At 39.6% G+C, this 104,128-nt stretch carries 96 protein-coding genes and 4 tRNA genes (1 of these 100 cut by a window edge); 57 read left to right on the top strand and 43 right to left on the bottom strand.

Going from position 1 to position 104,128, the window contains the following annotated elements; translation table 11 throughout:
* Positions 1 to 219 precede the first annotated feature (219 nt).
* Entirely contained in the window at positions 220 to 2,076 is a 1,857-nt protein-coding gene (gene htpG, locus F3G91_RS00765; RefSeq protein ID WP_149700395.1) for a molecular chaperone HtpG, read from the top strand.
* Between the two features lie 92 nt (positions 2,077 to 2,168).
* Here the strand turns inward: htpG and F3G91_RS00760 are convergent, their stop codons facing one another.
* The 3 genes from F3G91_RS00760 to rpmB all read right to left on the bottom strand — a co-directional run bounded on the left by F3G91_RS00760 (position 2,169) and on the right by rpmB (position 3,861).
* A complete protein-coding gene (locus tag F3G91_RS00760) occupies positions 2,169 to 2,390 on the bottom strand; it encodes a DUF465 domain-containing protein (protein WP_149700394.1) in 222 nt (73 codons plus the stop codon).
* Between the two features lie 126 nt (positions 2,391 to 2,516).
* Positions 2,517 to 3,647, bottom strand: coding sequence for a potassium channel family protein (locus F3G91_RS00755; protein ID WP_009293929.1), 1,131 nt, complete (start codon positions 3,645 to 3,647; stop codon positions 2,517 to 2,519).
* Between the two features lie 22 nt (positions 3,648 to 3,669).
* On the bottom strand, positions 3,670 to 3,861 hold the full coding sequence (gene rpmB / locus F3G91_RS00750) for a 50S ribosomal protein L28 (RefSeq protein ID WP_002942221.1): 192 nt from the start codon (positions 3,859 to 3,861) through the stop codon (positions 3,670 to 3,672).
* A gap of 151 nt (positions 3,862 to 4,012) precedes the next feature.
* Here rpmB and F3G91_RS00745 point away from each other — a divergent pair, with 151 nt between their 5' ends.
* From F3G91_RS00745 to F3G91_RS00725, 5 genes are all read left to right on the top strand, one after another.
* Entirely contained in the window at positions 4,013 to 4,759 is a 747-nt protein-coding gene (locus F3G91_RS00745; protein WP_087583190.1) for a hypothetical protein, read from the top strand.
* Positions 4,756 to 6,129, top strand: coding sequence for a prephenate dehydrogenase (locus F3G91_RS00740; protein WP_149700393.1), 1,374 nt, complete (start codon positions 4,756 to 4,758; stop codon positions 6,127 to 6,129). The genes F3G91_RS00745 and F3G91_RS00740 overlap by 4 nt, the downstream gene beginning before the upstream one ends.
* 9 nt (positions 6,130 to 6,138) lie before the next feature.
* A complete protein-coding gene (gene rpe, locus F3G91_RS00735; protein WP_103598776.1) occupies positions 6,139 to 6,786 on the top strand; it encodes a ribulose-phosphate 3-epimerase in 648 nt (215 codons plus the stop codon).
* The gene (locus F3G91_RS00730) at positions 6,783 to 7,586 is read left to right on the top strand and encodes a 3'-5' exonuclease (protein WP_149700392.1); all 804 of its coding nucleotides are present in this window, start codon (positions 6,783 to 6,785) and stop codon (positions 7,584 to 7,586) included. The genes rpe and F3G91_RS00730 overlap by 4 nt, the downstream gene beginning before the upstream one ends.
* Positions 7,587 to 7,896: 310 nt before the next feature.
* Positions 7,897 to 8,355: a hypothetical protein gene (locus tag F3G91_RS00725; RefSeq protein ID WP_223227795.1), complete on the top strand. Its 459-nt coding sequence runs from the start codon at positions 7,897 to 7,899 to the stop codon at positions 8,353 to 8,355.
* Positions 8,356 to 8,404: 49 nt separating this feature from the next.
* Here F3G91_RS00725 and F3G91_RS00720 read toward each other — a convergent pair whose 3' ends face one another.
* The 7 genes from F3G91_RS00720 to F3G91_RS00690 all read right to left on the bottom strand — a co-directional run bounded on the left by F3G91_RS00720 (position 8,405) and on the right by F3G91_RS00690 (position 16,278).
* Positions 8,405 to 9,523 carry a M20/M25/M40 family metallo-hydrolase gene (locus F3G91_RS00720; protein ID WP_149700390.1) on the bottom strand — a complete coding sequence of 373 codons (1,119 nt, stop codon included), beginning with the start codon at positions 9,521 to 9,523 and terminating at the stop codon, positions 8,405 to 8,407.
* Positions 9,524 to 9,532: 9 nt separating this feature from the next.
* A complete protein-coding gene (locus F3G91_RS00715) occupies positions 9,533 to 9,988 on the bottom strand; it encodes a YjiG family protein (protein ID WP_103589757.1) in 456 nt (151 codons plus the stop codon).
* A 3-nt stretch (positions 9,989 to 9,991) separates the two neighbouring features.
* Positions 9,992 to 10,624: a nucleoside recognition domain-containing protein gene (locus F3G91_RS00710; protein ID WP_009293921.1), complete on the bottom strand. Its 633-nt coding sequence runs from the start codon at positions 10,622 to 10,624 to the stop codon at positions 9,992 to 9,994.
* A 257-nt stretch (positions 10,625 to 10,881) separates the two neighbouring features.
* Positions 10,882 to 12,999: an RNA degradosome polyphosphate kinase gene (locus F3G91_RS00705; protein WP_223227823.1), complete on the bottom strand. Its 2,118-nt coding sequence runs from the start codon at positions 12,997 to 12,999 to the stop codon at positions 10,882 to 10,884.
* 163 nt (positions 13,000 to 13,162) lie between these two features.
* The gene (locus tag F3G91_RS00700; protein WP_103569500.1) at positions 13,163 to 13,747 is read right to left on the bottom strand and encodes an NUDIX domain-containing protein; all 585 of its coding nucleotides are present in this window, start codon (positions 13,745 to 13,747) and stop codon (positions 13,163 to 13,165) included.
* Positions 13,732 to 15,099 (bottom strand): magnesium transporter, encoded by a 1,368-nt coding sequence (gene mgtE, locus F3G91_RS00695; protein ID WP_009293917.1) that lies wholly within the window; start codon positions 15,097 to 15,099, stop codon positions 13,732 to 13,734. Before mgtE ends, F3G91_RS00700 begins: the two co-directional genes overlap by 16 nt.
* 9 nt (positions 15,100 to 15,108) lie before the next feature.
* On the bottom strand, positions 15,109 to 16,278 hold the full coding sequence (locus F3G91_RS00690; protein WP_149700388.1) for a peptidoglycan DD-metalloendopeptidase family protein: 1,170 nt from the start codon (positions 16,276 to 16,278) through the stop codon (positions 15,109 to 15,111).
* 114 nt (positions 16,279 to 16,392) lie between these two features.
* Between F3G91_RS00690 and F3G91_RS00685 the strand changes: the two genes are divergently transcribed.
* Positions 16,393 to 17,115: a plasminogen-binding N-terminal domain-containing protein gene (locus tag F3G91_RS00685; RefSeq protein ID WP_002942758.1), complete on the top strand. Its 723-nt coding sequence runs from the start codon at positions 16,393 to 16,395 to the stop codon at positions 17,113 to 17,115.
* Positions 17,116 to 17,118: 3 nt separating this feature from the next.
* Positions 17,119 to 17,940, top strand: a complete 822-nt coding sequence (locus F3G91_RS00680) for a YihY family inner membrane protein (protein WP_002942744.1) — start codon at positions 17,119 to 17,121, stop codon at positions 17,938 to 17,940.
* 74 nt (positions 17,941 to 18,014) lie between these two features.
* Here F3G91_RS00680 and F3G91_RS00675 read toward each other — a convergent pair whose 3' ends face one another.
* The 11 genes from F3G91_RS00675 to F3G91_RS00625 form a co-directional block, all read right to left on the bottom strand.
* Positions 18,015 to 19,040 (bottom strand): hypothetical protein, encoded by a 1,026-nt coding sequence (locus F3G91_RS00675; protein WP_149700387.1) that lies wholly within the window; start codon positions 19,038 to 19,040, stop codon positions 18,015 to 18,017.
* Positions 19,027 to 19,743: a metallophosphoesterase gene (locus F3G91_RS00670; protein WP_149700386.1), complete on the bottom strand. Its 717-nt coding sequence runs from the start codon at positions 19,741 to 19,743 to the stop codon at positions 19,027 to 19,029. The genes F3G91_RS00675 and F3G91_RS00670 overlap by 14 nt, the downstream gene beginning before the upstream one ends.
* Before the next feature lie 127 nt (positions 19,744 to 19,870).
* The gene (locus F3G91_RS00665) at positions 19,871 to 21,346 is read right to left on the bottom strand and encodes an aldehyde dehydrogenase family protein (RefSeq protein WP_149700385.1); all 1,476 of its coding nucleotides are present in this window, start codon (positions 21,344 to 21,346) and stop codon (positions 19,871 to 19,873) included.
* Positions 21,347 to 21,472: 126 nt separating this feature from the next.
* Positions 21,473 to 22,642 (bottom strand): sensor histidine kinase, encoded by a 1,170-nt coding sequence (locus F3G91_RS00660; protein WP_149700384.1) that lies wholly within the window; start codon positions 22,640 to 22,642, stop codon positions 21,473 to 21,475.
* Positions 22,635 to 23,297 carry a response regulator transcription factor gene (locus F3G91_RS00655; RefSeq protein WP_103567495.1) on the bottom strand — a complete coding sequence of 221 codons (663 nt, stop codon included), beginning with the start codon at positions 23,295 to 23,297 and terminating at the stop codon, positions 22,635 to 22,637. Before F3G91_RS00655 ends, F3G91_RS00660 begins: the two co-directional genes overlap by 8 nt.
* Before the next feature lie 9 nt (positions 23,298 to 23,306).
* The gene (locus F3G91_RS00650) at positions 23,307 to 23,615 is read right to left on the bottom strand and encodes a pyruvate kinase (RefSeq protein WP_103586635.1); all 309 of its coding nucleotides are present in this window, start codon (positions 23,613 to 23,615) and stop codon (positions 23,307 to 23,309) included.
* 63 nt (positions 23,616 to 23,678) lie between these two features.
* Positions 23,679 to 24,584, bottom strand: a complete 906-nt coding sequence (locus F3G91_RS00645) for an AEC family transporter (RefSeq protein WP_103608176.1) — start codon at positions 24,582 to 24,584, stop codon at positions 23,679 to 23,681.
* Positions 24,585 to 24,678: 94 nt separating this feature from the next.
* On the bottom strand, positions 24,679 to 26,439 hold the full coding sequence (locus F3G91_RS00640) for a response regulator (RefSeq protein ID WP_149700383.1): 1,761 nt from the start codon (positions 26,437 to 26,439) through the stop codon (positions 24,679 to 24,681).
* Positions 26,440 to 26,504: 65 nt separating this feature from the next.
* Positions 26,505 to 26,591: transfer RNA gene (locus F3G91_RS00635), tRNA-Leu, on the bottom strand.
* Between the two features lie 71 nt (positions 26,592 to 26,662).
* Positions 26,663 to 26,965, bottom strand: a complete 303-nt coding sequence (locus F3G91_RS00630) for an HU family DNA-binding protein (RefSeq protein ID WP_012001719.1) — start codon at positions 26,963 to 26,965, stop codon at positions 26,663 to 26,665.
* 124 nt (positions 26,966 to 27,089) lie between these two features.
* Positions 27,090 to 27,836 (bottom strand): YaaA family protein, encoded by a 747-nt coding sequence (locus tag F3G91_RS00625; RefSeq protein ID WP_149700382.1) that lies wholly within the window; start codon positions 27,834 to 27,836, stop codon positions 27,090 to 27,092.
* Between the two features lie 141 nt (positions 27,837 to 27,977).
* On the opposite strand from F3G91_RS00625, the gene F3G91_RS00620 reads away from it, so the two are divergent.
* From F3G91_RS00620 to F3G91_RS10650, 4 genes are all read left to right on the top strand, one after another.
* The gene (locus F3G91_RS00620) at positions 27,978 to 30,296 is read left to right on the top strand and encodes a flagellin N-terminal helical domain-containing protein (RefSeq protein ID WP_149700381.1); all 2,319 of its coding nucleotides are present in this window, start codon (positions 27,978 to 27,980) and stop codon (positions 30,294 to 30,296) included.
* Between the two features lie 89 nt (positions 30,297 to 30,385).
* A complete protein-coding gene (locus F3G91_RS00615; protein WP_411160727.1) occupies positions 30,386 to 32,533 on the top strand; it encodes an FtsK/SpoIIIE family DNA translocase in 2,148 nt (715 codons plus the stop codon).
* Between the two features lie 34 nt (positions 32,534 to 32,567).
* Positions 32,568 to 33,191, top strand: coding sequence for a hypothetical protein (locus F3G91_RS00610; RefSeq protein WP_149700379.1), 624 nt, complete (start codon positions 32,568 to 32,570; stop codon positions 33,189 to 33,191).
* Positions 33,192 to 33,399: 208 nt separating this feature from the next.
* Positions 33,400 to 33,699, top strand: coding sequence for a tyrosine-type recombinase/integrase (locus F3G91_RS10650; protein ID WP_411160726.1), 300 nt, complete (start codon positions 33,400 to 33,402; stop codon positions 33,697 to 33,699).
* Between the two features lie 28 nt (positions 33,700 to 33,727).
* On the opposite strand, the gene F3G91_RS00600 is transcribed toward F3G91_RS10650, so the two are convergent.
* The 4 genes from F3G91_RS00600 to F3G91_RS00585 all read right to left on the bottom strand — a co-directional run bounded on the left by F3G91_RS00600 (position 33,728) and on the right by F3G91_RS00585 (position 35,462).
* Positions 33,728 to 33,802, bottom strand: a tRNA-Met gene (locus F3G91_RS00600).
* A 27-nt stretch (positions 33,803 to 33,829) separates the two neighbouring features.
* A tRNA-Gln gene (locus tag F3G91_RS00595) sits at positions 33,830 to 33,904 on the bottom strand.
* Between the two features lie 193 nt (positions 33,905 to 34,097).
* A complete protein-coding gene (locus F3G91_RS00590; protein WP_009293851.1) occupies positions 34,098 to 34,529 on the bottom strand; it encodes a GatB/YqeY domain-containing protein in 432 nt (143 codons plus the stop codon).
* A 30-nt stretch (positions 34,530 to 34,559) separates the two neighbouring features.
* Positions 34,560 to 35,462, bottom strand: a complete 903-nt coding sequence (locus F3G91_RS00585) for a Ppx/GppA phosphatase family protein (RefSeq protein ID WP_149700378.1) — start codon at positions 35,460 to 35,462, stop codon at positions 34,560 to 34,562.
* 130 nt (positions 35,463 to 35,592) lie between these two features.
* On the opposite strand from F3G91_RS00585, the gene F3G91_RS00580 reads away from it, so the two are divergent.
* The 23 genes from F3G91_RS00580 to F3G91_RS00470 all read left to right on the top strand — a co-directional run bounded on the left by F3G91_RS00580 (position 35,593) and on the right by F3G91_RS00470 (position 58,624).
* Positions 35,593 to 37,131 carry an inorganic phosphate transporter gene (locus F3G91_RS00580; RefSeq protein ID WP_021086805.1) on the top strand — a complete coding sequence of 513 codons (1,539 nt, stop codon included), beginning with the start codon at positions 35,593 to 35,595 and terminating at the stop codon, positions 37,129 to 37,131.
* 181 nt (positions 37,132 to 37,312) lie between these two features.
* Positions 37,313 to 38,536, top strand: a complete 1,224-nt coding sequence (locus tag F3G91_RS00575; protein ID WP_149700377.1) for an argininosuccinate synthase — start codon at positions 37,313 to 37,315, stop codon at positions 38,534 to 38,536.
* A 23-nt stretch (positions 38,537 to 38,559) separates the two neighbouring features.
* Positions 38,560 to 39,006 (top strand): 50S ribosomal protein L9, encoded by a 447-nt coding sequence (gene rplI / locus F3G91_RS00570; protein WP_021086217.1) that lies wholly within the window; start codon positions 38,560 to 38,562, stop codon positions 39,004 to 39,006.
* Complete coding sequence (gene hslV / locus F3G91_RS00565; protein WP_002940451.1) at positions 39,007 to 39,540, top strand: ATP-dependent protease subunit HslV; 534 nt, start codon at positions 39,007 to 39,009, stop codon at positions 39,538 to 39,540.
* Positions 39,541 to 39,548: 8 nt separating this feature from the next.
* On the top strand, positions 39,549 to 40,871 hold the full coding sequence (hslU, locus tag F3G91_RS00560; protein ID WP_012001741.1) for an ATP-dependent protease ATPase subunit HslU: 1,323 nt from the start codon (positions 39,549 to 39,551) through the stop codon (positions 40,869 to 40,871).
* Positions 40,868 to 41,737 carry a GTPase Era gene (gene era, locus F3G91_RS00555; protein ID WP_149700376.1) on the top strand — a complete coding sequence of 290 codons (870 nt, stop codon included), beginning with the start codon at positions 40,868 to 40,870 and terminating at the stop codon, positions 41,735 to 41,737. Before hslU ends, era begins: the two co-directional genes overlap by 4 nt.
* A gap of 60 nt (positions 41,738 to 41,797) precedes the next feature.
* Entirely contained in the window at positions 41,798 to 43,318 is a 1,521-nt protein-coding gene (locus F3G91_RS00550; protein WP_149700375.1) for a PilN family protein, read from the top strand.
* Positions 43,315 to 43,962 (top strand): hypothetical protein, encoded by a 648-nt coding sequence (locus F3G91_RS00545; protein WP_012001744.1) that lies wholly within the window; start codon positions 43,315 to 43,317, stop codon positions 43,960 to 43,962. Before F3G91_RS00550 ends, F3G91_RS00545 begins: the two co-directional genes overlap by 4 nt.
* A complete protein-coding gene (locus F3G91_RS00540; protein ID WP_103586129.1) occupies positions 43,962 to 44,372 on the top strand; it encodes a hypothetical protein in 411 nt (136 codons plus the stop codon). Before F3G91_RS00545 ends, F3G91_RS00540 begins: the two co-directional genes overlap by 1 nt.
* Positions 44,350 to 45,876, top strand: a complete 1,527-nt coding sequence (mshL, locus tag F3G91_RS00535) for a pilus (MSHA type) biogenesis protein MshL (RefSeq protein WP_149700374.1) — start codon at positions 44,350 to 44,352, stop codon at positions 45,874 to 45,876. The genes F3G91_RS00540 and mshL overlap by 23 nt, the downstream gene beginning before the upstream one ends.
* Positions 45,869 to 46,696, top strand: coding sequence for an ATP-binding protein (locus tag F3G91_RS00530; RefSeq protein ID WP_149700373.1), 828 nt, complete (start codon positions 45,869 to 45,871; stop codon positions 46,694 to 46,696). The genes mshL and F3G91_RS00530 overlap by 8 nt, the downstream gene beginning before the upstream one ends.
* Positions 46,689 to 47,564, top strand: a complete 876-nt coding sequence (locus F3G91_RS00525) for a CDC27 family protein (RefSeq protein ID WP_149700372.1) — start codon at positions 46,689 to 46,691, stop codon at positions 47,562 to 47,564. The genes F3G91_RS00530 and F3G91_RS00525 overlap by 8 nt, the downstream gene beginning before the upstream one ends.
* Positions 47,561 to 48,100: a hypothetical protein gene (locus F3G91_RS00520; protein WP_021089183.1), complete on the top strand. Its 540-nt coding sequence runs from the start codon at positions 47,561 to 47,563 to the stop codon at positions 48,098 to 48,100. The genes F3G91_RS00525 and F3G91_RS00520 overlap by 4 nt, the downstream gene beginning before the upstream one ends.
* Positions 48,100 to 49,851, top strand: coding sequence for a GspE/PulE family protein (locus F3G91_RS00515; protein ID WP_149700371.1), 1,752 nt, complete (start codon positions 48,100 to 48,102; stop codon positions 49,849 to 49,851). Before F3G91_RS00520 ends, F3G91_RS00515 begins: the two co-directional genes overlap by 1 nt.
* On the top strand, positions 49,848 to 51,083 hold the full coding sequence (locus F3G91_RS00510) for a type II secretion system F family protein (protein WP_012001751.1): 1,236 nt from the start codon (positions 49,848 to 49,850) through the stop codon (positions 51,081 to 51,083). Before F3G91_RS00515 ends, F3G91_RS00510 begins: the two co-directional genes overlap by 4 nt.
* A 27-nt stretch (positions 51,084 to 51,110) precedes the next feature.
* On the top strand, positions 51,111 to 51,611 hold the full coding sequence (locus tag F3G91_RS00505; protein WP_103597587.1) for a PAS domain-containing protein: 501 nt from the start codon (positions 51,111 to 51,113) through the stop codon (positions 51,609 to 51,611).
* A 1-nt stretch (position 51,612) separates the two neighbouring features.
* Positions 51,613 to 52,869 (top strand): methyl-accepting chemotaxis protein, encoded by a 1,257-nt coding sequence (locus F3G91_RS00500; RefSeq protein WP_009293850.1) that lies wholly within the window; start codon positions 51,613 to 51,615, stop codon positions 52,867 to 52,869.
* Positions 52,870 to 53,051: 182 nt separating this feature from the next.
* Positions 53,052 to 55,151 (top strand): TonB-dependent receptor domain-containing protein, encoded by a 2,100-nt coding sequence (locus F3G91_RS00495; protein ID WP_223227793.1) that lies wholly within the window; start codon positions 53,052 to 53,054, stop codon positions 55,149 to 55,151.
* Positions 55,145 to 55,972, top strand: a complete 828-nt coding sequence (locus F3G91_RS00490) for an alpha/beta hydrolase (protein WP_149700369.1) — start codon at positions 55,145 to 55,147, stop codon at positions 55,970 to 55,972. The genes F3G91_RS00495 and F3G91_RS00490 overlap by 7 nt, the downstream gene beginning before the upstream one ends.
* A gap of 33 nt (positions 55,973 to 56,005) precedes the next feature.
* Positions 56,006 to 56,251, top strand: coding sequence for an RNA-binding S4 domain-containing protein (locus tag F3G91_RS00485; protein WP_002940508.1), 246 nt, complete (start codon positions 56,006 to 56,008; stop codon positions 56,249 to 56,251).
* Complete coding sequence (gene tsaE / locus F3G91_RS00480; protein ID WP_149700368.1) at positions 56,251 to 56,649, top strand: tRNA (adenosine(37)-N6)-threonylcarbamoyltransferase complex ATPase subunit type 1 TsaE; 399 nt, start codon at positions 56,251 to 56,253, stop codon at positions 56,647 to 56,649. Before F3G91_RS00485 ends, tsaE begins: the two co-directional genes overlap by 1 nt.
* On the top strand, positions 56,642 to 57,370 hold the full coding sequence (gene lptB / locus F3G91_RS00475) for an LPS export ABC transporter ATP-binding protein (protein WP_149700367.1): 729 nt from the start codon (positions 56,642 to 56,644) through the stop codon (positions 57,368 to 57,370). The genes tsaE and lptB overlap by 8 nt, the downstream gene beginning before the upstream one ends.
* 3 nt (positions 57,371 to 57,373) lie before the next feature.
* A complete protein-coding gene (locus F3G91_RS00470; protein WP_223227821.1) occupies positions 57,374 to 58,624 on the top strand; it encodes an RNA polymerase factor sigma-54 in 1,251 nt (416 codons plus the stop codon).
* Here F3G91_RS00470 and F3G91_RS00465 read toward each other — a convergent pair whose 3' ends face one another.
* Positions 58,625 to 59,392: a hypothetical protein gene (locus tag F3G91_RS00465; protein WP_149700365.1), complete on the bottom strand. Its 768-nt coding sequence runs from the start codon at positions 59,390 to 59,392 to the stop codon at positions 58,625 to 58,627.
* Positions 59,393 to 59,517: 125 nt separating this feature from the next.
* Here F3G91_RS00465 and F3G91_RS00460 point away from each other — a divergent pair, with 125 nt between their 5' ends.
* Positions 59,518 to 60,252 carry an imidazole glycerol phosphate synthase gene (locus tag F3G91_RS00460; protein WP_149700364.1) on the top strand — a complete coding sequence of 245 codons (735 nt, stop codon included), beginning with the start codon at positions 59,518 to 59,520 and terminating at the stop codon, positions 60,250 to 60,252.
* On the opposite strand, the gene murG is transcribed toward F3G91_RS00460, so the two are convergent.
* Entirely contained in the window at positions 60,244 to 61,266 is a 1,023-nt protein-coding gene (gene murG, locus F3G91_RS00455; RefSeq protein ID WP_149700363.1) for an undecaprenyldiphospho-muramoylpentapeptide beta-N-acetylglucosaminyltransferase, read from the bottom strand. The genes F3G91_RS00460 and murG overlap by 9 nt on opposite strands.
* Positions 61,263 to 62,423 (bottom strand): FtsW/RodA/SpoVE family cell cycle protein, encoded by a 1,161-nt coding sequence (locus tag F3G91_RS00450; protein ID WP_009293817.1) that lies wholly within the window; start codon positions 62,421 to 62,423, stop codon positions 61,263 to 61,265. Before F3G91_RS00450 ends, murG begins: the two co-directional genes overlap by 4 nt.
* A gap of 91 nt (positions 62,424 to 62,514) precedes the next feature.
* Between F3G91_RS00450 and murI the strand changes: the two genes are divergently transcribed.
* Complete coding sequence (murI, locus tag F3G91_RS00445; protein ID WP_149700362.1) at positions 62,515 to 63,303, top strand: glutamate racemase; 789 nt, start codon at positions 62,515 to 62,517, stop codon at positions 63,301 to 63,303.
* 69 nt (positions 63,304 to 63,372) lie between these two features.
* Here the strand turns inward: murI and F3G91_RS00440 are convergent, their stop codons facing one another.
* The 10 genes from F3G91_RS00440 to pbpC all read right to left on the bottom strand — a co-directional run bounded on the left by F3G91_RS00440 (position 63,373) and on the right by pbpC (position 78,842).
* The gene (locus tag F3G91_RS00440) at positions 63,373 to 63,963 is read right to left on the bottom strand and encodes a DedA family protein (RefSeq protein WP_149700361.1); all 591 of its coding nucleotides are present in this window, start codon (positions 63,961 to 63,963) and stop codon (positions 63,373 to 63,375) included.
* A gap of 157 nt (positions 63,964 to 64,120) precedes the next feature.
* Positions 64,121 to 64,900 (bottom strand): MetQ/NlpA family ABC transporter substrate-binding protein, encoded by a 780-nt coding sequence (locus F3G91_RS00435; protein WP_021092364.1) that lies wholly within the window; start codon positions 64,898 to 64,900, stop codon positions 64,121 to 64,123.
* Between the two features lie 71 nt (positions 64,901 to 64,971).
* Positions 64,972 to 65,754: a MetQ/NlpA family ABC transporter substrate-binding protein gene (locus tag F3G91_RS00430; protein ID WP_149700360.1), complete on the bottom strand. Its 783-nt coding sequence runs from the start codon at positions 65,752 to 65,754 to the stop codon at positions 64,972 to 64,974.
* A gap of 258 nt (positions 65,755 to 66,012) precedes the next feature.
* Entirely contained in the window at positions 66,013 to 66,687 is a 675-nt protein-coding gene (locus tag F3G91_RS00425; protein WP_021086223.1) for a methionine ABC transporter permease, read from the bottom strand.
* A complete protein-coding gene (locus F3G91_RS00420) occupies positions 66,687 to 67,643 on the bottom strand; it encodes a methionine ABC transporter ATP-binding protein (RefSeq protein ID WP_103558060.1) in 957 nt (318 codons plus the stop codon). Before F3G91_RS00420 ends, F3G91_RS00425 begins: the two co-directional genes overlap by 1 nt.
* Before the next feature lie 30 nt (positions 67,644 to 67,673).
* On the bottom strand, positions 67,674 to 68,660 hold the full coding sequence (locus tag F3G91_RS00415; protein WP_149700359.1) for a diaminopimelate dehydrogenase: 987 nt from the start codon (positions 68,658 to 68,660) through the stop codon (positions 67,674 to 67,676).
* On the bottom strand, positions 68,657 to 68,785 hold the full coding sequence (locus F3G91_RS10560) for a hypothetical protein (RefSeq protein ID WP_262974797.1): 129 nt from the start codon (positions 68,783 to 68,785) through the stop codon (positions 68,657 to 68,659). The genes F3G91_RS00415 and F3G91_RS10560 overlap by 4 nt, the downstream gene beginning before the upstream one ends.
* 22 nt (positions 68,786 to 68,807) lie before the next feature.
* Positions 68,808 to 71,429: a valine--tRNA ligase gene (locus F3G91_RS00410; protein WP_149700358.1), complete on the bottom strand. Its 2,622-nt coding sequence runs from the start codon at positions 71,427 to 71,429 to the stop codon at positions 68,808 to 68,810.
* Positions 71,430 to 71,548: 119 nt separating this feature from the next.
* Entirely contained in the window at positions 71,549 to 76,672 is a 5,124-nt protein-coding gene (locus tag F3G91_RS00405; RefSeq protein ID WP_149700357.1) for an alpha-2-macroglobulin family protein, read from the bottom strand.
* A gap of 1 nt (position 76,673) precedes the next feature.
* Positions 76,674 to 78,842: a penicillin-binding protein 1C gene (gene pbpC / locus F3G91_RS00400; RefSeq protein ID WP_149700356.1), complete on the bottom strand. Its 2,169-nt coding sequence runs from the start codon at positions 78,840 to 78,842 to the stop codon at positions 76,674 to 76,676.
* A 65-nt stretch (positions 78,843 to 78,907) separates the two neighbouring features.
* Here pbpC and F3G91_RS00395 point away from each other — a divergent pair, with 65 nt between their 5' ends.
* The 5 genes from F3G91_RS00395 to F3G91_RS00375 are packed head-to-tail and all read left to right on the top strand — an operon-like array spanning position 78,908 to position 85,961.
* A complete protein-coding gene (locus tag F3G91_RS00395) occupies positions 78,908 to 80,941 on the top strand; it encodes an ATP-dependent helicase (protein ID WP_149700355.1) in 2,034 nt (677 codons plus the stop codon).
* Positions 80,942 to 80,994: 53 nt separating this feature from the next.
* Complete coding sequence (locus F3G91_RS00390) at positions 80,995 to 82,191, top strand: efflux RND transporter periplasmic adaptor subunit (RefSeq protein WP_149700354.1); 1,197 nt, start codon at positions 80,995 to 80,997, stop codon at positions 82,189 to 82,191.
* Positions 82,192 to 84,120: a MacB family efflux pump subunit gene (locus tag F3G91_RS00385; protein WP_149700353.1), complete on the top strand. Its 1,929-nt coding sequence runs from the start codon at positions 82,192 to 82,194 to the stop codon at positions 84,118 to 84,120.
* A 1-nt stretch (position 84,121) separates the two neighbouring features.
* Positions 84,122 to 85,468, top strand: a complete 1,347-nt coding sequence (locus F3G91_RS00380; protein WP_149700352.1) for a TolC family protein — start codon at positions 84,122 to 84,124, stop codon at positions 85,466 to 85,468.
* A gap of 4 nt (positions 85,469 to 85,472) precedes the next feature.
* The gene (locus tag F3G91_RS00375) at positions 85,473 to 85,961 is read left to right on the top strand and encodes a flagellar protein (protein ID WP_149700351.1); all 489 of its coding nucleotides are present in this window, start codon (positions 85,473 to 85,475) and stop codon (positions 85,959 to 85,961) included.
* A gap of 914 nt (positions 85,962 to 86,875) precedes the next feature.
* Here F3G91_RS00375 and F3G91_RS00370 read toward each other — a convergent pair.
* Genes F3G91_RS00370 through F3G91_RS00355 form a run of 4 tightly spaced genes read right to left on the bottom strand, consistent with a single transcriptional unit; the run spans position 86,876 to position 89,408 of the window.
* Positions 86,876 to 87,373 (bottom strand): SixA phosphatase family protein, encoded by a 498-nt coding sequence (locus F3G91_RS00370; protein ID WP_149700350.1) that lies wholly within the window; start codon positions 87,371 to 87,373, stop codon positions 86,876 to 86,878.
* Positions 87,370 to 88,182 carry a ferritin-like domain-containing protein gene (locus F3G91_RS00365; protein ID WP_149700349.1) on the bottom strand — a complete coding sequence of 271 codons (813 nt, stop codon included), beginning with the start codon at positions 88,180 to 88,182 and terminating at the stop codon, positions 87,370 to 87,372. The genes F3G91_RS00370 and F3G91_RS00365 overlap by 4 nt, the downstream gene beginning before the upstream one ends.
* Positions 88,169 to 88,744, bottom strand: coding sequence for a rhomboid family intramembrane serine protease (locus tag F3G91_RS00360; protein ID WP_149700348.1), 576 nt, complete (start codon positions 88,742 to 88,744; stop codon positions 88,169 to 88,171). The genes F3G91_RS00365 and F3G91_RS00360 overlap by 14 nt, the downstream gene beginning before the upstream one ends.
* Complete coding sequence (locus F3G91_RS00355) at positions 88,728 to 89,408, bottom strand: NlpC/P60 family protein (protein WP_149700347.1); 681 nt, start codon at positions 89,406 to 89,408, stop codon at positions 88,728 to 88,730. Before F3G91_RS00355 ends, F3G91_RS00360 begins: the two co-directional genes overlap by 17 nt.
* Positions 89,409 to 89,546: 138 nt before the next feature.
* Between F3G91_RS00355 and murA the strand changes: the two genes are divergently transcribed.
* The 15 genes from murA to F3G91_RS00280 all read left to right on the top strand — a co-directional run bounded on the left by murA (position 89,547) and on the right by F3G91_RS00280 (position 102,445).
* On the top strand, positions 89,547 to 90,815 hold the full coding sequence (murA, locus tag F3G91_RS00350; protein WP_103589679.1) for a UDP-N-acetylglucosamine 1-carboxyvinyltransferase: 1,269 nt from the start codon (positions 89,547 to 89,549) through the stop codon (positions 90,813 to 90,815).
* A gap of 2 nt (positions 90,816 to 90,817) precedes the next feature.
* Positions 90,818 to 91,978: a molybdopterin molybdotransferase MoeA gene (locus F3G91_RS00345; RefSeq protein ID WP_149700346.1), complete on the top strand. Its 1,161-nt coding sequence runs from the start codon at positions 90,818 to 90,820 to the stop codon at positions 91,976 to 91,978.
* A gap of 50 nt (positions 91,979 to 92,028) precedes the next feature.
* Positions 92,029 to 92,103 (top strand) — tRNA-Gly (locus F3G91_RS00340).
* 65 nt (positions 92,104 to 92,168) lie between these two features.
* A complete protein-coding gene (gene flgA, locus F3G91_RS00335; protein WP_149700345.1) occupies positions 92,169 to 92,975 on the top strand; it encodes a flagellar basal body P-ring formation chaperone FlgA in 807 nt (268 codons plus the stop codon).
* Entirely contained in the window at positions 92,972 to 93,523 is a 552-nt protein-coding gene (locus tag F3G91_RS00330; protein ID WP_149700344.1) for a UbiX family flavin prenyltransferase, read from the top strand. The genes flgA and F3G91_RS00330 overlap by 4 nt, the downstream gene beginning before the upstream one ends.
* The gene (coaD, locus tag F3G91_RS00325; protein ID WP_012001782.1) at positions 93,520 to 93,990 is read left to right on the top strand and encodes a pantetheine-phosphate adenylyltransferase; all 471 of its coding nucleotides are present in this window, start codon (positions 93,520 to 93,522) and stop codon (positions 93,988 to 93,990) included. The genes F3G91_RS00330 and coaD overlap by 4 nt, the downstream gene beginning before the upstream one ends.
* Position 93,991: 1 nt before the next feature.
* Positions 93,992 to 94,579, top strand: a complete 588-nt coding sequence (gene tmk, locus F3G91_RS00320) for a dTMP kinase (RefSeq protein ID WP_149700343.1) — start codon at positions 93,992 to 93,994, stop codon at positions 94,577 to 94,579.
* A 29-nt stretch (positions 94,580 to 94,608) separates the two neighbouring features.
* On the top strand, positions 94,609 to 95,835 hold the full coding sequence (gene hisS / locus F3G91_RS00315) for a histidine--tRNA ligase (protein WP_149700342.1): 1,227 nt from the start codon (positions 94,609 to 94,611) through the stop codon (positions 95,833 to 95,835).
* Positions 95,832 to 97,667 carry a biosynthetic arginine decarboxylase gene (speA, locus tag F3G91_RS00310; protein ID WP_009293792.1) on the top strand — a complete coding sequence of 612 codons (1,836 nt, stop codon included), beginning with the start codon at positions 95,832 to 95,834 and terminating at the stop codon, positions 97,665 to 97,667. The genes hisS and speA overlap by 4 nt, the downstream gene beginning before the upstream one ends.
* Before the next feature lie 11 nt (positions 97,668 to 97,678).
* The gene (locus F3G91_RS00305) at positions 97,679 to 98,857 is read left to right on the top strand and encodes a pyridoxal phosphate-dependent aminotransferase (protein ID WP_149700341.1); all 1,179 of its coding nucleotides are present in this window, start codon (positions 97,679 to 97,681) and stop codon (positions 98,855 to 98,857) included.
* Positions 98,857 to 99,060, top strand: coding sequence for a sulfur carrier protein ThiS (gene thiS, locus F3G91_RS00300; protein ID WP_149700340.1), 204 nt, complete (start codon positions 98,857 to 98,859; stop codon positions 99,058 to 99,060). Before F3G91_RS00305 ends, thiS begins: the two co-directional genes overlap by 1 nt.
* Before the next feature lie 7 nt (positions 99,061 to 99,067).
* Entirely contained in the window at positions 99,068 to 99,919 is an 852-nt protein-coding gene (gene thiF / locus F3G91_RS00295) for a sulfur carrier protein ThiS adenylyltransferase ThiF (protein ID WP_149700339.1), read from the top strand.
* On the top strand, positions 99,920 to 100,684 hold the full coding sequence (locus tag F3G91_RS00290; RefSeq protein WP_149700338.1) for a thiazole synthase: 765 nt from the start codon (positions 99,920 to 99,922) through the stop codon (positions 100,682 to 100,684). It begins immediately after the preceding gene.
* On the top strand, positions 100,684 to 101,838 hold the full coding sequence (thiH, locus tag F3G91_RS00285; RefSeq protein WP_149700337.1) for a 2-iminoacetate synthase ThiH: 1,155 nt from the start codon (positions 100,684 to 100,686) through the stop codon (positions 101,836 to 101,838). The genes F3G91_RS00290 and thiH overlap by 1 nt, the downstream gene beginning before the upstream one ends.
* Positions 101,825 to 102,445: a thiamine phosphate synthase gene (locus tag F3G91_RS00280; RefSeq protein WP_223227792.1), complete on the top strand. Its 621-nt coding sequence runs from the start codon at positions 101,825 to 101,827 to the stop codon at positions 102,443 to 102,445. Before thiH ends, F3G91_RS00280 begins: the two co-directional genes overlap by 14 nt.
* 101 nt (positions 102,446 to 102,546) lie before the next feature.
* Here F3G91_RS00280 and F3G91_RS00275 read toward each other — a convergent pair whose 3' ends face one another.
* Positions 102,547 to 104,128, bottom strand: partial view of a hypothetical protein gene (locus tag F3G91_RS00275; RefSeq protein WP_149700336.1) — the 3' end only. It continues 3,116 nt past the right edge of the window; 1,582 of the gene's 4,698 nt are visible here — the last part of the coding sequence; its start codon lies off the right edge, out of view; the stop codon is at positions 102,547 to 102,549.

Raw genomic sequence — 104,128 nt, 5'->3', positions numbered from 1 at the left:
TAAAAAATTTATAGCCAAATATGCATTATTTTAAATAAATACTATACAAAAAAGTATTTTTAATAATATAAATTAAATGCATATTTCTATTTTATTTATAAACTAGCATATATATCTAAAAATTTATAAAAAAACTTGATAGTAATGCTATCAAGGTTAAGTATATTTTTATCACTTTGTGCTATAATCTGCCAAAATTTTTAAAACAAGGAAAAGAAAATGGCAGATAAATTTGAATTTCAAACCGAGGTCAATGACCTTTTAAATTTGATGATCCACTCTCTTTACTCAAACAAAGAGATATTTTTAAGAGAGCTTATATCGAACTCAAACGACGCACTTGACAAGCTAAACTACCTATGCTTGACTGATGAAAAGTATAAAAGCTTAAGCTACACTCCAAGGATAGATATCAAAGTAGATGAAAAAGCTAAGACTTTAACCATCAGCGACAACGGTATCGGCATGGATAAAGACGAGCTCATCGCAAATTTAGGCACGATAGCAAGAAGTGGCACAAAGGGCTTTATGCAAAGCTTAAGCGGCGATGCCAAAAAAGATAGCTCGCTGATCGGCCAGTTTGGCGTGGGCTTTTACTCAGCATTTATGGTGGCAAGTAAGATCGAAGTTATAAGCAAAAGAGCGCTAAGCGATAAAGCCTATAAATGGACATCTGATGCAAAAAGCTATGAGATAGAAGATGCTAAAAAAGATGGCTTTGGCACGGACATCATCTTGCACTTAAACGACGATGAGTTTGCAAATTCTTGGCGTATCGAAGAGATAGTTAAGAAATACTCAAACCACATCCCTTATCCTATCTTTATGGATAAAGAGAGCTACGTCGCTCCAAAAGAAGGCGAAAAAGAGGGCACTTATGAGACCAAAAACGAGCAAATAAATAAGGCAAATGCGCTTTGGAGGCTAAATAAAGCCAGCCTAAAAGAGCAAGACTACAACGACTTTTATAAGCAAATTTCGCATGACAGCAGCGATCCGCTCCTTTACATCCACACAAAGGCTGAGGGTAAGATCGAGTACTCGACGCTATTTTATGTGCCAAGCACTGAGCCATTTGATCTCTTTAGGGTTGATTATCAAAGTGGCGTGAAGCTCTATGTAAAGAGGGTTTTTATAACTGACGATGCAAAAGAGCTTTTGCCACCTTATCTAAGATTTATCAAAGGTGTGATCGATGTTGAGGACTTGCCGCTAAACGTTAGCCGTGAAATTTTACAAGAAAATGCGATCATGCGAACCGTTAAAGAACAAAGTGTGAAGAAAATTTTAAGCGAACTTGCAAAAGTAAAAGATAACGACCGCGAAAAATACATAAAATTTTACAAACTATTTGGCAAGGTTTTAAAAGAGGGACTTTATGGCTTTAACGCTGAAAAAGAGCAAATTTTAGATCTTTGCCTATTTAAAAGTTCAAAAAGAGATGGGCTTATCAGTCTAAAAGAGTACAAAGAGGCGATGAAAGAGGATCAAAAGTCGATCTACTACATCAGCGGCAATAACGAAAATATGCTAAGAAATTCGCCGCTTCTTGAGAGCTTTAAGAAAAACGATATCGAAGTGTTAATAATGGATGAGGAGATCGATACGATCGTCATGCCAATGGTCAATGAATTTGACAAAACACCTCTAAAATCAGTCTCACATGCTGATATCAACGACGAGATCAAAAACGATGAGAAGGTCGATGAGAGCAAGGTTGCAAACACACTTGTTAAGATGAAAGAAATCTTAAAAGACGAGGTAAAAGATGTTAGGCTAAGCTCAAGGCTCTCAAGCTCGGCTGCGGTGCTAATATATGATAAAAACGACCCTGATTACGCTATGCAAGAGATGCTAAAACAGATGGGACAAGGCGCAAATGCTCCAAAAGTTAAGCCGATCTTGGAGATCAATGCTGATCATGAAATTTTCGCAAAACTTGAGAAAAATGAGGCAATGGTTTATGACATAGCGCCTTTGCTTCTTGATATGGCAAGGCTAAATGAGGGCATGAGCCTAGAAAATCCAGCTAAATTTTCAGAACTTCTAACAAAAGTGATGATAAAAGCTATATAAAATTTGTAAGCCCAAAGAAATTTGGGCTTTTTAAATTTATAGTCTAGTAAAAGCTTAAAATAATGCGAGCCAAGTGAAATTTAGCCTCATTGTTAGCTTAAACTTTTACTTATTTTTTCTTTATATTTTAAAATTTGAGCGTAAATTTCATCTTTCAGTTTTAATTTTTCTTTTTTCAAGGTATCAAGCTCAGAGGCTTGCGCTGCTTTGCTATCTATCTTTTCATTTAGCTCGTCATGCTTTTTGCAAAGTGCGGCAAAATGAACATCAACTTTTTTCAACTCATTTATGAGATCAGTGTATTCGTGTAACATACGTAGCTCCTGTAAAAAATTTATAAATTTTAACAAGGCTTTGTAAATGTTTGGCTATCTAAATTTAGATCTATAAAAGCTTCTGGTATATAGCGGTTAAGCCAAATTTATCACAAAATGCAAAAACTAAACGTATTTTAGTTCTTCTGGCTTGTGTTTGCTCTTTACTAGGCGTTTGGTTAGGCGTATGCCATCAACTGTGCCGATGACTAAAAGCTTTGTGCCAGTGCCGATTAGAGTGTCACCATTTGGCATCGGGATAAATTTATTATTTATGTCTCTAATGCCTACCACGTCAGCATTTGTGATATTTCTTAGGTGCGTCTCTTTTAGTCTTTTAAACCTTATCCAAGAGTAATCAGGCACAAGAATTTCTTCTATGTCGATAGGCGAGCTTTTTGTGTATAGAAATTGCTCGAGTAAATTTTCCATATCAGGTCTTACGCTCATGGCACTTAGACGCTGTGCGACTAGGCGAGATGGGCTGACTACGTTATCAGCACCAAGTTTTTTAAGTCTTTGTGTATCATCTTCACTATCAGAGTTTGTGATGATATGGTAAGGTTTTTTACGACCTATCTCTTTTTCATAAAGTCTAACAGATGCGATAAGTGCGATATTATCAGCTATATTTGGGCTAAGAGTGATTAATCCTTTTGCGCTTGATAGATGCGTTTTTAAAAAGGCGATTTGAGTGTGAGGCTGAGCTTTTATGAAGTATGGATACTTGTAAATTTGAGCTAATTCTGCGATATCTTCTCTGTCGTCAACCACTACAAATGGTATGTGATTTTCACGAAACTGAGCGCTAAGCTCGATCGTGTAGAGGTTGTGATAACAAATAACGAAGTGATTTTTTAGTCTTGCGATCTTGTAAAGCATACGCCTTTCCTTTAAAATGCTAATTAATGTGCCTCTTTTTAGAACTTCTACAACGATACCGATTGATAGTGTAAAAATGATGAAGCCAACAAGGATAAATGTTATAGTAAAAATTCGCCCCTTTGGAGTTATGGGTGCAACTTCGGTAAAACCGACCGTCGTGAAGGTCATACCTGCTTGGTAAAAGGCATCTATGAGAGAGAAGTTATCTATAAAGATATAACCCAGTGTTCCAAAAAGTAACAGTAATACGACTGAAATTAGTGGAAATCTAAAAGGTTTTAGTTGTTCGTAAAGCTCAGTATCTAGGCTTATTTCTGGTTTTGCGGAGTTTGACCAGTTGAGGAATTTTAAAAGTCTTGAGAGAAAAGACATAAATTCCTCTTCATTTTATCTCTTAGTTTGACTGCTTTTTCATAGTTCTTAGAGTAGAAGCAGCAACTTTTATTCTTCTTGTTGTGCCATCTTCTAGAGTAACACGGATAGTTCTAAGATTTGGTAAAAATCTTCTTTTAGTTTTATTGTTGGCGTGGCTTACGTTGTTGCCTACCATTGGTCCTTTGCCAGTTATCGCACATCTTTTTGACATTTTTTTTCCTTATAAACAAAAATTTCTGCTGATTTTATCTAAACAAAACCAAAGTATTGCTTAAAATGGAGATTTATATTTATAAGTTTTGTTGATTTTTTATTTAATTAAGGCTAAAATAGCCCCAAAATAAAAAATCGGTAAAATAAAAATGCTAACTAAAAATCAAATAGATGAAATTTCAAATTTTATCTATAAAATGCCCGATGCTTTTTATGAGTGCCAAAAGCACTTGGATGAGGGCGACATCACTGCTGCTATGGAGCTTTTGAGGGGTAGTGAGACTTTTAAAGCGTACTTTGCTACGATAGTAAATTTAGGCGATTTTGGCGCTCAAAACCACACTAGAGATATCTATGCGATGGCTTATCCGCTAGGCATAGACAACCTAAAAATGATAATTTGCTCTTATTTTGTTTTTATCAAATCTCCAAAAAGATATAAAAATTTTGGTGTAAATTTACACTCGATGATGGAGTTTAATGCCAAATTTCTATCTGACTGGAGCAAACTTTTAAACTATCTTGGGCTAAAAAATCAAAAAAATTTGTTTCTAGCTGCCTACGCGCTAATTTTGCTTATATTTTGCGAGCTGATCTTTTTGAAGTATCCACACTCGCTTAAACATATCGTTGGCTTTTCTGACATGAGCTTTGATAGGATCTTGCAGCGAAGGTTTGACATTTCGCTATTTGGAGTACTTTTAAAGCTTGCAGGATGGGATAGCGACAGGCTCAATAGAGAAGAGGTTTTGGTCTTAAAATACTTTAAAATTTTGCTCTCTTATGAGGCAAGCACTGCTAAATTTTTTGACTTTGGCATAGATAGGATCACCGATGTTAGCGTCCATGCTTCGGCTGATATGGTTATAAATTTAAAAAAGGCTCTTAGAAAATGAAAGTAACTTTTGAGGGCTCTTTAGCCATAGTTAGGCCATTTGGATTTTTAGAGGTTAATATCACTCCTTCAAGCATCAAAAAGGCCGAAATAGAGCAAATTTGCGCAAGGCAGATAAGTGCCATTTTGCTTTCATTAAAAAATGTCACATTTTTTAGCCCACTTTGGCTAAATAGCACATGCGAGCATCTATCAAGCATCGCTAAGCAGATAGGCGCTGAGTTTGCAGTTTGCGACTATGACGATACTTTTTACGAGCTTGTCGCAAAGACTTCAAAAAATATTTTGAGATTTTCACTCTTTGAAAATGAAAAAGTTGCGACGCTATTTTTAAATGATACTTTAGCAGATAGCAGCGAAGCCATCGTGATTTATAACAAAAACGAGCAATACAAAGACTACATCAACTCGCTTTTGGAGCAAAAGTGTTACAAGTGTAAATTTGTAAAAAGCGTAGAAGAATTTAACGCTGCCAAACAAGCCTATAAATACACCATCAGCACCCTAAATCACATCGTTTTAGGCAAAAAAGAGTTTAGCACCTTTGTAAGAGGCGACGTTGTCATTTACAAGACAGCTGGGCTCATAGATAGCTCTTTTGTGCAGAATTTTGACTATAAATTTCACGAAAGGTTGCAAAAGGTAGGCTTTAAATTCTTTGTTTTTTGGTCTGATTCTGTTGGCGCTTTAAATACCATAGGTGCTAGTTTTTTGATAAAGCTATCTGAGCTGAGCCAAAAAAGTGGCGCTATAGTGGCGATTTGTGGCTTAAATGAGGGCAATATCTCAGAGACACTTGCGTCAAATTTAAAAGCGGCAAAGATACTTTTATATAAAAAGATGGATGACTTTTTCAAAGATGACTCGACGCTTTATTTTAAAAAGCGCCTTATCGACATTGAGCCCACAAAGATGAATAAAAACTTGGTTGAGTTTTTGCCACTTGTGATCTCAAGTGTCACAGACGTGCTCTCACCTTTGATAGAGAGTGAAATTTTATGCCTTGATGCGAAGATCAGCACCTTTAACGTAGAGGGTGAAAATGACTATTTGCGGGCTTGCGGGCTCTTTTATGGCGACGTACAGATGAGAATTTTGCTTGGTGTTAAAAAGGACAAGCTTGGTAAAATTTGCTCTATTTTTTCAGATAATGGCGATCTGGAGTGTGGCTGTTTAAGCGGATTTTCTCAAATTTTTAGTATCATTGCAAGCAAAATTTTAGACATTTTCATAGAGAGAAATTTAAAGGTAAAACTTAGCAACTTTAAATTTTTCGAAAATGAGATGTTTTTTGACAGAGCAAGCAGTGGAATTTTTGCCACATTAAATGCAAAAGAGAGCCAAACTGGCGTGATTTTTATAAGTAAATAAGGATTTAAAATGTACGTTGCACCTAGTATTTTGTCGGCTGATTTTGGAAATTTGGCAGCCGAGATAAGAGCCATTTGCGAGGCTGGGTGCGATCTGGTGCATGTTGATGTTATGGATGGGCATTTTGTGCCAAATTTAACCATCGGACCAGTCGTGGTAAATGCCGTCGCAAAGGCTGCTACAAAGCCACTTGATATTCATTTGATGGTTGAAAATAACTCATTTTTTGCTGACCTTTTCTTGCCACTAAAGCCAAAATTTCTAACCTTTCACATTGAAGAAGAGAAGCATCCGATGAGGCTAATAGATCACATCAGAAAAAACGGCGTTAGCCCTGGTATCGTGCTAAATCCGCACACGCCAGTTAGCGCGATCGAGCACATCATCGATGAAGTCGATATGGTGCTATTAATGAGCGTAAATCCAGGCTTTGGTGGTCAGAAATTTATGCCAGTCGTGCTTGAGAAAACAAGGGCGCTAAGGGAGCTAATAGAGCGCAAAAATGCCAAGTGCCTCATCGAAGTAGATGGCGGCGTGAACGGACTAAATGCGCCTGATCTTGAAGAGGCTGGGGCTGATGTCTTGGTGGCTGGCAACTACATCTTCTCATCAAATTCATACGAACAAGCCATTCGCGCCATAAAGCTTGAGTTTTGAAACCAAAAAAACAGCGTTTAGAAAATAGCATTGAAATTTTAGCTAGTCAAAATTTAGGCTATCACGAGTTTATTTTAAAATTTAGCGATATTGAGGAAATTTCATCGCTCATTGACGTGCGTGATCTTGATATGTGGCGAACTCTTGGGCTTGACATCACTAGAAATGAAAGCAACGAGATCGAGCTTGGCACGAGATTTCGAGATATTAGCGAGCAGGAATTTTGCGTCGTAGATATCGAAACGACTGGCGGTACGACAAATGGTCAGATAATAGAAATTGGTGCTATAAAAATGAAAAATGGTGCTGAAATAGGACGCTTTGAAAGCTTTGTGGCAGCTAGTGTGGTGCCTGAAAATATCACAGAGCTAACTGGCATAAAGGCGAGCGATCTAGTCGGGGCGCCAAATTTGCTAAACGTGCTGGAGCGGTTTAAAATTTTTCTTGGAACTAGCGTCTTTATCGCGCACAACGTAAATTTTGACTACGGATTTATCTCGCACAGCCTAAATGAGATCGGCCTTGGCATACTGCTAAACAGAAAGCTTTGCACCATCGATCTTAGCCGCCGTACCATCGCCTCGCAAAAATACGGTCTTGGCTCGCTAAAAGAACTCCTTGGCATAAACAACACCCACCACAGAGCCCTAAATGACGCCATAGCAGCGGCTGAAATCTTTAAAGTCTGCCTCACACGCCTGCCTTTTAGTATCCAAACTACAGAGGATCTCATAAGCTTTAGCAAAAATGCCCCAAGTGTAAAGCTAAAACCAGAGCCAGTTCTAAAAGCTTTGGAGTAGGGCTGGTTTAAATTTAAGCCACTTGGCTGGGAATTTAGAAATTTGATTTAGCTATGACCTATTTAAACGAGATCGTCCATCTTTTCGCGGTTTGTGATCATCATATTTTCAATAACGTCACGATCTATCGCCCTGCAAGCGCTGATCTTTACAAAATCCTTGAAACAACGTTGCCGTTGTGATAAATTTCTCGTGAATGCCTGTTTTTGTATGAGCATAGCCAAGCCGTCGCTACTGATGACGCAGTTTACTAGGCGGGTTGCTTTTGTAGCTAAATTTAGAGCTTGCGTTAAATTGAATAAATTTCTTTTTGTTAAAGCTGCTGGCTAAATTTGGAGTTAAATTTACGGTTTTATGTGGCGATGAACTTTTGGCTAAATTTCAAAGCGTTGCGCCAAATGTTAAAGAGCTTAGGCAGTTTAAAAAGGAGAGTAAAACGCCTATTTGTGTGATTAAATTTGAAAAAGATCGCCCTGTAAAAGAGCTTTTTTCTAAGCTTTTAGAATTTAGAGAATTTTTTAAGCTTTTAGTCGTAGTGGATATGCAAAACTACCTAGAAAACCCATATATGCTGCTTTGGCGTGTGAGAAATAATATAGATGTCGAAAATTTCTGCATGGATGCGACTAGCAAGGACGAGCTGGAGGGCTACACGCGTGACTGGCCTATGCAAACTGACTGCGAGCGCGAAGTAGTGGCTGAGCTTATTAAGCGTGGCGTAGTAAAAGATGAGCCAGAGCTGTTTCATAAATTTGAGATATTTGGATAGGTTTTGACTTATAAAATTAGAAATTAGGCAAGCATATAGCTTGCCTAAACTACGAAAGTTTTTTGATCGCTTCAACTATGAGGTTGCACTTTTTAACGACCGAGTTTATCTCTAGATATTCGTTTTTTGTGTGCATGTTGCCACCAGTTGGACCAAGGCCGTCTATCGTCGGACATCCTGCCGATGCGCTGATGTTGCCATCGCTTAGCCCGCCAGCATCGACCCAAGTGACCTTTGTGCCAGTGGCCTTCGCAGCCTCGTCAAAGACTTTTTTGATATTTGGTAAATTTACCTCGTCTATCATCGGTCCTTCTTCGTTTATGAGGATGCGCTCACAGCTCACTTCTGGCACTATCGGATGAGATAAAATTTCATCCATCTTCTTATGTAAAAACTCCACCGAGCTAGCGTGGCGATATCTCATCTCAAATGTCACGCTGGCAAAGTCTGGCACGACGTTTTGGGCGTCGCCACCTTTTGTCATTATGCTATTAAATGTATGGCCTGCCTTAAAATCAGTGAGTTTTGAGAGCTCAACGATGAAATTTGCAGCCTCCACCACAGCTGAACGGCCACGCTCTGGGTGGTTGCCAGCGTGCGCGCTAACGCCACGGAAATTTAGCACATAAGAGATCACGCCTTTTCTAGTAGCCACCATCGAGCCATCTTCTCTTGCAGGCTCGACAACTAGGGCATAGCGAGACTTCTTGGCTAGCTCTCTTATGGCGTCTTTGGCGAAATTTGAGCCAGTCTCCTCGTGTGAGTTTAAAAAGAGACCGATCTTTAGTTTGCTAAGATCAAGCTCTTTGATGACGTAAAGCGAGAGCAGGCTGCCGCCTTTATCGTCGATCGCGCCAAGTGCATTTATGCGCTTATCTATCTTGCTAAATGGCACATCAGCCTTTGTGCCTACAGGAAAAACGGTGTCCATGTGCCCGATGAATAAAAAGTCGTAGCTTTTTGCCTCAAGGTCGTTTGAGATGAAAAGGCAAGGAGCGACCTTGTCGGTGCCAAGCTCTATGCTTCTGCTTTTTAAGCCTAAAATTTCGGCTCTTTTTTTAAACCAAGCCGCAACTTCATTTACGCCGTCGATGCTTGAAGTTGGGCTTTCGATGTCGGTTAGCTCCTTTAGATCGGCCAAATATTTGTCTATTTCACTATCTTTCATCTTTAATCCTTATATGAGCAAGCTCATCACAAACATCGCTAAATAGGCATTTAGGATGCAAATTCCAAAAAGTACGAGATAGTGTCTGCCTGGTACTTCAAGCACGCCTAAAACTCGTCCCATGTACTGTACAGTCGAGCCAACTAGCGCCATGCCAGGAAGCAAGACAGCGATATCGTTTGCATTTAGCGTACCATCTCCCACAAGCGCTACTAGCACGCCTGCTGAGCCGCCCCAGCTCAAAAATGCAGCCATGAAAACGGCTATGGACTCACCTGGAAGACCAAGTGGAAGCATGATAAATCCTAGAAATTTGCCTATCACGCTAAGTGCGCCAGATACTTTTAAGATGTGGATGATGACAAATGCCATAAGCACGTTTGGGATGGTGTTTTTTACTGCGATGTCCCAGCCTTTTCTAGCGCCCTCTACAAATACGTCGGTTATTAGTTTATTTTCAGTCATCTCTTACTCCTCATCATCTTTGACAAATTTTTTGACATAAAGTCTCATCAAATTTGCTCCAATAATTTTAAAGACAAAGACTATGCCAAGCACCATGGCTATGGTAGCAGGGGCTGTGTTGCCAGCTTTGTCAGTCACTAGTAAAACTGGTGCAAATGAAGATAAGAAATTTGTGATCATCGCACCAGCACTAAACTGAAACGCTGCAAAGATGAGAAGTTCTTTGTGTGAGATGAGTCCATCTTGACGCAAAAATTTAGCCGTTGAGCTACCTGCGTCGGTGCTTTGTGTGCTTGCTATCAAAGAGATAGAGCAACATCCTGGTATGCCAATAAGTGGCTTTAAAACAGGTGTTAGCAGTCTTGAAGCTGCGTAAAGTGCATGGTATTTCTCAAAAATAGCGACAAAGCCAAGTGCGAGCATGACGGCAGGGGCGAGGCTAAGGGCAAATAAAAAGCCACCTTTTGCGCTAGTGCCACTTCCTGTTTTAAACCATTCTGGAAATTGACCTGCTAGTTTGCTAAAGTCAAAGATACCGCCATAGGTGTTTTGTAAAAAACCTCCAAAGAAAACGATCGCAATTGCAAGCGTGATCGTGCCGATGACGAGTTTTTTAGTATCACTACTCTCTTTCATAAAGCCTCCTTTGATTTGGAATTTGTTTAAATATTATAACGCCTATGCTTATGTAATATTTAAAATATAAAATTTGATAATTAATTATGAAATTTTATGAGTAATTTATATATAAAAATTATTATGCGATAAAAGTTAGCACTATAGCGGCTTATAATGTAAATTTAAAGTATATAAAAATTTAGAAATTTGGATTTAAGATTTAGGATTTATGGTAAAAATGGCTTTTAAACTTAAATTTAAAAGCCATTTATCTTTTAGCTCTCTTTTAAAAGCTTGCTTGCAAGCATATCTGCTTTTGCTTTGTCGGTGTCTTTCTTGACGGATTTGTAAATTTTAGAGATGTAGTTTTCTAAAACTTCGTGGCAAGAGATCACTTTTTCGCCCTCGCGTCTAGCTACTTTTGTGTATTCGCCGTTATTTTGTAGCTCAAATGCTAGGTCGTTATCGCTTAGCTGAAGCTCTAAAATTTCAAGCAGCCTCTCTTGCAGTCTTGGTTCAAAGATAGGCGTCATGAGCTCCAAGCGGCGCTCTAAATTTCGTGGCATCCAGTCAGCGCTTGAGATGTAAATTTTTGGATTAGCGTGTTTAAAATATAAAATTCTAGCGTGCTCTAAGTATTTACCGATGATCGAGCGAACTCTGATGTTTTCGCTTTTGCCTTTTACGCCAGGCCTTAGTCCGCAGACACCTCGAACGATTAAGTCGATCTTTACGCCTGCGTTTGAGGCGCGGCTAAGCTCGTTTATCACATCTTCGTCTATTAGCGCGTTCATCTTAGCGATGATCCTGCCCTCGCTGCCTTTGCTAGCCTCCACTCTTATCTTTTCTATGATGCGCTCTTTTATCTGAAAGGGCGACATGCTAAGGGCGTTTAGACGGCGGTTTTTGTTATATCCTGATAGGATGTGAAAAAACGAGGTCGTATCTTGGCTAAATTCCTCTTTGCTGGTAAATAGGCTAACGTCAGTGTAAATTTTAGCTGAGCTGCCGTTGTAGTTGCCAGTGCCAAAGTGCATGTAAAATTTGAGTTTATCGCCGATCTGGCGGATCACTTGGCTAACTTTTGCATGCACCTTAAAGCCTGTGATGCCATATATCACATGTGCGCCAGCATCTTCAAGCGCCTTTGCCCAGTGCAAGTTATTTTCTTCATCAAACCTCGCTTTTAGCTCTACCATCACGGTCACTTGCTTGCCGTCGCTTGCAGCGTCTATCAGACTTTGAATGATCGGTGAGTTTTTATCGACCCTGTAAAGCGTCATGCGTATCGAGATCACCTTTGGATCTTTGCTCGCTTCTCTTATGAAGCTAACGACTGGATCAAAGCTCTCAAATGGATGAACTAGCAGCACATCCTCTTTGTCTATGGCGTCAAAGATCGAGATGCCGTTGCCAAATGGAGGCAGGGTTTTTGGGACGTAGGGCGGGTTTGCTAGGTGGCTGAAGTTCTTACTCCCAGCTATCTCCCAAAGAGAGCTAAGTGTGAGCGGGATGCTTGAAAAGTAGATATCTTTGTGAAAAATTTTCATGTGAAAATTTAAAAACTCTAAGATATCGGCGTCTGCATCTTTATCTATCTGCATACGCACAAAAGCCCCTTTTCTACGAAGCTTTAACCCTTGCTCAAGTATCATCATAAAGTCATCCGCCTCTTCTTCTTCGATGACGATATCGGCATTTCTTGTCACTCTAAAAGCAGCCGAGCTAATGAGCTTATATCCTGGGAAAATTTCTTCTGCGTGGCGGTGCACGATCGTTTCTATTGGCACAAAGACGTTGCTACTTGGCTGGGTAAATCTTGGCAAAACTCTTGAAATTCTTATCATGCCGTATTTTAAAATTTCAGGATGCTCTATATCAGCAAGCTTAACGGCAAGCGAGAAGCTAAGGTTGTTTAGGTGCGGAAATGGATGGGTCGCATCAACAGCGATAGGCACGATAACTGGCAGGATGTTTGAGAAAAAGTATTCGTCGCATTTTTGCTTTAAACTATCATCAAGCTCGTCATAGTTTTTGATAAAAAGCCCCTCTTTGCTAAGCGCATCAACGGTGTTTTTGTAGTGAGCCTCGACTAAATTTTGCTCATCTTGCAGGTATTTTCTGATCTCTCTTAGCTGATCGAGCGGACTCATGCCATCGCTGCTACTTGTCGTCACTCCAGCTGCGAAAAGTTGCTTTAGACCAGCCACTCTTATCATATAAAATTCATCAAGATTTGTCATATAAATGGCTATAAATTTTAGCTTTTCAAGTAAAGGTATATCCTTTTCACACTGAGCGAGCACCCTTGAGTTAAAGCGTAGCCAGCTTAATTCGCGGTTGATAAAAAGAGTTTCATTTTCGCTCATCATTTTCTCCTTATGATTTTTGATTATTTTATGATATGTGCGGTTATAAAGTTCTTATTTTGTTAAAAATTTAGTTACAATAGTGCAAATTTTAAACGTAAAGGTTTCTTATGTCGGATTATATTATATTAGTTGGCATTTTTGTTGTGGCGGTTGTTGTCTTTGCGCTTATCAAAAAGGTCTCTTTTTAGCCTTTAAATTTCTCCCACCACAAGTAGGCAAAGATAAGCCCAAAGCCCTTGACCTTGCTCTCGTCAAAGGCAAATTTCATCATATCTTCTCGTTTTATAAAAACTAGCTCGATATCCTCGCCATCGACGCCGCCGCCTGCATTTACCTTCATGCTCTCATCGATCTTTGCATAAAACATCGTTTGCATGTTGCCGCCAAAGCCAAAAGCGCCATACGTCATCGTGATGCGCTCCATCTCTTTTAGCTCGTATCCGACCTCTTCGACTGCCTCTTCTCTAGCAGTTTGCTCCTCGCTTAGCCCCTTATCCATAAGTCCTGCGCAAAGCTCATAAGTAAAGCCTTGCTCACTTGTTTTGATACCTTCTTTTTCTTGCGAGTACCAAACGGCTGGGCGAAACTGCTTGACAAACAAAAATGCATCTTTTTGCTCGTGATATAAAAATATGCTGACGCTATTCATCACCTTGACGCAGTCCCAGTCCCTTTGCAGGCCATTTTGTTTAAATTTCATCTTAAATGGTTTTAGATATTTTGACTCACCAAGAGGTAAAATTTCTAAATTTGTTATAGTAGTATCCATTTTGCAAGTCCTAAAAAGCTAAAAAATCCTATCGCATCAGTAAATGTAGTAAGAATGACCGCTGAGCCAACGGCAGGATCTATGTTAAAACGCCTTAGCGTCAAAGGTATGATCGTTCCAAAAAAGCCAGCAAAGAATAAATTTGTAACCATACTAAGGCCAATGACTACGCCAAGCATGCCTTTGTCAAACCAAACAGCGGCGATTACGCCCATGATAGCGCCAAAGATTAGGCCATTTACAAGCGATATCGTCACCTCACGCTTTAAAACGCTCTTTGCATCTTTAAATTCTATCTCGCCAAGTGCCAAACGACGAACCGTAACAGCAAGTGCTTGCGTGCCAGTGTTGCCACCCATTGAAGCGACTATTGGCATCAAAACAGCAAGTGCGACGTATGCTGCGATCGTCTCGTCAAAAAGTCCGATGATAGATGAGCTAAAAAGGGCTGTTAGCAAATTTATACCAAGCCAAACCGCACGGCCACGACCCGCTTTAAATAGCGTATCATCCTCTTCTGACTCGTCATCAACGCCGGCTAGGTTATAAATTTGCTCTGTTGCGCTCTCTTGGATGTAGTCGTGGATATCATCATACGTGATACGACCAAGCAGTATTCCAGTACTACTTGTAACTGCGATAACGTTTAGATCGTACTCTTGAAACATATCAGCGACATCTTGCATGAGATCCATATCGTTTGCCATGTGAGGCTTGTAGTGGTCGATTTGGGTTGATTCGATATTTTGTTTTAGCGTTTTTGTGAAGTCAAAGAGGATGAGATCTTCAAGCGGGATGGCGTATTGCAAGACGCTATTTTTATCGATGATGAAAAGCTGTGAGACATTTTCTAGTTTTCCTTCTTGCTTCTCTTGTCTTAGTCTTGCAACTGCGCTGCCAAGCTTCTCTTCAAGATGAGCTGAAAATAGCTCTGTTTGCATGTGCGCACCAGCTCTATCCTCATCATAGCTTCTAAGTCTTAAAATTTCGTTTTGATTTTCTTTATCTAGCTCGTTAAAAAGCTCTCTAGCTTTGTCCTCATCGATGTCTTCGATGTATTGGAGTAGGTCGGTAGCATCGTCGCTCTCTAGCTCTTCAAGCGCTTCTACGATCTTTTCAGCTGGGAGCGTATCGATCACGTCTTTTAGCATGTGATCAGGCAACTCTATCGCCACGTCACCCAAAATTTCAGGATCTAGCTTTTCAAGATACTTGGCAAAAAGCTCCTCGTCATGCTTTTTAAGTGTTTTTAGGTGCTGGGCTAGCTCGTATGCAGAGAGCTCGCCGTCTTCTAAATTTTCATCTAAATGCTGATCTATCAGCTCTTTTGCTTCTTCTAGTTCTTGGCTCAAGTTTTACCTTTAAAAATCTATTACGTTAGGGAAAAATTCCACCTTGTGATACTCTTTGTCGTTGCTTAGAGCCTGTTTTATCAGCTCATCATTTCTATTTATGACTGCTTTAAATTTAGCAGACTCTTTTTTGTCTTCTATATTTTTTACGACCTTGATGGCGCTTTCTGGATTGATCGGTTTGCCGCCTAGATAGAGGCCAAAGTGCAAGTGTGGGCCAGTGCTCATGCCGCTTGTGCCAACGTATGCTATCAGCGTGCCTTGTTTTACTTTTAGACCGCTTCTTATGCCCTTTGCAAAGCCATTTAAGTGGGCATAAAGTGTCTCGTAGCCACCAGCGTGAGAGATGATGACGGTTCTACCATAACCACTCTTTTGTCCGACAAATTTGACCGTGCCATCGCCTGCAGCCTTGATCGGTGTGCCTTTTGGAGCACCGTAATCAACCCCAAGGTGCGCTCTATATCTTTGAAGGATCGGATGCCATCTTTTTAGGGTGAAATTTGATGTGATCCTAGCGTTTGCAAGAGGTCGAACGAGCAAAAATTTGTCATTTTTCTTGCCGTTTTTATCATAAAATTTATCTTCAAATTTATACATCACGTAGCGTTTGTTTTTAGTTTCTATCATCGCTGCGTAAATTTCAGGCGTGCCAAAAGAGCGCCCCATGCGTAGTTTTTGGTTATAGACAATAGCGATCGTATCGCCTTTGTTTATCTTTTTAAAATCGATCCCGCTGCCGCTAAAAACCTCTTTAAAACCAAGTGCTAGCGTGCCAGAGCCGGTGTAGTCAAAGATATCTTCAGAGACCGATTTATCGACTTTTAGGGCTAAAACTTTATCTTCGCTTTGGTATAAGATCGGGATAAACTCAAGCTGAAATTTACCCTTGTCATCTCTATAAATATGTATCTGAAGCTCGTCACTAACGGGGATGAGAGCTTGTTTAACTTCGCCGTTATCGTCTTTGTAAATTTGATATTTTGTGCCAGCGATGATCTCTTCTGTTAGCTCTTGATCTTCGCTTGCTAGGTTGTAGTAAAGTGAAAGTGGGATTTTATTTGCCTCTAGGAAATTTAAAAAGCTGCTGCCATTTGGCCAACTAAGCTCATCGACAGTTGGTTTTATGGCATATAAATTTATACATAATATTGCAAAAATCACAAAAATACGAGGCATCGATATCCTTTTAAAAAGCTGGGAGGGATTTTAACTAAAACTTGCTTTAATTTTGCAAAAGATAAAGCATTTTAGGCTATAATCGCTCTAAAAATTTAAACTTAGGAGATATTTTTGAAACGTATAATCGTGATTTTATCGCTGTTTTTTGGCTTTGCTTTTGGGGCTGATTTTTCTTTAAATGAGTATAGAACTCCTCTTATTAGCGTCGAGAGTGACGGCACAGCAACGATAGTTGATAGCCCTGAAATTTTGATCGGATCAAGCGGCGTTGTGCTTCATAAATTTGACACTGATAGCTCTATCATCGCAAGAGTGAGCGTTGTCTCAAAAAATGCTGGCTTTGCGAAGGTTAGATTTGAGGTGTTTGACCTACTTGAGCAAAAGGCTCTCCCACTCCCTGGCATCGCACCTGCAAGTGGCGATATAGTCGTGCTAAACTACCTTTATAACCGCTCACTAATCGTCGTGCCAAATAAAGAAATTTATGAAGAGGTTTTGGGCGCATTTCCTAATATGATATTTATCCATCCAGACCTTGTTGGAGCATACTTAAGCTACGAATACAAGCCAAATCCAAGTAGAGATGACTTTAGAAAGATGTGTGCTCAAAGTGCAGCTGGTCTTATCTTTGTCGCGATGGATGGCAGAAGCGTTTTTGCTGATTGCCAAAGCTTTAAGGTGCTAAAAGAGTTTAAAACTGGCGAGGTTGAGTACTATCAACTGCCATTTTACACAAGAGTTAGCGACATAGACACTGTATTTTGGAAGCTAAATAGCGAGCACATCAACAACTACGATGCTCACTACGAAAAACTTTTTGAAGAAGACAACTGATAAATGAGCCGTTTGTCCTTAAGCAAGAGCGATTTAAAGAGTGGTTTAAATTTGCTAGCTGCTCTTAAGGACAAAGAGCTCTTTCACTACGCAGCAAGCCTTAGTTTTCACACGATCTTATCTATCATACCGATACTTCTTATATCGTTTTCTATCTTTACTAAACTGCCTAGCTTTGAGGATTATTACGCCAAAATTCAAGACTTTGTCTTCTCAGCTCTTTTGCCAAGCAACCAAGAGATCATCTCAAACTACTTGCAAAATTTCCTCCAAAATAGCGGAAATTTAGGCATAGTTGGCTTTGTGGCGATGATATTTACTTCAGCTATGTTTTTTAGCGATTATGAATACGTAGTCTTAAAAGTGACAAGAGCTAGCAAGGCTAGGGGCTTTTGGTCGGCACTTAGCTCATACTGGACGCTCATCACGCTTGCGCCACTTGGCCTTGCTGGTAGTTTTTACCTCTCAAGCCTTGTGCAAGAGATGCTAAACTCGACTAAATTTACAAGCTGGATAAATTTCTTAAGTATCGTGCCATATCTCATCATCTGGGTGATATTTTGCGTCACATATCTCATCTCTGTAAATGACGAGATAAAATTTAAAAGTGCGTTTTTTAGCTCATTTGCCGCCTCGCTCGTTTGGTATCTTGGCAAGTCAGCCTTTGTCTATTACGTCCTTTACAACAAGACCTATCTAAGCGTATATGGCTCGTTTTCAGCTGTGCTTTTCTTCTTTGTCTGGATATATATCTCGTGGATCATCTTTTTATATGGGCTTAAATTTTGCGCCTATCTCTCAAACAGCTCTAAATTTAAAGGATAAATTTATTGCTAGCTGGCAATTTTAAATTTACCAGCTAGCAGAATATGCAATATTTTACGTGAAATTTTATGTATCTAGCGTTTAAACTCGCAAATTTCTATCTTTATGCCAAGCTCTTTGCTAAATTTACTAACAGCCTTTTCAAGCTCGTCTTTGTCAAAGCAGATAAGATCAACATAAGAGTGCTTAGTGCCAGTCGCTGCACCCATGCCTTCGCAAAAAGTGCTAGTTTCAAGCTCATCTTCTATCTTAGTTTTGCTATCAATGCCAAACTGCACGTCGCCGCCGTGATACAATACTAAAAAGCAGAAATTTATGCCAAGCTCGTAGGCTTCATTATAGATATCGCTTTTGCCGTCATAGTATTCATTTAGCAGTGGGATTAGGCTTGTATATCCCATAAAAACATCATCTCTTAGTGCGTCTGAGCGAGGTTCGAGCTCATAAAAGCTAAACTGCTTTAGCGGCTCGCTTGATGCCTCTTTGCCAAATTTATCATCTATAAGATCAGCAAAGTCAGTAAGCGCGACTCCTTTTTCTCTTGGCTCATCTACGATCTCAAAGTCGCCAAGCGTGTTTATCATCGCTGTCTCGCCAACAACGTTGTCGCAAAGTATGAAAGCTAGCGTATAGGCCTTGTTTTCATCTTCGTTTTTTAGCTTGCTTAAAGTCTCGTTGTATAGGCACATATCCACGCTTTTTTCTTCAAAATTTGCATAGACCATGACCTCGTTTGCATCAACACTCACGCCATACATCTGTATAGTGGCTACTTCGCGCGGTGCACGTTGTTTGCCAAGTGTGCAAGTAAGCTTTGCCTCATACTCTTTTGGCATGCGTGATTTGATAAATTTAAGCCAAAAAAGCCTATATTTCATCCCTTCTGGAGTGAGCACTAGATCGATCTTATTATCAACAAGACCTATCATAAAGGTTGGATCGACTAAACATAAATTTAGCGCCTCCTCAGTCATTTTACTCGCTGTTTCGTAATTTTTATCCTCTAAATTTTGCTTGATCTTGTCTAAATTTTTACCAAGCTCGCACCAAAATTTATCAACACTGCTAGCAAAGCTAGTGCCCTTTTTAGAAAACCACATTTTTATCCTTTTTGTTAAAATTTTCAACATTTTTTTGAGTATAAATTTTCATCGATGGAAATTCTAACGCACTTAGTTTGTCATAACCAACTTCGTTAAAAACGCAGCCTGTATCGATATCTGCGCTATTTTTATAAAATTTCACCTCTCTTACTGGCGTGTGCCCATAGACGTTAAATATGCCACTAACTTGCAGCTCATCGCCTCTGCCTGAGAGCAGGTGCCTTCTAAACTCTTCGCTAGCATATTTATCGTTTCTTAGCTCCCACATATTGCCAACGGCTGAGTGAGAGACTACCAGATGCTCGCCATTTTGGGTTTTATGGTCTTTAAATTCCAGATAAACTGGCCTGCTTTCTAAAAAATCCACATGCCTTTGCTTAAACTCCGTGCTTTGTCCAAGATATGATCTATATGTCGCCTCGCCACCATTTCCAAAGAACCAGCTCCTATCAAATGGCACTTTGTTGTTTAAAAACTCAAATTTATTGTTTAGTAGCCTTCGCTCGTGATTTCCCATTACCATTTTATAGTCATTTTGCATGATAAGTTCGACCACGTCGCAGCTAAAAAGCCCCCGATCTATCACGTCGCCAACAAAGCAAATTTGAGATTTTTCTTTGTTTGGAAACTGCTTGATAAGCTCTAAAAGCGTGTTAAAACAGCCGTGAACGTCGCCGATAATGTAAATTTGCTCGCTCAAATTTTCTCCTTTGGTGCAAATTTTAGTCTATTAAGCTTAAAAATAAAGATTGCGATTTGCTGATAAATTTAGAATGAAATTTTATTTATGAAATTTAAAGCAGTAGGGGGGGCAAAACCCCCTAAAATCATTGTGCGTAAAAGCCGCTGACCTTGCCGGTAAGGTCGATCATGATGTTTTTCATCTGAGTGTAGTGCTCAAGTATGATCTTGTGCGTCTCGCGGCCGATACCTGAGTTTTTATATCCGCCAAATGGGCTTCCTGCTGGGATTTGGTTGTAAGTGTTGATCCAAACCCTGCCAGTCTCCATAGACCTTGCTACACGAAGTGCTTTTGTGATGTCTTGTGTGAAAATACCGCCACCAAGGCCGTATTCGCTGTCATTTACCATTTTGATAAGCTCGGCTTCATCTTGAAATTTGATGACAACGCCAACTGGTCCAAAGATCTCTTCCTGAGCCACTCTCATATCGTTTGTCACATCAACTAGCAGCGTTGGCTCGACAAATGCGCCCTTATCGCAACCATTTGCGGTGTAGGCTTTGCCACCGACTGCCACCTTTGCACCTTCTTTTTTGCCGATCTCTACGTACTCTAATATCTGCTCAGCTTGTTTTTTATTGATCTGAGAGCCCATTTGAGTCTTAGGATCAAGCGGATCGCCAACTTTTATAGTGCTAAATTTCTTAACCGCAGCCTCGATAAATTTGTCATAAAAACTCTCTTCTACGAAAATTCTAGACCCTGCGCAGCAAACTTGACCTTGGTTAAATAAAATTCCAAGCTGAAGGCCGTCAAGCGCCTTGTCTAAATTTGCGTCGCTAAAGAAGATATTTGCGCTCTTGCCGCCAAGCTCAAGTGTGGCTGGGATGATACGGCGAGCCGCAGCTATGGCGATATCGCGGCCGATCTCGGTTGAGCCAGTAAATGCTAGCTTGTCAAGGCCTGGGTGGTTTTTGATCCACTCGCCACTCTTGCTACCTCTGCCAGTTACTATGTTTATTAAGCCTTTTGGCAAAATTTTATCTATCAGTCTAAATAGCTCAAGCACGCTTAGGCTTGTCTCGCTTGAAGGCTTAAAGACGCTCGCATCGCCTGCTGCGATCACTGGAGCTAGCTTCCAAGCTGCCATTAAAAATGGAAAATTCCAAGGCACGATCTGACCTACGACGCCTATTGGCTCGCGCAAAACGATAGAGAGTTGCTTCTCGTCAAGCACGTTTGCGCTGCCTTCTTCGCCCATGATAACGCCAGCAAAGTACCTAAAATGCTCTGCTGCAAAAGGGATATCGACATTTAGTGTCTCACGGATTGGCTTGCCGTTGTCCATGCTTTCAACTTTTGCGAGGTGCTCTTTGTGCTCATCGATGATATCAGCGATCTTGTTTAAAAGCCTTGCTCGCTCGCTAACTGTGGTGTGTTTAAATTTATTAAAAGCCTCACGTGCAGCACGAACTGCGTCATTTACATCTTCTTCGGTAGCGTCAGCGATCTTTGCAAGGTGCTCGCCGTTTGCTGGATTTTTGGCATCAAGTGTAGCGCCGTCTTTTGCGTCACGCCACTCACCATTTATGAAAAGCCCGTATTTTTCAAGTAGTTTCATACTTTTCTCCTTGATTAAGATTTTGTAAAAGGATTATAATATTAATAAAATTTATCAAAAATAAATTTTGGACATAAATTCTCTTTTTTAATAAATTTTATTGTTTAGAGTAGAGTGGTTTTAAATTTAACTCTGCCAAGTGAGCAAAAACGTAGTCTCGCCATCAAGCTCGCTTTGGCATTTTACGGTGATGTCATTTTTCTTGCAGCACTCTTTTACTAAATTTAGTCCTATGCCAAAGCCACCTTGATCGTCATTAAATCTCGTGTAACGATCAAAAATTTTCATCTGCTGCTCTTTGCTGATGCCACGCCCAGTGTTGCTTATGCTAAAGAAATTTGACTCTAAAATGATGCTAACCTTTGAATTTGGCGCTGCATATTTTGAGGCGTTGCTTAAGAGGTTGTCTAAAATTTTACTCACATCTTCAAGGTCTGCATTTATGAAACTAGGCTTTAGGCTAGCCTCTATCTTAAGTCCGCGTTTAGCAAAAAATGGCGAGAAGTAGCTAAGTCTTTGTGTGGTTAGTAAATTTAGATCGATTAGCTCTTTTTTGCTTGGTTTATCTAGGTTAAAGCTTAGATGAACGAGTGCGTCATAGATGCCGCCTAGGCTCTTTGCGGCAAGGCTGATGTTGTTAAAACGCTTTAAATTTCTCTCGTTTAAATTTTCAAGATCGGCCGTTTCTATGCTCATAGAAATGACGCTTAGGGGTGTATTTATCTCGTGCGTTGAGTCTTTTATGAAGTGATTTAGCGTATCTATCTTTTCATAAAGTGGCTTTAGGCTTAGTTTTGCTAAGTAAAAGGCGACAAAGAGCAGGGCGAAAAGGAAAAAGAGCGCCTTTAGTGTGGTTGAAATTTGCAAAGATAAAATTTCAACCTTGATATCTTTGCCAACTAGAAAAATATCAGCGTGCGATAGCTCGTCTGTGGCGTTGTCCTCCATATACTGGATCTTTTCAAAGATCGCTACCTTGCCGTCTATCAAATTTACATTTTTGCCTTTGTTGATATTTTTGCACTCAAAATCTTTATAAATTTTCTCACCATTCTCCAGCACGATACAAGCATGTACGCCCTTTTCGTTTGTGAGGCTTGAGACCGAGTCTAGGCCATTCATCCTGGCTTTCATATATATGCCCATCTTGATCTCTTTTAGGCTTTTTACCTCGTTTAAGATGAGTGCTTCTTTTTTATTTTGGTAGTCGTGTATAAAAAAATAGCTCAAAAATAGCACAGAGCTAACAAGATAAAGGGATAAAATTTTAAATAAAATTTGCGTCTTTTCAGACATAGATGTAGCCGTCTCCACGCTTGTTTAAAATGGCATCTTTGCCTAAAATTTGGCGTAAATTTTTGATATATACACGAAGGCTAAGCTCGCTTGGCTCCTCGTCAAATTTCCAAATTTTATTAAAAATTTCATCTTTGGTTAAAATTTTGCCCTTGTTTTGCAAAAATAGGGCGAGCAGGTCGCTCTCTTTGCTCGAGATATTTATATTTTCGCCGTTTTTACTTAGGGTTTTGCTCTGTGGGTGAAAGCAAAGATCATCTAAAATTTTGATCTCTTCGCCGTTTTGGTGTGAGAAATTTCTTTTTATGAGAGCTTGCATGCGGATAAGTAGCTCTTTTAGCTCAAATGGCTTTTTTAGATAGTCATCGCAGCCGCTTTTGTAGCCTTTTTCAAGGTCGTCTATGGTGTTTAGCGAGGTGGTAAATATGCTAGGTGTTGTGACGCCAAGCTCACGTAGCGATGAAAGTAGGGAGAAGCCGTCGCCTTGCGGGAGTTTGACGTCTAGTATAAGTAGGTCAAAATTTCGCTCGTATGCAAGATCTAGTGCGTCTTTGGCATTGTTTGTAGTGGTGACATCGTAACCATTTTCGCCCAGATACTCGCTTATTAGATCAAGTAATGTTTCATCATCTTCAACAAGCAAAATTCTGACCATCAAGCGCCTTTACATGCCTTTTTTCATTTCGTCTTTCATGCCCATGTCGTCTTTTTTCATACCCATGTCATCTTTTTTCATTTCGTCTTTCATGCCCATGTCGTCTTTTTTCATACCCATGTCATCTTTTTTCATTTCGTCTTTCATGCCCATGTCTTCTTTTTTAGCTTCGTGTTTTTTGACTACATGTTTTTTGGCACTGTCTTTTTTGACCATGCTCTCTTTGTTCATGTCGTCTTTTTTCATTGCTTCAGCTGCATTAGCAAAACTACCAAACATAAACATAGCACCAAGTGCAACTAAGATTAACTTTTTCATAAAGTCTCCTTTAAATTAAATTGTGTTGCAATTATAGTCACTTAGTGTGAAATAAGTGTGAATTTACGCAAATACAAAATAGATAACTGGAAGCGTGATAAATGAAAATAGCACGCCTATGGCCACTGATGAGATGGCTAGTGAGCTATCAAGTCCAGCTTTTATGACCATCGCACTTGCAAGGGCTGATGTCGGCATCGCACATTGAAAGAGACCAACGACCCAAGTTTTGCTCATCTGGATACCTGAGACTTTTAATATGATGAAAAACACGATAGCTGGCAAGATCATCTTACACAAAAGCACGACGCTAACGCCTTTATATGAGCTTGTGATGCTACTAAAGTTAAGACCAACACCGATCGCAAAAAGTGCCACTGGAGTGACGCTGCCTTCAAACATCCTAAGTGGCGCAAAGATAAAATCTGGAAGTGGGACTTCTTTTAAGATAAGACCCATAATGAGCGCGATAAATGGTGGAAATTTTAAAATTTTCATTGTATTTTGAAATAGCGAAACCTTCTCTGGTGCAGCAAAAGATAGGATGAGTGGTCCAAGGATCGAAAGTGGGATACCAGTGGCTATTTGATCGTAAAAGATGACCTCATTTACCATCTCATCGCCAAAGAAGCCCTGAATGACAGGCATACCGACAAATAGGGTGTTACCAAAAAGGCTTAGCATGACCATACTAACGGTTGTTATTTTGGTAAATTTAAAGACCTTGCCTATAACAAATGCCAAAGCAGCACTAATGGCGGTTGATGCAAAGCCGATTAGGATCGTGTTTATAAGTGAGGCATCGACATTTACGTGGTAAATTTTATCAAAGATTAGCGCAGGCATTGCAAAACAAAGGACAAAATCCACAAATGGAATCGAGTGCTTTTGCTCAACAATGCCGACTTTTTTAGCAAAAAAACCAGTTGCGATTATGAAAAATATTGCAAAAAGTGGTGTGAAATTCATAGCAGTCTCTTTTAAGTTTGGAATTTACAAAGAATTGATTATATGCCCCAAAAGATTAAATTACAATAAACTTTTTTGGATTTTACTCTTAAATTTAAACCCTAGCATCAACCTTTTTGTAAAATTTATCCCTCTCATCTATCTTTTCTATATTTTTTAGATCGTTTTCAAGGTAGCTAATATTATAAATTTCTCTTGCGGATATGCTTTTGCCGCTATTTAGGCTGATTAAAAATTTACTTTCAAATTTATTTGATAAGTTAATGATAGCGATCGCACCAGCATCTTTTAAGCTTACGATCTTGCCACTTTGCATGACGCCGATATCTTTGAAATTTAGGCTATTTAGCTGTGCATTGTCCATCTTTTTTGCATCTAAATTTACGCTAGTTTTTAGCTCGCTTGGCGTATTTAGCTTGCCAGTGTCATTGTAAAGCTCATTTACGTCTAGTTCTCTGCCACTATCAAATTTTAGCCTTATCGTTCCATCTTGATTTAGCTTCATAGCTATGACGCTATCGCTATCTCGTAGTGCGGTGGCAGCTGTGGCTTCATTTGTAGTAAAAGCATTTTTTACCTTTTTTAGATTTGAGATGCTAAAATCAAGCCCAGTTGCTTGCTTAAATTCATTTTCCATTGCGATCATCTTAGCGGATTTTGTATTTTCAAGCTTTGATATGTAAGCGTCCGCATTTTTGTCAAATTTTTTTAAATTAGCACTAAGATTTTCTATCATCTTTTTATGCGCATCAAGCTCAGTGTTGTAGTCACTATAAAATTTCATAAAACTATCTTTTTGAAATTTTGTGTATGAGAAATTTTCATCTTGTTTATGCTCTTTGCTTGGCTCGATGATCGGGTTAAACTCGCTTAGTCTTGCGCTCTCATCAAAGCCTATTTTTGTGTAAGCGAAATTTTTAAAAGAGCTATCCTTGCCAAAGATGTTATTGTGTCTTAGATCGACCCAGCCGTCATTTTGAGCATATTTTTTAAAGAAATTATTTATATCATTTTTGCCTATCTTTTCATATCTATTTTCTGCAGCAAACAAGGTATTTGGATCTGAGGCGTAGTAGGAGTGTCTGTGATCGATCTCTTTTGTATCTACGTAAAGATCGGGACTATTTGTGATTATTGCTTTATGGTTTAGCTCTTCTCTTGCTATTTGGTTGTGATTTATGACATTTGTGCTTATAAACTGCCTAAGATCAACTCTAGCCGTGATGTCACTTAAATTTGCTATTTTTTCATTTCCGTCTTTGTCATATCCTCTTACTTTTAGCTTGTCAAAGAGTATATCTTTTTGATCTAACGTGCCGTCATTATTGCTATCAAAGCTAAAAAGTGCGCTATTGTTTTTTAACTTTCCAACGCCTAGTTCATCGTTATCGCCATAAATATCTAAAAAGACTTCCACTTCGCCATAATTTGTCTTTAGAGTGTTTGAGTAGGCGTAGTCGTTTAAATTTTTAAATTTTGTATTTTCTAAGTAGCCACTTTTTAAGACAGGTAGCATGGTGGTGTCATCTGTGGCATTTATATTTTTAAAGTAGGCGTTTTTGCTAAAGCCATTAGAAAGTTCGTCTGAGTAAATTTTATTGTTGCTGTTTATTAAATTTTGCGAGTAATCTTTTAAAATTTCTTCTGCTTTTTGTATTGCTAGATGTTTGTTGTATTCTTTTATATCAGCCTCAGTTATGTAGATGGTATCTGTTTTATTTGCTTCATAAAGCTCGTTAAACTGGCTTAAATTTACTTTTGAACTATTTTGATCGCCATAATTTAAAAATCTTTTGGAGAGATTTTGCAAATCATTTAAATTTATAAAATCATACTTTTGCAGTGCAACATTCATCTAAAATCCTTTTAAAGATGTTGCCCTTAATATCGGCTAAATTTATAAAATGTTTAAGCTTATAATGGTGCCCGAGGTCGGACTCGAACCGACACAAGGTTGCCCTTACCAGATTTTGAGTCTGGCGCGTCTACCAGTTTCACCACTCGGGCTAAGTTAAGATTGAATTTTTAGATTTGTGAGAAGAAAGAAAAAGGGGAGACTTGCTCCCCGAAAAAGAAAATTATTTCTTTTTACCTTTTTTAGCAGCGCCAGCAGCAACTGCTTCTTTAAGTTTTTTGCCAACTTTGAATTTGACTGCTTTGCTAGCAGGAACGTCGATCACTTTCTTAGTTCCAGGAACTCTAGCTTTCCTTGCAGCTCTGTCAGCAGTACCGAAAGTACCAAAGCCTATAAAGCTAATTGTATCGCCTTTTTCAAGAACCGCTTGGATTGTTTCCAAAGTAGCATCAACAACTTTTAGAGTATCTTTTTTTGAAAGACCAGCCTTATCGGCAACCGCTTGAATAAATTCAGCTTTTTTCATGAACCATCCTTTTAAGAAGTTATGCGGCAATTCTACACTCTTTTAAAAAAAAATACAATACTTTTTCCCTAAATTTAGCTCTTTTTTTGCATTTTTTTAGTAAAAAAGACCAAATTTTGAACTTTCACTCGCAAATTTCAAACGTAAGCTCGTTTTTTAGCCCTATCTTTTTCATATCTACAAGCTTTAAATTTTCAAAATTTAGAGCCATTAGCTCATCTTTGTTTATCACTTTAGCATTTGCGATCTGGCGCAAAACCTCACCTCTATATGCTTTTGCATGGTGGCTTAATATCTTTTTGTTTTTTAAAAAACAAAATGTCGTAAATTCTTTCTTTATCACATAAAATTTCTCATAAAATTTAGCCCTAAGATCTAAAATTTCATCATTTTCTAAAAAGCTATCGACTGCCTTGCTAAAATTTTGCTCATAAAATTTACAAATATCAAAGCCAGCTAGCTTTTCGCCTTGCTTTAGTTTGTACTCAGCTATCTCATTTTTTGCCAAAATTGGCCCAAATAAATTTGAAAATATCAAAACATTATTATCTATATATTTTTGAGCCTCAACGCTTAGTCCGCGGTAGTTTAGGTGCTTATAGGCAACGCCGTCATATCTTAAGATAGCTTTTATACTACCTTTTTTAGATAGACTTTCTCGCAGTTGCTCGCTGTCCTCAAGCTCTTTTAGTCCAAAAAGCTTTTTTATCTCGTCTAAATTTGCACTTTTTAAAAACTCATCATATCTTTTTAAAATTTCAGCCCTTTTGTCAAAAAGCTCAGAAAATATCAAATTTTTACCATCAAATTTATCATTTGTATTTAGAGAAATTTTGCTTTCGCTTGGTGAGAAGAGTATTTTTAACCCCATTTTCTTTCCTATTTTATATATGTAAATTTTGGCAGATTATACAATAAAACTTTTTTGCACTAAAAAAAATCAAATTTTCACCGATATATCACAAAGCGGAATTATTCTTGCTTAGAGTGAATAAAAATTTAGGGAAAAATTATGAGAATTACAAATCAACTACGTTTTAGTCAGACTTTGCACGACTATCAAAAAAATATGGTTGGCGTAAATAAAAGCTACCAGCAGCTCTCAAACGGACTTAAAATACAAGATCCATACGACGGTGCTGCAGTTTATAACGATGCTATGAGGCTTGATTATGAAGCGACCACTCTCACTCAAGTGGCTGATGCTACCGGTAAGTCAGTAAATTTTGCGAAAAATACGGACAATGCGCTGAAAGAATTTGAAAAACAGCTTGAAAATTTTAAAACAAAAGTCGTTCAAGCAGCCAGCGACGTGCATAGCACAACATCTCTTGAAGCTTTAGCAAACGACCTTCAGGGCATCAAAAATCACCTTGTAAATATCGCAAATACCTCTATAAATGGGCAGTTTTTATTCTCAGGTAGTGCTGTGGATACTAAGCCGATCGATGGCTCAGGTAAATATCAAGGCAACCGCGACTATATGAAAACTTCAGCCGGTGCGCAGGTTGAGCTACCTTACAATATCCCGGGATTTGATCTATTTTTAGGAAAAGACGGTGACTACAACAAAATTTTAACAACAAACGTGATGCTGGCTGATCAAACTAGAACCGACATCTCCTATGCGCCAAAATATCTTGATGAAAATAGCAAGATAAAAAATATGATCGGTCTAAACTACGCAAGCGACTCAGTCGTGGGCAGTGACGGCTCTTATAAAGGCACGATCGAGCCTGATTTCGACTTTTTGGATACTTCAAATGTAAATTTTCCTGACACATACTTTTTTATGCAGGGCAAAAAGCCAGACGGCACGACATTTACAAGTAAATTTAAGATGAGTGCCGATACATCAATGGCTGGTTTGATGGAGAAGATCGGTATGGAATTTGGCAACACAAAGACGACAAAAGTTGTCGATGTAAGCATAAATAACGACGGACAATTTAACATAAAAGACCTCACAAAAGGCAATCAAACGATAGACTTTCACATGGTTGCAGCTACTTCTGTGGCGGCAAATCGTGGTGCGATAGCTCCAAATAATACACTTGATACGATAAATTCGCTACAAAGTCTTGAAAATATGGCAAATGCTGTGCCAAAAACTATCCATATCACTGAATTTACAAAGAGCAAATATCTTGATAAAGATGGAAATTTAACAAACGCCTTTGACTATGACAAGGTTAGATTTGAGCGAAAGGACAATGAGCTAATCGCAAATTTACCTCAAGTTGCTAGAAGAACGGGCGAGTTTGCAACCGATCAGACAAAGCTAAGCGAGGTTTCAGGCACAAAAGAGAGCTACAATAGAAATTTATACCCAAGAGATGTCGATGCTAGAAAGAGGGAACTTTTTAATATCGATGGACAAGAGATAGGTATTCAAGTAAAATCAATTACCGGCACAATGTATGACATCAAAGTAAAAATGGGCGAAGCAGGCGGTATAAACACCCCAGTGCAGTTTGAAATAAAATCAACAACAGCTGCTGGTGCGGTTACAGGACCTAGAACTTTATCAGTTTATAACTCAGATGAATTTGGTGAGTATAGAACATATGCTAGCGATTTTACATATCGCCAGCTAATGGATATCGTCGCGATGGCAGCAAGCGACAATATACCTAACCCACCTGTTGGTCCAGAAAATGCGAATTTTGATACAGACGCAGAAAAAGTAGATAGAAAGCGAAACCATGATGCCTATAAGGAGGCTATTGACAAAACAAGAGGTGCAGTAGAGGTAAATTTAGACGATCGTGGCAGGATGGTGCTAACTGACAAGACAAAATCAGTCACAAACATCGAAGTTACTATGTATGACGCAAAAAATGGCGATAAATTTGACGGAGATAGCACCGGTATGGACACAGCAGGCAATGCAAGTCACCCTCAAGGCAAGGGCTCAGTATTTAGCTTTAACGAAAACAATGCTTTAACTATCGATGAGCCAAGCACAAGTGTCTTTCAAGACCTTGATGATATGATATTTGCCGTTAGAAATGGCTACTATAGAGCAGACGCTAACAATCACGACCCACGAAATACAGGCATGCAAGGCGCTTTAAAAAGGCTAGATCACTTGGTGGATCATGCAAATAAAGAGCTTACAAAGATCGGCTCTCAAACAAAGCTACTAACTGCTACAAATCAGCGTGCAGAGGTCATGAAAGTAAATGTACTAACTGTTAAAAATGACGTCATAGACGCAGACTATGCAGAGTCATACCTTAAATTTACGCAGCTTTCACTCTCATATCAAGCTACTCTTCAAGCAAGCGCTAAGATAAATCAACTAAGCTTGCTAAACTACCTAAACTAAAATGATAAATCAGCAGGCCAAGCTTGCTGATTTTTTAAAAATTAAACTCAAGCGTGCTATAATAAGCCTTTTTAACAAAAGGATCTAAAATTTTAAGACATATATTATTTACTATTTTTGTTTGTTTTTTTATATATTTTGGTATCGCTACGGCTGCTCCGACTGCTGATTTTGTAGGCTCACTTGGACAAAGCCTTGGCGTTTTTAATATTAAATATTTTGGCCTTATAGCCTATGTTTATCCATTTTTGCTTATCGTTTTGGGCTATTTTGTATATAAAAATTTTAAGAAATTTGACTTTGATTTTGCCCAGTTTGTGGTTGGGATTTTTCTATTTTTTATCGCATTTTTGATGTTTCAAGCGCTAACCACATCTGGAGCAAATAGCGGCGTGATAGGTGGCTTTATAGTCTCAGCGCTAAAAGAAGTCATCGGCGCTATCGGCACTGCGGTTGCTATACTTATGATATTTATCATCTCGCTTGGACTTGCTTTTAGGGAGAATTTCATCATCGTTTTAAGAAAGGCTTTTGTGGATAAAGAGCCAAATGGCTATGAAGAAAAAAGCACAAGCGTAAAAGAGGTAAGGGCAAGGCAGATACCAAAGATAGAGCGCAAAAAGCCAAAAGCTGAAGAGATAAAAGAAGAAGAGCTTATAGATGCTCAGGTGCTAAATGATGATGAGCCAAATTTAGAGAGCGAGCCAGAGCCAGAGATGGAGCCGACACAAGAGAGCAGACCTGCAACTATAAGTGGGGTTGAAATTTTAAATGAAGTGGCTGAAAACAAAAAACTTCTTGATCAGATAGAGCGTGGCAAGGTCGAAAAGCCAAAAGACTTTGTCTTGCCACCGCTTAAATTTCTAAACGACCCTCCAAAGCGCTCGCACAATATAAATGAAGCCGAGATCGACCAGCAAATTTCAAATTTACTCGACAAACTGCGTAAATTTAAGATAGATGGCGACGTGGTGCGAACCTACACTGGCCCTATCGTTACGACATTTGAATTTCGCCCAGCCCCACACATCAAGGTTAGTAAAATTCTCACTTTACAAGATGACCTAGCCATGGCGCTAAAGGCGCAAACTATCCGTATCCAAGCGCCGATCCCTGGTAAAGATGTCGTTGGCATCGAAGTACCAAATCAAAATTTAGAGACGATCTATCTAAAAGAAATTTTAGAAAGCGAAGTCTTTAAAAATGCAAGCAGTCCGCTAACTATGGCTCTTGGTAAAGATATCGTGGGCGCTCCTTTTGTAACCGACCTTAAAAAGCTTCCACATTTGCTGATTGCTGGCACAACAGGATCAGGCAAAAGTGTGGGCATAAATGCGATGCTTTTAAGTTTGCTTTATAGAAATAGCCCACAAACTTTGCGCCTAATGATGATAGATCCAAAGATGCTTGAATTTAGCATATATAACGACATTCCACACCTTTTAACGCCGGTTATCACGGAGGCTAAAAAGGCAATCACAGCGCTTTCAAACATGGTCGCTGAGATGGAGCGAAGATACAAAATAATGAGTCAAACTCGCACAAAAAACATAGAGAGCTACAACGAAAAGATGAAGAGTGAAGGTGGCGAGCAGTTTCCATACATCGTCGTGATCATCGATGAGCTAGCCGATCTTATGATGACTAGTGGTAAAGACGTGGAGCTTTATATAGGACGCCTAGCGCAGATGGCAAGGGCTAGTGGCATACACTTGATAGTAGCGACCCAGCGCCCAAGTGTCGACGTCGTGACTGGCCTTATAAAGGCAAATTTACCAAGCAGGATAAGCTACAGAGTAGGGCAGAGGATAGATAGTAAGGTCATCCTTGATCAAATGGGAGCTGAGAGCTTGCTAGGACGCGGGGATATGCTATTTACGCCTCCTGGAAGCCCTGGCGTGATCAGGCTGCATGCACCATTTGCGAGTGAAAAAGAGATAGAAACAATCGTAAATTTCTTAAAAGAGCAACAAGATGTGATTTACGATGAGAAATTTCTAGCAGAAGAGGGCTCTAGCGCAGGCTCGGCTGCTGGTGCGCTAGGCGAAGATGAGCTTGACGAGCTTTATGAAGAGGCAAAAGAGATCATCTTAAGTGAGCAAAAAACATCGATCAGCTATTTACAAAGACGCCTAAAAATAGGCTACAACAAAGCTGCAAATATAATCGAGCAGATGGAAAAAATGGGCGTTTTAAGCCCTGTAAATGCAAAGGGCCAGAGGGAAATTTTGGTCTGAATTTATATGGCAATGTAAATATAAAAGAATAAAAATGTTTAAATTTGGAGTTATCATTTGTATTCTTTTTACACTAAATTTCTGCTTTGCTAAAGATCTTAATGCGAGTAACGTAGAGAAAAACTCAACATCTATGCTAAAAACTCTAAAGCAGATGGACATACCTTTTTCTGGCAATGAGTATGAGATAGAGAATTTATCCAAACTAGATGATAAGATGCTATATGTTTTTGTGCTAGATGGAAAAGATTTTAAGCTTGTAAGGTATTTTAGTAGTGATAACAATGGTCCTATGCCAGAGTATATAGTGCAAATGGACTTTATAAATCATAGGCTAGAGAAAAGTGCAAATTTGCTCTACCAGGGCAATGAAGAGTATAAGAGATACGAAGAGTGTATAGAAAAGTACAGATCTTTTGATGATGCGCAAGAAAAGGATGATTATGATGCAATATTGATTAGAAAAACTTACGAGCTAAAAACGCAAAAAATTCTACTCTCAGAAGTTAAAAAGGTTGATTATATAGATGGTCGTTGGCTGGATGATTTGCAAAATTCAAAAGAGTTAGTAAAAATTTTGAAGATTGATTTTTGGGGTGATGAATATCTGGGCGATAATGCAGATGAACTTGCTAGATGTGTCGCGGATAAGATATAAGAAGCCTTGTGCTAATTTTTAATTGACAATGAAAGTTTGTAAATTAAAGCTATCGTTAAAAATTTAAAAATAGCTAAAAACATTTAAAAATACTTAAACTATTTATGAAGCAAATCTGTATAACGTTCTAATTGATACATAAAAGAGTTTTATCGTAACTACAAAAAAGTAGCGCTCTTGGCTCCAACGAAATAAATTTAACGCTTTAATAATTTATGATAACTGCAAAGACTTACCACTTGATAAGTGTCCTATAACTCACCTAAATCACGATACTGCAAATCGTATGTGGTGGGCTGTGAGAAACCATCTTGGATATTTAGGGACTAGCAACACTCACGGACTTTACGTATTACGCCATACAGTGGCTTCTAGGTTAGTGAGTTTGAAGGGATTTAATGCACATAAACTGATGGCTTTTATGGGTCACACAGATATTAAAAGTAGCCTGCATTACGTGCATCTAAATGTTGATGATATACGTGATGGTGTAGGAGTTGGTGCTTAGTTAAAAGATGGTAAAAGTCCTTGGTATTTGGTTGCGGAGGACGGATTTGAACCGCCGACCTTCGGGTTATGAGCCCGACGAGCTACCACTGCTCTACTCCGCGATAAGAGTTATTTGGGATTTTTAAAAGTGGATGGGGTAAGAGGATTCGAACCTCTGAATGACTGGACCAAAACCAGTTGCCTTACCGCTTGGCGATACCCCAATGTTTTTAAGAGTTGTAATTATATAGACTTTAATGCCATTTGTCAAGCTTTTTTAAAAAAATATGCAAAAATATTTTATTTTTCAAAGTAGCTTTTTAAAAATTTAAAAATAAATAAAATACTTTTGTAGCGTATAAAATTTAACTATAACTTTTAAAACCCATGCGAAAATTTACATGGGTTTACCTATTTTTATGCCAAAAGTTCTTTTGCGATCATACTTATGCGTTTTGCTTCAGCACTCGCTCCGATCTCATCTTTTGCCATTTTCATCACAGCGCCTAAATTTTTACCAACCTTTTCAATGATACTTTTTATCTTCTCTTTTAGTTCATCATCACTTAGCTGAGCTGGTAGATATGCCTTGATCAGCTCGATCTCGCTCTGCTCTTTTTTGGCTAGGTCCTCTCTTGCTCCCTTTAGATAGAGCTCAACCGAGTCAGCTCTCTTTTTGATCTCTTTTTGAAGTAGTGGGAGCACGACCTCGTCGGTCATCTCGATCCTTTGATCGACTTCGACCTGCTTAAGTGCTGCATTTAGCGTCCTTAAAGTGTCTCTTTTAAACTCATCTTTTGCTTTCATAGCCTCTTTTATGTCGGCTAAAATTTGCTCTCTTATGCTCATTTTCTCTCCTTTAAATTTTTGAAATAATAACTAAAATTTTGTGATAATTTCTTGAAATATGCCTTTTAAATAAGCCGCCCCAACGCCCTCTCTAAGCCCATCGTCTATTACTATAAATTTAGCTTCTTGCCCGTTTAGTAGCTCCTTTAAAAGCAGCGTTCCAGCGATGAGCGGATACTTTCTACTTCTTCCAACCGCCACGTCAGCGCTTTTGTCATCCATCTTTAAAAGCTCATTTACAAACCAAGCAAGATCGTCATTTTTAAGCTCATATCCACTCACTTTTTTTGGATCATAGCTCTCGTAGTTTAGCCCAAGTTTTAGCGCTGCGATAGTAGTTGGCACGCCAGAAGTTAGTACGATAAGTCTATTGTCAAGGCTTGTTAAAAATTCCCTTGCCTCTTTTGTATAAATTTTTGCATTTTCTTGCATCAGATCAAGCATTTTAAACCTCTCGTAAAAGGTGATGATGCCAAATTTAAAGCTTATAAATTTTTCCTCTTCGCCTATCTCTGAGCTTGCACCGCCGATGTCGATGATGCTAAATTTATCATTTATGCCAAGCTTTTTTAAGGCATTTTGCACGCCTAAAAATGTAAGTTTTGCTTCAGCTTGTCCGTTAATGATATGAAAATTTATGCCAAATTTATCTCTTATCTCGCTAAAAATTTCTTCGCTATTTGATGCCACTCTAAAAGCCTCAGTTGCGACTGCCACGCATTTAAATTTAGTAAAGTCAAATTTGCTTTTAGCCTCCGCTATCGCTTCAAAAAGCCTATTTTTAGCCTCAAAGCCTATCTTGCCACTTTCGTTTAAGCCCCTTGCAGCCCCAACTATCTTTTCATAAATTTGCTCGTTGCTAAAGCCATTTTGCACCTTTTTTATAAGTGCCACGCGAAAGGTGTTTGAGCCAAGATCGATCGCTATAACCAAAATTTATCCTTAATATTTTTGCCAAATTCTAACATATGATAATTTAGTATCATTTAAAGTGAGAAAATTCTAAAAACTTTAATAATTTTCAAGATATAATTTTGCCAAAAACTCTTACAAGGGGGCTTGATTGCTTCGAGATAACTTCTTGGCGTTAGTTATTTTTGCGATTTGCAGCGTTGGATTTTTCGTTTGGGGCTATCAATACATCCCGACAAATAACTACTTTTTATTCTTGATCGCTGGTATGTTTGGTCTTTTTATGGCGTTTAATATCGGTGGAAATGACGTTGCAAACAGCTTTGGTACAAGCGTCGGCGCAAAAACACTCACACTAAAACAAGCTCTCGTCATCGCAGCCATTTTTGAGCTTAGCGGCGCGATATTTGCAGGGTCTGAGGTTACTAATACTATTAGAAACGAGATCGTGAAATTTCCAAGCGATCTAAACCCAATGAAATTTGTCATCATCATGATCTCAGCTCTTCTTAGCTCAGGTCTTTGGCTATTTTACGCGTCCAAAAAAGGTCTGCCAGTCTCGACCACTCACTCGATAGTTGGTGGCATCGTTGGCGCAGGACTTGCTATGGGATTTATGATAAAAGATCCTGAGCCATTTAATATGGTCTCTTGGGGCGAGATCGGCAGGATCGCCGTTAGCTGGGTCATCTCGCCACTGCTTGGCGGCGTGATGTCTTACATTATATTTGGCTATGTAAAAAGCAAAATAATCGAGCCAACGCACGAGTTAAAGACAAATTTAAAAGCGCTAAAAGCTGAGAGAAAAGCCTATAAAGAAAGCTTTATAAAAGCGCTTAAAACAAAGCCAGCTGAGGAGCAAATAGCCACTCTTTCAAAGATCGCAGTTATCGATGAGGACGAGATCGAAACCACTGAATACAGCGAGTACCGCTCAAAAATTCGCATCATGAAAGATAGCGAAAAAGAGATAGATACCTTTAAAGCGATGAAAAAGCACATCCCGATCATTGCTGGATTTGCCGCGATGGTCATCTCATCGATGATGCTTTTTAAAGGGCTTGAGCATATAAATTTAGCCTTTAGTATCATCCAAACAGTCTGGATCATCTTTGTTATCGGAGCTCTGGCGTATCTTGCAAGCCTTGCTATCATCAATGTCATGAGCAAAAACGACAGTGAAAAGAGCATTAATAGAATTTTCTCATGGTTTCAAATTTTTACCGCTTCATCTTTTGCATTTTCACACGGTGCAAACGACATCGCAAACGCAGTTGGACCATTTGCAGCTGTGCTTGACGTGCTAAAAACTGGCTCTATAAATGAAAGCTCGCCGATACCAAGTATCGCAATGGTAACATTTGGCATCTCACTTGTCGTTGGACTTTGGTTTTTAGGCAAAGAGGTGATCACTACTATCGGCTCAAAACTAGCTGAAATTTTACCTACGACTGGCTTTAGCGCGGAGCTTGCCTCAAGTATCGTCATACTTCTAGCTACAAAGCTTGGTATACCAGTTAGCTCGACGCATATCCTAATAGGCGCGGTTTTGGGCATTGGCATCGTAAATAAAAATGCAAACTGGAAAATGGTAAGACCTATCATCCTAGCTTGGCTCATCACGCTTCCAGCAGCTGCTATCTCATCGGCTATATTTTACTTTGCCCTTGCTAAATTTCTAGGCGTTTAGAAAAACACTTTGCTTGTAAATTTAAAATTTGCAAGCAAATTTCATTTAAACTAAAATTTCTAATTTCTACGGATAAAAACTATCAGAAAAATAAAATTTTACTTACATTATTTAATAGATTAATTTATTAAAGATTAATCAATTTAGGCTAAAATACGACCATTTCAACAAAAGGACAGCTATGAAAAAAGATGTAAAAAAAGTTGTTTTAGCATACTCAGGCGGACTTGACACAAGTATTATTTTAAAGTGGCTCCAAGATGAATACAAATGTGAAGTAGTCACATTTACAGCTGACATAGGTCAAGGCGAAGAGCTAGAGCCTGCACGCAAAAAAGCCCTAGCGCTTGGCGTGAAACCTGAAAATATTTTTATAGAAGATTTAAGAGAAGAATTTGTACGTGATTATGTATTTCCAATGTTTAGAGCAAATGCCATCTATGAGGGCGAATATCTACTTGGCACATCGATCGCGCGCCCACTTATAGCAAAACGCCAAAGCGAGATCGCAAGACTTGTTGGCGCTGATGGTGTGAGCCACGGAGCAACAGGCAAAGGCAACGACCAAGTTCGCTTTGAGCTCGGCTACCATGCGCTTGGCGACAATCTAACTATCATCGCCCCATGGCGTGAGTGGGATCTAAACAGCCGTGAAAAGCTCTTAGCATACGCTGAGAAAAACGGCATAGATATCACTAAAAAACCAGGCAAAAGCCCATATTCAATGGACGCAAATTTACTCCACATAAGCTACGAAGGTCTAGTGCTTGAAGACCCAAGCCACGCACCAGAAGATGATATGTGGAGATGGACAGTAAGTCCAAAAGATGCTCCAGATAAGAGTGAGATCATCGAGATAGGCTATGAAAAAGGCGATCCAGTTAGTATAAATGGCAAAAAGATGAGCCCAGCTGAAATTTTAACCGAGCTAAACCGCCTTGGCGCAAAACATGGCATCGGCAGACTTGACATCGTAGAAAACCGCTCAGTTGGTATGAAGAGCCGTGGCTGCTACGAAACTCCTGGTGGCACGATAATGCTAAAAGCTCATAGAGCGATCGAGAGTATCACGCTTGACCGCGGTGCAGCTCACTTAAAAGATGAGATCATGCCAAAATACGCCGAGCTAGTTTACAACGGCTACTGGTGGTCACCTGAGCGAAATATGCTCCAAGCACTCATCGACAAGAGCCAAGAGCACGTAAATGGCTCTGTAAAAGTTGAGCTTTATAAAGGCAATGTGATCATCCTTGGCAGAAGTAGCAAAAATGATAATCTATTTAGCGAGGCATACTGCACGTTTGAAGAAGATAGCGTTTATGACCAAAAAGATGCGGAAGGATTTATCAAACTAAATGCGCTTCGTTTCATCATCGCACGCAAAAATGGGCGAAAATTTGACTAAAAATAAAATTTAAAAGGATAAAAATGAAAGTACTACTAATAAAAGATGTAAAGGCGCTTGGCAAAGCTGGTGAGATAAAAGAGGTAAAAGACGGCTATGGCAATAACTTCTTAATCGGTAAAGGCTTTGCAAAAGCAGCCACTCCAGATGTCCTTCGTCAATACGAAGCAGCTCAAAAGAGAAAGGCTGAAGAGCTAAAATATGAGATCGCAAATTTAGAAAAACTAAAAGAAGAGCTTGCAAAAGTGACAGTCGTAGTCAAGAAAACTCTTGGTGCAAATGGCTCTCTTTTTGGCTCAGTTTCAAAAGAGGAGATCGCAGCAGAGCTTGAAAAGACACACCATTTGGTAGTTGAGAAAAAGGCTATCGACCTAGACACTCATCTAAAAGCTGTTGGTCTTTATGATGTTTCTATAAAGCTTGGTCACTCTATAAATGCGACCTTAAAGGTTGATGTGCAAGGAGAGTAGATGTTTCATGCGACAACCATCTTAGCCTATAAAGGCAAAAATAAAGCGGTCATCGGCGGCGATGGACAGGTGAGCTTTGGTAACACCGTCTTAAAAGGCAATGCCGTAAAAATCCGCAAAATTCACAACGGCAAAGTCCTAGCTGGCTTTGCTGGCAGCACCGCTGATGCGTTTAACCTCTTTGATATGTTTGAGAAAAATTTAGAGCATACAAAGGGGGACTTGCTAAAGGCGGTGATAGAATTTAGCAAAGAGTGGCGCAAAGACAAGTATCTAAGAAAGCTTGAAGCGATGATGCTTGTGCTTGATAGGGATAAAATTTTCTTACTTAGTGGCACTGGTGATGTAGTAGAACCAGAAGATGGCAAGATAGCAGCTATCGGAAGCGGCGGCAACTACGCCCTTTCAGCGGCTCGTGCCCTAGATAAATTTGCTGATATCGACGAAGAGGAGCTAGTCAAAGAGAGCCTCAAGATCGCCGGCGAAATTTGCATCTATACAAATACAAACATCAAAACTTATGTTTTAGAATAAGAGAGAAAATGAACTTAACACCAAGAGAAATTGTTAAATTTTTAGATGACTATGTGATAGGTCAAAAGGACGCCAAAAAGATCATAGCGATCGCACTTCGCAACCGCTACCGCCGTATGAAGCTTGAAAAGAGCTTGCAAGATGACATCATGCCAAAAAATATCTTGATGATCGGCTCAACTGGCGTTGGTAAAACAGAGATCGCAAGGCGTCTTTCAAAGATGATGGGGCTGCCATTTATCAAGGTAGAAGCTAGCAAATACACTGAAGTTGGCTTTGTGGGGCGTGATGTTGAAAGCATGGTAAGAGACCTTGCTATGGCATCGTATAATCTTGTAAAAAACGAGCAAAGCGAGAAAAACCAAGATAAAATCAACGCCTACATCGAAGAAAAGATCGTCTCAAAGCTACTTCCGCCACTGCCAAAAGGTGCTAGCGAAGAGAAGCAAGCAGAGTACGCTAAGAGCTATGACAAGATGCTAAATAGGCTAAGAAACGGCGAACTTGATGAGCTAAGCATCGAGATAGAGGTGCAGCAAAACCCACTTGAAGCTGGCTCAAATGTACCACCTGACATGGCACAGATGCAAGAGAGTTTTATAAAGATAATTGGCATCGGTGGCAAGAACATCAAAAAAGAGATGAAAGTAAAAGACGCCAAAAAAGCTCTTCAAAGCGAGGCAAATGATAAAATTTTAGACCTTGAGAGTGTAAAAACAGAGGCTTTAAGAAGAGCTGAAAACGAGGGTATCATCTTTATAGACGAGATCGATAAGGTTGCTGTTGGCTCAGGTAGCTCAAACAGGCAAGACCCAAGCAAAGAAGGTGTGCAAAGAGACTTGTTGCCTATCGTTGAGGGCTCAAATGTAAATACTAAATTTGGAAATTTAAAGACAGATCACATTTTATTTATCGCAGCTGGTGCCTTTCATATAAGCAAGCCAAGCGATCTCATCCCTGAGCTTCAAGGCCGTTTCCCACTAAGGGTCGAGCTTGATAGTCTTGATGAGGACGCGCTTTATCAAATTTTAACTCAGCCAAAAAATTCGCTTTTAAAACAATATATCGCACTTCTTTCAACTGAAAATGTTGAGCTAGAATTTGACGATGAAGCGATAAAAGAGATAGCTAGGATCGCTCATGCGGCAAATGAAAAGATGGAAGATATCGGTGCAAGACGCCTTCACACGGTGATCGAGCGCGTGATAGAAGATATCAGCTTTGAGGCTAGCGAAAAGAGCGGCGAGAAGATAAATGTGACAAAAGAGCTTGTAAAAGAGCGCCTAAAAGATGTGGTTGAGGATCAAGATCTAGCGAGGTACATACTTTGAAATCGGGCTTTGTTAGCATTATAGGGCGCACAAATGCTGGCAAAAGCTCATTTTTAAATGCCCTATTAAACGAAAAGATCACCATCGTTTCACACAAGCAAAACGCAACTCGCAGAAAGATAAATGGTATCGTGATGAACGGTGAAGATCAGATTATTTTCACCGATACGCCAGGACTACACGAGAGTAACAAGGCGATAAATCAGCTTCTTATAAACCAAGCTATAAAATCGATGGGAGACTGCGATCTCATCGTATTTTTAGCGCCTATTCATGATAGTACGAGCGACTATGAGAAATTCCTAGCTCTAAATCCTGAAAAACCGCACATTTTGGTGCTAACAAAAGTCGATGAGAGCTCAAACACAAAAGTTTTAGAAAAGATAACGCAGTACCAAAAATTTCAAGATAAATTTGCAGCTTTGCTTACTTTTAGCACCAAGCAGCCTACCTATAAAAAGCCGCTTCTTGATGAAATTTGCAAGCTTTTGCCAGAGCATGAGTACTTTTATGATCCAGAATTTCTTACGCCAACAAATGAGAAGGAAATTTTTAGAGAATTTATACTTGAAGCGATCTATGAAAATTTAAGCGATGAGATCCCGTATCTTAGCGATGCGATCATAAAAAGCGTAAAAGAAAAAACAGGCATAACTGAAATTTATGCGAGCATCATCACAGAGCGTGACATCCATAAAAGTATGATCATCGGGAAAAATGGTGAAACTATTAAACGAATAGGAATTTTTGCAAGAAAGTTAATACAAAATTTAACCAACACAAAGGTCTTTTTAAAGCTCGATGTAGTCGTTAAAAAAGGCTGGAGCAAAGAAGAAAAGAGCCTAAATCAGATAATCGGCTATTGATTTTTTATTTTAAAGATATTAAAATACCCAATATAAGCGTTTAGGAAGGTCTTTTGATTCATGATGAATATTAAAAAAAATAGTGAAATTTCTATAGTCGCACTAGATCCGTATGACTATAAAGGATTTCGTTATCACAACAGCAATGTAGAAGCTTTTAACTTTTCAAAAACAGTCAATAAACGCGACTTTTTCATCTCATACATAAAATTTAAAGACTTAAAAACAACAACTATTTTTATCCCTAGAAGCGTTGATAACGACGCCCTATATGAGGAGCTTTATTCAAAGGTCTATGCAGAGCTTTCACTAGATCCTGCACTTGATAATAAGATATTTTTCTCAGAAGGCTCTACAAAAGCTCAAGATAGAATTTTTACTGTTTTTGCTATCACAAATGAAGATATAAATTCGACCTTTAAAGCGGTTGCAAAAAAAGTCCCATATATCGACTATCTTGCGCCTGAGCCTTTGATCTACTCTGCTATTTATAAAAAAGGCTTGCTTCCTAGCACTCAAGCAGACTGCTTTATCGCGCTTAGAAAAGATGAATCATTTTTAAGTATATATTTAGATGGTGATTTTTTTACAGCTAGAGAAATCCGCTATAACCTAAACTACCTTAAAGATAAATTCTTAGAGCAAAGCGGCGATCGCTTGAGTGATGAAAAATTTATCGAAGTTTTGTCTCAAAGAGGACTCGTAAATAAAGATGATGATGGCTTTAACTACGATCTAAACACAGTTTTTGAAGATTATATCTTTTACTTTAACGATATTTTAAACATTATAAATAGCCAAAATGGCATATCTATAAAGAAAATTTACATAGATTGTGACTATGAGATCAAAAATTTTGCAAATTTTATCTCAACCAAACTTGGTTTGGATGCAGAGTATATAAACATAAAAGTTGCGATAAACAACAAAAACTATACTATAAACGAGCGTTATAACGTTATGGCTTTATTTGGTAGATTTTATACCAAAGAGCCATTTTATGAGAATTTTAACCTCTCAAATATGCTCCGTCCAGATCCATTTGTCAAAAGAAAAAGTGGTAAATTTTTGCTCACTTGCGCTGCGGCATTTGCGCTAAGTATGTTATATCCAGCTTACAACTACATAGCTGGTCTTGTTTTAGAAAAAGACAGCGCAAGACTAAATGACGAATATAGCGTCCTAAACGCACAAGAGATGCAGATAAAAGAGACGCTAGCTAAAATTTCAAGAGAACAAGAGGCGGTAAAAGAACAGACTCAAAAAGAGAATGAAAAGCTAAATTTCAGAAAAGGTCTGCTTGCTGAGATCGAAAATAAAAAAGATAATTACGCTATGAAGGGTTTAAATCTTTTTAAAATTACCGATATTTTAAATCTAAACGCAGTTCATATCACAAACATCGTAAATAACGATAGAAATTTGACTATAACTGCAGTTAGCGATAATGAAAAAAGGATAACCCAGTTGATCAAAGATATCAGCAAAGATGAAAAATACTTGGTAAATACTAAAAAAATTCGTTCAGATGACGCTAAGCACGAGTATGAAAGTAATATAAGCATAGAGATTAGACAATGAGACAAGATATTTTAAGCAAAATAGATCAATACTTTGATAGCAAAAAGCCAAACGAAACAAACCTTATTTTTCTTGGCTCAGCGCTTATCATAGCTTATCTTGTTTATATGCTATGCTTTGATCCTGCGCAAAATTTCTTTGATGAAAAGCTTGATAAACATACGAGAATTTCTACAAAGCTAGAAAACACTAGAAACTATCTAGCCTCAGTGAGCTCCCCTGATGGCGATAGAAATTTCAAGATAAATGAAGAAAATAGAAATTTAAGCAATCTAAAACTTCGCTACACGAATATTTTAAAATTTAATACCTATTTTGACTCAAAGCTTAAAGAGCTTTCATTTTTGCTTTTTGACAATCAAAACTGGGCAAACTATATAGATAGCATCGTGCTTTTGGCAAAACAAAATAATATAAAAATTTTAGAGCTTAAAAGCGATATAAAAGAGCCAAATTTCCAAAAGATAGAGCAAATTTTAAATATAGATGTCACTTGCCTTGGGAATTTTAAAGATATGCTTAGCTATATAAACGGACTTGAAGAGTCAAAACTCGTAGTAGATCTTCACAAAATGGATATAAATTCCACTCAAAAAGATCTAGGAGCTAAGCTCTCTATCTCTGTGTGGGGTATGAAGTACTGATGAAAAAATTTGGTTTATTTTTAATTTTAGCTCTAAGTCTATTTGGCAATGAGTTTGAAGGCGAGATGAAAAACTATGATGAAGTTTTTGTTAAGATAAAAGAGCAAAGAAAAGGGCTTAATGGAAGTGAAATTTCTAGCTTACAAGATCCTTTCAAGCTAAATTTGCCAGTTGCTCCAAAAGGCGATCAAAACACTACAAAATACTCTTCTGCAAGGGGGTTTATGCTAAAGGCCATTTTGCTAAATAAAGCAAATATAAATGGTAAGTGGTATAAAGTGGGGGATATGATTGATGATTACAATATCACAAGTGTTCAAGGCAGCAAGGTTATCATCGTAAAAGATGATGAAAAACAAGAACTAACTCTTAAAAATGGAAGTAAAAATGTTGGTATCAAAATTAAGTAAATTTATTATAACTGTGGCGTTAGCTTCATTTTTAGCTACCCCTATGATGGCAAAACCAAGCACATGCTTGAGTAAAAATTTTAGTATGAAGATCACAGACGATATAAGTCTTGGAGATGTTTTAAACCAGCTCTCTGAAATGTGTGATTTTAGTATCGTTGCAAAAGATGCTTATAGCAAAAAAGAGCTTGACGATAAAGTCTTTGGCGTAAATATAAGAAACATGAGCCTAAGCGAGGTCTTTGATCTGCTTTTAAACGAAAAAAATTTAAGCTATGAGTTTTCAAATAATGTCTTAAAAATCTCATCGCTTCAAACGAAAATTTTTAAAATAGACTATATAACCTCTATCCGTGAGGGCACAGCCATTACAAAAGCTTCTGTTGATGCCTCTCCGTCAGAAGTAGGCAGTAGCTCAAGCAGTGATACTAGCTCAAACGACATAAAAAATGAAAATAACTTGATAAGAACAACTGAGAAATTTGACTTTTGGGAGAAGCTTGACGCTGAGCTAAAAGCTATCTTAAATAATAGCAGTGAGCACATCACAGCGCCAGACCCTATCATAAACCAAAATGCCGGACTTATCACGGTTACAGCGACCCCTTCTCAGCTAAAACGCGTTGAAAAATATATAGCTGAGATGCAAAGAAGGCTTAAAAAGCAAGTTATCATCGACGTTTCTATCATCGCAGTTGATCTAAACAATGAGTATAAACAAGGCGTTGATTGGAGTAAATTTGAGCTTGGATTTAACTCATATATAGGCAACCAAGGCTCTAGCACCGGCTCAAGTGTAAGCTGGACAAACAAGGGTAACAGCTTAAGCGATGGCTTTGGGCGCACGTTAAACATCGCTGCAAATTTAAACTTTAGCCTTGATGGTATGATAAATTTCCTTGAAACAAATGGTAAAACAAAGGTTGTTTCAAGTCCAAAAGTAACCACTCTAAATAACCAACAAGCGCTAATCTCTGTGGGTGATAATATAAACTACCGCGTGATGGAAGAGACAGATAATGGTAGCAACAATAACAATAACAACAGGCTTACAACAACTTATAAGCAATACTCTGTATTTATCGGTATCTTGCTAAATTTGCTTCCAGAAGTCTCAGATAACAATAAGATCATGCTTCGCATCAACCCAAGCTTAAGTAGCTTTAAGTATGCAGAAGATGACACAAGATCACAAAATACAGCCATTAGAGAGATCGCCCCTGATACAGTTCAGAAAAAACTCTCAACAGTAGTTCAGGTAAATAGCGGCGATACGATCATACTTGGCGGACTTATCGGACAGACCAAAGATAAGCAAAACACAGCTGTGCCACTTCTAGCTGACATACCTTTGATAGGAAGCGTCTTTAAAAGCACAAGAGATGGCGTAAGAACTACTGAGCTTATCTTTGTCATCACGCCAAGAGTTGTTGATCTTGAAGATCCAAAACCAGTTCAGCAGTCGCTAAAAGATCTAGGATTTTCTAAATCGATCTATGAGTAACGAAAATATTTATACACATATAAAAGATGTTTTTATAGATGAAGACGAGAGTTTAAATTTCGTAAATTTAGACAACTCTATAAGCTGCTACAACAAGATAGTTTTAGCTTTAAAAAAGCCACTAAAGCTTATCTTGTTTTATGGTAAGCCAGGTAGCGGCAAGACCTTTTTGCTAAACAAGATCGCAAATGATCTAAAAGAAGATAAAAGCCTCATCTTTTTTCCACATCCATTTTTTAGCGAGGCGACATTTATCGAGGCACTTTGTGAGCAAATTTATGGAAAAAAGCTTGAAGATATAAACAACTTTGAGAGCTTTATAAAATTTTATTCAAAAGACTTTAGCAGTAAAGATGAAATTTTAAAAAATCAAATGACGGTTATCTTAGATGAGGCACAGCTCTACCCGACTGAGCTTATCGAGAAGATAAGGCTTATGGCTGATACTAGGATGTTTAAATTTCTCTTTACGATACATAAAACTGAAAATGAAGATATTTTGGCGAAAGATTATTTTCAGACTAGAATTTGGGAGAGCATCGAGCTAAGTAGCGCTGATGTAAATGAGATCATCATCTACTTGCAAAGAAAGCTTAGTCAAAAAAACTATGATAAATACCTTAAATTTGACAAAAAAGACTATGAGTGCGCCTACTCATTTTGCGGTGGAAATTTAAGAACGCTAAACAAGATCATGTATAAATTCTATGAAATTTGCGAATACTACGAGCAGTATCAGCCTTCAAAGCTTAGCGGTGATAAGGTAAATATCATGATACTTACCATGGCTGCACTTGATGCGGGGCTAATCGATGCTTGAGCCACAAGAAATTCAAAGACTAGAAAAGCTTTATGAGAGCTACAAGAAAAAAAATGGTGGTTTTTTGCATAAAATTTTTAATGCCAAAAACTCTAAAATTTTAATCATCGAGCTTTTGCTTATCATCATTTTGCTGGCTGCGTTGTTAGTGCTAAGCATAGAGAAAGCTCCAAGTCTTGCAAGTAAAAGCGATAAAGTTTTAGCCAAAAATGCAACTGCTGTAAAAATGGTAGAAAAAAATGAGACAAATGCAAGCGTTCTTAGTGAGCTAAAGCAAAAGAGCGAGGTTGCTAAGGCTAAATTTGAAGAGGGTAAAAAGCAAGATGAGCTAGCTGACAAGATAGCTAAAAAGCTTGAAGAGGTTGTAAAGATAAACGAGACAAACGATACTTCAAAAAATGACCCAAAAAGGCAAAGAAACTCACAAGGTTGGCTTAAGCTAAACATCCCTGATGAAGAGCCACTTAGCGAACAAAATGGCATAAACGGCATAAGCGTGCCACAAGATGAAGTGATAGATCTTGAGTCAAAGCCAGCTAGAAAGCGTGTAAATATACAAGTAACTTCAGCATCAAATGAAGAGAGCGTGCTAAGAGAACAATTTTTAAAGACAAATAATCCAACTATTGCACTTGAGCTTGCGAGATTAAATTTTAGAAATAATAATTTCAAAGAAGCTATAAAGTGGTCGCTTGCTGCGAACGATATAGATAATAGCTTAGAGGAGTCGTGGATCATCTTTGCAAAGTCAAAATATAAGCTAAAACAAAGTGATGATGCCGTAAAAGCTCTAAGGGAGTATAATAAAAACTTAAACAAAGCTTCGATAAATGAGCTTATAAATAAGATAAAAAGTGGAACATTATGAAATTTTTTGCTATTTTTTTGGTTTTTGTTTGTGAAGTTTTTGCTGTTAGCCTAACTGAGATAAGGGATGACTTTAACAGCGCAAACTACGCAAAAGTCTGCAATCAAAAGGTTGAAGACTTTTTAAAAACACAAAATAACGAAGAGCAAATTTCTATGTTTGGCATCGCTTGCATAAAGATGAATGATCTAAACAGGTTAGCAACTCCGATTGATAAGCTAGTAAAGAGCGAAAAATCAAGAGAAAATGCTGCCTATTTTGCTGACATCTTGTTTAAGAAAAAGCTCTTATTTCACGCTATGATAGATGGCGTTGATATAAGCTATATCAGACTTCCAAAGAGTGATTATATACTTTCATTTTTGTTTGATAAATTTGTAAAAAAAGAGTATGTCGAAGAGCTTGGCACATTTATCTTTGAAGAGCCAAATTCTGACACAAGATATGAGATAAGCCCAACAAATGGGCAAATACCAAAGCTAGTGCTTAAAATTTTTAAAAATAACGACCTGAAATCACAAATAGAGTATAGATAATGAAAAATGTAGAAAATGTAATCTTAAAAAATATAGAACAAAATGGCAAACTAAGCACATCAGATATAGAAAAGATAAAGCAGATAAGCGAGCAAGAAGGTAAGGGTCTTGTTAAAATTTTAAGAGATGAAAATTTAATAAACGATGAAGATTTTATGGAAATTTTGTCCGATATTTACAGAAGAGGGCATGTAAATATAGATGAAATTTCAAACGATCTTGAGCTTGATATAAAGGCTTTTGTTAAATTTATAAGCGAGAAATTTAAGGTTTTATACTTTGACCTTGATGATATCGACATCGACTACCGCATCAGCGAGAAGCTAAGCACCGCTCAGCTAAAAACATATAGCGCGATCCCAGTAAAAGAAGACGAGATAAGCGTATATGTCGCTTTTAAAAATCCGTTTGACGTTATTGCTCAAGATAAGGTGCAAAATTTATTTAATAGAAAACTACTAAAAGTTGCCATCGCTCAGCCAACTCAGATAGAAAAATATATAAGCAAGCTAGCACTTAATGAGAGCATAAAAGATGTGATAACAGAGATCAGAAGAGAGCTTTCAAGCTCAGCTAGTCAAGGTCAAAACAGTGAAAACTCTGGAATTTTAAAGCTAATAGAGATCATCTTAAAAACATCTATTCAAAGTAGAGCCAGCGACATCCACATCGAGCCGACCGAGACAAACTGCATCGTAAGAAGCAGGATCGATGGTATGCTAAGCGAGACATTTATATTTGATAAAGATATCTATCCGCCGATGGTTAGCCGTATGAAGCTACTATCAAACATGGACATCGCAGAGCGCCGCCGCCCACAAGATGGTAGATTTTCTGCTCAAATTTTAGACAAAGAGTATGATTTTCGTATCTCGACGCTACCCATCTTAAATGGCGAAAGTATAGTTTTAAGAATTCTTGATAAGTCAAAGGTCATTATAAATTTAGAAGATCTTGGCATGCATCCAGATAATTTCGCTAAATTTAAAAAGAGTATGAAAGCGCCTTATGGCATCATCCTAGTCACTGGTCCAACAGGCTCAGGTAAGACAACGACGCTTTACGGCGCGCTAAATGATATAAAAAGCGTAAAAACTAAGATCATCACAGTTGAAGATCCGGTCGAATACCAGCTAAATATGATCCAACAAGTGCATGTAAATGAAAAGGCTGGACTTACCTTTGTCTCAGCTCTTCGCTCTATCTTGAGGCAAGATCCAGACGTCATAATGATAGGCGAGATCAGGGATCAAGAGACGCTTCGCATAGCGATACAAGCGGCACTTACTGGTCACCTTGTCTTTTCTACGCTTCACACAAATGATGCCATTAGCGCACTTCCTCGTATGATAGATATGGGCATCGAGCCTTATCTAGTAAGTGGCGCGCTCGTTTGTATAGAGGCTCAAAGACTTGTTAGAAAGCTCTGCCCACACTGCAAACAAAAGATCACTCTATCTCAAAAGACATTTGACGAGGTTAAGAAATTTGTCCCTGAAAACTACCAGTTTTATAAAAGTGTCGGATGCCCACAATGCTCACAAACTGGGTATCTAGGACGTGAGATGATAAGTGAAATTTTACCTATTAGTGACCATATAGCAAGTATGGTTGCAAATGGCGCTTCTAAAGATGAGCTTAAAAGCGTAGCCTACGAAGAGGGCTTTATAGATATGTTTCATGATGGCGTCATAAGAGCAGCAAATGGCATAACCACGCTTGAAGAAGTTTATAGGGTTGCTAAGATATGAAATACTTTGAGGTTGAGTACATCCAAAACGGCAAACGCCACAAGATGAGCCTAAGAGCGAATAATAAAAGCGAGATCAAAGACAAAGCAAATGTTACTGGCATGATCGTCAAGATCAAAGAGACGCAAACTTCTAGCATAAATAACTTTGAAAATTTACAAAACGTGATCGCAAAAGCTTTTACTAATCCAAAGGTGAAAATCCCAAATTTAGTAGCCACCATAAGGCAGCTTAGCGTTATGACAAATGCTGGAATTTCTATCCACGATAGCATTAAAGAGGTTGCAAACTCCACCGAGGATAAGCGCCTTAAATTTATATTTCAGACCATAGATGAGGAGCTAAATCAAGGCTCAAGCCTTACAAATAGTATAGAAAATTTTAAAGAAGAGCTTGGCGACGTGACGCTAGCGATGATAAGACTAGGGGAAAGCACTGGTAATATGGCTGACGCGCTTGCAAAGCTTGCCTCTATCTTGCAAGAGGTCTGGGACAATCAGCAAAAATTTAAAAAAGCTATCCGCTATCCGATAACAGTCATCTGCGCGATCATCATAGCCTTTGTCATCCTTATGATACTTGTTGTGCCGCAGTTTAGAGAAATTTTTGAGCAGTTAAATGCAGAGCTACCACTGCCAACTAAAATTTTGCTAAATATCGAATACGTCATGACAAACTACGGCTTTTATATCCTTGGAGCACTTGCATTTATCGGATATTTGCTTAGAAAATACTATCTTGAGAGTGAAGAATTTCAAGATAAGGTCGATAAATACCTTTTGAAAGTCTATCTCATCGGCAAGATCATATTTTATTCGAATATGAGCAGGTTTAACCTCATCTTTACAGAGCTTGTTCGAGCTGGTTTGCCTATAGCAGATGCCCTTGATACGGCTGTGATAACGGTTTCAAACAAGGATATCAAAAAGAAGCTAAGTGGCGTTAAGATACTTGTTGGTAGGGGTGTTAGCCTAACGGAGGCTTTTAGAGATACAAATTTATATGAAAATATGCTCATACAGATGATAAGCGCTGGCGAGCAAAGCGGTAGCTTGGATGATATGACCGGAAAAGTAACTGACTATTACAGGATGAAATTTAACGATATTATTGATAACATCTCAAACTATATAGAGCCTATCTTGCTCGTTTTTATAGCAGGTATGGTGCTTTTACTAGCTCTTGGTATATTTTTGCCGATGTGGGATCTATCAAAAGCCGTTAAAAACTAAAATAATTAAAATCTTAAAGGAGAGAAGATGTCTGAAAACAAAGAACACATGGTCGAAGAGAGCGCCTTTTTGGTCTCAAAGACCGACTTAAAAGGACGTATTACATATTGTAACGAGCCATTTTTAAAGATAGTTGGAGCCAAACAAGCTGAAGTCTTGGGTAAGCCTCACAACATCATAAGACACCCAGATATGCCAAGAGCTGTTTTCAAGCTACTTTGGGAGCGCATAAAAAATAAAGAAGAAATTTTTGCTTATGTTAAAAACAAAAGCTTTGATGGTGGATACTACTGGGTATTTGCAAATATCACAACTTCGCTTGATGTGCAAAATAATCCAGTTGGCTACTACTCAGTTAGACGCAAGCCAAATCCAAAGGCAATTGAGGTGATAGAGCCTATATATCAAAAGTTGTTATCGGTAGAAAAGAGCGGTGGCATGGATGCTTCGATGAAATTTTTAACTGAATTTTTAAAAGAAAAAAATATAAGTTATGATGAATTTGTAAATAACCTACAAAGGCTATAAGATGTTTGGAAAAAAACTTGACTCTATAAATGAAATTTTAAGCGTAGTAGGCTCAGCTAGAAACGGCATATTAGAGCCTAGGATAGTAAATGTAAAAGAAAATGACCCTCTTTATGAAGTAGCACTTGGTATAAATGACTTGCTTGATCAAGTTGAGGCGCTCCAAAGAGAAATTTCAACCTCAATAGACGCTGCTCAAAGCGGACTAACATATAGAAATATCTTTACAGAGGGATTTCGCGGTATATTTAAACAAAATGCCATCTCTATGAGCAACGGCGTAACTGGTATAAAAGATAGTCACAAAAGTAAAGTAAGAGGCCTACTTTCAAAAGAGCTCGACACACTTGGCAATGGCAATGACGGCATAGAAGATGTTAGAAACGATCTAAATGAGAGCATCAAAAACCTAAGCCAAATGGCACACATGGCACAAGATACAGCTAGGATCGCTGAGGATACGACGCAAAGCATAAATGAGCTAAGCGTAAATATGAGTTCACTTGAGGAGCTGATAGAGGGCTCAAGCCACGCTATAAGCACGCTAAATAGCAGAACAGATGACATCACTTCGGTTGTAAATTTGATAAAAGATATAGCTGAGCAGACAAATTTGCTAGCTCTAAACGCAGCTATCGAGGCAGCACGAGCAGGCGAGCATGGACGTGGCTTTGCAGTTGTCGCTGATGAGGTTAGAAAGCTAGCTGAAAATACCCAAAAAGCGACACATGAGATCGGTGTAAATATCCAAACACTTCAGCAAGAAGCCAAAGATATAGATGAAAATTCTAAAAAGATAGATGAAATTTCAAAGATCGCCACAGCAAATGTCGAAAATTTCAAACAAACTTTAGCTAGCTTTAACCAAAATGCAAAAGAGACAGCCCAAAGATCAAAATATGTAGAAGACAAGACCTTTGGCATCATCGCAAAGATAGCTATCATCGTCTATAAAGTGGGTGTTTATTCAGATACGGTAAATGAGCAAGGTTACGGCGACGATATAGCAAAAGACGCAGACGATCTTGTAGCGTGGTATGAAAATGAGTGTGCAAAGAGCTTTAGCCACACTAAAACCTACGAGAAATCACGCCATTTAGTGGATGAATTTAACAAAAACATCAAAGCCATCTTGACAGAAGCTGGCAAGGGCTATAACGAGAAAAATTTAAAACATTTTGTCACTGAGTTTAGAAAGCTCGAAGATCTTAGCAGAGAGATATTTAACTCATACAACGAAATGGTCGCTTCAAAATAACTTCAAATTTGCTAGACTCGCTTTGGGTCTAGCTCCTCTTAGATTGATTTAAATTTTATTTTTATAAATTTTTTCTACATTATCATTTAAAATTATGATAATTAATATTGTTTTTATGCTTGCTTTGTTAAATTTGCGTTTCGCTTTCATTATCAATGATTAAATTTAACAAAAGGATATCCGTGAGTAGATCAAAATTTATCGCCATTTGCCTTAGTGCTTGTGTGGCAAATTCTCTCTATGCAGTAGAGAAAGAGAACAACGAAACTAAGCTAGATGGCGTCGTAGTAAGTGCGAGTGGCTTCTCGCAGCAGATCAAAGAAGCCCCTGCAAGCATCAGTGTGATAAGTGGCGATGAGCTTACAAAAGATAGCTTTACTTCGCTTCACTCTATCGCTCAAAAGGTGCCAGGCGTAAATGTCGTTGGCGGCGAGGACGGGGCAGCCAGTGGTATCTCGATACGCGGTATGGAAAGCTCTCAAACGCTAGTTTTGATAGATGGTAAAAGAGCAAATTCAAGCAGCGCAAATCCAAAGGGCGGAGCAGGGGATATGAACTCAAATTTCATCCCACCAGCCGAGGCGATCGAGCGTATAGAGGTCATCCGTGGCCCTATGAGCTCGCTTTATGGCAGCGACGCAGTTGGAGGCGTTATAAATATCATTACCAAAAAGGACTTTTCAAAATTTAGCGGCAACGTTGGCATCTCAACCACGATAAACGCTCACAAAGGCATAGGAGACGGTAGGCAGGGCGACTTTTATCTAAATTTACCTCTTTATAAAGAGTTTTTTGCGCTTCAGCTTTGGGGCTATAAAAAGCTAAGAGATGAGGATAATTACAAAGGTGGTTATCAAAAGAGCGATAAGAGAAATTTAAGCGCAAAACTTTGGATCACACCAGATGAACACAATAAATTCTTCATCCTTGGCTCAAACGAAAGACACGACTACTCACGCACCGTCGGCAAAACAGCCACTAAAAAGACAAATAAGCTTTTAAACGCTTATGATTATGAGAAAAAGAGCTACGGCGTGGGCTACCTTGGCGAATTTGATAGCCTAAATGCCGATCTTAGCTACATTTACGACCAGACGCAAAGAACGAGCCTTTTTGACAAATTTATACCAGCAAAAGCTAAAAATCACAACTTTAACTCAAAATTTACAACCTTTTTTGGCGCACATACTCTAACTTTTGGCTATGACTTTAGCAAGCAAAATGTCGGCACGACCTTCATCGTCTCAAACGCTTCAAGAAACGGCTTAAAAGATCCAAAGACCTACTCGATGAGCGAGCATGCGGGATTTATCGAAGATGAGTGGCAAATTTTAGATGAGAAGCTGTTTTTAACGCTTGGCTCAAGGCTCACGCACAACGAATTTTTTGGCAACCACCTCTCGCCAAGAGCCTACTTAGTCTATAACGCCACAGATACGCTAAGTTTAAAAGGCGGCGTAGCGACTGGCTATAAAACGCCAAATGTCAATCAAATTTCCCCAGAAGTAGGCACTATTCAAAAGGCTTGGAGTATAGTTGATTTTGGCAACAAGGACCTAAAGCCAGAAAAGAGCACGACCTATGAAGTTGGGGCGTATTATGACAATCAAGCTGATTTTAGAGGCTCGGTAACGCTTTTTAGAAATGAATTTAAAGATAAGATCCTAGACACTGATGGCAGTAAAAGAGTAAATGGAATTCCAGCCTTTGGCACTTGCACAAATGCACCAGACGTTACTTGCCCTGGTTGGGGAACTTACTTTAACATAGAAGGTGCGACCGTTTGGGGCGTAGAGCTAAGTGGCGACTACGACATCCTTTCAAATCTAAATTTAAGCTCAAACTACACCTACAATAAGTCAAAGATAAAAACTGGCAACCCAACGATAAATACGCCAAATGGCCCTATGAAATTTAGCCAAACTGGGCTTAACAGACTTGATGGTAAAAGCCTAACAGCAACGCCAGAGCACACATTTCACGCCACGCTTACATATAAGCCTGTAAAAAGCGTCAAGACATTTTTTGGTGCAAACTACGAGAGCAAGCTAACAAGTGTAAATTTTGGTGCTGGCAACAGCGTAAGAGAGAACACAAAAGACCTACTCACCTTCGATACAGGCGTCAGTTGGGATGCAAACAAGCACCTAACGCTTAGCCTAAATGCCTACAATATCTTTGATAAAGTAAGATACGATGAGGCGCTAGCAGACGACGGCAACTACTACTGGTATCCGCAAGAGGGCAGGAGATTTTGGTTTAAGGTCGCTGCAAAATGGTAAGAGCCTTTAAATTTTTGCTTTTTACGCTTGGTGTGACGCAAATTTTACAAGCAGCTCCGCAACAAACGCCTGAGCCACTTAGCCAAAAAGCTGCTAGTAAATTTGAAATTTCAACCTTTAAAATGAGCGCAAATGATGAAATTTATAAAATTTTCACAGCCAAGCTAAAGGGGCAAAATGAGTTTAAAAATGTGCTTTTCTTGCTTGACGCAAACGCCCAGTTTAACATGCTCTTAAATGAATTTGACGCCACGACTGCCCCACTAATAATAGGCATAGGATATGACACAAACAAAAGCTACGAAGTAGAAAAACGCACAAGAGATCTCACGCCAAAGGCAGAGGGCGAGGAGTTTAGCAAAGGTGGTGGCGCAGATACGTTTTACCACTTTTTAACTAGAAATTTAGTGCCGTTAATTGATGAGAAATTTAACGTGCAGGGTAGTCAAAAAAGCCTTTATGGACACTCTTTTGGCGGGCTTTTTACGCTTTATGCCTTGCTTAAAAACGAGGGCATTTTTACAAATTTCTTTATCGCTTCGCCATCTCTTTGGTGGGGCGAGTCTGAAATTTTAAAGCAAAACGTGAGTGAGGGTAAATTTAAAGAGAAATTAAAAGCCAAATTTGTCTTTCTTAGCGTTGGCGAGCTTGAAAAGAGAAAGGGCAAAACAGACAAAACTGGCATTTTAAAAGCGAGTGATTTGGCTTTGATTTTAAAGCAAAGTGGGGTAAATTCTCACTTTGAACTTTTTAAAAATGAAACCCACGGCAGTGTCATACCTCTAAATTTAAAAGAGCTTTTAAAATATATAAAGGATTAAAAATTTAAGGCTATTTTTGTTAAAATCCGCCACATGAGAGTAGATAAATTTTTAAACGTAGTAAATATCACCAAAAGGCGTGCCGTTAGCGAAGATATGTGTAAAAGTGGCGTTGTGAGCATAAACGGCGTGCAGGCAAAAGCGGCAAAAGACGTAAAGATAGGCGATGTTATCACCATCAAATTTTTAGCTCGTGAGGCGAGATATGAGGTGCTAGCGATCCCAACTACAAAGAGCATACCAAAAAGCGCTCAAAGCGAATACGTAAAAGAGCTTTGATGATTTTTGAGCTTTTAGAAAATGAGCTTGACCAGCTTGTGCGGGTGCTGCCAAAAAGTGGCGTGGTGCTACTAAGTGGCGATCTAGCAAGTGGCAAAACGACGCTTGTAAAGGCGATCATCAAAGCGCACGGCATAGATGAGAGCGTGACGTCGCCGACATTTTCTTTGATGCAAATTTACGGCAAAGATATCTACCACTACGACATTTATCAGATCGGATTTGACGGGATGGCAAAAAACGGCCTTTTTGAAAATTTATTTGAAGAGGGGCTTCATCTGGTAGAGTGGGGCGATGAAAATTTAGAAAAAGCTCTAAAGAAAAACGGCGAGAGCTATACGTTAGTAAAAATTTCTCCTAGCAAAAATGGCAGAAAATACGAGGTTATAAGTGCATAAACTAGAAGTAAAATATCTAAAAAAGACGATAAAAAAAAGTGAGATCATAAAAGGTATATCTTTAGAGGTAAATAGTGGCGAGGTCGTGGGGCTTCTTGGGCCAAATGGCGCTGGAAAGACGACCACTTTTTATATGATCTGCGGGCTCATCTCGCCAACTAGCGGAGATGTTTTTTTAAACGACGAAAAGATCACAAATGTCCCGCTTCACAAAAGAGCGCACCTTGGTATTGGCTATTTGCCGCAAGAGTCAAGCATATTTAAAGAGCTAAGCGTCGAAGAAAATTTACTCCTTGGGGCTGAAATACTAAATCAAAGCAAAGAAGATATCGCCAAAAGAGTAAATGAGATGCTAAATATGCTAAACATCGAGCCTATCCGCCTAAGAAAGGGCGTTAGTCTAAGTGGCGGCGAGCGTAGACGCTGTGAGATCGCTAGAAGTCTCATCATAAAGCCAAAATTTTTGCTGCTTGATGAGCCATTTGCAGGCGTTGATCCTATCGCAGTTAGCGACATCCAAAGCATCGTTAGAGACCTTAAAAAGCTAGGCATAGGCGTTTTGATAACCGACCACAACGTCCGTGAGACACTAGCCATTTGCGACAGAGCCTACGTCATCAAAGATGGCTCTCTACTAGCAAGTGGCAGTGCGAGCGAAGTGGCAAACAACAAGCTCGTTAGAACGCACTATCTTGGCGAAGAATTTAAGCTACTTGAGTAGATGATGCTAAGGCAAAAGCAAACTTTAGCGCCAAAGATCAAACTAAACCAAACGCTAAGAAGCTGGCTTCCTATCCTTCAAAGCGGGCTTGATGAGCTAAAAGAGACGCTTGAGCCTTTTATAAAAGAGAATCCATTTGCCACGATCGAACACAAAAATTTAGAAAAAAACGAAAAAAAGCGAAATTTTTTCGAGCAGGTTAGCAAAAACTCGGTTAGTGAGAACATCGAGGCTTTAAGCATCTATAAAGAAAGCCTCTATGAAAAGCTCGTTAGCCAGATAAATCCACCACTTTTCCCCACGCAAAAGTCCCAAGATATCGCATATAAGATCATTGAATGCTTAGATGATGAGGGATATTTTTCTTATGATGATGAAATTTTTGCGGGCTTTAATGAAAATGAGGTGGAGCGAGTTAGAGCAAGATTTGCCTACCTTGAGCCCTGTGGCGTGGGCGCAAAGGATGTTAAAGAGAGCTTTTTGTTTCAGCTTGGCGAGGCAGAGGCGAGTGATGAGATCATAGAGTGCGCAAAAAAGATCATCTTAAATTTTGAAAATATAGAGAAGCTTAGAAAGCTTAAATTTTATGACGACGCGCTAAAGATCATAAAGAAATTTAAAAACCCCCCAGCCATTGAGTATCTTGAAGATGAAAAAGAGGCGGTGCCTGATATCTTCGTGCTAAGCACAAGTAGTGGCATAAGCGTGCAGATAAATGACGAGTACTATCCTGAAATTTCTATCGACACCGAGGGACTAGACGAGAAAGAGGCCTTTGTAAGCTCGCGCATAAAAGAGGCAAGCGAGCTAATTGACGCCCTTGAGATGAGAAAGGCGACACTTTATAAGATAGGGCTCATGATAGTTGAGTATCAGTACGACTACTTTTTGGGCGGCGACATAAAGCCTATGAAGCTAAAAGACCTAGCTGACGAGCTTGGACGCAACCCTTCAACCATCTCAAGAGCGATCGCGAACAAATATCTAAGCTCTACAAGAGGCACGGTCGCACTTAAAAATTTCTTCGCAACTGGCTTTGACGAGGAGACTTCAAACGCTGCGATAAAGGAATTTTTGCTAGAGCTTATCAAAAATGAAGATCATAAAAAGCCTCTTTCTGATCTCAAAATCCAAGAGCTAATCCAAGCTAAATTTAACATCCAAATAGTTCGCCGAACTATCACCAAATACCGCAAAATCCTAAACATCGGCAGCTCAAGCCAGCGAAAAAAGATCTATCAGATAAACGGCTAACTACCACTCATTTATGGCAAAAAGTGTGGCTTTGCGCATCTGCGTAAAAAGCTCACTGCTAAGCTCATCATACTCTTTGCCTCGTTTTTTATGCTGCGCTAAGCCTGCTGCGTCGTCGTTCCAAGAGCCCATGCCACCAAAGACATCAGCCGCACTTGCCGCAGTAAAAAGGGCTAAATTTAGCTTTGGCATAAGTGGCGCATTTAGGACATTTTGCTCTATATTTTCTGGCTCGTTTAGCGCTTTTAGCCCCTTTCTAAAGCAGTCGCCAAAATTCTCACACTCTATCTCATCTGCAAATTTAGAGATCCTTGTTAGGATATCTTTAAACTCCAAAGTGTTATCGCTAAATTTTTGAATTTCTGGCATGCCATCTAGGCTAAATTCTTTATAGACTATCTCCCAGACATCCCAGCCCTTTTTATCTTCTTTAAAGCTCCAGTGCGGCACAAAGTAGCTCATCTTATCTTTATAAATGCAAAGAATTGACTTGTGGCTTACATTTGAAAAGCCTTGTAGCGAGCGCTCCTCTGAAGAGACCGTCAAATTTGTGGCGTATCTCACGTCGCTTAGTCCAAGCTTTAAGGCGTGCTTAAACCACTCATTTATGCTAGCTTGCTCTCTTTTTTCTGGCTCATCACCTAAGACATAGTCAAAAACTAGGCTTTTTATATATTTTTCGCTTTTGTAGTTTAGCTCTAAATTTGACATTAAGGCTTGCTTTATGGAGGCTACGATAATGCAAGCATTAAAAACTTCACCATTCATTTTTGCTCCTTTTTTTCGCAATTTTAATCAAAAAGGGATAAATTTTCTAAATTTACTTTTTAGCGTTTGCAAGCGAAAACTTCAGTTTTTTATAGTAAAATAGCCAAAAATTTCAAAGAGGCAAAATGGATTTTAATGAGATTGATAAGCTGATAAACACGCTTAAGAAAAACTTGGAAGTTATCGAAAATAACGGCGTTGTCCAGCCTGAAACAAAGATCGATGCGCTCACTTTTAATAAAAATGTCGAAGAGATCAAAAAAAGACTTTACAGCACAACAGACGAGGGCAGTTTTTTTAAAAATGTCTTTAATACTGAAGATTATTACGAAAACATTAGCTCATACCTTGATCAAACAAACAAAAGTTTATATTACAAGATAGAAAAGGCCGGCGTTAGCTTAAAGGCTAATCAAAATTTACAAGAGAGCCTAGCAAATATCTCAAACATCATGCAAGTTTTGGTTGCTGAATATCAGATACAAAACAAACAAAAGAAGAAAAGTATATTCTCAAGAAGTGGCGATACAACGATGATAAGAGGGCTACTTGCCGAGCTAATGGAACTACAAAATAGGATGAATAAAATTTTACATCTCGACTCTCAGATCGTCTCAAACGTCGTTTTGGAAAATTTTAAAACTATCTACACATTTTTTTATAACTGCATAAGGGTTGCCAAACAAAGGGGTGACGAGCTACTTTTGGTTGAGATCGCAGGCATCACAGATAGGATCATTGAGATGATAAGACCTGTGCTTTCAGGCAAGAGCCTAAAGACAAACGAGCTTATCTATCACTACCTCATTTACGAGCTACGAGAGCTAAAAGCCTACGCCATAGGCGAGGACCTAGCCTAAAATTTTATCCACTATCTCTTTTGCCCCATTTGGCAAAAGGATATCTTTTAGAGCTTTGCTGCTTTTGCTTAGATCAAAGCTCTCGATCATTTTTATGACTTCGTCTTTGTCTAAATTTTCGCCATTTTGCAGACAAATTTCAGCTATGCCTTTATCTTTTAGAAATTTAGCGTTATAAAACTGGTGATTGCCAGCAGCATAAGGAAATGGCACAAAGATAGATGGCAGGGCGTTTGCGCAAAGCTCCCAAAGTGAGCTAGCTCCAGCTCGTGATATGGCAAGATCAGCCTCGCTCATCTTCTTTTCTATCTCTTTGCTAAAGTCAAAAATTTCTAAATTTGCCTCGCTAAAGCCAAGCTCATCATATCTTTTTTTAAGCTCATCAAGGGCGTTTTTGCCGCATTGATGAATGATCTTTATCCCTTTTTCTTTAAGATATGGGGCTAAATTTATAGCTAGCTCGTTTATCGCTTTTGCGCCTTGTGAGCCACCTAAAAATAGTATCGTTTTTAGCTCGCTTCTAACTCTTTGGCTTTCAAAAAATTTATTTGCCACTGGGTAAGGGCATGGCGAGAGCTCATCATAAGAGCTAAAAAAGCCTTTTGCATATGGCTTTAAAATTTTATTTAGCTTGCCAGTTACGGCATTTTGCTCATGGATGAAAAGTGATGTTTTTGAGATGATGGCCGCTATCGCTGCTGGCGCTGCTGAGTAGCCTCCCACGCTGATGACTGCTTTAACGCCATTTTCTTTAAAAATTTGCCTGCACTTTAGAGCTAGACTTATGATGTTTGTTAGTGATTTTAGCTTGGCAAGACCTCTTTTATTTACGACACCACTGCTTGGTAAGAAGAATTTTTGTGCAAATTTATCATCATTTTCAAACCAAAATTTATCCTGACCGCTAGTTGAGCCGATAAAAATAGGCTTTATACCTCGTCTATTTAACTCCTCACAAAAGCTTCTAGCGATCGCCAAATGCCCACCAGTGCCGCCACCACAAATAACTATCATAGTTTCGCCTTTTTACTAACCATCAAGACCATGCCGATGCCGATGCATATAGCAAGTACGGAGCTACCGCCATAGCTTAAAAATGGCACAGCTATACCTTTTATCGGCGTGATCGATGTGATGCCGTAGCTATTCATCAAAAATGAAAACGACAAGATAAGACCGATACCAAGTGAGAATAGGTGATAGACCTTGTTTTCGCTCCTAGCTGAAATTCTAAATATCCTATAAAGTAGCGTGATAAAGATCGCTGTGATGCATAAAATGCCAAAAACACCGACCTCTTCAGCTATGCCAGCTAGCACGAAGTCTGTATGCACCTCGCTTAAAAAGCCAAGCTTAAAGATCCCAGCTCCAAGCCCTTCGCCAAAAAACTCGCCGTGTTTAATTGCATTTAGTGAGTGAGAAATTTGATATGGCTCTGGTGCGTCTGCCACTCTAAGCACGTTTGCCACGCTATCTGGCAAGAAAGAGAGAACCATGTTTTGTATCGTGCCCCACCATGACTTTATACGTAAAATTCTGTGCTCAGAGCTAACGATCGCCACTGTCATGACAAAGGCAGCGCCCAAGATACCGATACCAAATAGCCTAACGCTAGCCCCTGCAAAAAGCGCCATCGTCACAAAGGTAAGTGCCAAAACTACAACCTGACCAAGGTCGTTTTGCATAACGGCGATAAGAAAGATAGCGATACCAAAAAGAATGATATAAGGCAAAAGTATCTTTAGCTCAGCCATCAAAGTCCTCTTGCCGTCGCTAAATTTTCTAGTAAAACTCCACGCCAAAAAATAGACAAAACCGACTTTGAAAAACTCAACTGGCGCAAGTGAGAAGCCAGGCAGTCTGATCCAGCGTCTAGCACCTCCAGAGTCAGTAACCATCGAAGCTGGCAAGGCGTGCATGAGCCCCATAGCGATACCGCACGAGATAAGCAGCCCAAAGCCTATCCAAACGAGCGCTTTATCGGGATTTAGCCTAGAGAGCCACCACATGAGAAAAATTCCTATACAACCGACTGCAAACTGGCGGATAAAAAAGTGAAATTCGTCGTAGTTAAAAAATAAAACTGTAAAAACTGGCAAGGATAGTGAAAAAATGATACTTATGGCGATCAAAGTCGCGCAAAGATAGAAAATAACCTTATCAACTGCCAAATTTAGCTCCAACTTTAAAATGAGCCAAAGTATAATAAAAAACGGCTTACAAAGATATTATTTGCTATAATTGCAGGCTTTAAGGATGGGCATGAGGATAGGTATATTTGACTCGGGGCTTGGCGGACTTAGCGTCTTAAACGAAGCTTTAAGCAAGCTTAGTGAGCATGAATTTTTATATTACGCAGACGTGAAAAATGTCCCATACGGACAAAAGAGCAGGGATGAGATCTTAAAATTTAGCTTTGATGCGGTGAAATTTCTTGTTAAAAATGGCGCAAACGCCGTCGTGGTCGCGTGCAACACTGCAACAAGCGTGGCGATAAAAGAGCTTAGAGTAAATTTAAGTGTGCCGATCATCGGCATGGAGCCAGCTGTAAAAAAGGCTCACGATCTAAGCCATGATGATGCTTTAAAAACGCTTGTCATAGCCACTCCAGTCACCGTAAATGGCGCAAAACTAAAAGAGCTAATCACAAATTTAAACGCAAAAGATAAAACCGAACTACTTGCTTTGCCTCGCCTTGTAAATTTTGCTGAAAAGGCTGAGTTTGAGAGTGAAAACGTGAAGTCATATCTAAAAGAAGAGCTAGTTAAATTTGATCTAAGTAAATTTGACTTTTTGGTGCTTGGCTGCACGCATTTTAACTATTTTAAAGATAGCTTAAGAGAAATTTTGCCCCCAAATGTAAGCATAATAGACGGCAACGAAGGGACTATAAAGCGCCTTATAAGCGAGCTTGGACTTAAAATTTCAAATGTAAATTTAACTCCAAATGTAAAATTTTTCTACTCTGGTGAGGAGGTTTGCGAGCAAAACGAGCTAGAGAAAATTTTAAGAAATTTAGCTAGATTAGAAAAAATGAGAGCGATTAGTTAGGCTAATTTTAGCTAGAAATTTGAGCCAAATTTAGCAAAATACACTAAATTTTATGTATTTTTATATGTATTATCTCTTTCTTTGCTTCAATATATAGATAGCACTTATTATCGCAACCATCGCCAAAAGAGCGATCGTAATCGCTAGAAGTGTCTGTTTGTCAGGATTTGTGCCTAGAAAGTAGCCAACTCCAAGCAAAACCGCGCACCAAATCCCAGCGCCAAGTGTGGTAAATAGGCAAAATCTAAAAATGTTCATCTTAGCAAGCCCAGCTGGCAGGCTGATATACTGGCGAATTCCAGGGATTAGGCGTGAGTTAAATGTTGAAATTTCGCCGTGTTTATTAAAAAATGCTTCAAATTTATCCATCTTTTCGTGAGTGATACCTACAAATTTGCCGTATTTTAAGACGATCTCGCGTCCAAAAAAGTAGCAAAGATAGTAGTTAAAAATGGCTCCAAGAAGGCTACCAAGCGTGCCTGAGATAAAAGCAAGCGCTAAGTTCATCTCGCCTTTGTGAGCTAGATATCCAGCTGGTATCATCGCCACTTCGCTTGGAAATGGAAAAAATGAGCTCTCTAAAAACATCATCACAAATATGCCAGCATAGCCCCAGCTACTCACGCTTGATACGATAAAATCAATAATGTCATGTAGCATTTTTACTCCGAAATTTATCTTAAGTGAGGCATTGTAGCAAAGCTTTATTTACTAATAGTAACTAACAAAAGCGATAAATTTTAAAAAAGATAGTTAAAACAAAAAGCTATAAGGTTTAAATTTAAAGGTAAAAGTAGGGCGAAAGCTCGCCCCGTTTTTAAAATGCAGGTATGACCTCGCCTTTGTAGCGAGTGATGATGAAATTTTTAGTATCAGGGCTAAGCACCGCATCAACTAATGCTTTGATCTTAGGATTGTTCTCGTTGCCAGCTCTTGTGACGATGATGTTGGCGTATGGGCTGTTGGCGTCTTCAAGCAAAAGTGCGTCTTTTGCCACGCTCATGCCAAGATCAAGGACGAAATTTGTGCTAATAGCAGCGATATCGACATCATCAAGCGTTCTTGGGATCTGAGCGCCTTCTAGCTCGACAAACTGCAAATTCTTAGGATTTTTAGTTATGTCATTTACAGTTGCAACTTTTACGTTTTTATCGATCTCGATAAGACCAGCTTTTTCTAAAATTCTAAGCGCTCTATTGCCATTTGACGGATCGTAAGCGATCGCTACTTTTGCGCCATCTTTTAGATCTTTTATGTTTTTTATCTTTTTAGAGTAAAAGCCAAGTGGCTCTACGTGCACGCTTGCAACGCTTACAAGATGCAGGCCTCTAGCCTTGTTTTGCTCCTCAAGATATGGCAAATGCTGAAAGAAATTTGCGTCTAAGCTGCCATCTTCTGTGGCGACATTTGGTATCGAATAGTCTGAAATTTCAGAGATAACAAGATCATAGCCCTTATCTTTTAGCTTTGGTTTTACAAATTCTAAAATTTCAGCGTGTGGTACTGGTGAGACTCCAACAGTGATAGTGTGGTCCTTGTCGGCTGCGTGAAGGCTTAGAGCAACTAAAGATGCGGTTAAAAGTTTGATAAATTTCATTGTTTTTCCTTTTTTGATTTGAAGCGACGCTAAAAAGGTAAAAGCTTTTACGTCGCTTTTTATAAATTTAATTAAAACGCTGGGATGATAGCGCCGTTATATTTTGTCTCGATAAATTTCTTAACTTCTGGTGAGTTGATCGCTTTATCAAGAGCCTTTATTTTAGGGCTGTTCTCGTTGCCAGCTTTAACAACTACGTAGTTTACGTATGGGCTATCTTTGCTCTCGATCACAAGCGCGTCTTTTGTTGGATTGAGATTTGCATTTAGCGCGTAGTTTGTGTTGATAACTGCGATAGTAACGTCATCAAGCGTTCTTGGCACTTGAGCAGTCTCGATCTCTTCAAATGTAAGTTTTTTAGGGTTATCAACTATATCAAGCGGAGTTTTTAGTGGGTTGTTGTTTAGCTTGATAAGTCCAGCGCTAGCTATGATGTCAAGTGCGCGGCTCTCGTTTGTTGGGTCATTTGGGATAGAAACAACTGCGCCATCTTTTAGCTCTTTTATGTCTTTGATCTTTTTAGAATAAACTCCCATTGGCTCGAGGTGTACGCCAACTGTTTTTACAAGGTGAGTGCCTTTGTTTTTGTTAAATTCTTCAAGATATGGGATGTGCTGAAAGAAATTTGCGTCAAGGTCGCCGTCCTCTGTCGCAAGGTTTGGCGTGGTGTAGTCGTTAAATTCTTTGATCTCAAGTGTGTAGCCATCTTTTGCCAAAATAGGCTTTACAACCTCTAAAATTTCAGCATGTGGGATAGGTGTAGCACCGACGATTATTGTTTTTGACTTGTCAGCTGCATTTGCGCTAACGCTAAGGCCTAGGGCAACTAAAGAGGTGAGAAGTAGTTTTTTCATTTATTATCCTTTTTTAAAATTTGCCAAGCACCAAAAAAGGATAAATTTAAGCTAGAAGGTTAAATTTCTTTTTAAGCGCTTAAGCTATTTCTAAGCACTTAAAAAGAAATTCTGTGCTTAGAGATTAGTCTTTCGACGACGCGTTTTTTAGTAGGCGGCACATCTGGCACATATCTGATTTCATCTTTTGTCCTTTCAGCTAAAATTAATTTGGCAATTTTAAGGAAAAAAGCTTAAAATCAGATAAAAAATGTGGCCTTATTTTTTTGAAATTTTATAGAGATAGTTGCCCAAAACTTGGAAAATTTGAACCATAATGATAAGAATAACCACGGTGTAGAGCATGATATCTGGGCGAAATCTCTGGTAGCCATAGTTTATAGCAACAGATCCTAGTCCGCCACCGCCAACAGCACCAGCCATCGCTGAAAAGCCGATATTTACGATAAGCGTTAGCGTAAATGCCGAGATGATACCAGGAAGTGCCTCTACAAACATAACGCGAAAGATGATCTGAAATTTAGAGCTACCAAAGCTTTGAGCAGCTTCGATGATACCTTTATCAACCTCTTTTAGAGCATTTTCAATGAGCCTTGCCACAAACGGAGCCGCTCCGATAGTTAGCGGAACGATCGCAGCTGTGGTGCCGATACTTGTGCCTACGATCATTTTTGTGACCGGAAAGAGCACGATAATGAGAATGATAAAGGGAAAACTTCTAAGCACGTTTATAACGATATCAAGCACAAAATAAAGCTGCTTGTTTGGCTTTAGTCCGTCTTTGTCTGAAAGGATGAGCAAAACCGCAGGTATGAGGCCTATGGCAAAGGCGAGCAGGGTAGAGACTATGCTCATATATAGCGTCTCGCCGATAGCTGGCAAAAGTATCCTAGAAAAAACATCTGGAAATTTAGAAAAGTCAATACCAAACATCAAGCAACCTCCCACAAAACGCCACTTTGCTTGATATAGTTAAGCACGTTTTCTTTATCTTTTTCATCTATATTTATGACAAGCGAGCCAAGGACGTTGTCGTTTAGCTTTTCAAGCTTGCCCCAGACTATGTTGAAGTCGATATTTAGGCTTCTTGCCATGTGTGTGATCACGCTGTTTTGAGCCACTTCTTTTGGGAAAAATAGCCTGATATTTGTGCCAGTGCTTGGCAAAATTTCAACTTCACCCAAAAACTCTTTCATCTTCTCATCTGGCTTTAAAAATAGCTCTTCAATGCTTCCAGAGCCTATGATTTTGCCGCCTTCTAGCAAAATCGCGCGTTTTGCGATCGATTTTACTACCTCCATCTCGTGCGTGACGATGACGACGCTGATGTCTAGCTCTTTGTTTATCTTTTCAAGCAGCTCTAAAATTTGATTTGTCGTGTTTGGATCAAGAGCCGAAGTCGCCTCGTCACTTAGTAAAATTTTAGGATTTAAAGCAAGCGCTCTAGCGATGGCGACACGCTGTTTTTGGCCGCCGCTTAGCTCGCTTGGATAGCTCTTTGCCTTGCTTTCAAGACCGACTAAATTTAAAAGCTCTCTCACTCTTTTTTCGGTCTCATCGCTTTTGTAACCCCAAAATTTAAGCGGAGTAGCGACGTTTTCAAAGACATTTTTTCTAGCCATCAAAGCAAAATGCTGAAATATCATCCCAACATCTCGCCTCAAATGTCTTTGCTGCGTCTCATCTAAATTTTTTATCTCTTGATCAAAGACTTTTAAGCTACCGCCTTGATAGCTTTCAAGTCCGTTTATGCACCTTAAAAGCGTTGATTTGCCAGCACCACTGTGTCCCACGATAGCAAAAATTTCGCCCTTTGCAACCTCTAAATTTACATCAAAAAGGATCTGCGTGCCGCCATAAAATTTGGTTAAATTTTCTATTTTTATCACTAAATTTTCCTTATTTTTAACTGCCTAAATTTATAAAATTTCTCGCCTTAGCTCATCAGCGCTCTTTGGCGAAAGAAGTGCTGGGGCTATATCAAATACACTAAATGCGCCACTCTCACCACTTTGTGCCAAGCGATATGCTGCTCTGGCATAGGCTACTAGCACGCTTGCTGTAAATTCTGGATTTGAGTCAAGTTTTAGCGAAAACTCGATCAAGTGTTTGTTCTCGCCATGCTCTCCGCTCACTCCGCTTCGTAGCACAAATCCCCCATGTGGGATACTGCCATGCTCTTTTTTAAGCGTCTCAAGGTCGATAAAATGCACGCTCGTGTCGTAGTCAGCAAAGTAGTTTGGCATCGTTTTTATCTCATGCTCTATACGTACCTTATCAGCGCCGTCCTGCGCCACTACGTAGCAATCACGCAGGTGTTTTTCCCTTGTGGTTAAATTTGGATTTTCCCCAGCGCGAACTCGCTCCAAGGCGCTATCTATGGGCACTGTGTATTGACGAGCGTCTACTACGCCTTTTATCCTGCGTATGGCGTCTGAGTGGCCTTGGCTAACGCCTTTGCCCCAAAATGTGTAACTGCTGCCATTTTCAAGCACGCTCTCGCCAAATAATCTATTTAGCGAAAATAGCCCCGGGTCCCAGCCAACAGCGATGACACCTACATTGCCACCTTTTTTAGCAGCAGCATCCACTGCAGCAAAGTGCTCTGGGATTTTTGCGTGTGTGTCAAAGCTATCGACGACATTAAACTCTTTTGCAAATTCTGGCGTTTGCGTTGGAAGGTCAGTTGCGCTACCGCCACAAAGGACTAAAACGTCAAATTTGCCCTTGTGCGATAAAATTTCATCCACGCTAAAAACTGGCGCACCACACGTTTTTACTTCGCTTGGATCTCTTCGGCTAAAAACCGCCGTAATCTCTAAATCCTTGCTATTTCGCGCCGCAAGCTCAACGCCGCGACCTAAATTTCCATATCCTAAAACTGCTATTTTTATTTTTTCACTCATTTTTGATCCTTTAAATTCTTAAATTTACATGCAAGATAGTGCAGGGCGATAAATTTCATTTTAGTTAGACAATACATTAGCACCCAAGGTAGCGTGACAACAACAAACTGCCAAAGAAACGCCACCCTTCAACTTTTGCCGCAAAACCTACTCGCCAAGAGCCTCAAGCTCTTCGCATACTTTTTTAAATTTAGCCTCAGCGTTCTGCAAAGCCTCTTTGTTTGTCTCTATCACATCTTTTGGCGCATTTGCCACGAAATTTTGGTTATTTAGCATGCCTGAGAGTTTGGCTATCTCTTTTTCAAGCTTTGTCTTTTGAGACCTTAGCCTTGTGATGATACCACTCATATCAAGCCCTTCAAGCGGGACAAATGCCTCTAAATTTTCGCTCACGTCTCTTATTGAGTTTTCTATTTTTTCATCTACAAAGCCGATCTCTTCGCATTTTGCAAGCAGTTTGATATACTCTTTTACCTCGTCAAGGTCTATTTTTTCATTAAATTTAACAAAGGCTTTTGCGATCTTTGAGTTGCCAAGATCGATAGTAGCTTTTGCACGGCGAATAGCGACGATCGCTTCGATAACTAGCTCAAATTTCTTCTCGACCTCTAAATTTCGCTCTTTTACCTCTGGATAGCTCATTACCATTATTGATTTTGCATTTTCAAGTTGTGTGCCGCTAAGCTCTTGAAATAGATACTCTGAGAGAAACGGCATGAAAGGATTTAGCAGTTTCATCGCCTCTTTAAATATACTTCCAAGCTCTTTTACACTCGCTTTATCAGCCTTGCTTAGCTCAATGCCCCAGTCGCAAAACTCATCCCAAAGGAATTTATAAAGTGTGTTTGCAGCGTCATTGAAGCGGTAGGCGTCGATGTTTTCGCGCACCTCTCTCACGCACTCGTTGAAGCGGCTGTTCATATAAATTCCAAGCTTTGTTTCAAGCTTGATATCCTCTAAATTTGGAAATTTGCTCTCATTTAACATGAGGTATTTGCTCGCATTATAAAGCTTGTTGGTGAAATTTCTTACCTGCTTCATCTTGGCGTCACTTAGCTTGATATCACGTCCTTGAACGGCTAGAAGAGTTAGCGTAAAGCGCAAGATATCAGCACTATACTCATTTATGCTATCAAGCGGGTCGATGACATTGCCAAGGCTTTTACTCATCTTTCTGCCAAACTCATCTTTTACAAGCGCGTGTAGGTAGATGTCGTCAAATGGCAGCTTGCCAAGGGAATTTTCACCCTGAAACATCATCCTAGCAACCCAGAAAAACAAAATATCAAAGCCAGTAATGAGAAGGTTGTTTGGATAAAACTCAGCCAAATCGCCTTCAAACCATTTTTCATTTTTTAGCTCATTTTCATTGCCCCAGCCAAGTGTGCTAAATGGCCAAAGACCAGAGCTAAACCACGTATCTAGCACGTCTGGGTCTTGGTGGATGTTTTTACTTTTACATTTTTTGCACTCGCATGGCTCTCCCTCGTCAGCCCACATATAACCGCATTCGTCGCAGTAAAATACTGGAATTTGATGTCCCCACCAAAGCTGGCGTGAGATACACCAGTCTCTTAGCTCTCTCATCCACGCGTTAAAGCTGTTTATCCAGTGTGGCGGGTAAAATTTAGCAAGGCCCTCTGAGACCTTTTGTATCGCTTCGTCTGCGATCTCTTTTTTGACAAACCACTGCTTTGAGATGTATGGCTCGACGACGTTTTTGCAGCGGTAGCAGTAACCTACTTGATTTTCGTAGTCTTCTATCTTTTCAACATTGCCAAGTTTTTCAAGCTCGGCTACTACGATATCTCTAGCCTCAAGCCTCTCAAGACCTGCGAATTTATCACACTTGTCGTTTAAGATGCCCTTTTCGTCAAAGACAGTGATAAACTCAAGGTCGTGCTTTTTGCCAACCTCGTAGTCGTTTTGATCGTGCGCAGGTGTGACCTTAACAAGACCTGTTCCAAACTCCATATCGACGTGCTCGTCTGCGATGATCTCGATCTCTCTATTTATGATAGGTAGCACCACCTTTTTACCGATTAAATTTTTATAGCGCTCGTCGTTTGGATTTACCATTACCGCCGTATCACCAAAGTAGGTCTCTGGACGGGTTGTAGCCACAACAACAAATTCGCTTGGCTTGTCTGCGAAGTAGTATCTCAAATGATAAAGCTTGCCTTTATTTTCTTTGTGCTCGACCTCGATGTCAGAGAGTGCGCCATCGTGCGTACACCAGTTTATCATGTAGTTTTTCTGGACTATTAGCCCTTTGTCATATAAATTTACAAAGGCTTTTTTCACAGCTTTTCTTAAGCCCTCATCCATGGTAAATCTCTGGCGTGACCAAGCTGGAGTGATGCCAAGTTTTCGCATCTGATGAACTATCATGCCGCCGCTTTTTTCTTTCCACTCCCACACTTTTTCTACAAATTTCTCACGTCCAAGCTCTTCTTTTTTGATCCCTTGAGCCAAAAGCTGCTTTTCAACGACGTTTTGAGTGGCGATACCAGCGTGGTCGAGGCCTGGCTGCCAAAGTGTCTTGTAGCCGTCCATTCTTTTATAGCGAGTCATGATATCTTGAAGTGTGAAGGTTAGGGCGTGTCCGATGTGAAGCGAGCCAGTCACGTTTGGAGGTGGCATCATAATGCAAAATTTACGTCCATCTTTTTGGATATCTTTGTTTGCGTCTATCTCGAAATATCCGCGTTCTTCCCAAATTTTATAAAATTTATCTTCTATCTCTTTTGCATTGTAAAATTCTGCCACTTTTGTATCCTCTTTCGTTTAAAAAATGCTTAATGTTATCTAAAATTTGTTTAAAAAAATCTTTGCAAAAGTGGGGAAATATGGGCTTGGGGCGGTTAAACGCCCCGAAGTTTAGATGACTATTTGACGTTAAAGCTTCTCACGGCTAGGTCGTAGTCATTTTGTCTTTCGTTGTACATATTTTCAGTTGTGACTGCACCAAGTGAGCATTTACCACCAAGTCTTACGCGATAAGGTGTGTAAAGCACGGCGTCTTTTTCGTCGCCACTTAGCGTGTAAAAGCTTAACACGCGGTCATCTTTTATGCTTTTATACTCAACTTGCAAGCTGTTTTTTAAGCTCTTGCTAAAGTTGCTTAAATTTTCATTTATCGGCTCAAAGCAACTACTTACGATCTCGTTTATAACGCCATTTTTAACCATTGTTTTTGAGTTTATCACCACTTTTGAATAGATGACGTCATTTACTTTTAGGCTGTCAAGACCCAGCTCTTTGCCTTTTTCATCGACAAAAACGCGGTAGATATCAAGCTCTTTTGGCTCGATCTTATGCTTAATATCAAGCGGCAAGTAAGCGTAGCTTAAGATAGTCGCATAAAGCTTATTTGAGCCTAGTGGAGTGATGCTAAATTCGCCATTTTTTGTAGTAAATGACGTGCTTAAAAGACCATCAAATTCTTTACTTTCGCCGTTATAGCTAAGCTTAAATTTGTTATTTTTCTCGCCGCTATCTTTGCCAAAGTAGGCATTTAGTGCTCTTAGCGTAAATGCACGCTCTTGCGTTGAGCTTAGCTCATTTAAATTTACTATCAAGAAATTTGCAAGGTCGTCTGAGTAGTCGTTTTTCTCAAAGTATTTTGCGTGCAAGTATAAGATAAAGGCGTTATCTCTTACTTTTGAGCTAAAATCAGATGCATTTTCCTCGCTTGTTTTAACATTTTTGATATCTTTTAGCGCAACCTTTGACTCGTCATTTAGGCCGTTTAGCTTTAGAGCTGCTGCCATTAGGTATTTACTTAGTGCTGTTTTATTGTAGGCTTTATCGTCGTAAATTTTATTTAAGATTGACCTATCAGCCATATTTGCACGTGAGCTTACATAAAGGGCGTAAAGTGCCTCAAGATCGTTGTTTGCGTATTTTAAGAGAGAGTTTAGCGCATTTTGTTTGACGCCTTTGCTTACCTCATATCCAGCCTCGCTAAGATCAAGTAGAACATCAGTTGCAAAGATGCTTGCAAATGCATTTGTCTCGCCTAGATCGCTCCAGTAGCCAAAGCTACCATCTGGTTTTTGCATCTTAACTAGCTCATCTATGCCGCTAACGATAAATCTCTTTTGATCCCCTTTTTCAAGCTCATTTTTTGGTTTTAAATTTAAAAGCGCAAGCAGTCTTGAGCTCCTTTGCTCTGCGCATCCGTAAGGATACTCTACTAAATTCTTTGAAGCTGCTAAAAGCACGCTTGAGACCGAGCTTGACGCATCAACACTCACATCGTGATAGCCTTTTGGGAGTGAAATTTTACTCTCTTTGTCAAAGACGCTGCTCTTTGCGTAGGTGCTGATCGTATAAGGGCTAACGACGTCAAGTAAATTTTGAAGCGTTTTTGAGCTATTTTTGTCGCTTATTGTTATATTGTATTCGCCAGCACCTGTTTCAAGGGCTGAAATTTTAAGCACAAACGCCTTGTTTTCAAGCGGCTTTAGGTTGGCTTTTTCTTGCGTTTTGATGTTTAAATTTTTGCTTGTTACGATGTTTATAGTAAGGTTTTTGTCCGTATTTGTTGTATTTATAAGCCTTAAATTTGCGCTTAATTCATCGCCTTTTAAAAGATAAACTAAAGCGCTTGGCTTAATAATCACATCATCTTTTACTTTTATCTCGCTATTTACGGCGTTCATTTCAGTTGCGTCATTTGCCACAGCATCTACTCTAATGGCGCCGTTAAAGCCATTTGGTGTTTTAAATTCGTATGAAATTTCGCCTTTGTCGTCCGCTTGAAGGCTCACTAAATTTGCATAAGTTTTTACATTTTTGCTATCAACTGGGCTTGCATGCTTTGCCATTTTTGCAGCCACTGCCATCGCCGCCATGTCACCACCAAAGCTTAGCGTTTTGCCCTCGACCTTGTAGTTTGTGAGCATATTATAAATGTCGTAGTCAAAGACGCCATCAGGTAAAATTTTGTCAAAAAACTTAAGCGGATCGGCTGGCTTTTGCGATGTGATATCAAGCACGCCAACATCTGTAATAAATAAATTTACATAAGCTTTTGGCTTTGTTTTTAGTGAAATTTTGATATTTTCATCGCTCTTTGCACTTTTTGGCGCTTCTAAGCTAAGCTCTATCTTTCTTGAAGATTTATCGCCGTTTGCATAGACCTTGCCGTAGGTTCTAAACGGAGTTAGCCCAGCGTCAGTCATGCGGTAGATATTTGCACTCACATAAAGACCACTAAAGTCAAAGTCAAGTTTAAATTTAACGTTTGCTGAGTTGTTTTTGATCTTGACGACCTTATAGGCTTTGACACCTGCATCTTCAAGCGTGACAAGTGCGATGCCTTCTTTTATGGCTGAGCTTATGTCTGCGCTTAGCTCGTCGCCTTTTTTATAGACGCTTTTGTTTAGTTTTATCTGAGACTTGCTAAGCTCTTTTGTAGGGGCTAGGGTTGAGTAGTTGTAGCCGCTCACGTCCATATCAAGGCTCGTGCTCGCACCACTTACTAAATTTGTAGCAGTGATGACGTATGAGCCACTTTGCGTAAATTTATAGCTAAACTCGCCACTATTTTTATAAAAGCTATCCACATCTTCAAGTGTTTGGATCCATTTTATATAGCCGTTTGCGTCCCTTTGATACTGCCATGAGACACGTTTTATATCAAATTTTAAATTTGACTTCACTGCCTTTTGGCTTGGCATATCAACGACGACTGTTCTTATCTTTACATCTTCGTTTGGATCAGCAAATGCCGTGCTAGCAGCGATGCCAACCATATCTTTATAAGGATAGAGCGTAAAGCTTTTTGCGTCACTTACATTTTTTCCATCGTCATTTACGTTGAAATTTATGACGCCTTTTATGATAGAAGGTGCGTTTTTAGTGTTAAAGCTAAGATCTATCATTTGGCTTGATTTGCCATCTTTTGAAAGAGTTAGATCATTTTCTATGCTTGGATAAGCAGCCGCTTTTAGGGTGTCGTTTTTAAATTTATACTCTTTAAATTCGCTATTTTTATACTCATCATCAAAGAAGCTAACCTGCATGCTGCCAGCTAGGTCGCTAGCTGCTCCGCCAAAGAGATAGCTACTTGTCAAATTTACCTTTACTAGCTCATTTGAAAAGAATTTATCCGCGTCTATGGCTATGTCATTTTTTATCTTGTTTGGCACGAAGCTCTCGACATAAAATGGCACGCTTGCTATCACCTTGCTAGCGTAGATTATCTGCATGTTAAATCTACCGCTTAGATCGCTTAAAATTTCTTTTTCAAAATTTATCATGCCAACATCATTTGTATTTTGCGTGATCTGGGCGCTACTTTTGCCTTGTGGATCGATAAATTTGATCTTAACTGGCATATTTTTAAGCGGGTTAAAGTCTCTATCTCTTAGATAGATAGCCCCTTTTAAGCTCTCGTTTGGTCTTATGATATTTGAGGCAAAATGCGTGTAAGCATCGATGCTCTCGCTTGGATTTTGACTGATAAGCTTTGCCTCATTTAGAGCTTCGCCATCTTTTATGATGAGGAAATTTTGCTCTTTGCTAAGTGAGACGACGACTGATGAGATCTCTTTGTAGATATCTTTTTTGTTAAATTTAAAGACGCCAACGTCATTTGTCGCGCCAACTGCGATCTCTTCGTTTCTTTTGCCATAAATTTTTACATTTGCGTTTGGCAGCATTGTGTTTTCGCCAAGGCGGTTTGCAAAGACGAAAATTTCATCCTTGCCAAGCTTTGCATTTATGGCGATGTCGCTTAGATAGACGACCTTTGCGACGCTCTTATCTTTGCCGTAGTTTAAGCTTATCTTATAAACTCCGTCTCCTGCTCCTGTAAAGTCAAGCTTGATCTTATTTAGTGAAATTTCGTTTAATGCACCTTCTAGCTTGTAGCTTTTGCTTGCTACTTTTGAGCTAAAATTGCTTAAATCTTCACTATTGTCGTTGAAATTTAAAAAGTATCTAAAATTTTGATCGCTTAACTTTTCAACGCTCACATTTAGCTCAGGTAAATTTGCACTTCTAATGCCGATCTCTCCAACACTTGAGATATAAGGCTCTTCATTTGTGAAATTTGCAAATGGAGTGAAGTTGCTAGCGACCACCTCATAGGTTTTAGCCTCCTTTACGACATTTCTATCGTCTCCAAAGCCTGGCTTTATCGTGATCTCGTAGCTATTTTGCGGTTTAAACTCATCGCTTGTGATATCAATGTAATAATCATACCCCTCAAGCTCAGAATTTGGCGCGCCATTTTCATCGTCACTTTTATATGCCACGTCGCTTATGCTAAAGCTTTTTACGCCTTTTATCTTTATAAATTTCTTTAGATTATTATCATCGCTTAGCCACTCTTTTAGATAAATTCTAAATGCTAAGATGCCGTTATCAAGGCTTGTTGGATAGATTTTAGCTATCTCAAAGCTTTTAGCTTCGGCATTTATATTTACGCTCTCATCGCTTGCTTGCTCACTAAATTTCACCACGCCATCGCCTGCTAGTTTAGCGCCAAATTTACTCTCAAAATTTTCTCCAAACTCAAAAATAGGCTCGCTTATATTTTTATCAAGATCAAGCTCAAAGCTGTTTTGAGAGAGCTGCAAGGCGTTAAAGCTTGCGCTTTTTACGGCTATTTTTTTCACAAGCTCTTCGCTAACTTCGTCATTAAATTTAAGGATAAATTTGCTATCAGTGAGCTTTTCTATCTTCTCAAGCGCAAATTCTTTCGTCTCAAAGCTAGCGCTGCTGCCATTTTCTAACTTACAGATGTATTCAGCACCTGCGTGCATATCTTTTGTAAAAAGCGTAAAGCTTTGAGCGTTAAATTTCACCGTGCCACTTAGTGCTGGCTCGCACGAGATAAGCTTTTTCTCGCTTAGCGTGCCTATGAGATTTTTGCTAACATCATCTTCTAGCCCAAATTCCACGCTTAAAGGCGACTTCACCTCGACATTGCCATTTAGACTTAAAGCATATAAATTTACTGCTCCTAAAAGTGCTAGAAGTAGCGCTTTTTGCTGCATTTTATCTCCTTAGTTTTATTGTTATTTCACTTTGATTTGAGTTTTGATCAAGGCACTTTAAAGTGTGCTCGCCAAGAGTTAAATCTAGCCTTTTTTCACTTGCATTTTCTATCTTAGAAAAGTTCAAATCATCCACTTTTAGGTAAATTTCATCACCTAAAAACGCGTAGCATTTTAGCATAATTTGTGTTACATTTTCATCTGTCACGATCTCTTCGCCGTCATACGGATAGGCAAAAACTGGCTTTTTATCCTTAAAAACTGAAGCACAAGGGCTATTTTTGACCTCGTCTTTGTCTAAAAAGCCATTTTTTATCAAAAACTCAAGCTCTTCGCCCCTTAAACTCTCGCATTTATCTTGCAGTTTAACTCCAACTATCCTATCATCAAGCGCCGTTTTTTTGCATGTTTCATAGCTAAAAGCATCAAGGCAGGTTGGCACTTTTTCGATGCCCTCTGGCTCGCTCATAAACTCTAAATTTTGCCTTTGCGCCGTGATCTTAAACATATCAAAAACGATCTTTGAAACGTCATTTAGCCCAGTTAGCTTGTCAGTTTTTTCGGCGTTAAAGTTGCCCACCCAAACGGCAATCGTGTAGTTTTCATTGACACCTATGGCGTAAAGATCGCGTGAGTTTGCGCTAGTACCAGTTTTAAAGGCGATCTTTGGCGTGTTTTGCGCGTATTGCCAAGCATTTTTTAGATATGACCTTGAAGCTTCGCTCATCATTTTAGCGGTTAGATAGGCGCTTTGAGGCGAGATGAGGGTTATGTTTTTATCTTCATTTTTGTAGTTTTTGCCAGCAAACTCAAGCGGCCTATAAACGCCATTATTTGCGTATATCGTATAAAGATGCGCAAGATCAAGCAGGCTCATCTCAGCACTACCTAAAACTATCGAAGAGCCATAAAACTCCTTGTTTTCATCAACTAAATTTACCTTTTCAAGCAGCTCATAAAGCGAGTTGTCTTTTAGCTTTAAGTCTAAATTTATAACTGGGATATTAAGGCTAAAATTTAGAGCATCTTTTGCGCTTACAAGCCCCAAAAAGTCGTTACTAAAGTTCTTTGGCACATATTCATTGACATAAATTTGCGTATCGATTAGCTGTGAGCTTGGCGTGATAAGCCCGCTATCAAGGGCTAGCGAGTAGATAAAAGGCTTTAGCGTGCTGCCGGTGTTTCGCTTCATATTTAGGGCTGAGTTTTTGCCGTCGCGTGCGCGCTCATCGTGAGAGCCGATAAAGGCAACAACGCTCATTTTTTTATTATCGATGACCACGGCTGCGGCGTTATTTGCGTTTTTAGCCTTTAGCGAAAACATCGCGTCTTTTAAAATTTTAAGCATATCTTTTTGTAAATTTAGATCCAAGCTCGCCTTTGAAATTTGGTTTTTAAAAGCGACATTTGCGTAGTCGCTAGCATTTACGACAGCTCTTATCCTTACATTTTTAAATGGCTCAGCTTGAGCTCTTTTAAATGCGCTAAGATCAATTAAATTTGCCTTATAAAGCATCTTTATGACCCTGTTTTTTAGGGCATTTATGTTTGATACGCGGTCAAGTCTATTTTTATTTGGATTTTTTGGTATTGTGCTTAAAAGTGCGGCCTGAGCGTAGCTAAGCTCATTTAGCTCTTTGCCAAAGTAAAAGAAGCTTGCCGCCTTTGCTCCCTCGATATTGCCGCCATATGGGGCTAAATTTAGGTATAAATTTAAAATTTCATCCTTGCTAAAGTGAAGTTCAAGCTGAAATGCTCTAAAAATTTCTCTTATCTTATTTTTATAGCTCCTATCACTTGGCTCAAGCATCCTGGCTACTTGCATCGTGATAGTGCTAGCCCCTATGCGGTTGTCACTTCTTAGGTTGTGGAAAAATGCTCTAAAAATGGAGGCAAAATTTACGCCAAAATGGTAGTAAAAGTATCTATCCTCAAAGAGAACGACGCATTGTTTTAGCGAGTTTGGGAAGCTTTGCTCGTGAAATCTCCAAATTCCATCGCTACTAAGCTTCATATTTATGATCTCGCCATTTTTATCAAGCAAAATTTTGGCTTCGTCTTTTTTGAGTGCATCTAAATTTAGTGGATAAATTTGATCAAGTATCAAAAAAATAGCGACCATTAGAGCCAAAAATAGGGCAAGAAATTTTATAAATTTAAACTTTTTCATCGGCGTGATTATAGCTGTTAAAGTTTAAGTAGCTATAATTAGACCTTTTTAAAAAAGAGGAAACAATGCCCTTATCTAGGTTAAACAAAGAACAATACACCGCCGCAACTGCGCCATTTGGACACAATCTCATCATCGCTTCAGCTGGCACTGGCAAGACTAGCACGATTGTCGCTCGCATCGCTCATCTTTTAAATTTAGGCGTAAAGCCAGAGAAAATTTTGCTTCTAACATTTACCAACAAAGCAGCCAGCGAAATGATAGAGCGCTTAAATAGGTATTTTGACAAACAAATCACCTCCAAAATCACCGCAGGCACTTTCCACTCGGTCTCATTTTCGCTTTTAAAAAGCCTTGATAAAGGCGTCACGCTAAAGCAGCCAAGCGAGCTAAAGACGCTTTTAAAAAGTCTTGTTGAGAGGCGTAAATTTTACCACTTAAGCGACGTCAAACCTTATGGCGGGGCATATCTATACGATCTTTATTCGTTATTTCAAAACAGCGAGCAAGGCACTACTTTTGGCAAATGGATAAGCGATAAGAGCGAAGAGCAGGGCGTTTATGCTGAAATTTATGAAGATGTGCTAGAGGAGTTTGAGGCTGAGAAGGCTAAATTTTCTTACGCTGACTTTAACGACCTTCTTATAAAAATGCGTGATGAGCTAAAAAAGGGGGCAAATTTAGCTTATGATGAAATTTTGATCGACGAGTATCAAGACACAAACACGCTTCAAGGCAGTCTCATAGACGCATTTAAGACAAAGAGCCTCTTTTGCGTGGGCGATTTTGACCAGAGCATCTACGCATTTAACGGTGCAAATATCGAGATCATTGGCTCATTTAAAGATCGCTTCCCAAACGCAAATATCTACGCTTTAAATGTAAATTACCGCTCAAGTTCAAGCATACTAGCTCTCGCAAATAAGGTGATAAACAACAACCCAAGGCTTTATGAAAAGCACCTCACAGTTAGCCGAGAGGGAAATTTCAAGCCGCCAAGGCTGCTTGTCTATAACGAGCTTTTTGATCAGTATCAAAATATCGCCGATATCATCTCGTTTTCGCCATTTAATAGAGAAAATATCGCCATAATTTTTAGAAATAACTCATCAGCTGACGGCATCGAGGTCGCGCTAAAAGAGCGAGGTATCGGTTCAAAGCGAAAGGGCGGGGTGAGCTTTTTTGAGAGCCGTGAGATCAAAGCACTCATCGACATCATGGGAATTTATGTCAATCCAAAAGATATAATGGCATTTATCCACATCTGCGAATACGCAAAAGGCGTTGGCAGCGCAGTTAGCAAGGAAATTTTTGACGCACTACTTAAGCTTGGACATGGAAATTTGATAAAAGGGATAGTTGAGCCAGATGAGAGCGTAAATATCTCATCAAACAAAAGGCGAAACTACCAGCTAGGCCTTTTTGACGACCTTGACGAATTTGCCGAGGTTTCAAGGTTTTCTAAGCTTGGCTTTAGCGATAAATTTCTAGGGCACCCTGTGCTAAAACTACAAAAGCTAAGCGAGAGTGGGGCGCAGTTTTTATATGAAATTTACAACTTTTTAAGAGGCATGAGAAATATCTCAAAGCCAGCCACGATGATAAATGAGATAAAAACTAGCAAAATTTACTCGTTAATCGTCGAAAACATCAGCACAAAAAGGGCAACTCTAAAAAATGGCAATGTTGATCTAGCGCTCAAAGAAGAGGTCAAAGAGCGTATAATGGCAAAGAGCGTGGTGCTAAGCGAGCTAGCTAAAAAGTATCAAGATATCAGTAAATTTTATAACTTCTTAGCCCTTGGCAGCAACGAGATGAGCGAAGGGCAGGGCGTTAGCTTGCTTAGCGTGCATGCGAGCAAGGGGCTTGAGTTTGACCAAGTTTTTATAGTAGATCTCGCGCAAAACCGCTTTCCAAATTTAAAGCTAATGAGCATGGGCGGCAGCTTAGAAGAAGAAAGAAGGCTCTTTTACGTAGCAGTAACAAGGGCTAAAGACGAGCTATATCTAAGCTATGCAAAATACGACAAGATAAAGAAGGTGACTTATCAGCCAAGCAGGTTTTTGATAGAGGCTGGCATGGCACAAGAGGAAGCATAAAGAGTATTTACTCTTACGGAGTAGAATTTACCAATTTTTTACAAAGAGAAGTGATGAAAAAATCTAAAATTTTAATAATCCTACTTATTTTAGGCGTCGGTGGATACTTTGCCTACGATAAATTTTTTAAGGCAAAAGATGAAAAGGTGGAGTTTATCACCAAAAAGGCAAAGAAGGGCTCATTTAGCAAAAAAGTCGATGCGACTGGAGAAATTTTCGCCACAGAGCTAATCGACGTGGGAGCTCAGGTGAGCGGTCAGATAAAAAAGCTCTACGTTAAGCTTGGAGATCAGGTAAAAAAGGGCGATATGATCGCAAGTATCGATAGTTCGACCCAGCAAAATAGCATCGACAATAAAGAGGCACAGCTTGCTATCTACAAAGCCCAGCTTGAAAGCGCAAAAGTAGCTCTAAATATCGCAAAAACGCAGTTTGATAGAGAAAATGCACTTTTTGCCAAAAATGCCACTTCAAAGCAAGAATTTGAAAGCGCAAAAAACACTTTTAGCGCAAACAGCGCAAAGATAAAGGAGCTTGAAGCGCAGATCAAGCAGACAAATATCGAGCTAAGCACTGCTAAGATAAATTTAGGCTATACAAAGATCACCGCACCAAGGGACGGCACCGTTGTAAGCGTGCAGGTTGAAGAGGGTCAAACTGTAAATGCCAACCAAACTACGCCAACTATCGTAAATATCGCCGATCTTAGCCATGTGAAGATGAAGATGCAAATAGCAGAGGGCGACATCACCAAGATAAAAGTCGGCACGCCAGTTGAATACTCGATCCTCTCTGAGCCAACGAAGAAATTTCAAACGACTGTTAGCTCGATCGACCCAGGGCTCACCACACTAAGTGATGGCAGCTACGGCTCAAGCAGTAGCAGTAAGTCTTCATACTCAAGTAGCTCTAGCAGCAGCTCGGCGGTCTATTACTACGCGCAAAGTATCGTTGATAACAAAGATGGAATTTTAAGGATAGGCATGACCACGCAAAACGAGCTTTTAATAGCAAATGTTGAGGACGCCATCATCGTGCCAAGCATCGGCATCAAAAAAGATGAAAACGGCACTTTTGTCTATGTGCTAAAAGATGGCAAGCCCGTAAAAACATCGGTCAAAACTGGCATAAAAGATAACCTCGATACGCAGATAATTAGCGGTATAAATGAAGGCGACGAGATCATCACATCTCAAGGCTCATCAAGCGAGATCGCCAAGATGATCGCAAAAGAACATAAGAAGTTTTAAGTGATAAGTCTAAAAAATATCACCAAAAGCTTTAAGCTAGGCGAAAATGATATAGAGATCTTGCATGGCATAAATTTAGAGATAAAAAAGGGCGAGTTTATAGCCATCATCGGTCAGTCTGGCTCTGGCAAATCAACCCTGATGAACATTCTTGGCTGCTTAGATAGCCCAAGTGGTGGAGAGTATTTGCTGGACGGCAAAGATATATCAAAATTTGACAGCGACGCCCTTGCCAAGCTTAGAAGGGATAAATTTGGCTTTATATTTCAAAGATACAACCTTCTTAGCACGATGAACGCCCTTGAAAACGTAGCGCTGCCAAGCATCTACGCAGGTGCAAACAAGAGCGAGCGAGAGAAAAGAGGGATGGAAATTTTAGACTCTCTTGGTCTTAGCGAAAAAGCGAAAAATTTACCAAACAAACTTTCAGGCGGACAGCAGCAAAGGGTCTCCATAGCAAGGGCGCTGATGAATGGTGGCGAGATCATTTTAGCAGACGAGCCAACTGGCGCGCTTGATAGCAAAAGTGGTCTAAGAGTGATGGAAATTTTAGTTGATCTTTATAAAAAAGGTCACACCATCATCATCGTCACGCATGACCCAAAGATCGCCGAGTATGCTAGCCGTGTGATCGAGATAAAAGATGGCAACATCGTAAGTGACAATGTCAAAAATAGCAAAATTTACGAGGCCACAAAGCAAACTCAGCCAGAAAAGAGCAAATTTACCTACTATAAAGACCAGCTCATAGAGAGCTTTAAAATGTCGGTAAATGCGATGCTAGCTCACAAACTAAGGTCGCTTTTAACCATGCTTGGCATTATTATCGGCATAACCGCAGTCATTAGCGTCGTGGCCCTTGGCAAAGGCTCGCAGGAGCAAATTTTAGCTGGCATCAGAAAGATCGGCACAAACACGATCGATATCATGCAAGGCAAAGGCTTTGGCGATATGCTCTCAGGCAAGGTGAAAACGCTCTCCATAAGCGACGCAAACATGCTTGCTAAGCAGTCCTTTTTAGACTCTGTCACGCCAAATACAAGCACTTCAGGCGTGCTAACCTATGAAAATATCTCGCTAAGTGCGAGCCTAAAAGGTGGTGGAGTAGGGAGCTTTGACGTAAATGGGCTAAAGCTAGAAGAGGGCAGAATTTACGATGAAGACGAGGTTTTAAACTCTGATTCAGTCGCTCTAATCGATCAAAACACAAAAAATAGTATCTTTAAAAATGATGATCCTATCGGCAAGATCATACTTTTTAACAAAAAGCCACTTCGCATTATCGGCGTTTTGCAAAAGGATGATTTTAAGATTGGCGATGCTAGCACGCTTAAAATTTACGCCCCTTACACGACTGTGCTAAACAAGATCACTGGGGATAAATTTATAAGCTCGATCACAGCTAAAGTAAATGAAGGTGTCAATGCGCAAATCGCCGAAAAGAGCCTAAGCGAGCTTTTAGAGATCAAGCACGGCAAAAAGGACTTTTTTACAAGAAATTCTGACAGTATCAAGCAAACGATCGAAGAGACCATATCCACAATGCGCCTTCTCATCTCAAGCATAGCCGTCGTTTCGCTCGTAGTTGGGGGCATAGGCGTTATGAACATCATGCTAGTCTCAGTCACCGAGCGCACCAAGGAGATCGGTATCAAAATGGCAATCGGAGCCAGACAGAGCAACATCTTGCAGCAGTTTTTGATAGAAGCGGTGCTACTTTGCCTTATCGGCGGAGCCATCGGCATCGTCCTATCCTACGCTATCGGCTACATCTTTAACAACTTCTTAAACGGCTTTAGCATGATCTTTTCAAACGGCTCGATCGTGCTTGCACTTGTCACATCGATGGCGATTGGCATCATCTTTGGCTACATGCCTGCTAAAAATGCCTCAAAACTAAATCCAATAGATGCGCTTTCAAGGGAGTAATATGAAATTTCTAAGCCTAGCTTTAGTGCTCGTTTTAAGCGGTTGCGCTGTTAAAAATATAGATGAAAACTATAAGCAAATTTTACTTGAAGATAACGCCAGCCGTGAGCTAAATTTAGACACTTCTTGGTGGAAGCAGTATGAGCAAAGCTACCTTGATGAGCTTGTAGCGCTTGCGCTTAAAAACAACACCGACCTTGCAAAAGCTGCGATAAATGTAAATAAAGCGCTCGCTCAAGCTGGCGTTTTGCAGGCAAATTTAATCCCAAGCTTTAACGCTGGCATCGAGGCAACAAGTAGCAAAAACATAAAAGAGGGCGGCGCTTCTAGTGGAAGCTTTGGCTCAAGCATAGGGCTTAGCTACGAGCTTGATCTTTGGCAAAAGCTAGCAAATAGCAAAGATGCAGCGATGTTTGAGGCAAGGGCAACTAAATTTGATCTGGAAGCTAGTAAACTAAGCGTGATAAACTCCGTGGCAGACGCTTATTTTCAAATTTTATATCTAAACGAGAGCGTCAAAACTTATGAACAAATTTTAGAAATTTACAACAAGCTAAATGAGATAGTTGGGCTTAAATTTAAGCTTGGCAAAGAGGAGGCGCTAAGCCTAAAACAGATAAACTCGCAGCTCTTAAGCGCTCAAAATAAGATAGAAAGTGCCAAAAAAGAGCTTGTGAGTGCTAAAAAAACGCTTAGGATTTTGCTAAATGAGAGGCCAGAATTTGAGCTTAAATTTGAAGGTCTCACGCTAAGTCCCGTTAAAAGAGTGGGCGTTGATCTAGATGTGCCAACAAGCACCATAGCAAACCGCCCGGACCTAAGAGCGGCCATTTACCGCATAGAAGAGGGCATCTTAAACTACAAAGCGAGCCAAAAAGAGTTTTATCCAAGCATCACGCTAGGAGCTAGCCTCAAAAGTAGCACCGACAAAAAAGAGGAAGCCTTTAGCCTTAAATTTCTAAATGGCAACATCGCTTTGAATTTACCATTTTTAAACTACCACAAGCTAAAGTCAAATTTAAAGGTTAGCGAGGCAAATTTCGAGCTTGCAAAGCTAAACTACATAAGCACTCTAAATAGCGCATTAAACGAGATAGACGCATTTTACAAAGGCTACCTAAACGACGAAGCACTACTTGCTAACTACCAAGAGCAGATAAAAAACTACGAGGAGATTTCAAAAATTTACGAGCTAAAATACTCTTACGGAAAGGTTGAGCTAAAGCAGTTTTTAGAGGCTAAAAATAGCGAGCTAGAGGCCAAAATAGGGCTACTAAAAGCAAAATACACGCTTTTACAAGACGAGCTAAATATCTACAAAGCCATGGCAGGCAAATTTAATAGGTAAATTTATGAGCTTGGCTTGGGACTACGAGGCAAACGCATGCAGCAAAGACGCCAAATTTAGTGCTAAATTTGAAGGTTGCGAGGTCGCTATGGGCGCTCCAACCCTTGGCGAGCTAAGGCTTTTTGCAAATAGCGAGCATTATATAAATTTAAAAAATAAGCTTTCAAACCACGAAAAAACATCATCAGTGGATCAAAATTTAGTTAAAGATGGCAGCACCCATCAAATTTTACTTAGCGAGAGAGCAACTGCTTGTTTTTTATTTTCAGACGACTCTAAATTTCTAGCTTTTTCTGAATGGACGGCAGATAAAATGCAGATCATAAAAGTAGTACGCCTAGCTGATATGAGAATAAAAACCGCCGGAAAGCCAAAAAGAGTAGTGGAATTTCTCTCATTTGATGATGGCGTACTTGAAATTTTAGACTCACCGATCTTTATGCCCAAAAACTACACACTAGATATCCGCACGCTTTTTGACGATAAAATTTAACTCACGCACTTTAGCTTGAAAAATAGTTTTTATGCGTGTTTTCATAGTAAATTTAACTGCAAGCTCTTAAATTTAACACGCAAGATCGCTCAACTTTAAAAATTTAACGCAAATTTTGGTTTTAGAGTTATTAATAGCAAATTTAACTCCTTTCTCAAAATTTTAACGTGCAATTTCAATATTTGGCACTCAAAAACAAATATCACGCATTTATTCTATTTTATGCTACTCTTAAATTTAGCACGTATAAGATTGCCTTATCGGCTTTTAAAAAACACTCGCTTTGGATTAAATTTACATCAAAAAACGCCAGCTTGAGCGAGCGTTATACTTAACATTTATTCATCGCTTTTGCAAGGTCGGTGCACTGCATTTAAAAGCAAGAACCACAACTCCAAAGATAGCTCTTGCTCACATTTTCAAAATAGGGTAGATCAAATTTTAAGTTACGTATAAAATAGATGCAAATTTCACAATTTTTGAAAAGTGTAAAATTTAACTAATTTTCTTACAAATATTTTTACGCCAAATTTAATGGATAAATTTAGATCACACAAAAGATAAAATCCAAAATAAGCCTATAAATCAATATTTAAATTCATCTAAAAGAAAAAATAAGAAAACTAAAATAACAATTTGAAAATTACAGTTTTCAATACAAAATATATAAAATACTTTGCGTTTTACCTTTTGTCATATTTTAGCATTGCAATTATGGTTGATTTTAAATTTGCTTTTATGCTTGGTAATTTGAACTTGAATAGTTAAATTTTCAAAACTGGAGCAATAAATTTTAAAATTTGAGTAGAAATTTTTTTTGGTTCAAAAGCAAAACTTGCATTTGAAAATTAAATAAGTAGATATCCTTTGTGCCTATCAAATCACAATAAATGAATTTGCGTTTTTTCTAAAACTTATCTCTGATGTTTCTTTGGATGGTCAAAAAACAAAGCTTTTGCACTGCCCTCTTTTAGCTCTTTAAATTTACACTCAAACTCTATGCAAAAAATGCCTGAAGTTGGGATATTATCAATCGACGAGTCACTTAGATATTCGCAAATTTCAGTCACACTTGGATTGTGCGTGATGATGAAAATTTCATCTAAATTTTCATCTAAATTTCTTACAAACCCCAAAAGATCTTCAAAGCTTATGTCGTAAAGCTCATCTTTTATCTCTATGGATTTTTCTTTAAATTTTAAAGTTTTGGCGATAATTTTTGCTGTTTGCTCGCTTCTTTTAGCGCTACTTGAAAAGATAGCTCTTGGCATCACATCATACATTTTTAGCCTGCTAGCCATAAATTTAGCGTCCTCTTTTCCTTTTGGGCTAAGCTCTCTTGAAGCGTCTTTTGCGCCGTCTTTGTTCTCATCAACTGCTTTTGCGTGCCTTATGAAATAAATTTTGCTCATGATCTCTCCTTTGAGAAATTCTTTATCCAGCTAAGCTCTTCCTCGCTAAAACCTGCCTTTAAGCGGTCCTTTTCGTTGATCTCTCTGATGCTTTTAAATGAATTTGGATATAAATTTAAGATGATGTCAAAGTAGCTTTTCTCATCGACGCCCTCTTTTTTGCAGGCAAATTTAAACCACTTATCTCCCTTATAAACGTGAGAGACTTCCTCTTTTAAGATGACTTTTAGGCACTCTATAAGCTCTTCTTGCCCGCCCTCAGCTTCTAGCCTTTTGATAATGTGAGCGTTTGCATCAAGCCCGTTTGCCTCCATATATCTTGGCAGTAACGCCATGCGGCTAGTAAGTCTATCTGAAGTCTTTTGAAGTGCGATAAATAGGCCATCATGCACGCTTAGCTCGCCGTATCTGCCGCCCTGCTTTGTGAGTAAATTTTCTATCATACAAAAGTGCCTGATCTCATCCTCAGCCACCTCCAGCCAGTCCTCGTAAAACTCTCTTGGCAGCCCTCTAAATCTATAACAAGCATCAAGCGCGATGTCAATGGCGCTAAATTCGATGTGAGCGACTGAGTGGATGAAATTTAGGTTTTTATCTTTTGGCTTTGCCTTTTTGTTTAGCTCTTTCATACTAACGACGTCGCAAAATTTAGCGTAACATGGGGTAGTTAGCTCATTTGGCGCAGAAATTTCATCAAAACAAATATCCAAATTTGATCTAAATTTCTCGTAAAATAGCTCAAATTTTAAAAATTTAAGCCCCACGTCGCCTTCGTTTAAAATGTCCCAGATCTCATCAAAAAATCTCATCTGCTCTCTTTAAGTAAAATTTAGCATACAAACAGCCGACAGTCCAGCCTATAAAGTGCGCGTACCATGCGACATTTATGCCCATAAGTAGCGGCAAAAAGCTCATGGCAACAACTATGGCAAAGTAGCCAAACCACGACTTTTTGTCTGAGTAAAGCACTGAGGTCGCCAGCATGCCAAATAGCATACACAAAGCCCCGCTTGCACCGACTAAATTTATAAATTTCTCATTTTCAAATGCAAAATATATATAAATAAAGCTTAAAATTTGCGTCAAAACGCCGCCAACGATATAAAAAATGACAAATTTTTTCGTGCCAAGATATAGCTCGCTTATCGTGCCAACTTGATATAAAAAGATCATATTCATGAGCAAGTGAGCTGTGCCTGCGTGCATAAAGATAGATGTGAGGGGCTGAAATATATAGAGTTTTTCTAAAAAATAGACGTTTAAACCAAGCGCAAGCCATAGCTCACGCGAGTGCAAAAATGTGAAAGTAAAAAATGCAACTAAATTTAAAAGGATAAGCGCAAATGTAGCTGGGCTACTTAGCTTTGCCATATCCAGCAAATCTGTTTGCTGCTAAGCAGCTAGCGTTTGAGCACCTTACAACGTAGCTATTTATCTCTTTATCGCCCTTTAGATGCGTGTTTTTTTGTTTTAAATTCATATAGCTGTGGATGATCCTGCCGCCAGAGTTGTGGATAAATTTCACCGTCTCGTCTGGAAGTATGGCAGTTACGATGCCAACGTGAGTGACGTTTTTCTTGTCTTTATTTTTTTGTATGCCTTTGCCAAGAGTGTTTGAAAAGAAGATGAGATCGCCTTTTTTTGGATTTTTATGAGTGATCAAATTTTGGCTTTCATAGAAGTTGTAGATGGCTTTTGACTTTCTGCCACCCTTGCTGTAGTAGTTATTGATGGTTTTTTCATCAAAATACATATTTTTATATTTTGCATTTACGATAGATACAAAGCCTGAGCAGTCGCCCCCCGCTCTAGTATTTAAGTATTTTTTAAAAAATGAACCAAATTCTTTATCAGCTCTGCCGTCATCTTCGTCTAAAAGCTCACTTGAAGTTTGCCTGCTAAAGTCATTGTTTGAAGAGGCGGTTTGATTGTAGTCATTTTGTGGGATTTTAGGCTCATTTGAGGTGAAAGAACAACCTGTAAAAAGCGCAATACAAAGTGCAAAAAATATTCTTTTATTTATTAAACTTAACATATTTTTATCCAAAATAATTAATTTTCGTAATTTTAACTCTTAAATGTAAATAAAGCGAAAATAGCGCCCTGTTTTCTTTACTCTAAGTTTAAAAACAATATAATCGGCAAAAAATATATTTTCTTAAGGCAAAAAATAATGATGCACTATCTAAAAATAGAAGGCAATGCCAAATTAAGCGGCGAAGTAAAGATAAGCGGAGCCAAAAATGCCGCCCTACCTATCATCGCCCTAACCCTACTTGCTAAAAATAAGATAAATTTAACAAATATCCCAAATGTCGCTGACATAAAGACGCTTTGCCAGTTGCTTGTTAATCTTGGAGCAAAGTGCGAATTTAAAGATGAAAACTCACTAAGTATCGACACAAGCAGTGTAAATTCGACCACAGCAAACTACGACATCGTTAGAAAGATGCGCGCTTCTATCTTGACGCTTGGTCCGCTTCTAGCGCGCTTTGGACACTGCGAAGTGAGCCTACCTGGTGGCTGTGCGATTGGACAAAGACCAATAGATCTGCACCTAAGCGCACTTGAGAAAATGGGCGCAAATATCGAGATAAAGCAAGGTTACGTTGTCGCAACCGCGCCAAATGGTCTAAAAGGCGCAAAGATCGTTTTTGACAAGATCACCGTAACTGGCAGCGAAAACATCATCATGGCAGCAGCACTAGCACACGGCACGACAGAGCTTTTTAACGTCGCGCTTGAGCCTGAAGTGGTGCAAATTTGTGAAATTTTAGCAAGAAGTGGCGTAAAGATCGAAGGCATAGGCACGAGCGAGCTAAAGATCACTGGCAGCGGTCAAAAACTACTTGAAATTTGTGATATCGAGGTCATCCCTGATAGGATCGAGGCTGGCACGTACCTTTGCGCTGGAGCTATCACAAATAGCAAAATTTCAGTCACAAGAGCAAATGCTGCGCACATGACAGCCATTTTAAATAAATTTGAAGAGATGGGCTTTGGCATCGAGATCGATGGCGATAAGATCACGATTTTGCCGGCAAATGAGATAAAACCAGTCGAGATAAGAACGACTGAGTATCCAGGCTTTCCAACCGATATGCAGGCTCAGTTTATGGCGCTTTGTCTTGCAGCAAATGGCGTTAGCACGATAGATGAGAGGCTTTTTGAGAACCGATTTATGCACGTTAGTGAGCTAGCTAGAATGGGCGCTGATATCCGCTTAAATGGTCACATCGCAAGCGTTTATGCTCCTGCAAATTTAAATGCAGCTGATGTCATGGCGACTGACCTTAGAGCAAGCTCAGCGCTGATACTAGCCGCTCTCATCGCAAATGGCGAGAGCTTGGTGCATAGAATTTACCACCTTGATAGAGGTTATGAGAGGCTTGAGGAGAAATTTAAAAGCCTTGGGGCAAAAATAGTTAGGCTTGAGGAGTAAAAATGTTAGTAAATGACGCACTTGAAGCTTTAAAAGCTAAATTTAAACCAAAAAATGAGAGCGAAATTTTACCCATCAGCGAGGCTCTTGGCAAAACCTTAGCAAATGACGTGATAGCGGTCAAAGACCTGCCCTGCTTTGATAACTCAGCGCTTGATGGATTTGCTATTAAATTTGATGAAAAAGATGAGCCATATAAGATCATTGCAAGTGCCTTTGCAGGCGATAAAGAGCAGCTAGCTATCGGCAAAAACGAGTGTGTGAAGATAATGACAGGTGCAAAGATGCCAAAGGGCGCTGACACGGTCATGAGATTTGAAGACTGCGTCGTTGAGGGCGAGTTTGTAAAAGCGCCAGCCAAGCTTAAAAAAGGCGAGGCTTACCGCTTTAAAGGCGAAGAGACAAAGGTTGGTGAGATTTTACTAAAGAGTGGCGAAATTTTAAACACAAGAAGCGTGATGATGCTAGCAGCTCAGGGCATAAGCTTTATAGATGTGAAAAAGCAGCCTAGTGTTGGAATTTACTCAAGCGGCAACGAAATCATCGAGCCTTGGCAAAGAGCTAGCGAGGATGAAATTTACAATGCAAACGCACTTGGCATCACCGCACTTTTAAGCTCAATCGGTCAAAAAAGCTCATATCTTGGCATCATAAAAGATGAGCTAAGTGCTGTAAAGCAGGCATTTTTAAACGCTGCAAACTACGATATCGTTATCTGCTCTGGTGGAGCCAGCGCTGGTGAGGCTGACTTTATGAAGATAGCCCTAAGCGAGCTTGGATACAACGAAATTTTCTCACACCTTGACATAAGACCTGGCAGACCTTGCAAGGCTTATGAAAAAGATGGCAGGCTTGTTTTTATCTTGCCTGGCAATCCTATGGCTGCTTATCTTTGCACGATGATGCTTGTTTTGCCACTTCTAAAAAGTGAGTGTTTTGTGACACAAAAAGCTATAAATAGCGAAAATTTAAAGGTAAAATCAGGTAGAGCAAATGCGGTTTTTGGCAATATAACTGATGGCAAATTTATAGCAACTGACGGCGGAAAATATGGCTCAGGCATGATAAATCATATATTAAAGAGTGATTTTGTGTTGATAACTAGCCCTGATCAAGGTGAAATTTTACAAAATAGTGAAATTTCACTTATAAAACTTCCATAATCCTTGACAAATGAAAAACAATCTGATAAAATGCGGACTTCATTTTGATTGCGGGAATAGCTCAGGGGTAGAGCACAACCTTGCCAAGGTTGGGGTCGCGAGTTCGAATCTCGTTTCCCGCTCCATCTTTTTTATACTCATTTTTTTACTTTCCACAAAACTTTTTGCAAATGAAGTCAGCATCTATCCGATGTATTGTGTTGTCAATGATCAAATTTCGCTTAGCACTTTTGGCTTTGAAGGCGAAGACAATGAAATTTTAAACCTAGAGGGCAAAAGAGCTGCCAAGATAGATAGTAAAAAACTCTATGAAATTCTAACAGCAAATTTTAAAACATATAATGACAAAAGCGGCGGCAGCGTAGCTTTTGTAAAAAACTGCTCTATCATGGATGAAATTCAGATGCAGTTTCTAAGAGAGATCAGTAACGAGTACCCAGGTATCAGCGTGAGCGATCTTAGCATCAGTCCGCAAAACAAACTCCCTGCAAATTTTAAGGACTTAGTCTTTAAAAATATCTTTCTAAACGATCAAAATAGCCAAAAAGGCGTTTTTAGAGCCTCATTTGAGGACGTTGATCTAAGTTTAAAGAGCCTTTATTTTAAATTTAGCTTTAACGCCAAAATGCCAGTTTTTATCGCCATAAATTCAATGAATACAAACCACATTTTAAGCCTGCTTGATTATCAACCAACAATGATAGAGTTTAGCAAATGGCCACGTGACGCGCTTTTTGGACTTAGCGCCTCAACACTTGTTACAAAAGTGCAAATAAGAAGCGGAGAAATTTTAACCAAACGCCAGTTTAACGCCATAAGCTTAGTAAAAAAAGGTCAAATGCTAAATGCAGTCTTAAGCGAGGGTGGCGTCAAGATAATCGCTGAAGTAAAGGCGCTTGAGGATGGAAATTTAGGCGATATTATAAAGATAAGAACAAAAGAAAATAAAATTTTACAGGCCACAGTTTCAGGCAAAGATGAGGCAGTTATCAGATGAAAAAGGTAGTTTTTGCAGCCACTGGAGCAAGCGGGGCTGGGCTTTTTCTAAAGCTAATAAATGCCGCCAAAGATAGCTGTGAGGCGCACGTCATAGTTAGTAAAAATGCTATGAAAGTTTTGGAGACTGAAGAAAATTTAAAGCTAAATTTAGATGATCTTGGCGTGAAAATTTATGATGATCAAGACCTTAGCGCAGGCCCAGCTTCTGGCTCATTTGGCACGGATGCCATGATCATAGCGCCCTGCTCTACCAACACGCTAGCAAAAGTTGCAAACGGCATAAGTGACACGCTCATCACAAGAGCTGCAAGTGTTGCGCTAAAAGAGAGACAAACTCTAGTTTTGGGCGTTAGAGAGATGCCATTTTCTACGATCGCGCTCTCTCAGATGCAGCTACTCTCATCTCTTGGAGTCATCATCGCTCCTCCAGTTTTAGGCTACTACGCAGGCATAAAGAGCCTTTCTGATATGGAAAATTTCATCATCGGCAAGTGGCTTGATGCCTTAAAAATCGAAAATAATCTTTACAAAAGGTGGCAAATTTGAAAAAATCTTGCATCTATCCAGGGACATTTGACCCTATAACAAACGGCCATTTAGACGTCATCATAAGAGCTACAAAAATTTTTGACAAAGTGATCGTCGCAGTCGCAAAAAGTGATAGCAAACAGCCTATGTTCGCACATGAAAAGCGCATAGAGATGGCAAAAGAGGCAGTTTGTGAGCTAAAAAACGTAAGCGTTCTTGGCTTTGATAACTTACTTGTTGATTTTGCTAAATCTCACGGCATAAACACCGTCATCAGGGGCCTTCGCGCGGTTAGCGACTTCGAGTATGAGCTACAAATCGGCTACGCAAACGCTGCGCTTTGGGACGAATTCGAGACGGTTTATCTTATGCCAAGCTTAAATAACGCTTTCATATCAAGCTCGATCGTCCGTTCAGTCTTGCGCCACGACGGCGACGTGAGCAACCTAGTGCCAGCAAAAATTCTTAAAAATTTAAAGGCGTAAAATGTATGTTTTATTTGAAGGCATTGACGGCGTTGGCAAGAGCACGCAGATAGAAATTTTAGCCTCTAAATTTAGTGATGCCATCGTCACAAAAGAGCCAGGTGGCACGCAGCTTGGTGAAAATTTACGAGAAATTTTACTAAATTCGAGCATAAAAATAGGCAAAAGGGCTGAAATTTTACTCTTTTTGGCTGATAGGGCTGAGCATTTTGAAAAGCTAGTAAAGCCAAATTTAGGTAAGCTCATTTTAAGCGACAGAGGCTTTATCTCTGGCATCGCCTACGCTTTGGCAAATGATGAAAACTTAGATGAAAACGTGCTTTTAGAGCTTAATAAATTTGCACTAAATGATAAATTTGCAGATAAGATAATCTTTTTTGAAGCAAGCCATGAGCTAATAAGCTCGCGCTTAAAAAATAGAGGCACTAGCGATAAGATCGAGGCTCGTGGGCTAGAGTATCTTTTAAAAGTGCAAAGCCTAATGAAGCAAATTCTTATCAAAAATGGCTTTGAAACGCTTTTTATAGACGCATCTAAAAGCATTGAGCTAATTTCAAAAGAGATAGAAAATTTTATAAATTTTAAGTAAAATCACAAAAAAATAAAAAGGATAATGCGATGATAACGGCACTTCGTGGCATGAAAGATATGCTTCCAGCTCGCGCAAAACTTTACGCACAGATAATAAAAACCTGCGAGGAAGTCGCAAAAAACTACGGATATGAGCAAATTTTGACCCCGCACCTCGAGGAGACGGCGCTTTTTAAAAGAAGTGTCGGCGAGAGCAGCGACATCGTAGGCAAAGAGATGTATCAGTTTGAAGACAAAGGCGGTAACGACGTTTGCTTGCGTCCTGAAGGCACGGCTGGCGTGGTTAGAGCATTTATTGAGGCGAAGCTTGATAGGGCAAACGCTATAAAACGCTGCTTTTATCACGGCTCGATGTTTCGCTACGAGCGCCCACAAAAAGGCCGTTTAAGGGAGTTTCACCAGTTTGGCTGTGAGTGCTTTGGCGAAGGCAGCGTCTATGAGGACGCGAGCATTATCTTGATGGTGAGCGAAATTTTTAATAGACTAAATATAAAAACAACCCTAAAGATAAACTCGCTTGGCGACGAGAGCTCGATGAAGTCTTACAAAGAAAAACTTGTTAAATTTTTAGATGAAAACGATGAAAAAATTTGCGAAGACTGCAAAAGACGCAAGCTTTTAAACCCTATCCGCGTGCTTGACTGCAAGGTAGAAAGCTGCCAAGAAATTTACAAAAACGCTCCAGTCATCACTGATAGCCTAAGTAATGAGGCGCAGGCTGATTTTGCAAAGCTGCAAGAAATTTTAACGGCAAATGGCGTTAAATTTGAGATAGACACTAAGCTTGTTCGTGGGTTAGACTATTACTGCAAGACGGCGTTTGAGTTTATCAGCAACGAGATAGGCTCACAAAGTGCAGTAGCAGGTGGTGGCAGATACGACAGGCTCGTTGAATATCTTGGCGGTAGAGCAAGTTATGGCGTTGGCTTTGCGATGGGCGTTGAGAGGATAATGGAAATTTTAGGTGAAGCTGGAGATGAGCGAGACGGAGTTTATCTTTGTGCGCTTGATGCAGCGAATGTTGATTTTATCTATAATCTTGGCTCAAAACTTCGCAAAAAATATCATGTTGAAATTTCTTATGAAGCCAAAAAACTTCAAAAACATCTGCAAAATGCCGACAATAAAAATGCAAAAATTTTCCTTTGTGTGGGCGAAAATGAGATGAAAGAGAATAAAATTTGGTATAAAAATTTAGAAACCAAAGATGAAAAAACGATAAATTTAGATGAGCTTGAAAAGGAGCTGGGATGAATGATTTTGGACTTAGCATTTGGGGCAATTCAAATTTTGTGATAGAAGATGGCAAAGTCTGCATAAATGAAGCTAGCAAGCCAGCGATCATCGACATCGTAAAAGAGATAAGAGACGATGGCTATAGAGGGCCACTACTGCTTCGCTTTCCGCACCTTATCCAAAAGCAGATCGAGCAGATCCACGCAAGCTTTGCAAAGGCAAAGAAAGAATTTGCCTACAAAGGCAGCTTTAACGCCGTTTTCCCGCTTAAGGTCAATCAATATCCAGGCTTTGTAAAAAACCTAGTACGCCTTGGCAAGCCCTACAACTACGGCCTTGAGGCTGGTAGTAAGGCTGAGCTACTTCTAACTATGGCTTATAACAACGACAAAGCGCCTATAACGGTAAATGGCTTTAAAGATAAAGAGATGATAAATATAGGCTTTATCGCCGCTGAAATGGGGCATAATATCACGCTAACGATTGAGGGCTTAAACGAGCTTGAAGCTATAATCGCCATCGCAAAAGAGCGCTTTAAACCAAAGCCAAAGATCGGACTTAGGGTAAGACTGCACTCGACAGGATCAGGACTCTGGGCAAAAAGTGGCGGCATACACTCTAAATTTGGCCTAACATCAACCGAGCTAATAGAAGCTGTAAAGATGCTAAAAAAGGCAAATTTACTTGAAAACTTCACGATGATACACTTTCACATCGGCTCTCAAATAAGCGAGATCCATCCGCTTAAAAAAGCACTCATCGAGGCTGGCAACATCTACGCTGAGCTTAGAAAAATGGGCGCCTCAAATTTAAAAGCGATAAATTTAGGTGGAGGCCTTGCTATCGAGTACTCGCAGTTTAAAGAAGAGAGCAGCAGAAACTATACGCTAAACGAATATGCAAACGACGTTGTTTATATGCTTAAAACCATAAGTGAGCAAAAAAAGGAGATCGAGCCAGATATTTTCATAGAGTCGGGTCGCTATATCGCCGCTTCTCACGCACTTTTGGTCGCTCCTGTGCTTGAGCTATTTTCTCAAGAATACACCGAAGAGAAGCTAAATTTAAAGAAAAATAATCCAAATTTGATAACCGAGCTAGTCGATCTTTACAAGTCAATCAAGCCTTCAAACGCCCTAGAGTACCTGCACGACGCTATCCACCACACCGAGAGCATCCTCACGCTTTTTGATCTAGGCTATGTCGATCTGCAAGATAGGTCAAATGCAGAGGTGCTTTTAAGGCTCATTAGTAAAAAGGCTGTCGTGATGCTTGGCAACAAGAGCAACTCAAGCGATCTAACTAAAATTCAAAAAGAGGTTCAAGAGAGATACCTGCTAAATTTTTCGATCTTTCAAAGCTTGCCAGACTTTTGGGGGCTAAAGCAAAATTTCCCTATCATGCCACTTGACAGGCTCGATGAGCGCCCTACCCTGCCAGCTTCGATCTGGGACATCACCTGCGATAGCGACGGCGAGATCAGCTATGATGACGAGAAAAACCCACTACTTTTGCACGATGTGGATGTGGAGAAGGAGGATTATTTCTTGGGATTTTTCCTAGTTGGCGCATATCAAGAGGTAATCGGCATGAAGCACAACCTCTTTACTCATCCGACAGAAGCTACCGTGGAGATAACAAGTGACGGCTACAAGATCACAAATTTACTAGAGAGCCAGTCGATCCTTGATATCATGGAGGACATGGACTACGATATCTACGAGATCCAAGACACTCTAAATGAACGCTTAGAGAAATCAACTCTGATAAACGAAACACAAAAGAAGCAAATTTTGGGCGAACTTTATCTATTTTTAAATGACAATAGCTACTTAAAGACAATCAACTAAAAAGGACGAAAATGCAACTAGCAAACAGAATGCAAACATTGAGTGAATCAATCACAATCGCGATCAGCACAAAGGCCAAAGATATGAAGGCTGCTGGCATCGACGTGATCTCGCTTTCAGCTGGTGAGCCTGACTTTATGACTCCAAAAAAGATAAGAGAAACTGTAAAAAACGCACTTGATAATGACAGTAAAAGTGGCAAATACACGCCAGTGCCGGGCTTGCCTGAGGTTATAGAGGCCATTAGAGCAAAGCTAAAAAGAGATAACGGACTTGACTACAAAGCAAATCAAATCGTCACAAACATCGGCGCAAAACACTCACTTTTTAATGTATTTCAAGCGCTTATCAACCCAGGCGACGAGGTCATCATCCCCTCTCCATACTGGGTGAGCTACCCTGAGATCGTTAAATTTTGTGGCGGCGTGCCTGTCTTTATCGAGGCGGACGAGAGCACAAATTTCAAGATCACAGCCGAGCAGCTAAAAAAAGCGATCACGCCAAAAACAAAAGTCTTTTCGCTAAATCACCCGACAAACCCAACTGGAGCCGTATATACAAAAGAGGAGATCGCGGCATTTGGCGAGGTTTTAAAGGGTACTGACATCATCATCACAAGCGATGAAATTTATGAAAAAGTGATCTACGGCAAGAAATTTCACGCAGTAGCTTCAGTAAGCGAGGATCTTTTTAAAAGAACGGTCACGATAAACGGCCTAAGCAAGTGCGGCGCGATGCCTGGCTGGAGATTTGGCTATATAGCAAGCTCGATGGACTGGCTAATTGCTGGCATCAAAAAGCTTCAAAGCCAAAGCACAAGCAACATTAGCTCGATCGTGCAAATAGGCGCTATCCCGTCACTTCTTGGCGAAACTGACGAAGACATCGAAAATATGAGAAAAGAGTACGAAAAAAGACGCGACGTGGCAGTTGAAATGATAAATGCTATCCCTGGGCTAAGTGTAGTTAAGCCTGATGGAGCGTTTTATCTATTTGTAAAATGTAAAGAGGTAGATAGCGACTCACTTAGATTTTGCAAAAAAATGCTTGAAGAGGCAAATGTAGCGACCGTGCCAGGTGTGGGCTTTGGTATGGAGGGATACTTTAGAATTTCCTTTGCAACCGACATCGAGAGCATAAAAAGAGCGATTGAGAGGATTGCAAATTTTGTAAAAAGCTACAAAATTTAATGATCAAATTTAGAGTAAATGGCAAAATTTTCGAGCTTGAAAACGATATAAATGTTTATGATTTTTTGGCTCAAAATGGCTATGAGCTTAAATTTATAGCCCTTGAGCGAGACGGAGAAATTTTGCCAAAAAAGCTTTGGAGTGAGAGTTTTATGAGCGAGGGCAAAGCTTATGAGATCGTCACTTTAGTTGGCGGTGGATGAGGAGAAAATGATAGAGATAGTATTAAATGGCGCAAAATTTAAGGTGCCAGTAAAGAGCCTTGGCGAGCTAAAAGAGCTTGCACTTGGCGATAAAGAGAGTGAAATTTATAAATTTTTAGAGAAATTTAACGCGACAAAGGCAGATATTTTTATCGTTGATGGCTTTGCTATAAAAGAAGATAGCGAGCTAAAAGATGGCTCAAACGTCGTATTTATAAGGCGTGGCGTGATGCCTGAGCGTGAAGTTTTACGCGCGATGATCGCCTCACGAAACAGCCCTGAGCTAAATTTAGCCCTAAGTAAAGCCGTGATCGGCGTGGCTGGACTTGGCGGTCTTGGCTCAAATATCGCGCTAAGCCTAGCTAGAGTTGGCGTAAAAAAGCTAGTGCTTGCCGATTTTGACGTCGTTGAGCCAAGCAATCTAAACCGCCAGCAGTATTTCGTCCGCCACATCGGCTTAAAAAAGACGCAGGCGCTTAAAGAGCTGATAAATGACGTCAATCCCTTTGTCGAGGTCGAAACTCACGATATATTTTTAGATGAAAAAAACGTGGCTAGCGTCTTTGGCGAGTGTGAAATTTTATGTGAAGCCTTTGACAACGTCGCTGGTAAGGCAATGATACTAAACGAAGCTGGGGCAAGCTTAAAAGATAAAAAGATCATCGGCGCCTCTGGCATGGCAGGATACTTTAGCTCAAATCTCATAAAAACCATAAAATTTGCCAAAAATGTCTATCTTTGCGGCGACCTCACAAATGAGGCGAAGATCGGTCAAGGGCTAATGGCACCGCGCGTCGCAGTCTGCGCAAACCACGAGGCAAATTTGGCCATTAGACTGCTTATGGGCTTGGAGGCGTAAGTGAAAAGTGATAGTTTGATCCTTGGCGGCAAGGAGTTTCAAAGCCGATTTATCCTTGGCTCTGGCAAGTACTCGCACGAACTCATCGACTCAGCCGTAAACGAGGCTGGCGCACAGATCCTAACCCTTGCTCTTAGGCGCATAAACGAGAGCAAAGAGCGAAATATACTCGACTTTATCCCAAAAGGCGTGACGCTTTTGCCAAACACAAGTGGCGCTAGAAATGCCAAAGAGGCCGTTCGTATCGCCCAGCTCGCACGTGAGCTTGGATGTGGGGAGCTTGTTAAGATAGAGATCATAACTGACTCTAAATTTCTCTTTCCAGACAATATTGAAACCATAAAAGCTTGCGAAGCCTTGGCAAATGACGGTTTTGTGCCAATGCCTTATATGTTTCCAGATCTAAACGCCGCAAGAGCGATGCTAAGCGCAGGGGCAAGCTGCATAATGCCTCTAGCTGCGCCCATTGGCTCAAACCAAGGGCTAGTTTTTAAAGATATCATTGAAATTTTGATAAACGAGCTTGATACGCAGATCATCGTGGATGCTGGCATAGGCAGGCCATCACAAGCGTGCGAAGCGATGGAGATGGGAGCGGCTGCTATCATGGCAAATACAGCTATTGCCTCATCTAAAAATATCCCGCTCATGGCAAGAGCCTTTAAAGAGGCTATCATCGCTGGTCGCAACGCCTATCTAGCAGGGCTTGGCGCAAAGAGCAAAAGCGCAAATGCTTCATCACCGCTCACTGGATTTTTAGACTGATGAAATTTACAAGAACCGACCACATGCAGCTCCTGCCTCACATGCAGGATGTCGGCAGCGACATTATGGATGAGATTTTAAAAGAGCGAGCAAGCTACAAGCCAGAAATTTACACTGAGGCTGACATAAAAGCAGCTCTAAATGCAAAACACTGCTCGCTTGAAAATTTAAAAGCCCTACTCTCGCCTGCTGCAACGCCATTTTTAGAGCAAATAGCCCAGCTCGCCCGAGCAAAGACAAGGGCAAATTTTGGCTCAAACATTACGCTTTTTACCCCGCTTTACATAGCAAACTACTGCGATAATCTCTGCGTTTATTGCGGTTTTAACGCTAATAACAAGATAAAAAGAGCAAAGCTAAGCGACGAGGAGATCACAAGAGAGCTAAGAGAAATTTCAAAGAGCGGCTTAGAAGAAATTTTGATCCTAACTGGCGAGAGCGAGACCAACTCAAGTGTCGCCTACATCGCAAACGCCTGCGCTTTAGCAAAGAAATTTTTTAAAGTCGTTGGGGTTGAAATTTACCCACTAAACTCTGAAGACTACGCCCTGCTTCATAAAAGTGGCGCAGACTACGTGACCGTCTTTCAAGAGACCTACAATCCCACAAAATACGAGAAAATCCACCTTGGCGGCAATAAAAGGATATTCCCATACCGCTTAAATGCGCAAGAGCGAGCGCTTCTTGGAGGCATGAGAGGGGTTGGCTTTGCAGCACTTCTTGGCATAGATAACTTTAGGCTTGATGCCTTTGCGACGGCACTTCACGCAAGCTTAGTTCAAAAAAAGTATCCGCACGCTGAGATCGCATTTTCATGCCCAAGGCTTCGCCCTATCATCAACAACGACCGCATCAATCCACGCGACGTGGGCGAGCGCGAGCTTTTGCAAGTGATCTGCGCTTATAGAATTTTCATGCCAACAGCTAGCATAACGATCTCAACCAGAGAAAAGGCGAAATTTCGCGACAATGCCGTAAAGATCGCTGCAAATAAGATAAGCGCTGGCGTAAAAGTAAGCATCGGCGCTCACGGCGAAGAGAAAAAGGGCGACGAGCAATTTGAGATAAGCGACGACAGAAGCGTGGATGAGATCAAAGCTATGATAAAAGCAAACGGCTTAGAGCCCTTGATGAGCGAGTATGTCTATGTTTAAAATTCTCTGCGTGGCCGACTTTGAAAGCTATGATGGCGATGACTTTTTAAAGAGGATACAGCTACTTTGCAAGGCTGGCGTGGATGAAATTTTGCTTCGTGCAAAGGGGCTAGACGAGGCTCAATTTTACGACCTTGCTAGGGTTGTGGCTCAAATTTGTGAAAACTACCGCAAGAAATTTATCATTAATCAATTTTTTGACGTAGCTTGCAAGCTAAATAGCGACTTTTGGCTCACTTCGGCACAGCTTGATTTTTTCAAATCCCATGCCGTTTTTTTAGATGAATTTAGAAAAACAGCTAAAATTTACGCCCCAGCTCACGACCTAGAGCAGGCTAAAATGTCAGCCTCTATCGCTGATGTGCTCGTTGCTTCTCATATATTTGCTACCTCTTGTAAGGCGGGTTTAGAGCCAAAAGGGCTAAATTTTATAAGCGAGCTAAAAAGCTTGAACAAAGAAATTTACGCACTTGGCGGACTAGATAGTGGGAACTACAAAGAAGCTATAAAAGCTGGCGCAAACGGCATTTGCTTCATGAGCCTAGCAATGAACAGCGACATAGAGCTTATAAAAAAGATAGCAGAGAGCAAAAACGAGCAAATTTAGCTTTATTGACATAAAATTTTACATATTATTTTATATATAAAAATACATAAAATTAAATTTATAGACTATTCTTAGTCCTCTTATAAGAACCAAGATGAGCTTTACAACAGATCAACCTGTACACCGTCTTGGATCTCGATAAAAACAGTGTGTGTTGATGGTATCAGTCTTCCATTGATGGTTTCTTGACGATCAAAAGTCGCTTTGTAGACTTGATTTACCGCGTCTCCATCGCTTGTGACATCTACTTTGTTATAAGTATCGCCAACAACGCTATGTTTATTATTTAGCGTGGTAATATCTGCTTTTGTGGCTTTTACAAAATCATGTGTAAGCTGCACTAGGTCTTTACTATCGCCTATAACCTTTAGCACGGTATTTACGCTCTCGCTGGCTGCGCTATTGCTCGCATCTCTTGTATTTCTACTATCTACGATGTCAAAGATGCCATTTGGGCTAAATTTTATAGAAACAGCCTGATCTGCGCTGCCAAGTTGTACTTTTTCAAAGTTATTTATCTTTTTAACATTATCTAAATTTGAAAAATCCACATCATCAACCACTATAAGCGTATCTACTCCGCCCTTGCCGTCTATCGCCCTGCCCTTACTATAAACAAAAGCATCATCTAGGTTGCCACCCTTTACATCACCTTCTTGCTTTAGATATACAGGGTCGCCAAAATTTGCCTCGCTATATTTGCTAGTGTTTATCTCGTAAGAATTTGTAGTGCCTATCTTTTTTATAAAATCATTTTGAATGAGCGCTTCAACGTAGTTGTTGCTAAAGAGGCGAGTACCGCTATGCTCTGAACCCACTAAAGCATCTAGTGGATAAGGACCATTTGGCGCACTAGCTTTTGGCATTATGTATAAAGATAAATTCATCTCGCCAGTTCCGTCCATATACTCTAAATCAAATTTATAAAAACCTGCCTTATTAAAAGTATAATCAGTGCTATACCATTGACCATTTTTGCCATATGATACTTCTGTGGATGGTTGTATGAATGTTGTTGCACTTCCAAATTTTAGCGTATTGCCATTTATGGTAAGCTCTGCGTAGTTGTGTAGGTCGGCTGCTCTTACTGAGTATGTACCAGGAGCATTTACATATATCCAACCATCCATTTTCATGACAAGATCAGAGCCAACAGGGTTTGACTCTCCAAGCGTGTAGTTGCCAGGCTTGCCTTTTAGTATGCCATTTGCAAAGCTTATATTTTCTCCTGTGCCAGCAGTCGTATCTACACCGTTTCTAAATTTCTTTGGTGCGTATGGGTTGGATGTGTCATATAAGGCATCGTTTCCGTATCTACCCACTCTTGCTAGATCTTCTGCGTGCATGTTGCCTTGATCACGTAAGGTCTTATAGTGCGTCCCAGAGGCAAACTGCACAACATCATATGTGGTAGAGGCGCTTGGAGAGTAAATTTTGATATAGTCTTTATAGATGGATTTACCACCTCGCTGCGAGTAAACACCGGAGTTGCCACCAACTCTAGCAGTCCATGACGGATCTACATAGTTATAAAACCACATATCAGCATCAAGGCCGCTGTTGCCGATAAAAGTTACCGTGCTAACAGAGACGTTTCCTGCGGTGTCGGCATTTTTTATCATAAAATTTGCTCCGGTGCTGTTTGCTGGCAGGGCAAAATTTTCAGAGTAGCTGTGCGTATCA

It is taken from the genome of Campylobacter concisus, assembly GCF_902460715.1.
GTDB classification, from domain to species: Bacteria; Campylobacterota; Campylobacteria; order Campylobacterales; family Campylobacteraceae; genus Campylobacter_A; species Campylobacter_A concisus_AK.
Note: the sequence above shows the minus strand (reverse complement) of the source record. Positions and strands in the feature narration are given on the sequence as shown.

Bases quoted from the DNA above. Each gene is read 5' to 3' on its own strand.
- tsaE (WP_149700368.1), top strand. From the start codon at position 56,251: ATGATTTTTGAGCTTTTAGAAAATGAGCTTGACCAGCTTGTGCGGGTG.
- F3G91_RS00375 (WP_149700351.1), top strand. From the start codon at position 85,473: ATGAGCTTGGCTTGGGACTACGAGGCAAACGCATGCAGCAAAGACGCC.
- rpe (WP_103598776.1), top strand. From the start codon at position 6,139: ATGTACGTTGCACCTAGTATTTTGTCGGCTGATTTTGGAAATTTGGCA.
- murI (WP_149700362.1), top strand. From the start codon at position 62,515: ATGAGGATAGGTATATTTGACTCGGGGCTTGGCGGACTTAGCGTCTTA.
- F3G91_RS00590 (WP_009293851.1), bottom strand. From the start codon at position 34,529: ATGAGCATAAGAGAGCAAATTTTAGCCGACATAAAAGAGGCTATGAAA.
- hslV (WP_002940451.1), top strand. From the start codon at position 39,007: ATGTTTCATGCGACAACCATCTTAGCCTATAAAGGCAAAAATAAAGCG.
- F3G91_RS00665 (WP_149700385.1), bottom strand. From the start codon at position 21,346: ATGAAACTACTTGAAAAATACGGGCTTTTCATAAATGGTGAGTGGCGT.
- F3G91_RS00655 (WP_103567495.1), bottom strand. From the start codon at position 23,297: ATGGTCAGAATTTTGCTTGTTGAAGATGATGAAACATTACTTGATCTA.
- F3G91_RS00355 (WP_149700347.1), bottom strand. From the start codon at position 89,408: ATGTTAAGTTTAATAAATAAAAGAATATTTTTTGCACTTTGTATTGCG.
- F3G91_RS00380 (WP_149700352.1), top strand. From the start codon at position 84,122: ATGAAATTTCTAAGCCTAGCTTTAGTGCTCGTTTTAAGCGGTTGCGCT.
- F3G91_RS00530 (WP_149700373.1), top strand. From the start codon at position 45,869: ATGAGTAACGAAAATATTTATACACATATAAAAGATGTTTTTATAGAT.
- F3G91_RS00330 (WP_149700344.1), top strand. From the start codon at position 92,972: ATGAAAAAGGTAGTTTTTGCAGCCACTGGAGCAAGCGGGGCTGGGCTT.
- F3G91_RS00280 (WP_223227792.1), top strand. From the start codon at position 101,825: ATGTCTATGTTTAAAATTCTCTGCGTGGCCGACTTTGAAAGCTATGAT.
- thiH (WP_149700337.1), top strand. From the start codon at position 100,684: ATGAAATTTACAAGAACCGACCACATGCAGCTCCTGCCTCACATGCAG.
- hslU (WP_012001741.1), top strand. From the start codon at position 39,549: ATGAACTTAACACCAAGAGAAATTGTTAAATTTTTAGATGACTATGTG.
- F3G91_RS00485 (WP_002940508.1), top strand. From the start codon at position 56,006: ATGAGAGTAGATAAATTTTTAAACGTAGTAAATATCACCAAAAGGCGT.
- F3G91_RS00700 (WP_103569500.1), bottom strand. From the start codon at position 13,747: ATGGATACTACTATAACAAATTTAGAAATTTTACCTCTTGGTGAGTCA.
- thiS (WP_149700340.1), top strand. From the start codon at position 98,857: ATGATCAAATTTAGAGTAAATGGCAAAATTTTCGAGCTTGAAAACGAT.
- hisS (WP_149700342.1), top strand. From the start codon at position 94,609: ATGATAACGGCACTTCGTGGCATGAAAGATATGCTTCCAGCTCGCGCA.
- F3G91_RS00345 (WP_149700346.1), top strand. From the start codon at position 90,818: ATGTTAGTAAATGACGCACTTGAAGCTTTAAAAGCTAAATTTAAACCA.
- F3G91_RS00645 (WP_103608176.1), bottom strand. From the start codon at position 24,584: ATGAATTTCACACCACTTTTTGCAATATTTTTCATAATCGCAACTGGT.
- F3G91_RS00465 (WP_149700365.1), bottom strand. From the start codon at position 59,392: ATGAATGGTGAAGTTTTTAATGCTTGCATTATCGTAGCCTCCATAAAG.
- F3G91_RS00630 (WP_012001719.1), bottom strand. From the start codon at position 26,965: ATGAAAAAAGCTGAATTTATTCAAGCGGTTGCCGATAAGGCTGGTCTT.
- thiF (WP_149700339.1), top strand. From the start codon at position 99,068: ATGATAGAGATAGTATTAAATGGCGCAAAATTTAAGGTGCCAGTAAAG.
- F3G91_RS00620 (WP_149700381.1), top strand. From the start codon at position 27,978: ATGAGAATTACAAATCAACTACGTTTTAGTCAGACTTTGCACGACTAT.
- F3G91_RS00715 (WP_103589757.1), bottom strand. From the start codon at position 9,988: ATGACTGAAAATAAACTAATAACCGACGTATTTGTAGAGGGCGCTAGA.
- F3G91_RS00610 (WP_149700379.1), top strand. From the start codon at position 32,568: ATGTTTAAATTTGGAGTTATCATTTGTATTCTTTTTACACTAAATTTC.
- F3G91_RS00505 (WP_103597587.1), top strand. From the start codon at position 51,111: ATGTCTGAAAACAAAGAACACATGGTCGAAGAGAGCGCCTTTTTGGTC.
- F3G91_RS00440 (WP_149700361.1), bottom strand. From the start codon at position 63,963: ATGCTACATGACATTATTGATTTTATCGTATCAAGCGTGAGTAGCTGG.
- F3G91_RS00500 (WP_009293850.1), top strand. From the start codon at position 51,613: ATGTTTGGAAAAAAACTTGACTCTATAAATGAAATTTTAAGCGTAGTA.
- F3G91_RS00710 (WP_009293921.1), bottom strand. From the start codon at position 10,624: ATGAAAGAGAGTAGTGATACTAAAAAACTCGTCATCGGCACGATCACG.
- F3G91_RS00625 (WP_149700382.1), bottom strand. From the start codon at position 27,836: ATGGGGTTAAAAATACTCTTCTCACCAAGCGAAAGCAAAATTTCTCTA.
- F3G91_RS00660 (WP_149700384.1), bottom strand. From the start codon at position 22,642: ATGTCTGAAAAGACGCAAATTTTATTTAAAATTTTATCCCTTTATCTT.
- F3G91_RS00425 (WP_021086223.1), bottom strand. From the start codon at position 66,687: ATGTTTGGTATTGACTTTTCTAAATTTCCAGATGTTTTTTCTAGGATA.
- murA (WP_103589679.1), top strand. From the start codon at position 89,547: ATGATGCACTATCTAAAAATAGAAGGCAATGCCAAATTAAGCGGCGAA.
- F3G91_RS00430 (WP_149700360.1), bottom strand. From the start codon at position 65,754: ATGAAAAAACTACTTCTCACCTCTTTAGTTGCCCTAGGCCTTAGCGTT.
- F3G91_RS00640 (WP_149700383.1), bottom strand. From the start codon at position 26,439: ATGAATGTTGCACTGCAAAAGTATGATTTTATAAATTTAAATGATTTG.
- F3G91_RS00360 (WP_149700348.1), bottom strand. From the start codon at position 88,744: ATGGCAAAGCTAAGTAGCCCAGCTACATTTGCGCTTATCCTTTTAAAT.
- F3G91_RS00540 (WP_103586129.1), top strand. From the start codon at position 43,962: ATGAAAAAATTTGGTTTATTTTTAATTTTAGCTCTAAGTCTATTTGGC.
- rpmB (WP_002942221.1), bottom strand. From the start codon at position 3,861: ATGTCAAAAAGATGTGCGATAACTGGCAAAGGACCAATGGTAGGCAAC.
- F3G91_RS00390 (WP_149700354.1), top strand. From the start codon at position 80,995: ATGAAAAAATCTAAAATTTTAATAATCCTACTTATTTTAGGCGTCGGT.
- F3G91_RS00575 (WP_149700377.1), top strand. From the start codon at position 37,313: ATGAAAAAAGATGTAAAAAAAGTTGTTTTAGCATACTCAGGCGGACTT.
- F3G91_RS00550 (WP_149700375.1), top strand. From the start codon at position 41,798: ATGATGAATATTAAAAAAAATAGTGAAATTTCTATAGTCGCACTAGAT.
- F3G91_RS00740 (WP_149700393.1), top strand. From the start codon at position 4,756: ATGAAAGTAACTTTTGAGGGCTCTTTAGCCATAGTTAGGCCATTTGGA.
- F3G91_RS00365 (WP_149700349.1), bottom strand. From the start codon at position 88,182: ATGAGATTTTTTGATGAGATCTGGGACATTTTAAACGAAGGCGACGTG.
- F3G91_RS00545 (WP_012001744.1), top strand. From the start codon at position 43,315: ATGAGACAAGATATTTTAAGCAAAATAGATCAATACTTTGATAGCAAA.
- F3G91_RS00405 (WP_149700357.1), bottom strand. From the start codon at position 76,672: ATGCAGCAAAAAGCGCTACTTCTAGCACTTTTAGGAGCAGTAAATTTA.
- F3G91_RS00515 (WP_149700371.1), top strand. From the start codon at position 48,100: ATGAAAAATGTAGAAAATGTAATCTTAAAAAATATAGAACAAAATGGC.
- F3G91_RS00395 (WP_149700355.1), top strand. From the start codon at position 78,908: ATGCCCTTATCTAGGTTAAACAAAGAACAATACACCGCCGCAACTGCG.
- rplI (WP_021086217.1), top strand. From the start codon at position 38,560: ATGAAAGTACTACTAATAAAAGATGTAAAGGCGCTTGGCAAAGCTGGT.
- F3G91_RS00435 (WP_021092364.1), bottom strand. From the start codon at position 64,900: ATGAAATTTATCAAACTTTTAACCGCATCTTTAGTTGCTCTAAGCCTT.
- murG (WP_149700363.1), bottom strand. From the start codon at position 61,266: ATGATAGTTATTTGTGGTGGCGGCACTGGTGGGCATTTGGCGATCGCT.
- tmk (WP_149700343.1), top strand. From the start codon at position 93,992: ATGTATGTTTTATTTGAAGGCATTGACGGCGTTGGCAAGAGCACGCAG.
- F3G91_RS00370 (WP_149700350.1), bottom strand. From the start codon at position 87,373: ATGAGCAAAATTTATTTCATAAGGCACGCAAAAGCAGTTGATGAGAAC.
- speA (WP_009293792.1), top strand. From the start codon at position 95,832: ATGAATGATTTTGGACTTAGCATTTGGGGCAATTCAAATTTTGTGATA.
- flgA (WP_149700345.1), top strand. From the start codon at position 92,169: ATGTATTGTGTTGTCAATGATCAAATTTCGCTTAGCACTTTTGGCTTT.
- F3G91_RS00720 (WP_149700390.1), bottom strand. From the start codon at position 9,523: ATGAAAGATAGTGAAATAGACAAATATTTGGCCGATCTAAAGGAGCTA.
- F3G91_RS00745 (WP_087583190.1), top strand. From the start codon at position 4,013: ATGCTAACTAAAAATCAAATAGATGAAATTTCAAATTTTATCTATAAA.
- F3G91_RS00675 (WP_149700387.1), bottom strand. From the start codon at position 19,040: ATGTGGTTTTCTAAAAAGGGCACTAGCTTTGCTAGCAGTGTTGATAAA.
- htpG (WP_149700395.1), top strand. From the start codon at position 220: ATGGCAGATAAATTTGAATTTCAAACCGAGGTCAATGACCTTTTAAAT.
- F3G91_RS00510 (WP_012001751.1), top strand. From the start codon at position 49,848: ATGAAATACTTTGAGGTTGAGTACATCCAAAACGGCAAACGCCACAAG.
- F3G91_RS00650 (WP_103586635.1), bottom strand. From the start codon at position 23,615: ATGAAAAAGTTAATCTTAGTTGCACTTGGTGCTATGTTTATGTTTGGT.
- F3G91_RS00680 (WP_002942744.1), top strand. From the start codon at position 17,119: ATGAGCCGTTTGTCCTTAAGCAAGAGCGATTTAAAGAGTGGTTTAAAT.
- F3G91_RS00755 (WP_009293929.1), bottom strand. From the start codon at position 3,647: ATGTCTTTTCTCTCAAGACTTTTAAAATTCCTCAACTGGTCAAACTCC.
- F3G91_RS00690 (WP_149700388.1), bottom strand. From the start codon at position 16,278: ATGCCTCGTATTTTTGTGATTTTTGCAATATTATGTATAAATTTATAT.
- F3G91_RS00490 (WP_149700369.1), top strand. From the start codon at position 55,145: ATGGTAAGAGCCTTTAAATTTTTGCTTTTTACGCTTGGTGTGACGCAA.
- F3G91_RS00305 (WP_149700341.1), top strand. From the start codon at position 97,679: ATGCAACTAGCAAACAGAATGCAAACATTGAGTGAATCAATCACAATC.
- F3G91_RS00525 (WP_149700372.1), top strand. From the start codon at position 46,689: ATGCTTGAGCCACAAGAAATTCAAAGACTAGAAAAGCTTTATGAGAGC.
- mshL (WP_149700374.1), top strand. From the start codon at position 44,350: ATGTTGGTATCAAAATTAAGTAAATTTATTATAACTGTGGCGTTAGCT.
- F3G91_RS00415 (WP_149700359.1), bottom strand. From the start codon at position 68,660: ATGAGTGAAAAAATAAAAATAGCAGTTTTAGGATATGGAAATTTAGGT.
- F3G91_RS00460 (WP_149700364.1), top strand. From the start codon at position 59,518: ATGGATTTTAATGAGATTGATAAGCTGATAAACACGCTTAAGAAAAAC.
- F3G91_RS00760 (WP_149700394.1), bottom strand. From the start codon at position 2,390: ATGTTACACGAATACACTGATCTCATAAATGAGTTGAAAAAAGTTGAT.
- F3G91_RS00520 (WP_021089183.1), top strand. From the start codon at position 47,561: ATGAAATTTTTTGCTATTTTTTTGGTTTTTGTTTGTGAAGTTTTTGCT.
- pbpC (WP_149700356.1), bottom strand. From the start codon at position 78,842: ATGAAAAAGTTTAAATTTATAAAATTTCTTGCCCTATTTTTGGCTCTA.
- F3G91_RS00470 (WP_223227821.1), top strand. From the start codon at position 57,374: ATGCTAAGGCAAAAGCAAACTTTAGCGCCAAAGATCAAACTAAACCAA.